Annotated in this window: 121 protein-coding genes, 2 tRNA genes, 1 riboswitch and 1 other annotated feature (1 of these 125 running past the window's edge); of the genes, 25 read left to right on the forward strand and 98 right to left on the reverse strand. The window is 41.0% G+C overall.

Annotation, left to right across the window (positions count from 1 at the left end; translation table 11 throughout):
* Positions 1–83: 83 nt before the first annotated feature.
* From BN1609_RS13910 to BN1609_RS03925, 23 genes are all read right to left on the reverse strand, one after another.
* On the reverse strand, positions 84–230 hold the full coding sequence (locus BN1609_RS13910) for a hypothetical protein (RefSeq protein WP_159457902.1): 147 nt from the start codon (positions 228–230) through the stop codon (positions 84–86).
* Between the two features lie 141 nt (positions 231–371).
* On the reverse strand, positions 372–1646 hold the full coding sequence (aroA, locus tag BN1609_RS03820; protein ID WP_088840528.1) for a 3-phosphoshikimate 1-carboxyvinyltransferase: 1275 nt from the start codon (positions 1644–1646) through the stop codon (positions 372–374).
* Positions 1647–1658: 12 nt separating this feature from the next.
* A complete protein-coding gene (locus BN1609_RS03825; RefSeq protein ID WP_088840529.1) occupies positions 1659–2762 on the reverse strand; it encodes a prephenate dehydrogenase in 1104 nt (367 codons plus the stop codon).
* A gap of 12 nt (positions 2763–2774) precedes the next feature.
* Positions 2775–3860, reverse strand: coding sequence for a histidinol-phosphate transaminase (gene hisC, locus BN1609_RS03830; RefSeq protein WP_088809643.1), 1086 nt, complete (start codon positions 3858–3860; stop codon positions 2775–2777).
* Positions 3860–4234 (reverse strand): chorismate mutase, encoded by a 375-nt coding sequence (gene aroH / locus BN1609_RS03835; RefSeq protein WP_088809652.1) that lies wholly within the window; start codon positions 4232–4234, stop codon positions 3860–3862. Before aroH ends, hisC begins: the two co-directional genes overlap by 1 nt.
* Before the next feature lie 5 nt (positions 4235–4239).
* Positions 4240–5325 carry a 3-dehydroquinate synthase gene (gene aroB, locus BN1609_RS03840; protein ID WP_088809642.1) on the reverse strand — a complete coding sequence of 362 codons (1086 nt, stop codon included), beginning with the start codon at positions 5323–5325 and terminating at the stop codon, positions 4240–4242.
* A 1-nt stretch (position 5326) separates the two neighbouring features.
* Positions 5327–6493: a chorismate synthase gene (aroC, locus tag BN1609_RS03845; RefSeq protein ID WP_088825458.1), complete on the reverse strand. Its 1167-nt coding sequence runs from the start codon at positions 6491–6493 to the stop codon at positions 5327–5329.
* A 130-nt stretch (positions 6494–6623) separates the two neighbouring features.
* A complete protein-coding gene (gene ndk, locus BN1609_RS03850; protein ID WP_088840530.1) occupies positions 6624–7067 on the reverse strand; it encodes a nucleoside-diphosphate kinase in 444 nt (147 codons plus the stop codon).
* A gap of 12 nt (positions 7068–7079) precedes the next feature.
* Positions 7080–8048 carry a heptaprenyl diphosphate synthase component II gene (gene hepT, locus BN1609_RS03855; RefSeq protein ID WP_088809639.1) on the reverse strand — a complete coding sequence of 323 codons (969 nt, stop codon included), beginning with the start codon at positions 8046–8048 and terminating at the stop codon, positions 7080–7082.
* Complete coding sequence (locus BN1609_RS03860) at positions 8038–8760, reverse strand: demethylmenaquinone methyltransferase (RefSeq protein ID WP_088809638.1); 723 nt, start codon at positions 8758–8760, stop codon at positions 8038–8040. The genes hepT and BN1609_RS03860 overlap by 11 nt, the downstream gene beginning before the upstream one ends.
* A 19-nt stretch (positions 8761–8779) precedes the next feature.
* Positions 8780–9547: a heptaprenyl diphosphate synthase component 1 gene (locus BN1609_RS03865; protein ID WP_088809637.1), complete on the reverse strand. Its 768-nt coding sequence runs from the start codon at positions 9545–9547 to the stop codon at positions 8780–8782.
* Positions 9548–9630: 83 nt separating this feature from the next.
* The gene (gene folE / locus BN1609_RS03870) at positions 9631–10200 is read right to left on the reverse strand and encodes a GTP cyclohydrolase I FolE (RefSeq protein ID WP_088809636.1); all 570 of its coding nucleotides are present in this window, start codon (positions 10198–10200) and stop codon (positions 9631–9633) included.
* A 181-nt stretch (positions 10201–10381) separates the two neighbouring features.
* Positions 10382–10454, reverse strand: a tRNA-Asp gene (locus tag BN1609_RS03875).
* Positions 10455–10458: 4 nt separating this feature from the next.
* Positions 10459–10530 (reverse strand) — tRNA-Glu (locus BN1609_RS03880).
* A gap of 160 nt (positions 10531–10690) precedes the next feature.
* Positions 10691–13183, reverse strand: coding sequence for a pectate lyase-like adhesive domain-containing protein (locus tag BN1609_RS03885; RefSeq protein WP_088840531.1), 2493 nt, complete (start codon positions 13181–13183; stop codon positions 10691–10693).
* A gap of 15 nt (positions 13184–13198) precedes the next feature.
* Positions 13199–14218: a DUF916 and DUF3324 domain-containing protein gene (locus BN1609_RS03890; protein WP_088809634.1), complete on the reverse strand. Its 1020-nt coding sequence runs from the start codon at positions 14216–14218 to the stop codon at positions 13199–13201.
* Positions 14219–14280: 62 nt separating this feature from the next.
* Complete coding sequence (locus tag BN1609_RS03895; protein WP_088809633.1) at positions 14281–14979, reverse strand: WxL domain-containing protein; 699 nt, start codon at positions 14977–14979, stop codon at positions 14281–14283.
* A gap of 313 nt (positions 14980–15292) precedes the next feature.
* On the reverse strand, positions 15293–16441 hold the full coding sequence (gene rpsA, locus BN1609_RS03900) for a 30S ribosomal protein S1 (RefSeq protein ID WP_088809632.1): 1149 nt from the start codon (positions 16439–16441) through the stop codon (positions 15293–15295).
* A 287-nt stretch (positions 16442–16728) separates the two neighbouring features.
* Positions 16729–17400 (reverse strand): (d)CMP kinase, encoded by a 672-nt coding sequence (gene cmk / locus BN1609_RS03905; RefSeq protein ID WP_088809631.1) that lies wholly within the window; start codon positions 17398–17400, stop codon positions 16729–16731.
* 1 nt (position 17401) lies between these two features.
* Positions 17402–18379 carry an asparaginase gene (locus BN1609_RS03910; protein ID WP_088809630.1) on the reverse strand — a complete coding sequence of 326 codons (978 nt, stop codon included), beginning with the start codon at positions 18377–18379 and terminating at the stop codon, positions 17402–17404.
* 82 nt (positions 18380–18461) lie between these two features.
* The gene (locus tag BN1609_RS03915; RefSeq protein WP_088809629.1) at positions 18462–19181 is read right to left on the reverse strand and encodes a LysM peptidoglycan-binding domain-containing protein; all 720 of its coding nucleotides are present in this window, start codon (positions 19179–19181) and stop codon (positions 18462–18464) included.
* 111 nt (positions 19182–19292) lie between these two features.
* Positions 19293–20705, reverse strand: coding sequence for an ATP-dependent DNA helicase RecQ (locus BN1609_RS03920; protein ID WP_088809628.1), 1413 nt, complete (start codon positions 20703–20705; stop codon positions 19293–19295).
* On the reverse strand, positions 20702–21697 hold the full coding sequence (locus BN1609_RS03925; RefSeq protein ID WP_088816109.1) for a helix-turn-helix domain-containing protein: 996 nt from the start codon (positions 21695–21697) through the stop codon (positions 20702–20704). The genes BN1609_RS03920 and BN1609_RS03925 overlap by 4 nt, the downstream gene beginning before the upstream one ends.
* Before the next feature lie 70 nt (positions 21698–21767).
* On the opposite strand from BN1609_RS03925, the gene BN1609_RS03930 reads away from it, so the two are divergent.
* Positions 21768–22061, forward strand: coding sequence for a ferredoxin (locus BN1609_RS03930; RefSeq protein ID WP_179946620.1), 294 nt, complete (start codon positions 21768–21770; stop codon positions 22059–22061).
* On the opposite strand, the gene BN1609_RS03935 is transcribed toward BN1609_RS03930, so the two are convergent.
* The 12 genes from BN1609_RS03935 to BN1609_RS03990 form a co-directional block, all read right to left on the reverse strand.
* The gene (locus tag BN1609_RS03935; RefSeq protein ID WP_088825453.1) at positions 22062–22676 is read right to left on the reverse strand and encodes an ECF transporter S component; all 615 of its coding nucleotides are present in this window, start codon (positions 22674–22676) and stop codon (positions 22062–22064) included. It lies immediately after the preceding gene.
* Between the two features lie 174 nt (positions 22677–22850).
* Positions 22851–22971: riboswitch (FMN riboswitch) on the reverse strand.
* A gap of 79 nt (positions 22972–23050) precedes the next feature.
* The gene (locus BN1609_RS03940) at positions 23051–23575 is read right to left on the reverse strand and encodes an acyl-CoA thioesterase (RefSeq protein ID WP_088840532.1); all 525 of its coding nucleotides are present in this window, start codon (positions 23573–23575) and stop codon (positions 23051–23053) included.
* Positions 23576–23580: 5 nt separating this feature from the next.
* On the reverse strand, positions 23581–25374 hold the full coding sequence (locus tag BN1609_RS03945) for an ATP-binding protein (protein ID WP_088809623.1): 1794 nt from the start codon (positions 25372–25374) through the stop codon (positions 23581–23583).
* Positions 25375–25459: 85 nt separating this feature from the next.
* Positions 25460–26176, reverse strand: a complete 717-nt coding sequence (locus BN1609_RS03950; RefSeq protein WP_088809622.1) for a response regulator transcription factor — start codon at positions 26174–26176, stop codon at positions 25460–25462.
* A 206-nt stretch (positions 26177–26382) separates the two neighbouring features.
* Positions 26383–27123, reverse strand: a complete 741-nt coding sequence (locus BN1609_RS03955) for a pseudouridine synthase (protein ID WP_088809621.1) — start codon at positions 27121–27123, stop codon at positions 26383–26385.
* Positions 27123–27710 (reverse strand): SMC-Scp complex subunit ScpB, encoded by a 588-nt coding sequence (gene scpB / locus BN1609_RS03960; protein WP_088809620.1) that lies wholly within the window; start codon positions 27708–27710, stop codon positions 27123–27125. Before scpB ends, BN1609_RS03955 begins: the two co-directional genes overlap by 1 nt.
* Positions 27703–28449 carry a segregation/condensation protein A gene (locus BN1609_RS03965; RefSeq protein ID WP_088809619.1) on the reverse strand — a complete coding sequence of 249 codons (747 nt, stop codon included), beginning with the start codon at positions 28447–28449 and terminating at the stop codon, positions 27703–27705. Before BN1609_RS03965 ends, scpB begins: the two co-directional genes overlap by 8 nt.
* 4 nt (positions 28450–28453) lie before the next feature.
* Positions 28454–29764, reverse strand: coding sequence for a diaminopimelate decarboxylase (lysA, locus tag BN1609_RS03970; protein WP_088840533.1), 1311 nt, complete (start codon positions 29762–29764; stop codon positions 28454–28456).
* A 134-nt stretch (positions 29765–29898) separates the two neighbouring features.
* A complete protein-coding gene (locus BN1609_RS03975) occupies positions 29899–30717 on the reverse strand; it encodes a purine-nucleoside phosphorylase (RefSeq protein WP_088809617.1) in 819 nt (272 codons plus the stop codon).
* Positions 30718–30738: 21 nt separating this feature from the next.
* Complete coding sequence (deoB, locus tag BN1609_RS03980) at positions 30739–31923, reverse strand: phosphopentomutase (protein ID WP_088809616.1); 1185 nt, start codon at positions 31921–31923, stop codon at positions 30739–30741.
* A gap of 22 nt (positions 31924–31945) precedes the next feature.
* Complete coding sequence (gene xerD / locus BN1609_RS03985) at positions 31946–32839, reverse strand: site-specific tyrosine recombinase XerD (protein WP_088816112.1); 894 nt, start codon at positions 32837–32839, stop codon at positions 31946–31948.
* Positions 32840–32969: 130 nt separating this feature from the next.
* The gene (locus BN1609_RS03990; RefSeq protein ID WP_088809614.1) at positions 32970–33419 is read right to left on the reverse strand and encodes a Fur family transcriptional regulator; all 450 of its coding nucleotides are present in this window, start codon (positions 33417–33419) and stop codon (positions 32970–32972) included.
* Positions 33420–33738: 319 nt separating this feature from the next.
* On the opposite strand from BN1609_RS03990, the gene BN1609_RS03995 reads away from it, so the two are divergent.
* The gene (locus tag BN1609_RS03995) at positions 33739–34581 is read left to right on the forward strand and encodes an ABC transporter ATP-binding protein (protein ID WP_088809613.1); all 843 of its coding nucleotides are present in this window, start codon (positions 33739–33741) and stop codon (positions 34579–34581) included.
* Positions 34559–35557, forward strand: a complete 999-nt coding sequence (locus BN1609_RS04000) for an NAD(P)/FAD-dependent oxidoreductase (protein WP_369821516.1) — start codon at positions 34559–34561, stop codon at positions 35555–35557. The genes BN1609_RS03995 and BN1609_RS04000 overlap by 23 nt, the downstream gene beginning before the upstream one ends.
* An 80-nt stretch (positions 35558–35637) precedes the next feature.
* Here the strand turns inward: BN1609_RS04000 and BN1609_RS04005 are convergent, their stop codons facing one another.
* Entirely contained in the window at positions 35638–36222 is a 585-nt protein-coding gene (locus BN1609_RS04005; RefSeq protein WP_088840534.1) for an NUDIX domain-containing protein, read from the reverse strand.
* A gap of 221 nt (positions 36223–36443) precedes the next feature.
* On the opposite strand from BN1609_RS04005, the gene BN1609_RS04010 reads away from it, so the two are divergent.
* Entirely contained in the window at positions 36444–37091 is a 648-nt protein-coding gene (locus BN1609_RS04010; protein WP_088809611.1) for a 5-bromo-4-chloroindolyl phosphate hydrolysis family protein, read from the forward strand.
* Complete coding sequence (locus BN1609_RS04015) at positions 37084–38277, forward strand: toxic anion resistance protein (RefSeq protein WP_088809610.1); 1194 nt, start codon at positions 37084–37086, stop codon at positions 38275–38277. Before BN1609_RS04010 ends, BN1609_RS04015 begins: the two co-directional genes overlap by 8 nt.
* Before the next feature lie 53 nt (positions 38278–38330).
* Here BN1609_RS04015 and BN1609_RS04020 read toward each other — a convergent pair whose 3' ends face one another.
* From BN1609_RS04020 to rnz, 4 genes are all read right to left on the reverse strand, one after another.
* Positions 38331–38837 (reverse strand): GNAT family N-acetyltransferase, encoded by a 507-nt coding sequence (locus tag BN1609_RS04020; protein WP_088809609.1) that lies wholly within the window; start codon positions 38835–38837, stop codon positions 38331–38333.
* A 12-nt stretch (positions 38838–38849) separates the two neighbouring features.
* A complete protein-coding gene (dinB, locus tag BN1609_RS04025; RefSeq protein ID WP_088809608.1) occupies positions 38850–39920 on the reverse strand; it encodes a DNA polymerase IV in 1071 nt (356 codons plus the stop codon).
* Between the two features lie 92 nt (positions 39921–40012).
* Positions 40013–40804, reverse strand: coding sequence for an SDR family oxidoreductase (locus BN1609_RS04030; protein WP_088816114.1), 792 nt, complete (start codon positions 40802–40804; stop codon positions 40013–40015).
* 9 nt (positions 40805–40813) lie between these two features.
* Positions 40814–41728 (reverse strand): ribonuclease Z, encoded by a 915-nt coding sequence (gene rnz / locus BN1609_RS04035; protein ID WP_088816115.1) that lies wholly within the window; start codon positions 41726–41728, stop codon positions 40814–40816.
* 233 nt (positions 41729–41961) lie between these two features.
* Between rnz and zwf the strand changes: the two genes are divergently transcribed.
* A complete protein-coding gene (zwf, locus tag BN1609_RS04040; protein ID WP_088809605.1) occupies positions 41962–43443 on the forward strand; it encodes a glucose-6-phosphate dehydrogenase in 1482 nt (493 codons plus the stop codon).
* A gap of 139 nt (positions 43444–43582) precedes the next feature.
* On the opposite strand, the gene BN1609_RS04045 is transcribed toward zwf, so the two are convergent.
* Positions 43583–44251, reverse strand: a complete 669-nt coding sequence (locus tag BN1609_RS04045; protein ID WP_088840535.1) for a uracil-DNA glycosylase — start codon at positions 44249–44251, stop codon at positions 43583–43585.
* Positions 44252–44489: 238 nt separating this feature from the next.
* On the opposite strand from BN1609_RS04045, the gene BN1609_RS04050 reads away from it, so the two are divergent.
* Positions 44490–44921, forward strand: coding sequence for a YueI family protein (locus BN1609_RS04050; protein WP_088809603.1), 432 nt, complete (start codon positions 44490–44492; stop codon positions 44919–44921).
* A 17-nt stretch (positions 44922–44938) separates the two neighbouring features.
* Complete coding sequence (locus BN1609_RS13965; protein WP_088809602.1) at positions 44939–45076, forward strand: hypothetical protein; 138 nt, start codon at positions 44939–44941, stop codon at positions 45074–45076.
* Here the strand turns inward: BN1609_RS13965 and BN1609_RS04060 are convergent.
* Entirely contained in the window at positions 45053–45520 is a 468-nt protein-coding gene (locus BN1609_RS04060; RefSeq protein WP_088840536.1) for a DUF6884 domain-containing protein, read from the reverse strand. The two genes, BN1609_RS13965 and BN1609_RS04060, sit on opposite strands and share 24 nt — an antisense overlap.
* On the reverse strand, positions 45517–46038 hold the full coding sequence (locus BN1609_RS04065; RefSeq protein ID WP_088838907.1) for a GNAT family N-acetyltransferase: 522 nt from the start codon (positions 46036–46038) through the stop codon (positions 45517–45519). Before BN1609_RS04065 ends, BN1609_RS04060 begins: the two co-directional genes overlap by 4 nt.
* Positions 46039–46671: 633 nt before the next feature.
* Here BN1609_RS04065 and ilvD point away from each other — a divergent pair.
* Genes ilvD through ilvA form a run of 9 tightly spaced genes read left to right on the forward strand, consistent with a single transcriptional unit; the run spans position 46672 to position 57493 of the window.
* On the forward strand, positions 46672–48363 hold the full coding sequence (gene ilvD / locus BN1609_RS04070) for a dihydroxy-acid dehydratase (RefSeq protein ID WP_088809599.1): 1692 nt from the start codon (positions 46672–46674) through the stop codon (positions 48361–48363).
* A gap of 9 nt (positions 48364–48372) precedes the next feature.
* Positions 48373–50085, forward strand: coding sequence for a biosynthetic-type acetolactate synthase large subunit (gene ilvB, locus BN1609_RS04075; protein WP_179946381.1), 1713 nt, complete (start codon positions 48373–48375; stop codon positions 50083–50085).
* 1 nt (position 50086) lies between these two features.
* Positions 50087–50575, forward strand: coding sequence for an acetolactate synthase small subunit (ilvN, locus tag BN1609_RS04080; RefSeq protein ID WP_088809597.1), 489 nt, complete (start codon positions 50087–50089; stop codon positions 50573–50575).
* A gap of 41 nt (positions 50576–50616) precedes the next feature.
* Entirely contained in the window at positions 50617–51627 is a 1011-nt protein-coding gene (gene ilvC, locus BN1609_RS04085) for a ketol-acid reductoisomerase (protein WP_088809596.1), read from the forward strand.
* Positions 51628–51665: 38 nt separating this feature from the next.
* Complete coding sequence (locus BN1609_RS04090) at positions 51666–53198, forward strand: 2-isopropylmalate synthase (protein ID WP_088809595.1); 1533 nt, start codon at positions 51666–51668, stop codon at positions 53196–53198.
* On the forward strand, positions 53199–54260 hold the full coding sequence (gene leuB, locus BN1609_RS04095) for a 3-isopropylmalate dehydrogenase (protein ID WP_088838909.1): 1062 nt from the start codon (positions 53199–53201) through the stop codon (positions 54258–54260).
* Entirely contained in the window at positions 54253–55650 is a 1398-nt protein-coding gene (gene leuC, locus BN1609_RS04100; protein WP_088809593.1) for a 3-isopropylmalate dehydratase large subunit, read from the forward strand. The genes leuB and leuC overlap by 8 nt, the downstream gene beginning before the upstream one ends.
* Positions 55628–56209 (forward strand): 3-isopropylmalate dehydratase small subunit, encoded by a 582-nt coding sequence (gene leuD, locus BN1609_RS04105; RefSeq protein ID WP_088809592.1) that lies wholly within the window; start codon positions 55628–55630, stop codon positions 56207–56209. Before leuC ends, leuD begins: the two co-directional genes overlap by 23 nt.
* Positions 56210–56224: 15 nt before the next feature.
* Entirely contained in the window at positions 56225–57493 is a 1269-nt protein-coding gene (gene ilvA / locus BN1609_RS04110; RefSeq protein WP_088840537.1) for a threonine ammonia-lyase IlvA, read from the forward strand.
* Between the two features lie 36 nt (positions 57494–57529).
* Here the strand turns inward: ilvA and BN1609_RS04115 are convergent, their stop codons facing one another.
* The 25 genes from BN1609_RS04115 to BN1609_RS04240 form a co-directional block, all read right to left on the reverse strand.
* Positions 57530–58831 (reverse strand): pyrimidine-nucleoside phosphorylase, encoded by a 1302-nt coding sequence (locus tag BN1609_RS04115; protein ID WP_088816120.1) that lies wholly within the window; start codon positions 58829–58831, stop codon positions 57530–57532.
* Positions 58832–58935: 104 nt separating this feature from the next.
* On the reverse strand, positions 58936–59937 hold the full coding sequence (locus tag BN1609_RS04120) for a LacI family DNA-binding transcriptional regulator (protein ID WP_088809589.1): 1002 nt from the start codon (positions 59935–59937) through the stop codon (positions 58936–58938).
* A gap of 134 nt (positions 59938–60071) precedes the next feature.
* The gene (gene deoC, locus BN1609_RS04125; RefSeq protein WP_088809588.1) at positions 60072–60734 is read right to left on the reverse strand and encodes a deoxyribose-phosphate aldolase; all 663 of its coding nucleotides are present in this window, start codon (positions 60732–60734) and stop codon (positions 60072–60074) included.
* A 124-nt stretch (positions 60735–60858) separates the two neighbouring features.
* Complete coding sequence (gene cspD, locus BN1609_RS04130) at positions 60859–61059, reverse strand: cold-shock protein CspD (RefSeq protein ID WP_007472424.1); 201 nt, start codon at positions 61057–61059, stop codon at positions 60859–60861.
* Between the two features lie 354 nt (positions 61060–61413).
* Positions 61414–62112: a phosphatase PAP2 family protein gene (locus BN1609_RS04135; protein ID WP_088809587.1), complete on the reverse strand. Its 699-nt coding sequence runs from the start codon at positions 62110–62112 to the stop codon at positions 61414–61416.
* A gap of 11 nt (positions 62113–62123) precedes the next feature.
* A complete protein-coding gene (gene dapF / locus BN1609_RS04140) occupies positions 62124–63092 on the reverse strand; it encodes a diaminopimelate epimerase (protein ID WP_088840538.1) in 969 nt (322 codons plus the stop codon).
* Positions 63093–63162: 70 nt separating this feature from the next.
* Positions 63163–65922, reverse strand: coding sequence for an isoleucine--tRNA ligase (gene ileS / locus BN1609_RS04145; protein ID WP_088816123.1), 2760 nt, complete (start codon positions 65920–65922; stop codon positions 63163–63165).
* A 456-nt stretch (positions 65923–66378) separates the two neighbouring features.
* Positions 66379–66594: a binding site (T-box leader), on the reverse strand.
* The gene (locus BN1609_RS04155; RefSeq protein WP_088809583.1) at positions 66593–67126 is read right to left on the reverse strand and encodes a DivIVA domain-containing protein; all 534 of its coding nucleotides are present in this window, start codon (positions 67124–67126) and stop codon (positions 66593–66595) included. (Overlaps the previous feature by 2 nt.)
* 131 nt (positions 67127–67257) lie before the next feature.
* Entirely contained in the window at positions 67258–67776 is a 519-nt protein-coding gene (locus BN1609_RS04160; RefSeq protein ID WP_088809582.1) for a transcription repressor NadR, read from the reverse strand.
* 19 nt (positions 67777–67795) lie between these two features.
* Positions 67796–68572, reverse strand: a complete 777-nt coding sequence (locus BN1609_RS04165) for an RNA-binding protein (RefSeq protein ID WP_088840540.1) — start codon at positions 68570–68572, stop codon at positions 67796–67798.
* 89 nt (positions 68573–68661) lie between these two features.
* Positions 68662–68952: a YggT family protein gene (locus BN1609_RS04170; protein ID WP_088809580.1), complete on the reverse strand. Its 291-nt coding sequence runs from the start codon at positions 68950–68952 to the stop codon at positions 68662–68664.
* Positions 68953–68975: 23 nt separating this feature from the next.
* The gene (locus BN1609_RS04175; protein WP_088809579.1) at positions 68976–69437 is read right to left on the reverse strand and encodes a cell division protein SepF; all 462 of its coding nucleotides are present in this window, start codon (positions 69435–69437) and stop codon (positions 68976–68978) included.
* 20 nt (positions 69438–69457) lie between these two features.
* Positions 69458–70129, reverse strand: a complete 672-nt coding sequence (locus BN1609_RS04180) for a YggS family pyridoxal phosphate-dependent enzyme (RefSeq protein WP_088809578.1) — start codon at positions 70127–70129, stop codon at positions 69458–69460.
* Between the two features lie 54 nt (positions 70130–70183).
* Positions 70184–71335, reverse strand: coding sequence for a cell division protein FtsZ (gene ftsZ / locus BN1609_RS04185; protein WP_088809577.1), 1152 nt, complete (start codon positions 71333–71335; stop codon positions 70184–70186).
* A 36-nt stretch (positions 71336–71371) separates the two neighbouring features.
* Positions 71372–72649 carry a cell division protein FtsA gene (gene ftsA / locus BN1609_RS04190; RefSeq protein ID WP_088809576.1) on the reverse strand — a complete coding sequence of 426 codons (1278 nt, stop codon included), beginning with the start codon at positions 72647–72649 and terminating at the stop codon, positions 71372–71374.
* Positions 72650–72865: 216 nt separating this feature from the next.
* On the reverse strand, positions 72866–73657 hold the full coding sequence (locus BN1609_RS04195) for a cell division protein FtsQ/DivIB (protein ID WP_088809575.1): 792 nt from the start codon (positions 73655–73657) through the stop codon (positions 72866–72868).
* A 35-nt stretch (positions 73658–73692) separates the two neighbouring features.
* Positions 73693–74784: an undecaprenyldiphospho-muramoylpentapeptide beta-N-acetylglucosaminyltransferase gene (murG, locus tag BN1609_RS04200; RefSeq protein ID WP_088809574.1), complete on the reverse strand. Its 1092-nt coding sequence runs from the start codon at positions 74782–74784 to the stop codon at positions 73693–73695.
* Positions 74781–76148 (reverse strand): UDP-N-acetylmuramoyl-L-alanine--D-glutamate ligase, encoded by a 1368-nt coding sequence (gene murD, locus BN1609_RS04205; RefSeq protein ID WP_088816125.1) that lies wholly within the window; start codon positions 76146–76148, stop codon positions 74781–74783. Before murD ends, murG begins: the two co-directional genes overlap by 4 nt.
* A 102-nt stretch (positions 76149–76250) precedes the next feature.
* Positions 76251–77225, reverse strand: a complete 975-nt coding sequence (gene mraY / locus BN1609_RS04210) for a phospho-N-acetylmuramoyl-pentapeptide-transferase (RefSeq protein WP_088809572.1) — start codon at positions 77223–77225, stop codon at positions 76251–76253.
* Positions 77226–77274: 49 nt separating this feature from the next.
* Complete coding sequence (locus BN1609_RS04215) at positions 77275–78744, reverse strand: UDP-N-acetylmuramoyl-L-alanyl-D-glutamate--2,6-diaminopimelate ligase (RefSeq protein ID WP_240310308.1); 1470 nt, start codon at positions 78742–78744, stop codon at positions 77275–77277.
* Positions 78745–78897: 153 nt separating this feature from the next.
* A complete protein-coding gene (locus tag BN1609_RS04220; protein WP_088840541.1) occupies positions 78898–81159 on the reverse strand; it encodes a penicillin-binding protein in 2262 nt (753 codons plus the stop codon).
* Positions 81156–81518 carry a cell division protein FtsL gene (ftsL, locus tag BN1609_RS04225; RefSeq protein ID WP_088809570.1) on the reverse strand — a complete coding sequence of 121 codons (363 nt, stop codon included), beginning with the start codon at positions 81516–81518 and terminating at the stop codon, positions 81156–81158. The genes BN1609_RS04220 and ftsL overlap by 4 nt, the downstream gene beginning before the upstream one ends.
* Before the next feature lie 16 nt (positions 81519–81534).
* Positions 81535–82467, reverse strand: coding sequence for a 16S rRNA (cytosine(1402)-N(4))-methyltransferase RsmH (rsmH, locus tag BN1609_RS04230; RefSeq protein ID WP_088809569.1), 933 nt, complete (start codon positions 82465–82467; stop codon positions 81535–81537).
* Between the two features lie 12 nt (positions 82468–82479).
* A complete protein-coding gene (gene mraZ / locus BN1609_RS04235) occupies positions 82480–82911 on the reverse strand; it encodes a division/cell wall cluster transcriptional repressor MraZ (protein ID WP_088809568.1) in 432 nt (143 codons plus the stop codon).
* A 178-nt stretch (positions 82912–83089) separates the two neighbouring features.
* Positions 83090–84361, reverse strand: coding sequence for an MFS transporter (locus BN1609_RS04240; RefSeq protein ID WP_088840542.1), 1272 nt, complete (start codon positions 84359–84361; stop codon positions 83090–83092).
* A 126-nt stretch (positions 84362–84487) separates the two neighbouring features.
* On the opposite strand from BN1609_RS04240, the gene BN1609_RS04245 reads away from it, so the two are divergent.
* Entirely contained in the window at positions 84488–86206 is a 1719-nt protein-coding gene (locus BN1609_RS04245; protein WP_088816127.1) for an ABC transporter substrate-binding protein, read from the forward strand.
* Here the strand turns inward: BN1609_RS04245 and BN1609_RS04250 are convergent.
* The 4 genes from BN1609_RS04250 to BN1609_RS04265 all read right to left on the reverse strand — a co-directional run bounded on the left by BN1609_RS04250 (position 86195) and on the right by BN1609_RS04265 (position 88381).
* Positions 86195–86584 carry a DUF3397 domain-containing protein gene (locus BN1609_RS04250; RefSeq protein WP_088840543.1) on the reverse strand — a complete coding sequence of 130 codons (390 nt, stop codon included), beginning with the start codon at positions 86582–86584 and terminating at the stop codon, positions 86195–86197. The two genes, BN1609_RS04245 and BN1609_RS04250, sit on opposite strands and share 12 nt — an antisense overlap.
* Positions 86577–87458: a 2-dehydropantoate 2-reductase gene (locus BN1609_RS04255; protein WP_088840544.1), complete on the reverse strand. Its 882-nt coding sequence runs from the start codon at positions 87456–87458 to the stop codon at positions 86577–86579. The genes BN1609_RS04250 and BN1609_RS04255 overlap by 8 nt, the downstream gene beginning before the upstream one ends.
* A 144-nt stretch (positions 87459–87602) precedes the next feature.
* A complete protein-coding gene (gene rpmF / locus BN1609_RS04260; RefSeq protein ID WP_088809563.1) occupies positions 87603–87776 on the reverse strand; it encodes a 50S ribosomal protein L32 in 174 nt (57 codons plus the stop codon).
* Between the two features lie 71 nt (positions 87777–87847).
* Positions 87848–88381: a DUF177 domain-containing protein gene (locus BN1609_RS04265; RefSeq protein WP_088809562.1), complete on the reverse strand. Its 534-nt coding sequence runs from the start codon at positions 88379–88381 to the stop codon at positions 87848–87850.
* A gap of 137 nt (positions 88382–88518) precedes the next feature.
* On the opposite strand from BN1609_RS04265, the gene BN1609_RS04270 reads away from it, so the two are divergent.
* Positions 88519–89679: a nucleotidyltransferase gene (locus BN1609_RS04270; RefSeq protein WP_088809561.1), complete on the forward strand. Its 1161-nt coding sequence runs from the start codon at positions 88519–88521 to the stop codon at positions 89677–89679.
* On the opposite strand, the gene BN1609_RS04275 is transcribed toward BN1609_RS04270, so the two are convergent.
* Complete coding sequence (locus BN1609_RS04275) at positions 89653–91056, reverse strand: glycosyl hydrolase family 28-related protein (protein WP_088825442.1); 1404 nt, start codon at positions 91054–91056, stop codon at positions 89653–89655. The two genes, BN1609_RS04270 and BN1609_RS04275, sit on opposite strands and share 27 nt — an antisense overlap.
* A gap of 269 nt (positions 91057–91325) precedes the next feature.
* Here BN1609_RS04275 and BN1609_RS04280 point away from each other — a divergent pair, with 269 nt between their 5' ends.
* A complete protein-coding gene (locus BN1609_RS04280; protein WP_088825441.1) occupies positions 91326–92489 on the forward strand; it encodes an immunoglobulin-like domain-containing protein in 1164 nt (387 codons plus the stop codon).
* Between the two features lie 101 nt (positions 92490–92590).
* Here the strand turns inward: BN1609_RS04280 and BN1609_RS04285 are convergent, their stop codons facing one another.
* The 8 genes from BN1609_RS04285 to cyoE form a co-directional block, all read right to left on the reverse strand.
* Positions 92591–93631: a SepM family pheromone-processing serine protease gene (locus tag BN1609_RS04285; RefSeq protein WP_088809558.1), complete on the reverse strand. Its 1041-nt coding sequence runs from the start codon at positions 93629–93631 to the stop codon at positions 92591–92593.
* 15 nt (positions 93632–93646) lie between these two features.
* Entirely contained in the window at positions 93647–94132 is a 486-nt protein-coding gene (coaD, locus tag BN1609_RS04290) for a pantetheine-phosphate adenylyltransferase (protein WP_088825440.1), read from the reverse strand.
* 5 nt (positions 94133–94137) lie between these two features.
* A complete protein-coding gene (gene rsmD, locus BN1609_RS04295; protein ID WP_369821462.1) occupies positions 94138–94758 on the reverse strand; it encodes a 16S rRNA (guanine(966)-N(2))-methyltransferase RsmD in 621 nt (206 codons plus the stop codon).
* A complete protein-coding gene (locus BN1609_RS04300) occupies positions 94759–95040 on the reverse strand; it encodes a YlbG family protein (protein WP_088809555.1) in 282 nt (93 codons plus the stop codon).
* A 28-nt stretch (positions 95041–95068) separates the two neighbouring features.
* Positions 95069–95512 carry a YlbF family regulator gene (locus BN1609_RS04305; protein ID WP_088809554.1) on the reverse strand — a complete coding sequence of 148 codons (444 nt, stop codon included), beginning with the start codon at positions 95510–95512 and terminating at the stop codon, positions 95069–95071.
* 61 nt (positions 95513–95573) lie between these two features.
* Positions 95574–96629 (reverse strand): CAP domain-containing protein, encoded by a 1056-nt coding sequence (locus BN1609_RS04310; RefSeq protein WP_088816131.1) that lies wholly within the window; start codon positions 96627–96629, stop codon positions 95574–95576.
* Positions 96630–96691: 62 nt separating this feature from the next.
* Complete coding sequence (locus BN1609_RS04315) at positions 96692–98134, reverse strand: lipopolysaccharide assembly protein LapB (protein ID WP_088809552.1); 1443 nt, start codon at positions 98132–98134, stop codon at positions 96692–96694.
* Positions 98135–98320: 186 nt separating this feature from the next.
* A complete protein-coding gene (cyoE, locus tag BN1609_RS04320) occupies positions 98321–99235 on the reverse strand; it encodes a heme o synthase (protein ID WP_088809551.1) in 915 nt (304 codons plus the stop codon).
* Positions 99236–99507: 272 nt separating this feature from the next.
* Here cyoE and BN1609_RS04325 point away from each other — a divergent pair, with 272 nt between their 5' ends.
* From BN1609_RS04325 to BN1609_RS04340, 4 genes are all read left to right on the forward strand, one after another.
* Positions 99508–100425, forward strand: coding sequence for a heme A synthase (locus BN1609_RS04325; RefSeq protein WP_088840545.1), 918 nt, complete (start codon positions 99508–99510; stop codon positions 100423–100425).
* A gap of 82 nt (positions 100426–100507) precedes the next feature.
* Positions 100508–101350: a Cof-type HAD-IIB family hydrolase gene (locus BN1609_RS04330; RefSeq protein WP_088840546.1), complete on the forward strand. Its 843-nt coding sequence runs from the start codon at positions 100508–100510 to the stop codon at positions 101348–101350.
* A gap of 17 nt (positions 101351–101367) precedes the next feature.
* The gene (locus BN1609_RS04335; RefSeq protein WP_088809548.1) at positions 101368–102078 is read left to right on the forward strand and encodes a potassium channel family protein; all 711 of its coding nucleotides are present in this window, start codon (positions 101368–101370) and stop codon (positions 102076–102078) included.
* A gap of 63 nt (positions 102079–102141) precedes the next feature.
* Complete coding sequence (locus BN1609_RS04340) at positions 102142–102873, forward strand: glucosamine-6-phosphate deaminase (RefSeq protein WP_088840547.1); 732 nt, start codon at positions 102142–102144, stop codon at positions 102871–102873.
* A 285-nt stretch (positions 102874–103158) separates the two neighbouring features.
* Here BN1609_RS04340 and BN1609_RS04345 read toward each other — a convergent pair whose 3' ends face one another.
* The 5 genes from BN1609_RS04345 to BN1609_RS04360 form a co-directional block, all read right to left on the reverse strand.
* On the reverse strand, positions 103159–103806 hold the full coding sequence (locus tag BN1609_RS04345) for an MOSC domain-containing protein (RefSeq protein WP_088840548.1): 648 nt from the start codon (positions 103804–103806) through the stop codon (positions 103159–103161).
* A gap of 22 nt (positions 103807–103828) precedes the next feature.
* Positions 103829–104428, reverse strand: a complete 600-nt coding sequence (locus tag BN1609_RS13970) for a YcnI family protein (RefSeq protein WP_088824925.1) — start codon at positions 104426–104428, stop codon at positions 103829–103831.
* Between the two features lie 3 nt (positions 104429–104431).
* A complete protein-coding gene (locus BN1609_RS04350; RefSeq protein WP_179946621.1) occupies positions 104432–106033 on the reverse strand; it encodes a copper resistance CopC/CopD family protein in 1602 nt (533 codons plus the stop codon).
* Between the two features lie 121 nt (positions 106034–106154).
* Positions 106155–106985 (reverse strand): YgcG family protein, encoded by an 831-nt coding sequence (locus BN1609_RS04355; RefSeq protein ID WP_088809543.1) that lies wholly within the window; start codon positions 106983–106985, stop codon positions 106155–106157.
* A gap of 27 nt (positions 106986–107012) precedes the next feature.
* On the reverse strand, positions 107013–107579 hold the full coding sequence (locus BN1609_RS04360; protein ID WP_088809542.1) for a LemA family protein: 567 nt from the start codon (positions 107577–107579) through the stop codon (positions 107013–107015).
* Between the two features lie 129 nt (positions 107580–107708).
* On the opposite strand from BN1609_RS04360, the gene BN1609_RS13915 reads away from it, so the two are divergent.
* Positions 107709–107867 (forward strand): hypothetical protein, encoded by a 159-nt coding sequence (locus tag BN1609_RS13915; RefSeq protein ID WP_159457901.1) that lies wholly within the window; start codon positions 107709–107711, stop codon positions 107865–107867.
* A gap of 39 nt (positions 107868–107906) precedes the next feature.
* On the opposite strand, the gene BN1609_RS04365 is transcribed toward BN1609_RS13915, so the two are convergent.
* The 12 genes from BN1609_RS04365 to BN1609_RS04415 all read right to left on the reverse strand — a co-directional run.
* Complete coding sequence (locus BN1609_RS04365; protein ID WP_088809541.1) at positions 107907–108302, reverse strand: hypothetical protein; 396 nt, start codon at positions 108300–108302, stop codon at positions 107907–107909.
* Positions 108303–108412: 110 nt separating this feature from the next.
* Positions 108413–108820, reverse strand: coding sequence for an arsenate reductase ArsC (locus tag BN1609_RS04370; protein ID WP_088809540.1), 408 nt, complete (start codon positions 108818–108820; stop codon positions 108413–108415).
* A 126-nt stretch (positions 108821–108946) separates the two neighbouring features.
* Positions 108947–109525 carry a LysM peptidoglycan-binding domain-containing protein gene (locus tag BN1609_RS04375; protein WP_088809539.1) on the reverse strand — a complete coding sequence of 193 codons (579 nt, stop codon included), beginning with the start codon at positions 109523–109525 and terminating at the stop codon, positions 108947–108949.
* 279 nt (positions 109526–109804) lie between these two features.
* Positions 109805–109930, reverse strand: a complete 126-nt coding sequence (locus tag BN1609_RS14040; protein WP_255377304.1) for a hypothetical protein — start codon at positions 109928–109930, stop codon at positions 109805–109807.
* A gap of 204 nt (positions 109931–110134) precedes the next feature.
* Positions 110135–110479 (reverse strand): 50S ribosomal protein L19, encoded by a 345-nt coding sequence (gene rplS, locus BN1609_RS04380; protein ID WP_088809538.1) that lies wholly within the window; start codon positions 110477–110479, stop codon positions 110135–110137.
* A gap of 142 nt (positions 110480–110621) precedes the next feature.
* Positions 110622–111980 carry an SIR2 family protein gene (locus BN1609_RS04385; RefSeq protein ID WP_088840549.1) on the reverse strand — a complete coding sequence of 453 codons (1359 nt, stop codon included), beginning with the start codon at positions 111978–111980 and terminating at the stop codon, positions 110622–110624.
* A gap of 118 nt (positions 111981–112098) precedes the next feature.
* Complete coding sequence (locus BN1609_RS04390; RefSeq protein ID WP_088840550.1) at positions 112099–112470, reverse strand: hypothetical protein; 372 nt, start codon at positions 112468–112470, stop codon at positions 112099–112101.
* A gap of 1 nt (position 112471) precedes the next feature.
* On the reverse strand, positions 112472–113218 hold the full coding sequence (gene trmD / locus BN1609_RS04395; RefSeq protein WP_088809535.1) for a tRNA (guanosine(37)-N1)-methyltransferase TrmD: 747 nt from the start codon (positions 113216–113218) through the stop codon (positions 112472–112474).
* Entirely contained in the window at positions 113219–113737 is a 519-nt protein-coding gene (rimM, locus tag BN1609_RS04400) for a ribosome maturation factor RimM (protein ID WP_088809534.1), read from the reverse strand.
* Positions 113738–113746: 9 nt separating this feature from the next.
* Positions 113747–114133 carry a YlqD family protein gene (locus BN1609_RS04405; protein WP_088809533.1) on the reverse strand — a complete coding sequence of 129 codons (387 nt, stop codon included), beginning with the start codon at positions 114131–114133 and terminating at the stop codon, positions 113747–113749.
* 78 nt (positions 114134–114211) lie between these two features.
* Entirely contained in the window at positions 114212–114937 is a 726-nt protein-coding gene (locus BN1609_RS04410) for a gamma-glutamyl-gamma-aminobutyrate hydrolase family protein (protein WP_088809532.1), read from the reverse strand.
* Positions 114938–115050: 113 nt separating this feature from the next.
* Positions 115051–115343, reverse strand: partial view of a prolyl oligopeptidase family serine peptidase gene (locus tag BN1609_RS04415; protein ID WP_088840551.1) — the 3' portion only. 943 nt of this gene lie beyond the right edge of the window; 293 of the gene's 1236 nt are visible here — the last part of the coding sequence; its start codon lies beyond the right edge, outside the window; it ends in the stop codon at positions 115051–115053.

The raw sequence follows: 115343 nt of genomic DNA on the forward strand, positions 1-115343 counted from the left end.
CGCTTGAATACGAGCACGCATGGTGGCATTGGCCTTTTGTAAGGCTTCTTGAAAGGCACGTACTTCGGCAATACTAATCCGGCTCATGAGGACAACGCCTTTCGAAGCTCGGCTTGTTGCGCCTCTAGCTCTCGTAAGGTCTGATAAGTTTCCCCGCCGCTTGCCTCCCGTAAGTCGCTGGCATGGGTCCGCAATTCGCTTTCGCTAATTTGAATTTTAATCATGGTCATCACCTCTTGGTTGTTTTATAAATACTTCCTTTAGTATAGCATAAAAAGATATGATGAAAAATTGTACACAGCTAGTTTCATGCTTTTATTTAACCGTTCTAGTATTCAAAAAAAAGAAGCCGTTAAGCCTCTTTTCGTTTATTATTCATCAAACAAACTTCTCACATCGTCGAAAAAACTTGGATAAGATACCGAAACGGCGTCTGCCTTTTCAAGCTCTACTTCTCCGTCTTGTACTAAAAGCGCTGCAATTTGGAGCATCATGCCGATGCGATGGTCGCCGTAACTAGTTACCTTGGCACCACGGAGTTTGGTCTTCCCGCGAATAATAAGGCCGTCTGCTGTAGGCGTAATGTCGGCACCCATTTTCGCAAGTTCAGTTGCTACGGCATCAATTCGGTTTGTTTCTTTGACTTTCAATTCTTCGGCGTCGCGAATGATGGTTTCGCCTTCTGCTTGCGTTGCTAGGAGCGCGATGATGGGGAGCTCGTCGATTAAACGCGGAATTAAATCTCCGGAAATAGTCGTCCCAGTTAGACGTGACGTTTTCACGGTTATGGTGCCAGCTAAATCATCTTCCACAACCGAAATGTCTCCGCCCATCGCTTTCACCACGTCGATTATTCCCGTCCGTGTAGGGTTTAACCCAACATTTTTTAAAACGATTTCGCTATCTTCTGCAATCAACCCCGCTACGATGAAAAAAGCAGCCGAAGAAATATCGCCCGGAACCGTTAGCGATTGTCCTTGAAACGCCTGGTTGCCGGAGACGCGAATAGTCAGACCGTCCACCTCGATGTTCCCGCCAAATTTTTGAATCATTTCTTCCGTATGGTCACGCGTTTTTTCTTTTTCATGGATCATTGTTTCGCCTTCTGCTTGAAGTGCCGCAAAAATGATGGCGCTTTTCACTTGGGCGCTTGCAACTGGCATATGATATGTGATACCGTGAAGTTTTTCAGCGCGATTAATAGCAATTGGGGCAAATTCGCTGCCCTCGTGACCTGTCATGTTGGCACCCATTTCTTTTAGCGGTAACATAACGCGATTCATTGGGCGTTTTGCAATCGAAGAATCGCCAAATAGTGTTGTAGCGAACGGTTGAGCTGCAAGGATGCCCATCATTAGTCGAATCGTTGTACCAGAATTTCCTACGTTAATAGGTGCCTTAGATGGTTTTAGACCGCCAAAGCCTACACCATGAACGATAATTTCATCGGGCGTTTCTTCAATTTGTACACCTAAATCACGAAATGCTTGAATCGTACTTAAACAGTCATCTGCACGTAAAAAATGCCGAATCCGCGTTTCGCCGTTTGCTAGCGCGCCAAACATAATGCTGCGGTGCGAAATGGATTTATCGCCTGGGACTTCGATCGTTCCGTGCAAAAGGCTTTTCCCTGTTTGTAATTTCATCATTACACTCCTTTACTGCTCTAAATAGCACGTATATGCTGCTCTTGATTCAATACTTGCTTTAGCACGCAAGCGGTCAGTTTCATTTTGAAACGTAATTTGTAACACACCGTTTATATCTTCGCGCGTTTCCAAAATTTTCAAGTTCGTTAAACTAATTTTTTCATCCGCTAAAATGGCCGTCACTTCTGAAATGACACCCGGATAATCCGGCACATCGACAAATAAATCGTAGAAAGCTGGAATAGCACCGCGGTGAATCGGCAGCGAATCACGAAACTCTTTCGCACCGTCAAAAAAATCATAAATCGCGGTCTTGTCGGCGGTCTCAATGAGCTGAATAGCCTCATTCATTCGGTCGCGCCAAGAAGTAAGCTGTTCTTTCAAAATTTCACGATTGCTAAGCGAAATGTCCGTCCACATGCGCGGATCACTTGAAGCGACACGTGTAATATCGCGGAAGCCGCCTGCTGCTAAACTAAACGCATCAGGATGACTCGCTGTGAAAGCTTCCGTTTCTTGCACTAAAGCGGCCGCAACAATATGCGGAAGATGGCTCAGCATGCCTGTAATTTGGTCATGTTCTTTTGGCGATAGCGTTAGAAACTTAGCATTTGTCCCAATCAGCCATTCCTTTAATTCTGGCAGACGTTCGCTTGCCGTTTCATTTCCTGGCGTTAATAAATAGTAAGCATTCTCAAAAAGCAGGCGCTTTGCGGCAGTCACACCACTTTTATGTGAGCCTGCCATCGGATGACCCCCAATAAATGTAATCGACTTGTCAGTGAGCTCTAGTGCGGCCTGCATAACGGTTTGCTTCGTACTCCCTGTATCCGTCACGATAACCTGTTCTTTTAAGTTTAATCCCGGTAAATGACGAACGAGTTCTTCGGTTTCTTTCACCGGACAACAAAAAATGAGCAAATCTGCTTTTGGTGCATCGATTAAGACACTTTCGCCGATTTCGTCAATAATCCCGAGCGAAAGTCCTTTTTCAAGCGTGTTTAACGAGACATCGATTCCGATGATGTGCGCCTCTTTATGTTTCGCTTTAATAGAAAGCGCAATCGAACCGCCAATGAGTCCCAGCCCAACAATAACGACTGTTCCCTTCATAAAGATTGCCTCCTATCCCAGAAACTCTTTTAGGAGCGCAATCACTTGCTCGTTTTCCGCCGCTGTCCCAACCGTAATCCGCACCGCATTTGGAAATCCAAGAGCAGCCCCTGATCTTGTAATAAAGCCATTTTTCTCTAGGTAAGAAAAAATATCCGCTGCTTTTCGGCCTAGATCGAGCAGTACAAAATTGCCTTGCGACGGGTACAGTGTGACTTGCGCATATTCTGCGCTAAACGCCTCGTAAGCCGCGATTCCCGCGTGATTTAATGCCCGACATTCCGCAACAAAATCCTGATCAAGCAAAGCCGCTTGCGCAAGCAATTGTCCCGCTGTCGTCGTATTAAACGGCGGTCTGACAACATTTAAATAGTGCACAATTTCTTTGGAACAAATGCCGTAGCCAACTCGCGAACTAGCTAGCCCGTAAATTTTACTAAACGTCCGTGTAATAATCAGATTTGGAAACTCTCGAACCCATTTTTCGTGAGCAGCAGGTTGCGGTTCCACGTATTCAATATACGCCTCATCAAGAACGACTAAGCAATCTGCTGGCACTTTTTGAATAAATGCACGAATAGCATCAAGCGGCAAAAAATTACCCGTCGGATTGTTCGGATTACAAATCCACACGATTGCTGTATTCTCATCAATCGCCGCTAACATTCTTTCAAAATCATGGTGCCCATCAGGTTTTAAAGCAATTTCTCGTACTTCCGCACCTTCAATGAGCGCATTTTGGCGATACTGAACAAAAGTTGGTGTTGCCATGACCGTGTTCGTTGTTTGATCGAGCAATACGCGCGTTAAAAGCTCAATTAATTCATCAACTCCAGCCGTGAAAACAAGTTCGTCTTCTGAAATATCATAAAACTCCGCAACGGTTTTTCGAAGGTCACTCGCATGCCCGTCAGGATAAATTTCCGTTTTAAACGCTAATGAACGCGCAAGTTCTTGTACTTTTTTAGACGCACCAAGCGGGTTTTCATTGGAGGAAAGTTTCGTAATTTTAGTTAACCCTAATTCTTTCATCACCGCATCTTCTCTTTTTCCCGGCTTATACGAATGAAGCCCTTCTAAAGACGTTTTCCATTTCATCAAGAATCCTTCCTTTCCGCGAGGTCTGGGCGCAGGCGCACCGCATCGTTTAAATAAACATGTTCAATTTCCGCAAGTGATTTATCCACACTTGCTTGCACCATCATTCGAATACATTTTAAAGGGGCACCCGGTACCGGGATTTCTTGCATACCCATCACAGGAACAAGCTCAAAACCAGGCGTTACACGTACAGCACGCGCCGGAAAAGCCGCATTAATATCTTCCGTTACCGTTATGATGACCGAAATAAGCGTTTCCGCGTCAACAATTTGATTTTTCTTTAAAATTTCCTGAAAAAGCTCGCTCGTCGCCTCGTAAATTTCATCTGCCGTATTTTCTTTTATAGTCGTTGCACCGCGAATCGCTCTCACACTCATCATTCTCCTTTTTTCATTTGATTAAAAGTTTGTAAAATCAGTGCCCGGTCAGCAGGAACAATTTCCATGTGACCGATTTCGTTCAACAGCACCATTTTAATTTCTTCAAAAGTCGTTTTTTTGTCGTGTAGCATATTTTCAAAAATCGTTTCAAACGGGACGTCATCTGGGAGCTCAGTTTCGTAACCGAGTCCAGTTAGCCAAGCAGTAAATGTCGCCCTATCAAACGTGAGATTTTGGGTTTCTTCGCTCATCAAAAGCGCATAAATCATTCCAAAAATGATGGCCTCGCCGTGAAGGAAACGCGAAAAATTACCGTAGGCCTCAAGAGCATGCCCAAACGTATGACCGAAATTCAAATACGCGCGGACGCCCTGTTCAGTTTCATCTTGCGCCACTATACCCGCTTTAACCAAAATGCCCTTTTGTAAAAACGGGGTTAAATCTTGCGAGTAAAAGTCGTCCGGCGTTTTGAAAGTCACCATCAGTTCATCTAGTAACGCCTGATCGCTAATTAAAGCGTGCTTGATAAGTTCCGCAAAGCCCGAGCGCATTTCGCGTACCGGCAGCGTTCCAAGTAGCGCCGTATCGTAAATAACCGCTTCAGGTTGATAAAAGTTGCCAATCAAATTTTTCCCAAGCGGGTGGTTTATCGCCACTTTGCCACCTACCGCACTGTCATGCGCTAAAACAGTCGTCGGAATTTGGTAAAACGGAATGCCGCGCATATAAGTCGCCGCAACAAAGCCGCCCAAATCACCAATCACACCACCACCGTAAGCAAGAATCACAGACTTGCGGTCAAGCCCCGTTTCAATAATCTTCGTCATCACATCTTCATACACCTGAAACGTTTTCGCAGCCTCACCGTTTGGCGTCACATAATACGTCACGTGTGGCAAACTTTTAAGAACACGGTCAAGCTTCTCTTTATGCAATTCAAAAACGTGTCGATCCGTCAAAACAAAAACCTTTGAAAACCTTTTTAGCTCGGTTAAAAACTCAGCACCATATGAAACTAACATGTCGTTGCCAATACATACAGGATACGTTTTGCTCGCTGTTTGAACAGTAATTTTAGACATTTTAAAAGCCCCTCGTAAGTTCGCGATGTTCTTCCACATGTTTCTTTAAAACGTCAAAACGGTCGCTATCAAATTTATCAAGCACGGCACAGGCCACTTCCCATGCGACTACATTTTCAGCAACTACACTTGCCGCTGGAACCGCCGAACTATCTGAACGCTCAACGCTCGCACTAAACGCCTCTTTTGTATCAATATCCACACTTTGAAGCGGCTTATATAAAGTCGGAATGGGCTTCATGACGCCGCGAACCACAATCGGCATACCGTTTGTCATACCGCCTTCAAAGCCACCCAAGTTGTTGCTTGTTCTCGTATAGCCGTCATTTTCTGACCAAACAATTTCATCCATGAGTTCGCTACCATATTTACGTGCCGCAACAAACCCAACGCCAAATTCAGCACCTTTGAAAGCATTAATACTAACGATTGCACGTGCAATTTTGGCATCTAGCTTTTTATCCCATTGCACATAGCTACCAAGGCCAGCTGGAACACCGCCAACAACGACCTCAACAATGCCACCAATTGTATCCCCTTTTTTCTTCGTATCATCAATCTTATCCATCATCGCCTGCTCAATATCCTTATCGAGTGTTCGAACTGGCGAATTATTCGCGATGTCAGCAATTTCAGCCACCGTGTAATCACGCGTCAAATTCGCCCGCACACCACCAATTTCCAGCACATGCGCGGCAACTGAAATCCCCAGTTCACGCAAAAGTTGTTTAGCTACCGCACCAGCAGCCACTCGTACCGTTGTTTCTCTCGCACTTGAACGCTCCAGCACATTACGCATATCTCGGTGACCGTATTTCATGCCGCCCACCAAATCAGCATGTCCCGGACGAGGTCTAGTAACTTTTCGTGACGCCTCGTGTTTCTCATCAACAGGTTCAATGCTCATCACCGTTTCCCAGTGCTTCCAGTCTTTATTTTCCACAAAAATGGCAACCGGCGCACCAAGCGTTTTCCCGTGCCGAATGCCAGCCGTAATTTGCGCACGATCTTTTTCAATCTTCATGCGTGCCCCCCGACCATGCCCACCTTGCCGTCTTTTTAGTTCCACATTAATATCTTCAGATAAAAGTGGCATCCCCGCAGGTAGCCCCTCAATAATTGTCGTTAAACCCGGTCCATGTGACTCTCCAGCCGTTAAATATCTCATAAGTCCTTCTCCTTTACCACAAATATTTTAGCGCTTTAAAGTGTATGTGTTAAATAATAGCATAACATTCACCAGAAAACAACCAGTTATTTTGAAAAAACTGCCTCTTACCATAAGAGACAGTCACCATTCAAAGCCAAGAATCCGTAGCTTTTTCGTAATCCAAGAGCTCCTCTTGTTTAAAAAAGAGGCCAATTTCCCGTGCGGCAGAAGCCGAACCATCAGAACCATGAATCACGTTTCTATTCGTATGTATCGCAAAATCTGACCGAATTGTTCCCGGCGCCGCATCAAGCGGATTTGTTTTGCCCATCATTTGGCGTGCCGTGGCAATTGCTTCGTCACCCTCTAAAACCATAGCGAAAACAGGACCAGATGTGATGAACCCAATTAAGTCCACGAAAAACGGTTTCCCGTCATGTTCCGCATAATGCGTTTTAGCCAAAGACTCAGAAATCCGCATCAATTTTGCGCCTGCAATCCGCAAACCCTTTTGCTCAAAGCGCGTGACAATTTCCCCGATTAAACCGCGCTGTACGCCGTCCGGCTTTACCATGACAAAAGTTCTCTCCACCCTACATTCCTCCTAATAATCTCGTTTATCAAGCATTTTCACGATTTGTTTCAAAGGTTTAATTTCTTTCGATGCTGGAAAAGTATCTAAAATCGCCATCGCCTTCGTTAAATAAGCCGTCGCCACCTGTTCAGATTGCTCAATCGCACCGCTCGCTTTAATCGCCGCAACTAAGTGCATCATCTCCTCTTTTGACGACTCCTCCGTCACACGACTAATTCGCTTTTTAAGAAGCGGATCTTGCATCGCAAAAAAGACCGGCAACGTCACATTCCCTTGACGTAAATCTTCACCAGCAGGCTTCCCAAGCGTCCGCTCATCCGCCGCAAAATCCAAAATATCATCCGTAATTTGGAACGCCATACCTACATAATAGCCAAATAAATAAAGTTTATCATCAACCTTCTCAGGCAATCCCGAAAGAACCCCGCCGAGCCCCGAACTTGCCGCAATCAAAAGTGCCGTCTTCCGCTTAATACGCCGCAAATAACACCTTACACTTTGATTAAAGTTGAATTTATCCTTAATCTGTTCGATTTCCCCTACCGCAAGCTCAACCGTAACCGCCGACAACATTTGATGCGCCTTGAGGCTGTCAATTTTCGTCATATATTCAAGCGATTTCCCAAAAAGAAAATCTCCCGTATACATCGCAATATGATTGCCCCAAATCGACTTAATCGTCTTTCTACCGCGTCTAAGCCCCGCATCATCAACCACGTCGTCATGAACAATTGAAGCCATATGAATGAGTTCAATCGCAACCGCCGCATCTCGCACATATGTAAAATCAGCAGGCGCACCTAGTCTTGCCGTCAAGCAAACAAACATCGGCCGTATTCTTTTTCCGCCCGCCTCCAACAGATGTAGCGCAGAAGCAGAAGTCGTTTCCGCGTCAGCATTTGAAACCGCACGTTTTAATTCTGCTTCAACCGCTTCAATATCTTTTTGAATCGCCGGATACAAAAAATTAAATTTCATCTACCGTCACCTTTTTATAGCCAAAATGTGTAGCACTCGCCCCGCCACTATGTGAAATATAGCGGACATATTTAAAACCAGCTTCATAAAATAAATCAGAAAGCTCGCCCATTCCCGGGAAAGTTCTAGTTGATTCTTGTAACCAACTATATTCCTCATAACTTTTCGCAAACAATTTACCAAAAAGCGGCATCACATGGCGAAAATATGTATTAAAAAACGGACGCCAAAGTGGCACGTTCGGCTGGCTCGTATCTAAACAAACCGCCTGTCCACCCGGCTTCAAAACGCGATTCATTTCCTTTAAAACTTGTAAATAATCCGGCACATTTCGAAGACCAAAACCAATCGTCACAAAATCAAATTGATTATCCGAAAAAGGCAGCTCCATCGCATTGCCGCGAGTTAAAGTCACATTCTGAAGCCCGCTCTCGAGCACTTTTTCTCTACCAATTTGAAGCATATTCTCACTAAAGTCAAGCCCCACAACAGAGCCCTTTTCCCCAACATGCCGGGCAGAAAGAATGGTCCAATCCGCCGTACCACAACAAACGTCTAAAATTTTTGCCCCTTTCGGAACACGCATAAGTTCCATCGTTTGTTTACGCCAAAACAAATGAAGCTTAAAACTAATCAAGCTGTTCATTCGGTCATAATCCGGAGATATTTTTTCAAAAACTTTATGAACTTTCTCTTCTTTCGTTTCCACCATACAAAAACTCCCCTTTAATTTAGCGCTGTAACATTTCATTTAAACGTGCGTGTAGCGAATCAGATAGCGGTCTAGAAGTCTTAAGCAAATGATGAATTCGCATCTTTACTTCATCCATAAGTTGCTCGAGCCATTCCTCAAAAGTCGCCATCGCCTCTTTCACAAAGAAACCATGGTCATACGCGCGTTTCAATGTTGAAAGCCCGTACTGTTCATAAAAATGTTGTTCCCGCTCCAGGCGTTTTAATAAAATAGCTTGGCAAGCAAGCTTCGTAAAAGCTTCCTCATTCTTAAAATAAGAAGAAAACTCAGCAAAGATAGCTGAAGATGAAGCAAGCAGTTCCTCCATATAATCATCATCTGTTACAACATGTAACTGATAAATATTTGTTTTAGCCGTATTCGTTTTCTGCACACCACGTTGAAGTGCTGCAAGTAATTGTGTCATACCAAGTTCTGCCATCGTCCGGTAATACAGTGCGCTATAATAATCACCGGCAAGCACCGTAAGTTCTCGTCCTTTTCGACTAACCCCTCTACCGTCTTTATCTTCATCAATCATCTCATGCGTATCATGAGCAAGAATCACATAAAGTGTTGCGGTTATAATCCGGTATTTCTCTGTTTCAGCAAGATCAGAGCCATGAATGGATTCATTCAGCCATAGCATTTGGTCCTTATCAGTTTCAGGCCCGTAAAAATTGTCCTTTAAAAACCGATAGGCTGATTTTTCATGAACCAATCTTTCCACTTCTTTCAACTGCGCCAGGCTCCCTTGATAGGTCATTTAAATTTCCCCTTTAACTCATAATAACAAATAATATGAAATATATTATATCACAAATCTATTTTGAAACGTAATTGTTCACTTCATGAATGATTAATTAACGACATCACTTCGCTACGTAATTTATCATCCGTTCGGAAAGCACCGCGAACCGCACTCGTAATCGTTTTCGTTCCCGGTTTATTCACACCGCGAATCGTCATACACATGTGCTCCGCCTCTAAAATGACCATCACACCAAGCGGCTTTAATTTTTCCATCATAATTTCCGCTACCGTCGTCGTAATACGCTCTTGAAGTTGCGGACGTTTACTCACATCATCTACAACGCGAGCAAGTTTACTAAGTCCCGCAACCCGACCATTTTGCGGCAAGTAGGCGACATGAGCCACCCCAAAAAAGGGAACTAAGTGATGCTCACACATCGAAGAAAAACGAATATCTCGAACAAGAACAAGCTCTTCATGCTGCTCTTCAAACACTGTATTAAAATGAACCGAGGGATCTTTCGTAAGCCCCGAAAAAACTTCCTCATACATACGCGCAACACGCATCGGCGTATCAATTAACCCTTCACGATCTGGATTTTCCCCAACCGCTTCCAAAATAACACGAACAGCATCTGCAATCTTTTCTTTATTAATCTCTTCCATGCCCTTACCCCTTTTTGATTTAGTCCCCTTTATCTTAACACATCACACACTTTACGGTAAATGCAAACACTTCTCATGTTTAAAGAATTAAAAAAAATCTTCCTATATATAACGATACGCAAACCTCTACTTCATTCCCGCCAAAAAGAAAAAGCTTGTCAAAAATGACAAACTTCTTAAACGGTCCCGACGGGATTTGAACCCGCGATCTCCTGCGTGACAGGCAGGCATGTTAACCCCTACACCACGGAACCTAAGTGACCCGTACGGGATTCGAACCCGTGTTACCGCCGTGAAAGGGCGGTGTCTTAACCGCTTGACCAACGGGCCATAGTGTATAATTATGCTGTGAAACTAATAACCGCTTCTCATTCAGCTTTTTTATTATATCATATTTACCTTTACTGTCAATCACTTTTTCCAGATAAAATAGAAAAACCGCTCGAACTATTTTTCAAACGGTTTTTCTGTACACGAATTAGCTTAACAATTAAGGTGCATCTTGAAGCGTCCACGAAATTTTGCCTTGGTAGGCATCACCAGCATAAACCGCCGTCGTATCAGCCTCTACAAGCACCCCGCGATTATTTGCCCAGTCCACTTGAACAGGATTTGCATTTGTCGTTTCATATTCAAAAACAGGATAGGGCGAGTCCCCTAAAACAATTTTTTCCCCGTTTGAGCCAACAAAAATAAAAGCATTTTCTAAAACACGATCTGGATTTTTAGTAGAGGTTAACGGCTTCGTAATTGTAGCATTTACAACCCATTTTGAGCCCGAATTCCTCGTATCCACCACACTAATTCCCCATGTCGACTCATCACGTTCAAGAATTTCTCGCTTCCCAGTAATCTGAGCAGGTTTAAAGTCCATTTCTTGACTAACTTCCTCAAACTTCACACTGCGCACAAATACATGAATCGAAACGGTTTTCGTAACGCCACGCAGTTCAAGTGTGGCCGTGTAGTCCCCTGGGACCGCTTGAAGTGTCGAACTTTGAATCGTAATCTCATTCGAAATATTAGCGCCAGAATTCACATCAAAACCGAGCGCATTCGATTTCTCTTTAATCAATTGTCCAAGCTCAGCAGCCGACTTCCCACCAACTTCACTTTGGTCAACACTAAATGAAGTTGCCTTTAAAGCCGTCCCATTTTGAACAACCGTATCAGCATCTTTCACAAAAACCGGTACGTCAATTCGCGTTTGATTTCCCGCACGGTCCGTCAAGGAAACCTCTGCTTTTTTCGAACCAAATGTGCTTGTATCTGGTGTAGCTTCAATGTTCGCCGTCACACCCTGACCACTCGTATTATCTGATTTATCTCGAATGTTTGTCACAAAAGCATTGGCATTTGTAGAAAGCGCCTCACCAATTGAAACAATTTGTGGAACAGCATCGCCCGTTGGCGGCGTCACATCGACGACAGTAATTTTAGTTGTCTTATTAATATAATACTCCGTCGAAGCCGTCACACTTACTTCCGTATACGGTTTTATAAATCCGCCTGGAATCGCCACTTGAAAATTCCCAGCGTTATCTGCGGTTCCAGTCAATGTTTTCGTCGTGCCATTTTCTACATAAGAAATTTCAATAGCCGCATTTGTAACGGTCGCTCCACTTAAAGTAGCCTGACTATCATTTAAGGTATTCACATTTAGCGGCAAATTTCCAATTGAGAGAACTTTCATTTTGGCAACATTAAATTCCGCTGCTGTCACTGGTACATTCGCGCTATTAATTGTTGTCGTAGAACCATTAGTCGTAATGCCCATTTGGACATTTGCTTGATCTTCCCTGCTGTAGGAATAAGTTGGCAAACCAATTGTACTGGCGCTCCCGGATCTATCCCAATAATTTATTAGCCCGCCATTTAAATTCATCTGGCCAGAACCCGAGGCATAGCCAATTGTATTAGAAGTATTACCATTGTATAGAAGGAAATACGCTGGATCATTAACATTTAGACTTCCACCACTATTGAATTTAATTACATTACCGCTTCCTCCCGTTTTATTCAAAACAACAGTTGCGTCTTTATTAACCGTTAAAGCACCTGAAAGCGAGAGCAACTCACTACTAACATCCGATTGATAAATTCGTGCGGTACCTCCTTCGTCTACGAAAAAGTTGCCGCCTACACCACTGCGGTTAAAGGAAGTCGTTGTATTTAAATTAAGCGTTGCATTTTTACCAACACTTATGGAAACTGGGTTTGATGCGCTTCGGTAAAACACGCCATTACCATTAGCAGAAATGTTCACGTTGGCTCCGTCACGAACATTGAAAAAATTGCTCGTCGAAGAATCTTCGCCATACCATACCAAGCTGTCACTGGAACTTGATGGGTGATAAATTTCAATATTCCCACCAAAATTAATGCCACCTACTTCGGCAAATTCCTGGTTCGATGCTGAGCCACTAACAAATTTGCCAATTTCAACATTTGTATTTCCGACAAGTTCTAGCGTCCCAGCGGTATTCCAAATAAGTTGTGGTCCTTTGTACACCACGTTGTCATAAGTTACATTAACACCTTTTGCAGCGTTAGCAACATAAACTGTTCCATAATAATTTTTCCCAAAAATAGTAAGGTCTTGCATTGTAATTTGTTTTGTCGAGGAATTCGAGCTAATGTAAATAGTTCCTGATGTGCTTGTCGAACTCCCTGTTTCTGTTAATGTGTGTATTTCTTCTGTTGTTGGGTCTTTTCCAGAAATCGTGAATGGCGTTCGGCCGACTGGCACTTGAATACCACTTGATAAACTAATATCCGCTCCAAAATAAATTTTTGATATACTGTTATTTTGAACTGCCGCTTTTAACTCTGTATAATTGTTTACAATCGTTTCATCTGCGTTTAAAGTAATCGCCGCAGAAACAGAGTCCCGACTAGAAAATTTCGAGTCTATAACTTTAACGGATTGAAGAGCACCTAAAATGACCAAAGTGAAGAAGAAAATGAACACGCATTTTCTCATAAAGTACTCACTCCTTTAATCCTCATCATCCTTTTTGTTCTTGCGACGCACGATGAACCAGATGATAAGAAGCACGATAGCAATCGCCAATGCTCCGCCAATTATCCACCACCATAAATAATTTTTCTCAACATCGACTGCTTTTTTATTTAAATCTTTTGCATCATTTCCAATTTTAAATTCTTTTGTAAAATTCCACGTTTCGCTTCCATTATCAGCTTTTAATTTTAAAACATAAGTTCCTTCTTCAAGGGGCTGATTTTCCCAATCAATAGCATAGCCAAAATTTGAGTTTGGTGCCATCTTTAAGTCTGTTTTTGCTGTTTCATGAAGAACTTTATTTTCACCTTTTTTATATACTTTTGCATCGACCGATAAATGATCTAAAATGACTGGCTGATCATTTTGTAAAACGGCACTTACAGATGTTCGATAATTATCTAAGCCTGCTTTTACATTTAATAAATTTAAGTTAGGTTCAATTTTCTTTGCAGTTTCAGAAAGTTGAATTCCCACTACGTAAGAATATTCATTTTCAATACTTAATCCTGATTCCTTTTTATCATCCACTTCTTCATTAACTTGTGTAAATTCAACAGCGCCTAAAATGATGCCATCAAAACTTTCTTTCGGCATTTTCACATTAATCCAAACATCTTTAAAGCTATTTGCTGGGATTGTAATGTTATCCTCTATGACTTCTGCGATTTTTGGAAGCGGTACTTTTAAACTTTCATCTGCTTTTTTCAAGCTTTTTTTTGAGTAGTCTATCATACCACTCTTATTTGTTGACGCATAAGTTACGTCTTGTTTAACTTTAATTTCATGATTTGAACTGTTAAATACTTTCACTTGAAGTCTCTGCTCCATAAGTGGTTGCATACGTAAATCAAAGTAACCTTGTTTTTTATCAATTTGATTTTCTGGAATAATAGCTTGAACAGAATAATCAACATCCTCAGCATGTGCGGTTATGTTTGGAGCAAACAAAATCACGGTTAATGTAGTTGCGATTACTAAGAAAAATTTTTTCATTTTCTTCCCCCTACTAAAAAATAAAGACTGCTGCTTTTTAAGCAGCAGCCCGCATAAAAGGTTTATACGCCGGGTGCGTCTGTTAGTTTCCACGTAATTTTTGCTTGATGGCTTCCTACAGTGGCTGAACCACCTGGAACTTCGATGGATACTTTTTCATTTGTATCGCCTGCGGCCATCCATCTGTTAATCCAAGTTCCCATACCTTGATTAGAACTGGCTATCATAACAGAAGCGCTTGTTGTACCATCAGTTGGAAGTTCTACAGATTGTCTGCTTACTGGAGCATTTGAAGTTGAAGAACCTGTTACAGCCTCACCATTTTCAAATTTAATCTTAGCTCCGCGAAGTGACTCGTTTGTGCCATCTGTAAATTTGCTCGCTGTAGCTGAAACAGACCAACCAGCACCTGTTCCACGTCTATCTGAAACTTGAATAAAAGGTTTTTTAGAAATAGCAGAGTAAACTTCGGATGCACTTGAAACTTCGTGCGATCCAAAATGAATAGAAGAAACATAATCAAGCGTCAAAGCACCTGTATCCCCTGTTGGTGAATCTGTCGGATTTTCTGGATCATCTGGATTTAATGGATTAACTGGATTTAGTGGATCTACAGGGGCAACTGGTCCAGTACCCGCAATAAATGTAATGTTCGCATTTGATTCTGCCGTTTTATCAGCTGCAAATGATGTTACAGGCAATAATGATGTTACTAAGACTGTTGTTCCTAAACCTGCTAATAAAGCTGTTGTTTTTTTCATGTGTTAAATCTAACTCCTTTGTAGTTGATAACAACATTATAGGTGATGTCTTTTTTCTTGACAATAGCATTTTTTATCAGATTCAGGTTTTCAAAGCGAAATTTTACATTTTTTCATTTTAGAAACACTCGAAACGCAGTTAAGCCAACCATTCATACAAATGTGAACAAAGTGTGACTTCCCCGGATTTTATTTTTCGTTATTAAATATCAATATATAAGTCTATACCCCAAATTACACATACTGAAAACATTTCGCGCATAAAAAAAAGAAGCCAATTTTGTGTCATTTTGAAAAATTGGCTTCTTTTAAATTATTTATCATCATGATTTTGAATATCTTTTAGTCGGTCCCCAATTAAATCACCCAATTGGAAGCCTGTGCTTTCTTCTGGAAGTTCATAGTCCGCTTCTTCAACTGGCTCTTCTTGAAGCGCCTTAATGCTAAGCGATAAACGTTTCTCACTTTCATTCACATCAAGAACTTTTACTTCCACCTCTTCACCTTCAGATAAAACTTCATTCGGTGTGCCAATATGTTTATGCGCAATTTGCGAAATATGAACTAAGCCTTCTACGCCAGGGAAAAGTTCAACAAACGCACCAAACGATACAAGACGCATGACTTTTCCTTTAAGGACTGAGCCAACAGGTGCTTTCTCATTAATATTATCCCACGGACCTGGTTCTGTTTCTTTAATGGAAAGTGAAATTCGTTCATTCGCCGGATCAATTCCGATTACTTTTACTTGAACAGATTGTCCTTCAGATAAAACTTCTCCTGGAGTTGAAATGTGTTGGTAAGAAATTTGCGAAATATGAACTAGGCCATCCACGCCGCCTAAATCAACAAACGCGCCAAAGCCAGCAAGACGTTCTACTGTACCAGTAAGTACATCGCCTTCCTTAATGTTTGCTAGAATCTCTTTTTTCTTCGCTTCTTTTTCTTCTTCCACAATCGCGCGATGGCTTAAAATAACACGGTTATTTTCCGGTTCAAACTCAACGACTTTAAATGCAATCGTTTTTCCTTTGTAATCAGAGAAATCTTCGACAAAATGGTCTTCCACTAAAGAAGCTGGTACAAATGCGCGCACGCCTAGGTCAACTACTAAACCACCTTTGACAACGTCACTCACAACGGCATCAAATACTTCACCAGATTCAAATTTAGCTTGAATATCATCGACTGCTTTTAAAGCATCTACTTTACGTTTAGATAGGACAAGTACATCTTCCTCTACTTTAGTTACGATTAAATCTAATGTGTCTCCAACTTTAACTACGTCAGAAGCTGATTCCACATGTACATTTGAAAGTTCACTGATTGGAACAACACCATCCAGTTTGCTATCGGGAATACCTACGTAGACTTGTTTTTCTTCTACGCTTGTAACTGTACCGGTGACTTTGTCTCCTTCTTCAAAATTCCTAACTTCCACATTACTCAATTCATCAGACATGTGTAGCCCTCCTCAATTCGTTTGTCGAATTAGGACTTTCTGTAAGTGCAAAAGAAGTGACAAGCTTCAAAAAATTTCCTCATGAAATCACTCAGCAACATTTGTCGCAAATGATACACGTATCCATCGTTGTTAATAACACTTGATTTTTTGCAAGAAAATCCTAAAAGATTTTTAGATTTAAAAAAATCTCTCTTCTAACATCCTATAATTGCCACAATTTGTCAAGTTTTTTTATAATAAAAAAAGGCCATTCCGTTTAGGCCTTTTTTTGGAAAATATACTCTTTAATCCATTGTTTGTTTAGCAAGTGATAAAATTTTTGTTGCGACTTCATCAATCGTCATACTTGTCGTATCAACAACTATTGCATCATCTGCTTTCTTAAGTGGAGAATGGTCGCGCGTATAATCTAAATGGTCGCGCGCTTCAATTTCTTTCTTCAATTGATCCATATCGACGTCAAACCCTTTTGCCTTGTTCTCTTTAAAGCGTCTTTCAGCACGTTCCTGAACACTAGCCAAGAGAAAAATCTTGAGTTCTGCTTGTGGTAGAACAGCCGTCCCAATATCGCGGCCGTCCATTACAATGCCACCCTCTTCAGCAAAAACTTGTTGCCGCTTTTGGAGCTCAATTCGAATAGCGGGGTGAGCCGCGACAATCGAAACATGATTTGTCACTTCATTTGAACGAATGACTTCCGTAACATTTTCATCATTAAGAAACACTTGTTGCACTTCTCCTGGCTCAAAACGAATCATCGTTTTTTGTAGCAAACTAGCCAAAGTTGTTTCATCTGTATAATCAATTTTATTTTCCCATGCGAGGTAGGTAACCGCCCGGTACATCGCCCCTGTATCAATGTAAATAAAACTTAATTTTTTAGCGACGATTTTAGCTACAGTGCTTTTTCCTGCAGCAGCAGGTCCATCAATCGCAATACAAATCTTTTTAGTCATATTAAAACCCTTTCAGTTCACTAAAGTTAGTTTGATTTATTTCTACATTTGCCGCAAGTAAAACCATTAGCCGCATTCGCGCTTTCTTACTATCATAATCGCCACCCAAAAGAACGCCATGATTTAGAAGATCATATGTACTACCTAAATAATCATATGTCGTATAGACATTCCCTTCTTCCGCACTTGTTGTAATCACAACGGGTATTCCATTTTCAATGGCACGTTTTATCGCGGGCATCATTTTGGGGGCTACTTGTCCTCTACCAACACCCTCTAGAACAATTCCAGCTACATTTTTTGCAATGGCAGAATCGATAAAAAATCCATCTGCATCTAAATAGCATTTAATAATCACAACATCAGAGAGCGCTTCTTGTAGTGGATAGCATTCATGCTCAACAGGTTTTTGATAAATAAAAACTTTATCATTGTCAATAATTCCTAAATAGCCAAAACCAAATGAACTAAAACCTTGAATATTAGAAGCATGCACCTTTTTTACATACCGAGCTGCAAAAATTCGTTCATTAAATACAACAACAGTTCCTGCATTTTGAAGGAGTGGTTCACTAGCTGTATAAACCGCATGACGAATATTAATATAAGAATCTGTTCCCATTTCCTCGGGGCCGCGCTGTGAACCCGTTAACACGACTGGGCGTTCGTCCGTTACTGCCAAATCAAGAAAATAAGAAGTTTCTTCGAGCGAATCCGTACCATGTGTTACAACGACTCCATCATAACTTTCATCTTCAAAAATTTTCATTACGAGCTTTGCGAGCTCTGCCAAATTTTCTTTTGTAATATGCATGGATGGCAATTGGAAAGTAGAATAAATATCTACTTCAATTTCACGAGGTAACTCACATAATTCAACAAGTTCCTCACCAGTAAGCTCACCTGAAGCAAGCTTTCCTGATTCTGCTTTCTTACTTGCGATTGTTCCGCCAGTTGTAATCAATGCAATTTTCGCCATACATACACCTCCATTTTTCCCATAAAAAGAACGAGCGCTTTTGGAAAAAACTTTTCCGAGTCATGCTCATTCTTTTTTAATCTTATTGTGGAATTTTAAGTACTGTCCCAATTGGAACATTATTACTTGTTAAGCCGTTCGCTTGTTTGATCTTTTCAACACCGCTTGCAGCACCAGCAGAACCATAAGCATTGACAGCTATTCTGTAGAGTGTTTCGCCACTTTGTACCGTATGTGTACTTTTAGCCGCTTGCTCTTGCTGTTGTTTTGCTTCCTCAGCCGCTTTCGCATCTGCAGCAGCCTTTTCTTCCGCTGCTTTTCGGTCAGCTTCTTCTTGTGCTGCCTGTTGTTGTGCTTCTTCCGCTTTTTTTGCTTCCTCAGCTTGTTTCGCTTCTTCGGCCGCTTTCGCATCCGCTACTTTTTTCGCTTCCGCTTCTTTGGCTGCTTTTTCATCAGCAGCTTTCTTTTCTTCCGCTGCTTTTTCCTTTTCAGCCGCTTCCTCTTTTGCCTTTTTATTGCTATCTACCGTAACATTTTTTTCCTCTTTAACTTCATTATCTGGCGTGCCAGCATTTTGAACAGCTAAAAAAACAATAATAGATACAATCGGAATCAGAAGAAAGAATACAATCAAAACATTTAATAACGGATATTTAAAGAAACCTTTTTTCTGTTTTCTTCTACTATCAGATCTAGATAACATCGGAGGTTCATTATCAAACTCATCCTCTTCATCGTAATAATCGTTATAATAATCGTCGGACTCCGTATAATTACGTTTGCCTCGTTTTCTTCTAGCCATCTACGTTCCTCCTTCGTTCCAAACTAACATGGATATTGAAACATCCCTGAAATAATTATACCTATAAACGTAACATTCAACAACCTTTAGAGCTAATTTCTTTTAAAAAAATCATTCTAAAAACAATTTTCCGAGGATAGCTTCCCAGTCAAACGCTTGTCGCCTAGGTCCCTCTCCCAATTGTTTCATATATGGTTCTAAGTCTAAAACGTCCAAGTCACAACATGTACCAGGTAATTTGACAGGTTGTTCTTTCTCGGAAAAATAGCGCATAATGTATTCCCGGCGACAACTTGACTCTTGCAAGTACCCCATAAATTTCTTTAAGTTTTCCAATTTCCAAGCTTTGCGGTATTCCATTTTTGTCACAATTTCCTGTTCGGAAAGTCCAGAACGGGCAAAGTAGTCTAACAGTCTTTTTTCGGTTTCAGGAAGCGTATCGCGTAGATTTTCTGGAAGCTTCAGCAACGCCACATCAGGCGCATCTTTATCCGCAAGTTGTCTTTGTAAATTTTCATCTCCGTTTGCATACAGCAAAATGGCAAGACTTGGCTCGCCGTCACGCCCAGCCCGGCCAATTTCTTGAACATAAGCTTCTAAATCAGCTGGCATGTGATAATGAATGACGTAGCGAATATCCGGCTTGTCGATGCCCATTCCGAAAGCACTCGTGGCGCAAATGATGTCTAAAACACCCGCGACAAACTGTTGCTGAATAACAATGCGGTCGGAAGCTTCCATATCGCCATGATAATGCGCCGCCGTCAAATGAAACTCATTCCGCAACTGAAAAGCGACTTCTTCTGCCAAACGTTTGCTTGAAAAATATAGAATACCAGGACCAGAAAGTTTACGCACCCACTCTAGAAGTGCTTCCATTTTTTCTTGTCTTCCATTGAATTTTTGAACGGAAAGTGCAATATTCGGACGGTTCACGGAATAAATAAACGACTCGATTTCTTCCATATGTAATTGTTTTAAAATATCCCCTCGAACCATTTCTGTCGCCGTCGCCGTTAAAATCATCGTCGGCGGGTAATTAGACAGCTTACGAAACTCCCCTAAATATAAATAATCCGGCCGAAAATCGTGCCCCCACTGCGAAATACAATGCGCTTCATCGATGACAAACAAGGCTAATTTTTGGTTTAAAATCACGGCCCGAATTTCCTCACTAGCGAGCATTTCAGGCGAAAGAAACAGAAACTTATACGCGTTAAGATTCGCTAAAATCGCTTTTTTCTCCGGAAAAGAAAGAAAACTATTTAATGCCGCGACCCGTTTTTCGCCGCCCGCGCGCATTCGCTCCACCTGATCTTGCATTAAACTTAACAGCGGCGAAACGACAATCACAAGCCCGTCTAGTAAATGCCCCGCTAATTGATAACAGAGCGTCTTCCCTGTTCCAGTCGGCAACATCGCAAATACATCACGCCCAGAAAGCGCTGCCTCAATAATTTCCTTTTGTCCGCTTCGAAACGTATCAAAACCTAAATAATTCTTTAACTCTAGCTCTAAATTCATGATTTCACCTCGGAAACGACAGCAAGTCTAAGCTCAAAATAACTCAAATCTGGCATAAATTCTTTCATTTCCTTTAAAGTTAAAAAGGAGTGTTCAGAAAGCTTCAAAAGCACAGCATCATCTGGCCTAAAAGGGACCGTCAAATGCGGAAAAGTCGCCTGAATTTCCACAAAATGATCTTCAATTGTGCTTTTTTTCAACCTACGCCGCTGCACAATTTGTTCAAACGTTTGCCCGCTTTGGAACAATTCATATGTCGCTAAGCCCGATTTCGTAAGCAACGCCTGATCCGCGCACATGAACTCACTTAAAAGGGGAAAATCTGTTTTTTTAGCGTGTAGCACATGCAAACCGCGTAACCATTCAAAATAGCCATTCCAGAGCGGCACTTCCAAACGTTCACAAATTTGCATCGCTGTTTCGCCGATTCGGTCGCCGCCTGAAAAGCGTCCAACGTATAAATCTTGATATGTAATATCCGGCCTCTCTAACCACATTTTTAATTCTAAAAATAGCTTTTCAGCTAAATCATGTTCATTTTTATGCCGATTTAACCAGCGTTTTATCCAAATTTGTGTTTTTTTGTTGCGCACAATCGGCAAATAATGCCTATTTTGATGATGCTTATTGCTAACAACTTGCACCGCGAGGAGTAAATGCTCAAAAAAATGATGTGGCAAATCTTGCATAAAAAAGCCATTCCATTCATTTTCAATAAAATAAGTTGGTGGATCTAATTCCGTCACGGGAACAACGCCTGATTCGTCTATTCGAATGAATCCCGCTTCTTCTAAACCGTGTAGCCGCAACAAAAACACTTCTTCTTTTAAAAATGGGGCTAGTCCAAAATAATTTTTAGCCCGAAAAAGGTGTGTGTCCGTTACCGCTTGTCCCGTTCGTTTTCCGGTTACGACCGCATATAAAAATGGCTTTTTCCGTGCCCGTCCAAAAGTATGAACCATAAATAGGAGATATTCATCTAGTCTATCCAAATTTCCGCCTCCATTCTCTCGTTATCATAACATAGAAACGTTTGTTCGACATCTGTTTTTTGAAAAAAATATGTTATACTTAATCTATATTTTGGCAGAAAGGGGTAGTCAAGTGGGAAAATACGCCATTGTTGACCAGGACACCTGCATTGCGTGCGGAGCTTGTGCGCTTCATGCGCCGCAAATTTTCGACTATAATACTGATGGGCTCGCGTTTAATTTGCTTGATGACAATTCGGGAACACAGCCGATTTTTGAACGCGACGAGGACCAAGCAGCAGAAGCCGAATTAAACTGCCCATCATTATCCATAAAAATAGCGGACCGCCCGTTTAATGGCAATCCGCATCGATTCGATTCCTAATTAAGCGTTATGAACCTCATGACGCTTTTTTTCATGCTTTTTCCGTTCTTTTGGCGATTGATTTTTAATAATGAAATTCTTCATTGGCGCATAAAGAAGCAAGAAGCCAGCACTCACAATTACACCTTTTAATAAATTAAATGGAATAATCGCTGCTATAATAAGTCCAAAAATATCTGTAGATGCTGGAAGACCGCCAAGCGATATATAAAATGGCAATAATACAAAATAATTGTAAATTGTCGACACTACTGTCAAACATATTGTTCCAACACCTGTTGCGAAAATAAGCCCCTTCGTTCCGCGAAAATGACGGTATAAATAATAAATCGGTAAAGTGAAACAAATACCAGATAAGAAATTGGAAATTTCACCAACAGGCACGCCAACTGGGCTTCCTGAAACGATAAATTCCAAAACATTTTTAATGAGTTCAATTAAAATGATTGCGAGCGGTCCAAACATTAAACCACCAATTAGCGCTGGAATATCACTAAAATCCAGCTTTAGAAATGGTGCACTTGGTAAAATCGGAAATTGCAAAAGCATAATGACAAAGGCCAGCGTACCAAGCACTGCAACACTAACAAAAGTTTTCATCGAGTAATTTCTCATGAGTAACTCTCCTCTTTTGTCCATCCAAAGAAAATACGGTGCCCATTTAACCGTCTAACAAAAAAACCTCTCTAATCTTTAGCATTAGAGAGGTTTGTGAATATCTAAACAAGCTGGGCGTAAAAACGCCAAACTCATGTAAATGTTCATTTGCAGACAAGCCAAAAAGGCTGCCAACATCCTCTCCCATCCAGACTATACTGTCGGTCCTGGAATTGCACCAGAGTCACCTGTTAAAAACAGATCGTGGACTATTACCACCGGTCGGGAATTACACCCTGCCCCGAAGATGAACGATATTTTATTTTCACCAAAAAGATGATGAATCATTTAATATTTTACCATGAAAGTAAAAATTAGCAACCTTTTTTTGTTTAAAATAGCCATAAGACTTCGGTATTTAATGATTCGGCAAGCACTCGGCTTGCTTTTAGACGTTCTTTTCTGGCATTCGCCCGCGCCTCACGCCCCGCATGAATCATTTTTTCTTCAGCACTTTCCGGCACTATTTCCGGCACTTCAACTGTTTTTCCGTCATCATCAATGGCAACAAAAGTCAAAAATGATGTGGCCGCTAAATAGCGATCGCCTGTCTTTAAGTTTTCAGAAATCACCTTAACGAAAATTTCCATTGAAGAACGTCCAACTGCTGCCACATATGATTCAAGACAAACAGAATGATCACTTTTAATGGGACGAAGAAAGTCAACTGAATCGGTTGAAGCCGTAACAATGCCAACACGGCAGTGTCTAGACGCACTAATCGACGCTGTGTCGTCAATATACGTCATCAGTTTTCCCCCAAAAAGGGTGCTATGGTTATTTGTATCTTGTGGAAACACACGGCTTGTTTTAATAACACGGGATTCTTTGCAAAATTTTTGTTCTCGATTGGACAATTTAACTAACTCCTTTTTAGCGGCAGGCTAATAATGAACGATGAGCCTACGCCTACTGTACTTTCTACTGTAATATTACCATTATGTGCCTCCACGATGTTTTTAACAATGGCTAAGCCAATTCCGGTGCCTGCTTTGCTGCGCGTTCTTGCTTTATCTGCTTTATAAAAGCGTTCAAACAAGTACGGGATATCCTCTTCTGGAATTCCGCTACCATTGTCACTGACAATAACTAACAACTGCCCATTTGCATAATCAGCATGCTCACGAACGGTGACAACGCCGTGATAGCCTTCTCGTCCGGTGTGACGAATGGCATTCATGATTAAATTAATAAGCACTTGCTCAAGACGATCGACATCGAAGTAATAGACTAAATCATTATCATCAACCTCCACTTTTAATTCAACAAAATTTTCTTTTGCTAAAACTTCGAAGTTAGATACAACTTTTGAAATAAACGGTGCGATTTTCATTTCTCGCCTATCTAGCTGTGTAAAGCCTGCTTCCATTCGTGCAAGGTCTAGCATATCATTGACTAGACGGCCAATTCGAAGCGACTCCTCATAAATAATTTGTGCAAACTCCCGTACTTCCTCATCTGTTTGAGCAACACCATCAATAATCGCCTCACTATAACCTTGCAACATAGAAATCGGTGTTCTAAGTTCATGCGAGATATTGCTAACAAAATCGCTTTTCATTTTCTCAAGTCGCTTCTCTTCGGTCATATCACGAATAACAGCTACAATACTACGAACATTTTCTCCGTTATAAAGCAACGTTAAAATCGCTACATACGTCTGATCTCCAAACGTAATTTCGCCAACTTGTTCATCTCGACTGCGCAAAATCTCATCAAGCATCTCTTCTAATTTTTTAGGAATTAAAACTTTCTCGTTGTTTTCATTAGAGAAAAACCAGTTATGCAAAAATTCTTCAGCTGGTGGATTACTTAAAATAATCGTTTTATCGATATTAAATTTTATAACCCCATCTGCCATTCCAACTAAAATATTCGATAATTGTTCTTTTTCTTGGCGAAGTGCACTAATATTATATTTCAACTGCTGTGCCATATTATTGAACGCCAGTCCCAAATCACCAATTTCATCATGCGTATAGCTCGGCACACGATTATCAAAATTCCCCCGTGAAACAGCAACTGCTATCTTTTTCATCTCCCGAAGTGGGAACGCCATTCTGGAAGAAAAGACAAACGATAAGAATGACGTAATTAAAATCGCGCCTAGTCCAGCCAATATAAGCGTTCTAGTTGCTTGTTTTGTCACACTTAAAATATCATGGAATGATTTATAAATATAAAGCACACCACTTTCACCGTTATCCAATTGGAATTTTTTCACATAGAGTTGCACCGGATAATTCATATCTTTGTCTTTAAAATCATATTTCATTTCTAAAGGCTCATCTTTTTCAGCCAAGGCTTCATTAATCTTTTTGTTGTGCGTTAATCTTTCTATAGAATTATTAGAAATCTTATCAGTTGACTGCCTTGTATAAACGCTTTCACCATCGCTAGAAATAATAACACCTATCGTATCATCAAGTAGCGTGAGCGATTCGCTACCAATCCCGTTATCAGTAATAAAGGCATCATTTTTATGCATAACACCAATGATTTTAGATGCATCTTGGTCTAGCTCAGCTTTAATCTCATTGAAATTATTTTTTTCATAAATAACCGCAACTAAAAAACCGCAAATGACAAGGACACCAATTAGAAGTAAAATAATTGTGCTCCAAATCTTTCCGACGATGCTATTCCATAACTTCATCCCACTAAGCCTCCCTTTAACCTAAAAATGAACAGGTTTTGAAGGTTGTCCATCACAACCGATTCAACCTGTCCATCTATTTTACTTAATCTTCTGGGACTTCAAATTTATAGCCCAGCCCCCAAACCGTTACAATCATTTTGGCAGCATCTTCAGAAACATCAAGTAATTTTTCTCTTAAACGTTTTACATGTGTATCAATTGTACGCAAATCCCCAAAGAATTCATATCGCCAAACTTCTTTTAAAAGTGATTCGCGATCAAAAACTTTATCTGGTGATTTAGCTAAGTAATATAACAAATCATATTCTTTTGGTGTTAAATTAATTTCAGTCCCATCAACAATAACTCGGTGTGCTTCATTATCGATGCTAAGGTGAGGGAAATTAATCATATCCCCAGGCGTAGCAGAAAACAAATTTTTGTCTTGTTGTTTTGCGCGCCGAAGAACAGCCTTAACGCGTAGTACAACTTCTCTTGGACTGAACGGCTTTACAATATAATCATCTGCCCCCACTTCAAATCCTTGCACGCGATTTGCCTCTTCGCCTTTTGCCGTTAGCATAACGACTGGTGTCGCCTTATACTCACGTAGTTCTCTACAAACTTCGATACCATCTTTTCCTGGCATCATTAAATCAAGCAATATCACTTCGTAATTATTGTTTAAGGCCATATGAAGTGCTTGATCACCATCACTTGCCTCTTCAATACGAAAATTTTCTCTTTCCAAATACATTTTCAAGAGCCGACGAATACGATCTTCATCGTCAACAACAAGCACTTTTACTTGATCACTCATAAGTACTCATCCCCCACATTCTCATTTGCATTTCATCTACTCTGTTAGAGAGAATCATTCTGCACGATTAACTTTATAAGCAGCTAAAATAGTACCCACATACTCTTTTAGTGCCTTTACTACTTTATTAAATAGCTTGTCTATTAAATTATACATGTTTTTTTTAAAACAAGCTATTAGAAACTTTTCTTTGTCGAAAAAAACTATCATTGTCCAGAAGGTTTTTGACCGAATTTGGCAAATGCTTGCAATTGTTTAACTTCATGATGACTAAGCTCTCGCCTTTCTCCAGCGTTCATTCCTCTTAAATCTAAAAAGGCATAACCTTCACGTGAAAGTTTTTGAACTGGATGACCAATTGCTTCAAACATTTTTCTTACTTGGCGATTTCTACCTTCATGAATAGTAATTTCAACAATTGATTTACTTTTTCCTTTATCAAAAGATCGCATTCTCACTTTGGCTGGTGCCGTCTTTCTTCCATCAATGATAACACCGCGTTCTAAATTTCTAAGCGCCATCTTTTCAGGAATTCCTTTTAAGCGAGCAATGTATCTTTTCTCCACTTTAAATTTTGGATGCATTAATAGATTAGCAAATTCTCCGTCATTTGTCATGAGAAGTAACCCCGAAGTTTCATAATCAAGTCTTCCCACTGGATAAAGCCTCTCTTCAATATCCAAAAAATAGTCCGAAACAACTTTTCGCCCTTTATCATCTGTTACAGCAGACACGACACCCCTAGGCTTATAAAATAAAAAATAACGATGAATTTCTTTTGTAATTTCAATACCTTCTACTTCGATACGGTCAGAACCACTGACCTTCACGCCTAATTCCTTTACGACTTTCCCGTTCACTTTTACTTTACCTTCTTGGATAAGCACTTCTGCTTTTCGTCTTGAAGTCACCCCTGCATTTGCAATCGCTTTTTGCAATCTTTCCATTATTCGTCTTCCTCCGTTCGGTTAAATTTATCAAAAAACAGATCCAATTCATCTTGTTCCGGTTCCGCCGAAGGTTCTGCAAGTTTTGGCAGCTCTTCAATACTACTCAAACCAAAGGCATCTAAAAATTCGCTTGTTGTGACGTATAACTTGGCACGGCCAGCTCCGTCTGCTCGACCTCTATCCGTTATGAGTCCTTTAGCGACAAGCGTGCGTATTGGACCATCCGTTTTCACACCACGAACTTCATCAACTTCCATACGTGTAATCGGTTGGTTATACGCAATAATCGCAAGCGTTTCAAGAGAAGCTTGTGAAAGAGAGCCTGAGTGTGGTGCCTCCACCAATTTGCGCAAGTATTCAGCATGCTCTTTTTTCGTAGCAAGCTGAAAAGACCCAGCAAGTTCAAGAAGAATAAGGCCACGAGAATCGTCCTGTTCATAGCGTTCCCCGAGGCTCTCCAGCAAGTTCAATGCTTCAATATAGGTGATTTCCATCGTTTCCGTTAATTGCTTTGTCGAAAGCCCCTCATCACCTGCCGCAAAAAGCAAGCTTTCTAACACGCCAATTTGTTGCTCTTTATTCACTAATTTCCCCTCTACCTTCTACATACAAGTCTTCTAAGCTTCCAGATTGCTCAACCGAAATTAATTTTCGCTTCATCAATTCGAGCAGTGCAAGAAAAGTTACGACAAGCTGGTCTTTCGTTCCTTTTTCGAACAAATCATCGAATTTCATTTTCCCTTTAACTTGATTTAGCTTCTCTAAAACTTCATCCATACGGGCGTCGATAGAAATTTCCTGTGTGGTGATACGCGTATGAAGCGGCTTATTGAGTTTTTGCCGACGCAGTAACTTATTGAAAGCCCCCAGCATATCGTTTAGCGTCACGTCAAGCTCCACCGAAGTTGTGCCATCATCATATTCGCCTAAATCCATCGGCGCTTTACTAAAGTAGAAACTGCGTTCGTTTTCCTTTTCCTTTAAATCTTTCGCCGCTTCTTTATAACGTTTATATTCCATTAAACGTTCAATCAACTCATCACGCGGGTCAAGTTCCGGATCAAACTCGTCAAAATCTTCTTCAAGCTCTTGTTTTGGTAGTAACATCTTACTCTTAATCGCAAGTAGCGTAGCCGCCATAACCAAGTATTCGCTTGCCACATCTAACTCCAAAAATTGCATTGTATGAATGTATTCCATATATTGCTCAGTAATTTCAGCAACTGGAATATCATAAATATCCACTTCCAATTTGCCAATAAGATGTAAAAGTAAGTCAAGTGGCCCTTCAAATGCCTCTACTTTAAAATTCATTTCCATCATGCGTTCACCACGGTAAATCGTTTTGCACTAGATTTTCATACGATTCGCGTCGCACAACAAGTTTTGCGTTACCATTTTCCACAAATACAACTGGCGGACGTGGAATGCGATTATAGTTGCTTGCCATCGCATAACCGTAGGCTCCTGTACAAAATACCGCTAGCACATCACCAGAATTTGATTTTGGAAGCGGCAAATCCCAAATTAACATGTCACCAGACTCACAACATTTCCCAGCAATTGAAACAGTTTCTTCAGTCTCAAGTAGTGGTGCATTCGCAAGCACAGCTTCATAATGTGCCTCGTAAAGCGCAGGACGAATATTATCACTCATGCCACCGTCAACCGCAACATATTCTCTAACACCCGGAACTTCTTTTCTAGAACCAATTTTATAAAGGGTCGTTCCCGCTTCCCCCACTAACGAGCGGCCCGGTTCAATCCAAATTTCAGGAACGCGCAACCCATTTTCATTCGCCATTTTCTTCACTTCTTGGATAATTTCCTTCACATATTCAGAAGGCTCAAGCGGCTTGTCCTCTTCCGTATAACGGACACCAAATCCACCACCTAAGTTTAAAACTTGTGAGTCAAACTGCAATGTGTCATGCCACTCCACCAGTTTTTCCATAATGCGATGAGCAGCCATAATAAACCCTGTTGTTTCAAAAATTTGGGAACCAATGTGGCAATGAAGCCCGATTAAATCAAATTGATTCGGTGCAGCCAAAATGCGTTTAATGGCCTCTTCCGCTTGACCATTTGTTAAACCAAAACCAAATTTTGAATCATCTTGCCCCGTCAATATGTAATCATGCGTGTGCGCTTCAATTCCAGGAGTTACACGAACTAAAACAGACATTTTAGTCGCCCGTTTTTCAAGTATTTCCTTTAACAATTCAATTTCATAATAATTATCGACCACGATACAGCCAATGCCATAGTCAATCGCCATTTCAATTTCTTCCGCCGTTTTATTATTCCCGTGGAAATGAATCCGTTCAGGTGGGAAATTCGCTTTCATCGCCGTATAAAGTTCACCGCCTGATACAACATCAAGCGATAAGCCTTCCTCTGCCATAAGTTCATAAATCGCAATGGAAGAAAATGCTTTACTTGCATAGGCCACCTGCGCACGAACGCCTAACTTTTCAAATGTTTTCTTAAATCCTCTGGCACGCTCACGAATTAGCGCTACATCATAGACGTATAAAGGGGTTCCAAATTCTTCGACTAACTTTAATGTGTCTACCCCTCCGATTTCTAGATGTCCTTCCGTATTCACATTCATAGTCCCAAAACGTTCAAATGTCACGCCTATCCCCCACCTTTACCAAAGAAATTTAATTTAAGTTCTTTACTATAGTAGCATAAAGGGCACTTCGGAAACAATAACAATCTAAATAAAAATACCTTTACTAAAAAAAGTAAAGGTATCGAATACGCCTATTAATTTAATTCGCCAACAATTGCTTTGACGTATGTTAAAAATGTGCTTCTAACTTTGTCAGTTGTTTCGATAACTTCGGCGTGAGATAACGGCTGGTCTAAAATTCCTGCCGCCATATTTGTAATGCAAGAAATCCCTAAAACGCGCATGCCAGCGTGTCTTGCCACAATGACTTCCGAAACCGTCGACATTCCAACGGCGTCAGCGCCCAGTGTGCGCATCATGCGAATTTCGGCTGGCGTTTCATATGTTGGACCGCTGAAGCCTGCATAGACGCCTTCTTGAATGTTAATTTCCAATTTGTTTGCCAGTTTTCTTGCTGTTTCGCGTAACGAAAGTTGATATGCTTCTGACATATCCGGAAAGCGGGGGCCAAAATGGTCTTCATTTTTTCCAATAAGAGGATTGGTTCCCGTAAAATTAATATGGTCGGAAATCAGCATCAAATCGCCCGCTTTGTAAAGCTCGTTCACACCGCCAGCCGCATTTGTCACAATCAAAATTTCGACGCCAAGCTCCTTCATCACGCGAACAGGGAACGTAACGTCTTGCATGGAATAACCTTCATAAAAGTGAAAGCGTCCTTGCATCGCAACAACTCGCTTATTTTGAAGTTCACCGAAAACAAATTGGCCAGCATGCCCTTCTACCGTTGAAACTGGGAAATGTGGCACTTGATCATAAGATAATTGAACAGGATTTACAATTTCATCTGCCAAAACGCCTAACCCGGAACCGAGAATGAGTCCAATTGTTGGACGTTCTTGATAACTTTCTCTAATTTTTGCTACTGCTTCGTTCACTTTTTGAGTGCTCATGTCTTTACTCCTTCTTTTCTATTATTTTAAGTCGTGTAAAAAACTTTTACCATATTCAGGCATTTTAACAGCGAAGTTTTCAGCAACCGTTGCACCTAAGTCTGCAAAAGTTTCGCGAAGTGGTAACGCTTTTCCGCCATCTTTAAAGCGTTTGGAATACACAAGAAGTGGTACATATTCACGCGTATGATCGGTGCCGCGGTAAGTGGGATCATTTCCATGATCCGCTGTAATCATTAATAAATCGTCTTCCGCCATTTTTTCAAATACTTCTGGAAGTCGTGCATCGAATTCTTCAAGTGCACGTCCGTAGCCTTCTGGATCGCGGCGATGACCGAATAACGCGTCAAAATCAACTAAATTGAGAAAACTCATACCTTCAAACGGTTTGTCTAAAACTTGTACAAGTTGGTCCATTCCGTCCATATTAGACTTCGTACGGATGGATTCTGTGACACCTTCCCCGTCAAAAATATCGGAAATCTTGCCAATCGCAATGACATCCTTTCCGCCGTCTTTTAGCGCATTCATAACAGTTGGTTTAAATGGCTTAAGTGCGTAGTCGTGGCGATTCGCCGTCCGTTTAAACGCGCCTGGTTCCCCGACATAAGGTCGTGCAATAATTCGGCCTAGCATGTAAGGGTCGTCAAGCGTAATTTCTCGACAAAACTCACAGATTTCGTAAAGCTCTTCAAGCGGGATAATATCCTCATGCGCCGCAATTTGCAGCACCGAATCAGCAGATGTGTACACAATTAGTGCGCCGGTTTTCATTTGTTCCTCGCCGAGCTCATCTAAAATTTCCGTACCGCTCGCAGGTTTATTGCCAATTACTTTCCGCCCCGTCTTATCTTCAATCTGCTTAATTAGCGCATCCGGAAAGCCGTCAGGAAATACACGGAAAGGCGTATCAATATACAGCCCCATAATTTCCCAGTGCCCGGTCATCGTGTCTTTCCCACGCGACGCTTCTTGCATTTTCGTAAAGTAGGCAAGTGGTTTCTCTTCTTTTTCTATGCCTAAAACGGGTTCAATGTTGGAGAGGCCCAGTTTGCCCATTTCTGGCATGTGTAAGCCTTTCATGTGTTCAGCAATATGACCAAATGTATCGACACCAAAATCGTCAAATTCGGCCGCATCCGGCGCCTCACCAATCCCAACTGAATCCATCACAACAACGTGAATACGTTTAAACTTTTCAACCATTTCCTCATCGCCCTTCTATAATTTATGCGCGCGGATGAAACTCTTTGTAGACATCTTTTAAACGCGCCTTTGTTACATGTGTATAAATTTGTGTCGTCGAAATATCTGAATGACCAAGCAGTTCTTGAACAGAACGCAAATCTGCCCCGTTTTCAAGTAAGTGTGTCGCAAATGAATGCCGTAACGTATGCGGGGTAATCGGTTTTTCAATGCCCGTCTTTTTCGCAAGTTGTTTCAAAATTTTCCAAAACCCTTGCCTTGTAAGCCCGTTTCCGTGATGATTCAAAAAGACAAAATCATTTCGATTAGAAGACTTCCTAAGTTTTGGTCGACCGTTTCGCAAATATTCTTCCAAAACCGTTGTCGCCGTTTTCCCAAGTGGAATGATACGCTCTTTGTTCCCTTTTCCAATCGTTTGAATAAAGCCCATATGTAAGTGAAGGTCATCCATTTTAAGTTGCACCAGCTCAGTAACACGAAGCCCTGTCGCATAAAGCACCTCAAGCATCACTTGGTCGCGCAAGCCAAGCGGCGTATTCGTATTTGGCGCATCTAGCAGCTTCTCAACCTCTGCAAGACTAAGCACTTTAGGTAAACTTTGCGCTTGTTTTGGCGTCTCAATTTGGATCATTGGATCGCCTTTAATTTTACCATCATGAAGTAAAAAATGAAAAAACGAACGAAGTGATGCAATGTAACGTGCCACCGTACGCGGCGACTTCCCGTCATTTCTAGCCACACTAATAAATGCCACAATATCTTCACGCCCAACCTTTTCAAAATCATCATCGTTTGATTTTTCCTTGTAGAAGTTCGCAAAGTAAAGCAAGTCGCGTTTATAGGCAGCAAGCGTATTCATCGATAAACCACGTTCAACAGATAAAAAATGCAAAAAATCCTCAATTAAATCGTTCATTTTCTCGCCTCCTGCCCATTCATTTTAACATGAAACCCTTTTCTGGTGAACTTTTATCTGCTCACTCCGAAATTGTTGTTTTTTTCATATAATTAAAAAAGAACTACTACATTCTTGTAGCAGTCCCAAACTATTTCTTGCTTTTTTTCTTGCAGTCTGAACAAACACCTTGAAACGTTAAACGATGGTCTTTAATAAGAAAATTCCAGCGCTGTTCAATTATTTTCTCGACATCTTCAAGCAAGTCTTCTTGAATCTCTTCCACCGATCCGCATTCTAAGCAAACAAGGTGATGATGGAAATGCTTGGCACCTTCTTTACGCAAATCATAACGCGATACGCCATCACCAAAATTAATTTTATCGACAACACGCAGCTCCGTTAAAAGTTCGAGCGTCCGATAAACCGTTGCAAGGCCCGTATCAGGCGCGATATTCTTCACACGTAAAAAGACTTCTTCTGCACTTAAATGATCTTTTTCATTTTCCAGCAAAACACGAACTGTCGCTTCACGTTGCGGCGTTAATTTATAACTCGCATCATGAAGCTGAGCCTTAATTCGTTTAATGCGACCTTCCATATAGACGCCTCCCTTTAAAAATAAATATTCTCAATCAGAAACCATTATTTAGAATTATTATTATTTAGAAATGAGTATCTTCACATTTCAACACTCTAAAAATATCCGCATTTCCATTCAGATAACTATGTTTATAACGATAACATAATTTACAAAAACTGTCTATAGTGATTATCATTTACAGTAAAAATCAAGATTATTTATAATTATTATTATTTATAATTTTTACTTCCTAAAAGTTTGCCTTGAAAGTTACGCCTAAAACGTCTATACTAAATTCATTGAGAATCATTATCACTAAAATAAATGGAGTGATTTTATGCAAAACTTATATACAGAAAACCTGCAAATTGCTTATGATAAACGAATTATTGTTGACTCATTAAATATATCTATTCCTAAGGGAAAAATTACCGCCCTAGTTGGCGCAAATGGTTCTGGAAAATCTACCATTTTAAAAACAATGTCTCGCCTTATGAAACCAAGTAAAGGACATGTCATTTTAGATGGTAAAAAAATCCATCAAGTCGCGACAAAGCAAATTGCGAAGGAACTTGCCATCTTGCCACAAAATCCGACAGCTCCCGGCGGCTTAACGGTTTATGAACTCATTGCTTATGGCCGCAGTCCTCATCAAACTGGTTTTAAAATCAGCAGTAAAGAGGATCAACATATGATTGAATGGGCGCTTAAAATGACGAATCTTGAAGAGTTTAAAGACCGCCCTATTGAAAACTTATCTGGTGGTCAAAGACAACGCGCTTGGATAGCGATGGCACTTGCACAAGATACATCCATTTTATTTTTAGATGAACCTACTACCTTTTTAGATATGACACACCAATTAGATGTGATGAACATTTTGAAGCAGTTAAATCAAACTGAAAATCGTACCATCGTTATGGTCGTACATGATTTAAACCATGCTTCACGGTACGCTGAACATATGATTGCCATCAAAAACGGGCAAGTTGCCGCAAGCGGAACACCTCAAGAAGTGATGACTTGCGAAATTTTAGAAGATGTTTTTAATATTAAAGCCGATATTTTAATGGACCCTAGAAGCGGCGTACCGCTTTGCCTGCCATATGAAACTTGTAACGGTTGTGAAATTAAAGATGTTGTAAGGGAGCTTGATCATGTTGAAGCCATCTCTATTTGATGTCACCATAATTGGTGGCGGCCCAGTCGGTCTATATGCCGCATTTTATAGCGGTCTTCGTTCTATGAAAACAAAAATTATTGATGCTGAACCAGATGTTGGCGGCAAAATTCGCTACTTCTATCCTGAAAAGCTGATTCATGATATTGGCGGCATCCCTGAAATTCTCGGTGCTGATTTAGTCGCTAATTTTAAGAAACAGGCGGAAACGTTTAATCCGACCTTTGTTTTAAACACCCGCGCAACGTCTGTCGTCAAACAAAATGATGGCACTTTCTATATTAAGACGGACGACGGGACCGTTCATTTAACCAAAACGATTATTATTGCAGTTGGTAGTGGGACTTACAAAATGAATCCGCTCGAAGCTCGTTTTGCGGAAAATTTCCCAGCACAGATTCACTATCATTTGCGCGATTTGGAAAAGCTTAGAGATAAGAAAGTCGTCATTTCAGGAGGTGGCGATGCGGCGCTTGATGCAGCATTGATGCTTCTTCCGATTGCTAAAAGTGTTGAACTTATTTACCGTGGCGATGACTTCAAAGGCTATGAGGAACGCGCGAAAGCCGTTCATTCTTCTGGTATTACGACACATTTGCACCACGAGATTACAAGCTTACATGGTGATGAAAATTTGAAAGAAATTGAATTAACTTGTAAGCATTCTGGGGAAAATAAAAAAGTTATGTGCGATGCGGTTTTTGTCAATCACGGCGTTGAAGTCGATATTGGTACGATGCGTGACTGGGGATTTGCAACTGAAGAATGGGGCATAACAGTCGACAAAGAAATGCAGACGACTGTGCCAGGTATTTATGCTTGCGGCGATGTCGCCTGCTATCCGAGAAAAATTCGAATTATTGCAGCGGGGCTTCACGAAGGTCCAATTGCTGTCAATAGCGCGAAAAAATATTTGGATCCAAATGCGGCGCCAGAAGCAATGGTTAGCACACATCACGAGCATTTTATGCACTAAAAAAGGTTGGGAATTTTGAGCCACCAAAAAAAGTTAGACCTAAAATCTAACTTTTCGGGGCATAACATTTTCCCAACCTTTTACTGTTCTTCTGCTTTTAATTGTTCTAACTCTAAATATTGAATTGCAAACATTGTTTTGGCATCGCAAATTGAAGCTTCTTCAATTAATTGCTTGGCTTCATCTAAAGTGACTTCTAAAACATTGATAAATTCATCATCATCTTGGGCTAAAGGTTTATTTTGTTTATGTAAGCCTCGTGCGACATAAATATGGATAATTTCATCAGCAAAGCCTGGTGCCGTGTAAAAAGAAGTTAATAACTCTAGTCCACTTGCCTTATAGCCTGTTTCTTCTTCTAGTTCACGTTGTGCTGTTTCTTCTTCTAGTTCACGTTGTGCTGTTTCTTCTTTTGGTTCATTTACTTCCATTTTACCTGCTGGAATTTCAACGACTGTTTTCTCTAAAGGTTTACGATATTGCTCGACCATAACAATTTTCCCATCGTGTGTAATCGGAATAATCCCCACTGCTCCCGGATGTTTAATGAGCTCTCTTTTCGCGATTTTACCGTTTGGAAGGCGCACATCTGCTACAGAAAGCTCCACAACACGTCCTTTAAAAATGGTTTCCTCACTAATTGTTTTTTCTTCTAAATCCTTCATTTAGAGCACCTTCTTTCTATTTATATATTTTAACATAAAATTTGGTCCGAGATGAATTTACATCGCACGACTGATAACATCATTTCTTCAATTATGGTATGATGAAGTCAAATCAAACATCCTTTCTAAAAAGAAAAAATCTTGTATAATGAAAGTAAGTAATCCCAAGAGATTACATAAATTTATTTTTTAGAATAGGTATCTGAAGGAGAAGATAAACAATGACTACATTTAAAAAGATTATGGCGTTTACAGGTTCCATTTTTATCGTCATCGTGTTATTCGGTATTCTTTCAGCCATCTTAAAGAGTAGCTGGCTTCTGATTGCTTTAATCACCATTGCTGTAGCTTCTATTCTGTTTTTCTTTTCTGCAAAAGCAGGTGACCAAGCTTTAACCGAAAAGACAGGTTTAACAAAAAAAGAATTCAAATATATTCGCTCAAATTTAGAGGAAGCGCGTCTTAAAATAATGCGCCTTCAAAAAATCATGTCTACAAATAAAGGACTCTATTCTTTTCAAGAACGTAACAAAACACTTCAACTGGCGAAAAGAATCTATGGGATTGTAAAAGATGAACCAAAACGTTTTTACGAAGCGGAAGATTTCTTCTTCTCCCACCTTGATTCACTTGTAGAACTTACTGAGAAATATGCTTTTCTTGAGAGCCAACCTGTTAAAGATAAAAAAATCTATCAAACTTTGTCAGACACTCGCTCACTTTTAAATGATTTGAGCCGTGTGATTGAAAAGGATTTGTTTACACTCCTTAATCAAGATGTTAACAGTCTTGATTTTGAGCTTGAAGTTGCTAAAAACTCAATTTCCAAGCAAAAACAAAAGTTCGAAAGGAGCTCGAAACATGAGTGAGAACAGTGAAAAAAAAGAATTAAATCAAACTGAATTACTTGAGAAAGATATGAATCATACATTAGATGATTTACTTAGCAATCCATTCGGAATGGATGATACAAAAAACACGAGCATTACGAATAGCGAAAATGACGCGGCGCCTCGCCTCGTAGATATGCTTCCCGAAAGCAATAAACGTCAGGCTCTTGAACTGAGCAAACAAATTGATGCGGGAAATCAGGCGGCCATTCTTGGATACGGTGCACCTGCTCAAGCGAAACTTCATGATTTTTCGCACTCAATGCTCGCCCACGTGCAGAAGCAAGATGTTGGTCCGATTGGGGATATCATTAGCGACTTGATGTATCGACTGCAAGAAGCTGATCCAGACGAGCTTGCTGCACGCAATAAAAATATTTTCACAAAAATGTTTCACCGTGTGAAACAATCGATTAATGAAATCACGTCAAAATATCAAAAAATTGGCACCCAAATCGACCGAATTGCTTTAAAACTAGAGCATTCGAAAAAACGCTTGATGGAAGATAACTCCTTCTTAGAGCAACTTTATGATAAAAATAAAGATTATTTTCAAGCTTTGAATATTTATATCGCGGCTGGCGAATTGAAGCTTGAAGAAATCAATGATAAGTTGTTGCCTGAACTTCGCAAAAAAGCTGAAGAAACTGGCGATCAAATGGATTTCCAAGAAGTGAATGATTTGACGCAATTTGCTGACCGTCTTGAAAAACGTGTGCATGACTTAAAACTTAGTCGGCAGATTACGATTCAACAAGCACCGCAAATTCGTTTAATCCAAAATACGAACCAAGCGTTAGCTGAAAAAATTCAATCGTCCATTATGACGGCTATTCCGCTTTGGAAAAACCAAGTGGCGATTGCCTTAACACTTTTAAGACAACAACAAGCAGTTGAAGCACAACGTCAAGTTTCTGAAACGACAAATGAACTTCTGAAACGCAATGCTGACATGCTGAAAACAAACGCGATTGAAACTGCGCGTGAAAACGAAAGAGGTATCGTGGATATCGAAACGCTTAAACATACGCAATCAAGTTTAATTGAAACACTGCAAGAAACACTTAAAATTCAACAAGAAGGCCGTGCTAAACGTGCTGCAGCAGAAAAAGAACTCGTTTCTATGGAACAAGAACTAAAAGATCGTTTAATTGAATTACGTTAAAAATACTATAACTTAAACGTGTCGCGCAAAACTAGGCTTTGGAATCTCAAAGCCTAGTTTTTTAATGTGCGGTACATTAGTGTCACCGCATAGAACTTGTCGTGAACGCGGAAATAATCGGGATACTCCCCCGCCACATTAAATCCGAATTTTTTATATAACAGAAAGGCAGCTCGGTTCTCACTCACAACTTCAAGCGTCAAAATGTGCAGACCGGCTGTTTCGGCCGAATGGACAAGCGCCTCCAGCATTTGCGAGCCGATTCCTTGTCCCCAAAACGCTTTTTTCACAGAAAGTGAAATCTCCCCGCGGTGCGCCATTCGCTCTTTAGGCGGCACAATCACAAGCCCAACGCTAATTAGCTCATCATGTTCATAAGCCACGAGCATACAAGCCTTTTGATGATAAAAATAATCTTCGATGATGGCTTCTTCGTCTGAACGGGAAACTAAAAATTCATTTTTCCCAAAAGTTAAAAATGAAGTTTCTCCCCCAACACCGTTTAAATAACGAATAATATTTTCGGCATCCTTTTTTTCAGCAACGCGAATTGTAACCATATACTCCTCCTTTTATATACCTTCTAGGCGCATATTTTCAAAATGAATGGGTTTTAAGTTTGTGACGGTCAAACCGATTAGACGAATAGCTTCTTTACCATCATAAACATCATTTAGTAGCGCGGCTCCGGCTTCGTATATCATTTGGCGATCATGGATATAATCGGTAAGCGTCATCCGTTTTGTTATCGTCGTGAAATCACTATATCGCAGTTTTAAGACTACCGTTTTTCCGTGCTTTTGGATTTTAAGTAGTCGCGTTTCAATCTTTTCCGCAAACCGCATTAAACTTTTTTCAAGCAGAGCTTCATTTAAAACATTTCGTTCGAAAGTGGTTTCTTTCCCAACTGATTTACGGTCACGATGCGGATTAACAATGTTATTCGAACGACCTCGCACGTGGCGATACAAGTAGTAGCCATGTTTATGGAACTCTCGAATCAAATCCCATTCACTCCATGCTTTTAAGTCTTTACCCGTTTTTATGCCTAAACGATGCATTTTTTCGGAAGTTACTTTTCCTACTCCATAAAATTTGTCAATGGGAATAGTTTCTAAAAATTGTTCAGCTTTTTCTGGCGGGACGACTGTCAGACCGGCTGGCTTTTTATAATCGGATGCTATTTTAGCAATAAATTTATTGTAGGACACTCCAGCAGACGAAGTGAGGCCTAATTCATTGTATATCGCATATTGGATTTCCCTTGCGATAAGTGTTGCGGAAGTCATGTTTTTTTTATTTTCTGTCACATCTAAATACGCCTCGTCCAACGAGAGCGGCTCAATGATGTCCGTATAGCGTCTGAAAATATCGCGAATTTGGCTAGAGATTTCCATATAGTGCTCCATGTTTCCATGAATGAAAATCCCTTCTGGGCATAGCTTAACTGCTTGTTTTGTGGGCATTGCAGAGTGTACACCAAATTTACGCGCTTCATAAGAACAGGTCGAAACAACACCGCGCTTGTTTGGATCGCCGCCGATTATAAGCGGTTTCCCGCGGTACTCAGGATGGTCGCGTTGCTCAACAGAAGCATAAAACGCATCCATATCAATATGAATTATCTTTCTGCTCACATCCATGTTAAGCCACCCCTCTGAAAACGAACGTTTGTTCTATTTCCATTATACCAGAATCTTAATTTTTTTCAAGAAAAAAAACGCCTAATATGGCGTCATTTTTTCATGAAAGCATTTCGCCCAAAAAACTCGACGACACTCGGCATTACTTGATAAATTCTTGTCCCTATGTTCATCAAAAATGGCAAATTCACCTCGCGCCGATTTTTCCCAATGATTCGGATTGTTTTTTCAGCTACTTTTTCGGGTTTTAAAACGAAAAATCCTACGCTTTTTAAATACTCTCCTGATTCATCTGCAAGGTCAAAAAAGTTTGTCGCAATCGGTCCAGGATTCACCGTTGTCACCTTAATGTTGTCCGCCTTTAGTTCCATCCTTAACGCATTTGAATAGCCTAACACCGCAAATTTGGTTGCCGCATACGCACTCGATTTTGGCGTCGCAATTTTGCCGGCTTGAGAAGCAATATTTACAATATGCCCGCTTCGTTTTTCCTTGAAATGCGGAATAAAAAGTTGCGTCAAGCGAATGAGTCCCAAAACATTCGTATCAAACATCGCTTCCACCGTTTCAAACGGAGTGTTTTCTGCCGTTTCAAACAGACCAAAGCCAGCGCAATTGATTAGCACGTCGATATCGTGAGCCTGTAAAATTTCTTTGATTATTTGTTCCATAGCAAGAAAATCTGTCACATCGAGCGGGTAGACGTGTGTACTGACTTGGTAGTCACGTTCAATACGCGCACTAATTTCGGTAAGCTTAGCCGCATTTCGCGCAATCAAAATAACACTCGCTTCTGATTTCGCCGCATAATGGGCTAAATTTTCGCCAAGACCGCTTGAAGCGCCCGTTATTAGAACCGTTTTTCCTTTTAAAAAAGAATTCATTTTTGCCTCCTAAATAGTAAAACTAGCAAAGTCTTCGGCGATATCCGTATTTGGAAACACTTCACGCGCCTCGTCGCAAAGCTGTAAACTGGCTTCCTTGTCGTACCGCGAGCTAATATGCGTCAAAATAAGATGTTTCGCGCCAGCAATTTGGGCAAGCTTGGCCGCATCGGTTGTCGTTGAATGCATGTATTCTTTCGCCATCTCTTCTTTAGACGCTTCAAACGTCGCTTCATGCACAACGATATCTGCATTTTCCGCTAACGCTCGCTCGTTCTCTTGTGGCCTCGTATCACCAAAAATCGCAATAATGCGCCCTTTTTGTTTTGGCCCAATAAACGCCTCACCATCAATCATTCGACCGTCAGGAAGCGCCACTTTTTTTCCTTGCTTTAATTCCTGATAAAGTGGCCCTGCCGGAACCCCTTCCTGCTTAAGTCGTGCGGCATCAAGTGTCCCCGGCTTATCCGCCTCAACCAACCGGTAACCAAAGCTCGAAATGCCGTGATCGAGCTCATCACAAACAACTTGCCACTGATTGTCGCGGAAAATTTCGCCTGGTTCAACTTCTATGACCTGAAGTGGGTAGGTCAAATGAGAACCACTAAGTTCCAAAGAATTTTCGATAAAGGCAGCTATGCCCGTCGGACCATAAACTGTCAATTCTGTTTCTCCGCCTTGAAATGAACGGCTGCTTAAAAGACCGGGCAAACCAAAAATATGGTCGCCGTGTAAATGTGTAATAAAAATTTTTTCAAGTTTGCTTAGCCGAATTGAACTGCGCAAAATTTGATGCTGCGTCCCTTCTCCGCAATCAAACAGCCAAATCGCATTTCGCTCATTTAACATGGAAATGGCAATTGATGTGACGTTGCGATTTTTTGAAGGCACTCCCGCACCTGTCCCAAGAAAAATAAGTTCCATTTTTCTCCCAACTTTCTAAATCAATATGTTCCATTTTATCATACTCCTTCAAAAATGAAATGAATTCTCGAAATAAAACGTTTTCATTTTAAATTCACATTCTTTTTCTAGTTCAAACAGTTGCACAAACATACTTTAATGGATAAAATAGTATGGAGCTATAGAGCTTTTTGTGCTCGAATGGATTTATGTAATCCTTGTTAAAGCAGAAACGAGAAAGAGGGTAAGTGCGTATGACAGATAATTTAGAACAAAAAGCTTTGATTACAATTTTTGGCGGTACGGGAGATTTAGCAAATCGAAAACTTTACCCTTCGCTATATCATTTATTTAGCAAAGGCTATTTAAAGAAAAATTTTGCTGTAATTGGAACTGCGCGCCGGGAATGGAGTAATGATTTCTTTCGAGATAAGGTGAAAGAATCAATTCAAGATATTGCCGCTTCAAGTGCTGAAGCAGATGAATTTGCTAGTCATTTTTACTATCAGTCACATGATGTCACCAATAAAGAGTCCTACGTTTCGCTTAAAACATTGTCAGATGAACTTGATCAAAAATATGATTTAGCTGGCAATCGTATTTTCTACTTAGCTATGGCGCCGAACTTTTTCGGCATTATTGCAAGCCGCATCAAATCTGAAGGCTTTGTTGATACGAAAGGTTTCCATCGTTTAATTATTGAAAAACCGTTTGGGCATGACTTAGAAAGTGCTCATGAATTAAATGATTCCCTTCGTGAAGCTTTTCATGAAGATGAAATCTACCGTATTGACCATTACTTAGGGAAAGAAATGATTCAAAATATTTCCGTTATTCGCTTCGCTAATTCTATTATCGAATCACTTTGGAATAATCGTTATATTGACAATATTCAAGTTACGCTAAGTGAAGTTTTAGGTGTTGAAGACCGCGGGCGTTACTATGATGAAAGTGGTGCACTCCGCGATATGGTGCAAAACCATATTTTGCAAATTGTTTCCTTACTTGCTATGGAACCGCCTATTAAACTTTCCACCAAAGAAATTCGTCATGAAAAAGTACGAGCACTACGTTCTCTTCGCGTTTATGAAGGTGAAGAAGTGTTAGAAAACTTCATTCGTGGGCAATACGGTTCTGGTCACGCATTTGGTAAAGATTTAAAAGGTTACCGCGAAGAAGACAATGTGAATCCAGACTCCAATACCGAAACGTTTGTCGCGGCGAAACTATTAATTGATAATTTCCGCTGGACTGGCGTCCCGTTCTATATCCGAACTGGTAAACGTTTAGCTGCCAAAGCTACACAAATTGCGATTCACTTTAAAAACGTCCCAATGAACCTTTTTGGTAGCGATATGTCACTAGGCGGCAATGTGCTCGTCATTCATATCCAACCTAATGAAGGTATCACTTTACATCTTAATGTTAAAAAGCCTGGTCAAGGTATGGAAACCATGCCGATTAATTTAAACTACGCTCATTCTTCTCCAGACGGAATGAACACACCAGAAGCATACGAAAAACTCATTTTAGACTGCTTACGTGGTGATGCCACTTACTTCTCACATTGGGATGAGGTAAGTCTATCTTGGAATTTCATCGATCACGTGGCAGATGTTTGGAAAAACACGAAGGGACACTTCCCGAATTATAAACCTGGCACGATGGGGCCAGATGAAGCAGATGAACTACTCGCTAAGGATGGCTTTAGCTGGTTTAAAGTTCATGAAGAATAAAAAACAAGCGGCGAGGAATTAAATCCTCGCCGCTTGTTTTTAAACATTGTCCGCACTTTTATGGCTAATCGCAAAAGCTCTGCTTCTGTTTTTGGCTCCATTTGGGAATTTAATGCCTCTAATCTTATCATTACTTCCCTTAGCTGTTTATATTTTGGAGGGCCCAATCAATTTTCCCGCGCCCAGATTTTTCGAGAAAGTCATTTGCTTTTGAAAATGGTTGGCTTCCAAAAAATCCACCATTTGCCGCAAGTGGTGATGGGTGTGTTCCTTTAATTAAATAATGTTTTGGATTCGTCACACCTTCTGCTACCTTTTGAGCGTGGTTGCCCCAAAGAATAAACACAAGTGGTTCGGGGTAATCATTTAGTTCAGCTAACACTCTTTTCGTGAAAGTAGCCCAGCCGTATGATTTATGGCTTCCCGCCGCCCCTTCCTGAACGCTCCAACTTGTGTTCATCATCAAAACACCTTGCTCCGCCCAACCACCTAAATAACCATGATTTGGCGCATCAATATTTAAGTCCGTTTTCAACTCTTTATACATATTTCGCAAGCTAGGCGGAATTTTTTGCCCCGGTTTAACCGAGAAACTAAGTCCATGCGCCTGCCCCGCGCGGTGATACGGATCTTGCCCGATAATGACCACTTTAGTCTTTTCATATGGGCATAATTTAAAACAGGAAAACATATCTTCTTCAGGTGGATAAACATTTCCTAAACGACGTGCCACACCAACTTTTTCCATCAGTTCGACAAAATAAGTTTCATTCGCTTCCTGCTCTAAAAATTCACTCCAGCTTTTCATTAAGCTTACACCTCTTGCTTTCTTTTTTGACTAAAAAGAAAATATACGCCTAGCATACTTTCTAAGCCTCATCTTATGTATTTTTTTAGATTGCCCTAACTTATACTACAAAACGTAGTTATAAAAATTATATCATACCTAGAAGTTAAAAATAAAGTGCAAATTGATTATTCAAGCTTGAATTTAAATGGGCACATGCTAAAATGAAAGAGAATAATCTTAAAGGAGCAGTTGTAAAATGGCTGATAATTTGCAAGACTACATCGACAACGGGTTATATGGTCCGAAAGAATTGAATCCAGCAGAAAAAAAGAAATATTTGGGAACGTACCGAGAACGCGTCATTGTTGCGTTAAATAAAAGTGAAGTTCTTTCTAAAAAAATGTTGCCTGAACTAGAAGAAAAGGTTCTCACGTATGAAGGTTCCAAATTACTTTTAAATGGCGCACTTGGATACGCGCTGCTTCGGCCATATATCCAAATTGCTGAACGAACGAAACACGAGTTTTCAATTGTGTCACGTGAAGAAGAGGATACCGATATTTATCTCGTTTTAGCCGATACAAAAGAAGTGAATATCGAAGACGTCCATTTACATGCGGAGCAAAAGGAACCTGAAAACACAGAGAAACGCTCCCTTTTAGACAAAATCAAAGAAATTTTAAATTAGCATAGGAGGTTTAAAAGATGTTACACATAGTTGTTGTCGCATTATGCGCGCTAATGCTAATTCAATCACTTTACTTTTTCATTCGAAAAAACGTCAATATGGGCGTACTTTTCTTATTAATTACAGCCGCTTTATTCATGCTCACACGCATTTAACGGCTGATTGGACAAAATGGCTTGTTTCAATTTTGCCTGCATCACGCCAATTCCCGAGTAGCCAATGAGTGGCTGCACAAATTGCTGCGTACCACCTGTGATTTGTTCCAGAAGCGGACCATATTTTTTGCCACCAAGTAGAATAATTGATTCTTGATTTTCAAGTTTTAATGCGCGCCACTGCGCTTTTAGTGCGTCTAGTTGAATAGTTTCAGCTGTGACGCCTTTTTGATTGAAACGGACATCATATGTTTTCAAAAGGGTATCATTTGGGTGCAGGAATCCGTATTTTGGGGACAAAATCACGTATTCATCTGCAAATTTTTCTGCGTAAGCCTGACAGAGTTTATGAAACGTTCCAGTGTATGCTTTTCTTGCCTGACAAGAACCATATTTTGGATTTTTATCCCATATCTTAGGTTTCCCAGAAGGAATTATCATCATGTTTGATCCAGCTCCCAAAGTGTAATTTTCCCGCCTAGTTGCATTTCATCGTGACCTTCTCGGTATTTAAAGCCGGTGCCTTGTAAAACATGTATCGAAGCTAAATTATGCTCAAATGACCGCGCAAAAATGCGGGTTATTTTTTTCTGCGCGACAAGCCACAAAACCATTTCAGCTAACGCCTCTTTCATGTATCCATGGCCTTGATAGCTTTCTACAATGCTGTATCCGAGCTCAATTTCTCCTGTTTCGTCGGGATTCCCTTGCCCACCAATTTCACCGATTACAATGCCTTCTTCTTTTAAGACAACAAGTTTTGTCCACTTTGTCATCTCAGGTTTGTTTTTCACATTTTCCAGAACATATGGTAAATAAAAAAAGAAATCGATTCCCGGCCATTCTTCTGAAACATCGTATCCCGTCACTTTTTCGAGCTCTGAAATACCTTTAATTGTGGCCTCAATCATTTCAAATGTATATTCAATTAAAAGCAACCGTCTTGTTTCCAAAGGTTCCATTTTATTCCCTTGCTTTCCTCATCAAATTTACTAATTTAAACTTATCAAAAAAAGCTCCACTTGTATACTTTTGGGTCCATCGTGATAAAAATATAATAATTTTAATCAAAAAGTAAAACTATTCTGTTTTCTTTTTTTATTTTCATCGAGAAAGCGTTTTCTTTTAAGTTATAGGTGGATTGTTATACCTGGTACTAATTTATCATTTTTCTATTCTCAATTATTGAATCGTCTAAACTGACAGAAAATTTTCAAATAACTGTTGACTTCTACGAGCAACACGTTTATATTTAATTATAACATTACATCACTTGCTAGATTTAAAGCTTTGATGTGGTAAATTATGAATGCTATATCCCATTTTGATTAAAAGGAGTTAATGACCATGAAACAAGTATCATTTAATGCCGTCATTACAATTTTATTACTCTAGCAGGACTTTGAATTCGCGATTTCAAGCGGTTTCGAGTCCTGTTTAGAATTACTAAATGGGATTCTTTCAAAGCATCCCATTTTGTTTGGAACAAAATTGGGGTGCTTTTTCTTTTGAAAAGATAGCTAGCATACATTTATTGTTTAGTAAATTCACAAAATTCTGCTTAGAAAATTTATGGTAGGAAAAGGGGTAGAAAAATGCGAAGTGATAAAATCAAAAAAGGTGTTGAACAAGCACCGGCAAGAAGCTTGCTGCATGCAACGGGGCAACTAAAAAGCCCGGGTGACATGAATAAGCCATTCATTGCAATCTGTAATTCATATATTGATATTGTTCCGGGTCACGTACATTTACGTGAACTTGCAGATGTGGCGAAGGAAGCTATTCGCGAAGCTGGCGGTATTCCATTTGAGTTCAATACGATTGGTGTAGATGATGGGATTGCGATGGGACATATTGGTATGCGTTATTCCCTACCGAGTCGCGAAATCATTGCGGATGCGGCAGAAACTGTTATTAATGCGCACTGGTTTGATGGCGTGTTTTATATTCCGAATTGCGATAAAATTACGCCCGGCATGTTGCTCGCATCAGTTCGGACAAACGTCCCCGCTATTTTTTGTTCAGGTGGCCCGATGAAAGCTGGTCTTTCAGCAACCGGAAAAGCGTTAACGCTCTCCTCCGTTTTTGAAGCTGTTGGATCATTTAAAGAAGGCTCGATGTCGAAAGAAGAATTTTTAGATATGGAAAAAAACGCGTGTCCAACTTGCGGTTCATGCGCAGGAATGTTCACTGCCAACTCCATGAATTGTCTGATGGAAATTCTTGGTCTTGCTCTTCCGGGTAACGGGACGACACTCGCAGTTTCAGATGACCGGCGCGAACTGATTCGGAAATCGGCTTTTCATTTGATGGATTTGGTTAAAAAGGACATTCGTCCAAGAGATATTGTTACGAAGGATGCCATTGATGATGCGTTTGCGCTTGATATGGCGATGGGCGGTTCAACCAACACGGTACTGCACACGCTCGCGCTTGCTAATGAAGCAGGCATCGATTATGAGCTTGAGCGAATTAATGATATTGCAGCTCGTGTACCCTACCTTTCAAAAATCGCCCCGTCTTCCGCCTATTCGATGCACGATGTTCATGAGGCTGGTGGCGTTTCTGCCATAGTGAAAGAACTTGTGGAACTTGAAAATGCGATTCACCCTGACCGAATCACGGTAACGGGCAAAACGATTCGCGAAAATGTAGCGGATGCGGCAATCAAAAATGAAAAAGTCATTCATCCGAAAGAAGATCCTTATAGCCCTGTTGGCGGGTTATCCATTCTCTTTGGCAACATTGCACCAAAAGGAGCGGCGATTAAAGTCGGCGGTGTAGATCCGTCCGTTCAAGTGTTTAAAGGCGAAGCGATTTGCTTTAGTTCACACGATGAAGCGGTTGAAGCGATTGATAATCATACCGTAAAAGAAGGTCACGTCGTGGTCATTCGCTATGAAGGACCAAAAGGCGGTCCGGGAATGCCAGAAATGCTCGCACCAACCTCTTCTATCGTTGGTCGCGGACTTGGTAAAGATGTGGCGCTCATCACAGACGGTAGATTTTCCGGAGCAACTCGCGGCATTGCCGTCGGTCATATTTCACCAGAAGCAGCAGCGGGTGGTCCGATTGCACTCGTTCGGGACGGTGACCAAATTATCATCGACTTGCCGAACAGAACGCTAAACGTGGACGTGTCAGATGCCGAACTTGAAGCGCGCAAACAAGAACTACAACCTTTTAAAGCAAAAGTAAAAACGGGTTATTTGGCTCGTTACACAGCGCTCGTCACATCGGCTCATACAGGCGGCGTTATGCAAATTCCAGAAGACTTATTAGATTAAAACGAGGTGATGAAGATGCTAAAAAACGAAGTAAGCGACACGGCAGCAAAAACAGGCGCCGAACTGCTAATTGATGCCTTGAATAAACAAAACGTTGAAATGATTTTTGGCTATCCGGGTGGTGCCGTTCTACCGCTTTACGATGGATTTTATGACTGCAATATTCCGCATATTTTGGCAAGACACGAACAAGGTGCCATTCATGCGGCGGAAGGTTATGCGAAAGTGACGGGCAAACCAGGCGTTGTTGTTGTGACAAGTGGGCCTGGTGCTACGAACGTGCTAACTGGAATTGCTGATGCCATGAGCGATTCAATTCCTTTAGTCGTTTTTACTGGCCAAGTTCATACGCCGGGAATTGGTAAAGACGCCTTCCAAGAGGCTGATATGATTGGGCTAACCATTCCGATTACAAAATACAATTACCAAGTGCGCGATGTGCGTGACTTACCACGAATTGTAAATGAAGCATTTCATATTGCGACAACCGGTCGAAAAGGCCCTGTTGTAATTGATATTCCAAAAGACATTGGAATTGCGCATACGGATGTGGTACATCCCGATACAATTGATTTACCGGGATACCAACCTACTTACTTACCGAATCCATTGCAAGTAGAAAAATTGATGCAGGCGCTTGAAAAAGCGAATAAGCCGCTCATTTTAGCAGGTGCAGGCGTAAATCATTCGCGCGCGACGGCTGAACTTTTAGAATTTGCAGAACGTTATGAAATACCAGTTGTGAATACCTTACTTGGTCTTGGGAGCTTCCCTTCTGATCACGAACTTTTTCTTGGTATGGGCGGTATGCATGGCTCCTATGCTGCCAACATGGCGCTAACAGATTGCGATTTGCTCATCAACTTTGGTTCACGCTTCGATGATCGTTTAGCAAGCGCACCAAAAGAATTTGCCAAACACGCTGTTATTGCTCATGTTGATATTGACCCAGCGGAAATTGGTAAAATTATTCCGACGCAAATTCCTATTGTGGCAGACATTAATGAAACGCTACAGCAAATTTTAAAAATGGATTTAGCGGACAAGGAAGATATTGCCCACTGGCACAAATTAAATATGACGCGAAAAGAACGACATCCTTATTCATATGACCGGAAACAAAATGCTGAGATTAAACCGCAAAAAGTAATTGAACTCGTTGGTGAATTAACAAATGGTGAGGCGCTTGTGGCAACGGACGTTGGGCAGCATCAAATGTGGGTGGCACAATTTTATCCTTTCCAATTTGACCATCAAATTATTACAAGTGGCGGTCTAGGCACGATGGGCTTTGGGATTCCAGCTGGGATTGGCGCAAAGTTAGCTTTTCCAAATAAAACGGTCGTGGCTTTTGTTGGCGATGGTGGCTTTCAAATGACGTCGCAGGAACTGGCGATTTTAAATGATTACGGCATCGCACTTAAGACGATTATTTTAAACAATGGCTCTCTTGGGATGGTCAGACAGTGGCAGGAAAAATTCCACAATGAGCGCTTTTCACATTCCATTTTCCAAAGTCAGCCTGATTTTGTGAAGCTTAGTGAAGCATACGGGGTCAAGAGTGTACGCATCACAGCCCCTGAAACGCTTGAAGCGAAATTACGCGAAGCTTTTTCACACGATGGTCCTGCTGTCATTGATGTTCATATTTCAAAAAATGAGCTCGTGCTGCCGATGGTGCCGAGTGGAAAACCGAATCATCAGATGGAGGGAGTCGAGTGAGATGCGCAGAATTATTACGGCAACGGTGAACAACGCTTCGGGGGTTTTGAACCGGATTACGGGTGTCATTTCGAGGCGACAATATAATATCGATAGTATTTCGGTTGGTTGGACAGAAACCCCGAATGTATCGCGGATTACGATTGTTGTTCATGTGGACTCACTGTATGAAATTGAGCAAGTGACGAAGCAATTAAATAAGCAAATTGATGTGTTAAAGGTTAGTGATATTACAGATGATCCGCATATTGAGCGTGAATTAGCACTTGTGAAAATTAGCGCCCCTGCTTCTGTTCGTGCGGAGCTCACTGCTGTGATTGAACCTTTTCGAGCGACGATTATTGATGTCGGTGCAAAAAGCATTGTCATTCAAGTTGCGGGAACGAGTGAAAAGGTAGACGCCTTTGTCGATGTTGTCAGACCTTATGGAATTAAACAAATGGCAAGAACTGGTGTGACTGGCTTTACACGCAGTCCGAAAAAAAATTAGGTAATGAATTACCCTATAGAAAAAATTTGGAGGTTAGGAAAATGACAAAAGTTTATTATGAAGATGCAGTAAATGGAAATGCTTTAGAAGGAAAAACGGTTGCGGTTATTGGGTATGGTTCGCAAGGTCACGCCCATTCTCAAAATTTACGTGATAATGGAAATAACGTTATTATCGGTATTCGTGAAGGTAAATCAGCGGAAGCGGCAAGAAATGATGGTTTTAAAGTATATTCTGTCAAAGATGCTGCTGAAAAAGCTGATGTGGTCATGATTTTGCTTCCTGATGAAACACAAGGAGAAGCTTATGAAAATGAAATTAAACCCGGCCTAGAAGCTGGCAATGCACTTGTTTTTGCACATGGTTTTAACATTCACTTTGACGTTATCACGCCGCCAAGTGACGTGGATGTATTTTTAGTAGCACCAAAAGGTCCTGGGCATCTTGTTCGTCGCACATTCGTTGAAGGCGGTGCAGTCCCTGCCCTGTTTGCAGTTTACCAAGATGCAACTGGAGGCGCGCGCGATGTTGCTTTATCTTATGCAAAAGGTATCGGAGCAACACGTGCTGGCGTTATTGAAACAACCTTTAAAGAAGAAACGGAAACAGATTTATTCGGTGAACAAGCTGTTCTTTGCGGCGGTGCTACACATTTAATCCAAGCTGGTTTTGAAACGCTTGTGGAAGCGGGTTACCAACCTGAACTTGCTTACTTTGAAGTGCTGCACGAAATGAAATTAATTGTAGATTTAATGTATGAAGGCGGTATGGAAAAAATGCGCCACTCCATTTCAAATACGGCAGAATACGGTGATTACGTATCTGGTCCTCGCGTTGTGACGGCGGATACGAAAAAAGCAATGAAAGAAGTACTTACGGATATTCAAAACGGAAATTTTGCAAAAGCCTTTATTGATGATAATAAAAACGGCTTTAAAGAATTCCACCGTTTGCGTGCTGAACAAAAAGGACATCAAATTGAGGAAGTTGGCGCGAATTTACGTCGTATGATGCCATTTGTAAATCCTAAACAAGTTGAACAAGTCAAATAATTTTGTTCCATCAAATAAATCTAATGAGGTGAAATCGAATGAAAAAAATCCAGTTTTTTGACACTACACTTCGCGACGGCGAACAAACCCCTGGAGTAAATTTTGATGTAAAGGAGAAAGTTAGAATCGCCTTACAACTGGAAAAACTTGGTGTAGATGTCATCGAAGCCGGTTTTCCGATTTCTTCTCTAGGTGATTTTGAATGCGTGAAAGCCATTAGTGAAGCCGTTCAAACATCTAGTGTAACTGGTTTAGCACGTTGCCGGGAACAGGACATTTTACGGGCACATGAAGCGCTAAAACATGCGAAAAGCCCGCAACTGCATATTTTTCTTGCGACAAGCGACGTCCATATGCAGTACAAACTCAAAATGACCAAAGATGAAGTTTTGGCTTCTATCAAACACCACGTTACTTTTGCTAGAAAGCTATTTAACATTGTTCAATTTTCGCCAGAAGATGCGACGCGGACAGATCGGGCGTTTCTAATTGAGGCCGTTCAAACCGCCATTCATGCTGGCGCAAAGGTAATTAATATCCCTGACACGGTCGGCTACACGAATCCTACCGAATTTGGCCAGCTCTTCCGTGACCTAAAAGCGAACATTCCAGAATTTGATGATGTGATTTTTTCCTCGCATTGTCACGATGACCTTGGAATGGCAGTTGCCAATTCGCTGGCGGCAATTGAAAACGGTGCGCTCCGCGTGGAAGGTGCTATTAATGGCATCGGCGAACGTGCGGGCAATACTGCACTTGAGGAAGTCGCTGTGGCGCTCCACATTCGGAAGGATTTCTACCAAGCGGAAACGAATATAACGCTCAATCAAATTAAGGCGACGAGCGATTTGGTAAGCCGGCTTTCAGGCATGCCGGTTCCGCGCAACAAAGCGGTTATTGGTGGCAATGCCTACGCGCATGAATCGGGCATTCACCAAGACGGTGTGCTGAAAAATCCGGATACGTATGAGATTATTACGCCAGCTCTTGTTGGCGTTCAAAAAAATTCGCTACCACTTGGGAAGCTTTCTGGGCGGCACGCGTTCACAGCACGCATGGAGGAACTCGGCTATTCGCTTTCGGAAGCGGAACAAAACGAAGCCTTTAAACAATTTAAAAATCTTGCTGATGTTAAAAAGGAAATCTCCGAGGCAGACTTGCATGCGTTAGTGGCTGGTCAAGCGGCTGAAACAGCGGAAAATGAATCGCTGACTCACCTCCAAGTGCAATTTGTGACAGATGGCGTTCAGGCGGCGGTCGTTAGAACAGAGGGACAAGATGGCGTGCGCGAAGACGCTGCGACTGGAGCTGGAAGCATTGAAGCGATTTACAACACGATTAATCGTCTGCTAAATCAAGACGTTACGCTCGTAAATTATCACATTCAAGCCATTACTCCTGGTCAAGATGCGCAAGCGGAAGTTCATGTGGTTATTAAAAATCAAGCGGGCCATGAAATTCACGGAATTGGCATTGACCATGATGTGCTGACCGCAAGTGCGAAGGCATACTTAAATGCAAGCACGAAAAAAATGCCTGAAACAGAAAAATCATTTGAGGAGGCACGCTAAATGGAGTACACGATTACAGCACTTCCAGGCGACGGGATTGGACCAGAAATTATGGAGGCTGGTCTTTCTGCGCTAAAGGAAATTGAAAAACAATTTGGTCATACGTTTCAAATTAAAACTTGCGCGTTTGGTGGGGCGGCAATTGATTTGACAGGCCAGCCATTTCCAGAAGAAACGCTTCAAGCATGTCTAAGCGCTGACGCCATTTTGCTTGCGGCAATTGGAGGCCCAAAGTGGGATGATGCACCGATTCGGCCGGAACAAGGCTTACTTGCTCTTCGGAAATCACTCGGTTTGTTCGCAAATATTCGTCCTGTACAGGTGTCTAGAAGTATTAGCCATCTCTCCCCTTTAAAACAAGAGATTGTAAATGGCACTGACTTGGTGATTGTGCGGGAGCTGACGGGTGGGCTTTACTTCGGTGAGCCGAAGCGTTTCGACGCAGACAGCGCGGTAGATACGCTCGTTTATTCTGCTGAAGAGATCCGTCGAATTATCGTTCAGGCGTTTGAAATTGCGAAAAACCGCAAGAAAAAAGTGACTTCGGTTGATAAAGCGAATGTACTTGCATCGAGCAAATTGTGGCGCCAAATCGCAAATGATGTGGCGGCGGACTATCCTGACGTTACACTCGAACATCAATATGTGGACGCATGTGCGATGCATTTGATTCAAAATCCGCGGCAATATGATGTGCTCGTTACGGAAAACATGTTTGGTGATATTTTAAGTGACGAAGCTTCTGTTTTGTCTGGCTCACTGGGCATGCTTCCTTCGGCGAGTTTTGCGGAAAATGGACCTTCGCTTTATGAGCCGATTCACGGATCTGCGCCTGATATTGCGGGTCAAAACGTAGCAAACCCAATTTCGATGATTTTATCAGTTGCGATGATGTTAAGGGAATCTTTCCACTTGGAAGCTGAGGCGCACGCACTGGAAACCGCTGTAAATGATACCTTAATAGCCGGGTTTTTCACAAAAGATTTAAAGGGCGAAACGAGTACGACGGCCTTTACGGCAGAAGTTCAAAAACGGATTAAAGGAGGCGTTACACATGGGTAAGACGCTATTTGATAAATTGTGGGACCGTCATGTGATTTACGGGGAAGTTGGTGAACCGCAGTTATTATATGTTGATTTGCATCTCATCCATGAAGTGACTTCTCCGCAGGCGTTTGAAGGGCTTCGCATGGGAAATCGTCCAGTAAGACGGCCAGATAAGACGTTTGCGACGATGGATCACAACGTTCCGACTGAAGATATTTTTAACATTCAAGACTTAGTAGCGAAAAAACAAATTGAAGCTTTGCAAAAAAACTGTCGCGATTTTGGTGTCACACTTGCCGATGTAGGTTCTGACCGACAAGGAATTGTGCACATGGTGGGCCCTGAAACGGGGCTGACACAACCTGGGAAAGTCATTGTATGCGGTGACTCGCATACGGCGACACACGGGGCCTTTGGCGCGATTGGTTTTGGGATTGGTTCAAGTGAAGTGGAACATGTTTTTGCGACGCAAACCATTTGGCAGCAGAAACCGAAGTCGATGGGCATTGAAATTACGGGCGAGCTGCAACCAGGCGTTTATGCGAAGGATATTATTTTGCATTTAATTGCCACTTATGGCGTTGCTTTTGGAACGGGATATGCCATTGAATATTTCGGCGATACGATATCGAAGCTCACGATGGAAGAACGTATGACCATTTGCAATATGGCAATTGAAGGTGGCGCAAAAATGGGCATGATGGCGCCTGATCAAACGACATTTGACTATGTTCGCGGACGTGAATATGCACCGCAAGATATGGAAGCGGCCATTACAGATTGGCAGACGCTGAAAACGGACGACGACGCTACTTATGATTTGCATCTTCAAGTTGACGTTTCCACTCTCGAACCTTACGTCACATGGGGAACGAATCCTGAAATGGGCGTGCCGATTTCCCAGCCGTTCCCAGCGATTCAAAATATTAACGATGAGCGTGCCTACACTTACATGGGACTTACTCCTGGCGCACGCGCCGAAGATATTGAGCTCGGATACGTCTTTATCGGTTCGTGCACGAACGCACGGATTTCTGATCTTGAGGAAGCGGCTAAAATCATTGCGGGGAAAAAAGTTAAACCGGGGATTCGCGCACTCGTCGTCCCGGGTTCGCGCAAAGTCCGTTTTGAAGCAGAAAAGCGTGGTTTAGATGAGGTGTTTAAGGCGGCCGGATTTGAGTGGCGCGAGCCTGGTTGCTCAATGTGTCTTGGGATGAATCCCGACCAAGTGCCAGATGGTGTGCACTGCGCCTCGACGTCCAACCGTAATTTTGAAGGACGACAAGGGAAAGGTGCTAGAACGCATCTCGTCTCCCCTGCTATGGCCGCGGCGGCAGCTATTCACGGCAAATTTATTGATGTTCGAAAGGAGGCTGTTCTTAGTGGAAGCTATTCAAATTCATAAAGGGCAAACGGTGGCGCTCATGAATGATAACATCGACACCGACCAAATCATTCCAAAGACCTTTTTAAAACGAATTGAAAAAACGGGATTTGGTGAATTTCTGTTTGACGAGTGGCGCTATTTGCCAAATCGTAAGCCAAATCCTGAATTCCCGCTTAATGCGGCTGACAGACAAAACGCGACGATTCTAGTAACTGGCGACAATTTTGGTTGCGGCTCGTCGCGCGAACATGCCGCTTGGGCGCTACTTGATTACGGCTTCCGGGTCATCATTGCCGGTGGCTACAGCGACATTTTTTACATGAACTGCACAAAAAACGGAGTCCTCCCCATTGTGTTGCCTGCTCTGGCACGCGAGAAACTGTCCAAAATTTCCTCCGAAGAAGAAATCGTTATCGACTTGCCAAATCAAGAGGTGCGAAGCTCTGTCGGTCAATTTTCATTCACGATTGACCCCACTTGGAAAGAAAAGTTTTTGAACGGACTCGACGATATCGCGATTACGCTCGAACATTTAGATGCCATTTTGGCGTATGAAGAAAAAATCGAAACCAAATAGAAAGGTTGTGAAAAAATGGAACTGGCTGATGTACTCGTATCAAAATCCGATGTTTTAAAAGCATATGAGGTGTTAAAATCCATCGTAAAACGGACTCCGCTCGAACTAGATCCGTATCTCTCGCACAAATACGACTGCCAAGTTTTCCTTAAACGCGAAGATTTGCAATGGGTCCGCTCCTTTAAACTCCGCGGTGCCTACTATGCCATTCACCGCTTAGGCGAAGCCGAACGCGCAAAAGGCGTCACATGCGCAAGCGCTGGCAATCACGCACAAGGCGTTGCTTATACATGTCAAAAATTGGGGGTAAAAGCAGCCATTTTCATGCCCACAACTACGCCAAATCAGAAGGTCTCGCAAGTAAAATTTTTCGGTGGTGAGTTTGTCGACGTCATTTTAACAGGCGACACATTCGACGCATCTGCTGAATCTGCCAAAGCTTATTCAAAGGAGCATGAAACTACTTTCATCGCGCCGTTTGATGATCTTGATATCATTGCAGGCCAAGGCACGCTTGCTGTTGAAGCCTTTTATGACCTCGAAGCGGCTGGGGAAAAAGCCGATTACGTTTTCGCAGCAATTGGCGGTGGCGGCTTAATTAGTGGCATTTCGAGTTTCATGAAAGAAGCTAGCCCACATACGAAAATAATTGGCGTTGAGCCAAGCGGTGCACCTTCGATGGCTGCTGCCCTTGAAGCCGGCAAAACGGTCAATCTCCCCCAAATCGACAAGTTTGTAGACGGGGCGGCTGTGAAGCAAGTCGGTGAACTCACCTTTAAACATGCCGAGAAGTTTATAGATGGTTGCATTTCAGTCCCAGAAGGCGAAGTTTGCCAGATGATTCTTGAGATGTACACAAAGCAAGCGATTGTGGCGGAACCGGCTGGAGCCCTGTCTGTTGCGGCGCTCGAACACTATAAAGAAGAAATTAAAGGGAAAACGGTCGTCTGCGTGGTGAGCGGTGGTAATAATGACATCAATCGCATGCAGGAAATCGAGGAGCGCTCCCTTCTGTTCCAAGGTTTAAAGCATTACTTTATCGTAAATTTCCCGCAACGCCCTGGTGCGCTAAAGGAATTTGTTGGTGAGGTGCTCGGACCGCATGATGACATTACTAAATTTGAATACACGAAAAAAGTCAATCGTGGCAACGGGCCTGTTATCATTGGCGTGCTACTAAGTTATAAAGAAGACTATCCCGCGCTGCTCGAGCGAATGGAAATCTTTGACCCAAGTTTCATTCCGATTAATGATAATCAAACTTTATATACTCTTTTGGTTTAAAAAAAAAGCGTTTGGGGGTGCCCCAAACGCTTTTCATTATTCCGTGATAATTTTATGCACCAGTTTCGGCGCTTCCGCCTGACTAGAAATGCGGATATTCTCATAAATTTTCTCTGTGACACCCGCCACGTCTTCCTTATTGCTGAAAATGGTTACGAGAGAGTCGCCTGCTTGAACGGCATCGCCAACTTTTTTGCGTAACATCAGTCCAACCGCTAGATCAATTTCATCTTCTTTCGTTGCACGCCCGGCACCTAGAATCATTGCGGCCACACCAATTTCGTCTGCTACAATTTCGCTCACAAAACCACTTTTTTTAGCAGGCACTTCAATTTTATATGTAGCTTGTGGCAATTTTTCTGGCGAATCTACAATGCTTGCATCGCCACCTTGGTTTTCTAAAAACTGTTTAAATTTCTGAAGCGCCTGTCCATTTTTCATAACAGCAAGCAATTTTTCGCGCGCCTCTTCTAAACTTTCTGCCTGCTTTGCTAACACTACCATTTGACTGCCTAGCACTAAAACAAGTTCCGTCAAATCAGCTGGACCTTCCCCTTTTAGCGTATCAATCGCTTCCTTCACTTCAAGCGCATTCCCAATTGCGTAGCCTAGCGGTTGCGACATATCAGAAATAACGGCCATCGTATTGCGACCAACACTGTTCCCAATGCGCACCATCGCCCGCGCCAAGTTTTCAGCATCTTCATCGGTTTTCATAAACGCACCCGCGCCAGTTTTCACATCCAAACAAATCGCGTCCGCACCTGCGGCAATTTTTTTACTCATAATTGAACTCGCAATAAGCGGAATGGAATCCACCGTACCCGTTACATCACGAAGAGCGTACAGTTTTTTATCGGCGGGTGTTAAGTTGCCAGACTGTCCAATGACAGCCACCTTATCGCGGTTCACAAGCTCAATGAAGTCATCTTTCGTAATCTCGACATGAAATCCTTCCACCGCTTCTAATTTGTCAATCGTGCCGCCTGTGTGCCCTAAACCTCGCCCAGACATTTTCGCAACCGGAACACCTAAAGCCGCAACAAGCGGAGCTAAAACGAGTGTTGTCGTATCCCCTACGCCACCTGTGGAGTGTTTATCTACTTTTATTCCGTGAATGGCCGACAAATCAATTGTTTCACCTGAATTCACCATCGCCATCGTCATATCCGCGCGCTCGTTATCTGTCATATCTTCAAAATAAATCGCCATGAGTAGTGCACTCACTTGATAATCAGGAATTTTCCCTTTCGTATATCCCTCAATAAAAAAATTAATTTCAGCCGTCGTAAGTTCGTGCCCGTCCCTTTTCTTGGAAATAATATCCACCATTCTCACGCTAACCACTCCTTATTTGGTATCGGTTACATTTTTAGTAAACCGTTTTACTTTTGACTAAAACTATCAGATATTTTCACTATACTTGAGGCTACCAAGTTCTGTCAAATCTTTTTTGTGCTGCCTCGCTCAATCAACTTTAAATCGAGTAAACGATTTTTCATTTTTTCTTCTGGGCAAGCAATTTTTTGCAAGAGAAATTCGGCTGCAATCGCGCCAATTTCATAGATAGGCTGGCGAATGGTTGTAAGTGGCGGCGTCATGAATTCCGAAAGTTCGATATCATCAAAGCCAATGACCGATAAATCCTCTGGAATTTTAATCCCCTTATCAAAAAGAAAGCGATAAAGTCCGACAGCCATTAAATCATTCGTTGCGAACACGCCTGTTACACCGCCTGCAAGCAACTTATCCCCAGCTTTAAATCCGCCGTCCATCGTCTGATCCCCGCTAGCAATCCAGTCTTCTGGTACGGTTATGCCCGCATCTTTCATACACGCCAAATAGCCTTCATAACGCTCAAATACGTTGTAAAATGAGTTGTCCGAAATAATAATCCCGATTTTTTCGTGACCAAGTTCAAGTAAATGTTTGGTCGCCATATAACCGCCCTCATAGTCATCAACAGCAATTCGTCCTTCTTTTTGTTCATTTCGTTGTCGATCGAGTAAAATGTACGGTTTCTTTTTTTCACGCATACGTTCGAATACTTTGGAAGCTAAAATATTTGGGCTGGCAATAATAAGTCCATCTACAGCGCGGTGTAGTAGTTCCTCCACATATCTATCTTCGCGCTCTTTATCATTGGAAGAGTTGCAAAGCATAATCATGTAATCATGTTGATTTAAATAGTCTTCTGCCCCTTTGACCATTTGCGAAAAAAAAGCATCCGTCACTTCTGGTACAACCATGCCAATTGTATTCGTATGATTCGTGACCATATTTTTAGCAAAAAAATTCGGTTTATACGCCATATCTTTTGCTGCTTTTAACACGCGATTTTTAGTTACCTCGCTAAACCTGTCCCCTTTTCCGTTTAAGATTTGCGAAATGGCCGTAATCGAAACACCCGTTTTCTCCGCAATCTCCCGAATCGTTACACTCATGCCGTTCCCCCACTTCCTTCAACGCTCCTCTTCATCATACACTAAAGCGACAATCGTTGCAACGCTAGCAATGTAAACGCATACTATTTTATTTTATAAAAAAGAAGCATGCCCGCATGCTTCCTCAAGTTATCCTAATAATCTGATGTACTCGTGCCGCCAGAAACAATAGCAACTCCCGCACTAGCGCCAATTCGTGTCGCACCTGCTTCAATCATCGCAAGAACATCTTCTTTTGTGCGTATGCCACCAGATGCTTTTACCCCAATATTCGGTCCAACTGTTTTGCGCATTAAAGTAATATCAGCTGCAGTCGCACCGCCTGTTGAAAAGCCTGTTGAAGTTTTTACGAAATCAGCTCCCGCTTTTACAGCTAGCTCACATGCACGCACTTTTTCATCGTCAGTTAATAAACATGTTTCAATAATCACTTTAACGAGTGTCCCATTCGCTGCATCTACAACGGCTTTAATATCAGCAAGAACTGCGTCATCGTTACCGTCTTTTAGTTCGCCAATATTAATAACCATATCTACTTCCGTCGCGCCGTTTTGGATAGCATCTTTCGTTTCAAAAGCTTTTACTTCTGCAGTGTTTGCCCCGAGCGGAAAACCAATAACCGTACAAACATCTACATCCGTTCCTGAAAGTGCTTCGCTTGCTAATTTTACCCATGTTGGATTGACGCAAACAGAAGCAAATTGATACTCTTTCGCTTCACTTGTTAGCTTTAAAATTGCCTCTTTGCTTGTTTCAGGTTTTAAAGCAGTGTGATCAATCATCTTCGCAATGTCCATTATTCAAAACTCCTTCGATACGTGATATCTGTATCTTAACCTAGTTTTCACTGAAATACAACGGAATAAAAAAATCTAGCAAATAAAAATATTTGCTAGATTTTTGGCTTGGTCAAACTGAAAATTATAATTTAGTTACGTTTTCAGCTTGTGGGCCACGTTGGCCTTCAACAACTTCAAATTCAACTTCTTGACCTTCGTCTAAAGTTTTGAATCCGTCGCCTTGGATAGCGCTGAAGTGTACGAATACATCGTCTCCGCCTTCAACTTCGATAAATCCAAAACCTTTTTCACTGTTGAACCATTTTACTTTACCTGTTTGCATATTTCACAAACCTCCAAAAATTTACTAATATGGCCTTTCTCAAAAAAAACAAACTGGTTCGAGCTAAACAACAAACAACCGAGTGCTTTTTTAAAAAAAATTCACATATTATAAAAAGTATTCAAATGACAAGGCGAATACCCTTTATAACATGTGAATAGTTCTCATCATTACTTCATGATCCAACTTGCTTATTTTCTTATCAATATATTTATATTACATCGTTCTACTCTAAAATGCAAGTAAAAAGTAAGGCGTTTACATGATTGAAAATTCCAACCCTTTTATAAAACTTAATAAAAAAAGTGAAGCTTTCAGCATCTTTTCTGAAAAACTTCACTTCAATTTGTTTGCTTATTCTACAACACTTTTATCGTTAAGACGCCATTTTTTTAACATATCATGAAGTGGCTTGCGAACTAAGAAATAAACACCTGTCGAAAGGAAAATCGATGCCATTCCGAATAAGAAACCTCCCAATACGTCTGTCGGGAAATGAACGCCTAAGTAAACACGAGAATACATCACATAGCAAATGATAAATAGTCCTACTACACCTACAACAATTTTCAGCCACATTTGACGCACCGTGAAAATCAAAAATAGTGCTGCTAATCCATAAAACACGCTTGTTGCCGTCGCATGCCCACTTGGGTAACTATAGCCAGTTTCAGAAATCAACCAATTTACTGAATCTGGGCGAGTGCGTTCAACTAAGTTTTTGAACAGTAAATTCAAAACGACTCCGCAAAGTAAAACTGTTCCACCGAACCATAGTCCAACTACAAATTTTCTCAAAATAAATAAGACAATCACGACGATAATCGTCATCACTATGATGTATTCAGCAGAACCAAAATGGGTCAGGAATTCAACCATGTTTGTCGTGCTCGGTTTAATGTTTCCTTCCCTAATGCGTTCAATCCACATTAAATCAAATTTCGCAACCCATCTTTGTTCCGATGCCACACTCATAAGTTCAATCAAAAATAGTAAAAGAGCAAATCCTCCTATGACAAAAAGTGGCAAAGCTTTCTTTCGATTTGTATTCATAAATTCTCTCCTTATTTTGTATCATTTAAAAATTGTTCCACTTCACGAACCATCTTTAGATAATTTTCCTGCTCACCCGTTTCAGAAAAAGCGGTAACTTCAAAACCATTATCACCCAACTCAAAAGTCCCAAAAGCCGTAAATGTCGCATTTCCGATAAGTTGGATGGATTTTTCATCCGCCTTCACACGAACACGTCCACCATCATTATAAACGTCAAGCACCTCATCCAGTTTATCATGGTCGATGAGTTTTTTAATCAGACTAGAGGCCGACATCGCCGTTCCACATGCATTAGTGAAGCCTACTCCTCGCTCATACGTGCGCACAAAAATCTTTTCCGGCGTAAGCTTACGAACAAAACTAACATTGACACCGTCCGGAAAATAGGGATTTTCCCCGTTCAAATAATGCGAGAGCTCCTCCTGCTTACTCGATTCCAAAACGGCCTGACTAGTAAACGTAATCAAGTGCGGATTCGGCACCGCCACCGCAGAAAAAGTCAGTTCGTCATCAAATTCAGGGATTTTTTCATTCAAAAGTTCTTTTTTCTCGTAGTTAAAAGGGAGACTTCCTAAGTCAAACAAAACGGGTGAAATTTCGACTTGATAGGTTGGAATGTCATAGCCGAGCGATTCATTTTTCTGAACCAAAAGATCCGCTTTCATCGTTTCAACTTTCGCCTCGTTTAAGTTTGCCTTCTCAAGCAAATAACGCGCGACCGTCCGAAGACCATTCCCACACATCGAAGCTTCCGAGCCATCCGCGTTAAAAACACGCATTTTCCCAATTGTACCCGCACGCCCAGTACTCACAAATAAAATTCCGTCAGCACCACGTAGTGCATTATCGCGCGCACAAATTAAAAGCGCCAAATTAGTTCGTCTTTCATCAGACCAATTTTCGATGTCATTTAAACGTTCATCGATGATAAAAAAGTCGTTTTGTGAGCCATGAACTTTAATAAACTCTATTTTCATTGCGTCAAAACTCCTCTCACTTTTTTATTAAGGAAAAGGGAGGTCGCTAGTAACGCCCTCCTCTACTCCTTTAATAGTTTTCCGTTACAATTGTCGCACAACGTCCGCAAAGCGTTGGATGAAGCGCATCTACGCCAACATCTTTTTTCACAACGCGGCAACGTTCACATGTTTCGCCTTCTGCTACTGTGATTTCTACGGCAACATGTTCACCTTTTACGGCTTGTTCATTCGCTTTTTCTAAACCAACGACCAGTTCGAAATCCGATACAATAAAGAGCTGCGCAAAGTCACCTTGTAAGGAGTTAAATAGTTGTTCACCTTCTGCATCAACGTAAAGCGTTACTTTCGCTAGCATGGACTTCCCAATTAGTTTCTCATTTCGCGCTTCTTCAAGTGCTTTTTGGACGTCATCACGCACACGGAGGAATGCATCCCATTTTGTTACTAAATCAGCAGTATCTGCGTAATTTTGAACTTCTGGAAGATCTTCTAAGTGAATGCTAGACGATTGTTCCCCGTTTAAATGGTACCACACTTCATCTGATGTATGTGGTAAAATTGGCGCCAGTAGTTTAGCCAGAGAAGAAGCGGCTTCGTAAAAGACTGTTTGCATTGCACGACGATCCGAGCTATTTGCCGCTTCGATGTATACGACATCTTTCGCGAAATCCATGTAGAACTGGCTTAGCATAACCGTACAGAAGTTATTGATTTGATGATAAATCGTCGAGAATTCGAATTTTTCATAGCCATTACGGACATTTTGCGTAAGCTCATTCAGTTTCACAAGCATAAATTGGTCCACTTCACGAAGATCCTGAAAAGCTACTTTATCAGTTTCAGGGTTAAAATCGCTCACGTTTCCAAGTAAGAAACGCATCGTATTACGGATCTTACGATAAACTTCCGACACTTGTTTTAAGATGTCATCACTAATCCGCACATCTGCTTGATAGTCAACGGACGCCACCCAAAGGCGAACAATATCCGCACCAAGCTGATTAATGACTTTACCCGGTAAAATCGTATTTCCAAGCGACTTACTCATTTTCCGACCTTCGCCGTCAAGCGCAAAACCATGGCTAAGTACATTGCGATAAGGCGCAGCACCCGTCATAGCAACCGCCGTAGTTAAGGAAGAGTTAAACCAACCACGATACTGGTCGGAACCTTCCATGTAGAGGTCAGCCGGACGCGAAAGTTCTGGTCGACTCGCTAAAACAGCTTGATGACTTGAACCAGAATCAAACCAAACGTCCATAATATCCGTTTCTTTTGTAAATTCGCCGTTTGGACTTGATGGATGCGTAAAACCTTCAGGCAATAAATCCTTCGCTTCGCGTTCAAACCAAACATTCGAACCATGCTCTCGGAATAAATCGGAGACGTGCTTAATCGTTTCATCCGTGATGATGGGTTCCCCATTTTCACCATAGAAAATTGGAAGCGGAACCCCCCATGCGCGCTGACGCGAAATAACCCAATCGCCGCGGTCACGAACCATATTGTACAGGCGCGTTTCACCCCACGAAGGCGTCCACGTTACATCTTGAACGGCATCTAAAAGTTCACCGCGGAATTTATTAATCGAAGCAAACCATTGCGGAGTTGCTCGGAATATAACCGGCTTTTTCGTACGCCAATCATGCGGATAACTATGCGTAATGAATTCCATTTTAAGAAGCGCGCCCACTTCTTTTAATTTTTCCGTCACCAATTTGTTGGCATCATCATAAAACAGCCCTTCAAATCCGGGTGCCTCATCTGTAAATACCCCGCGCGAATCAAGTGGAGCTAACACCTCAAGCTCATATTTTTGCCCCACAATAAAGTCATCTTCCCCGTGCCCAGGCGCGGTATGAACTGCCCCAGTACCAGCGTCTGCTGTCGCGTGCTCGCCGTTAATAACAAGCGAATCGCGGTCATAGAATGGATGTTTCGCCACAACGCGGTCAAGTTCAACGCCGCGAATTGTTTTTTCAATGGTTACATCCGTCCAATCAAGTTGCTCTTTTAAGGAATCTACAAGTGCTGCTGCAACCACATATTTTTGCCCGCCAGTGTTCACAACCGCGTAGTCTAAATCTGGGTTTACCGTAATCGCCATATTAGCCGGAATCGTCCACGGTGTTGTTGTCCAAATGATAATTTTTGTGTCATTATCTAAGACACCTTTTCCATCTTTAACATCAAAAGCCACATAAATGGAGGCAGATGTTTTATCCTGATATTCGATTTCTGCTTCTGCTAGTGCGGATTCGCTTGAAGGCGACCAGTAGACCGGTTTTTTACCTTTGTAAATATAACCTTTTTTCGCCATATCGCCAAAAACTTTAATTTGCTCTGCTTCATATTCCGGTTTTAGCGTAATGTATGGATTATCAAAATCACCGCTAATCCCAAGGCGTTTAAAGCCTGTGCGCTGAATATCAACTTGCTTATACGCGTACTCTTCACAAAGTTTACGGAACTCTGCAACCGTCATTTCTTTACGTTTAACCCCTTTTTTGGTTAAAGCTTGTTCAATCGGCAAACCATGTGTATCCCAACCAGGTACGTACGGTGAGCGGAATCCGGCCATAGATTTGTATCGCACAATGAAGTCCTTAATCGTTTTATTCATGGCGTGTCCCATGTGAAGTTCCCCGTTCGCATACGGCGGTCCATCATGCAAAATATAAGTCGGACGTCCAGCATTTTTTTCTTGAATTTTATGGTAAAGATTTTCACTCTCCCATTTTGCTTGCCATTCTGGCTCCTTATTTGGTAAATTTCCTCGCATTGGGAAAGCTGTTTTTGGCATTAATAATGTGTCTTTGTATTCCATTTTTATTTGGCTCCTTTAAGATTTGTATATTTTTTGTGAATCAACGCAGGGCTTTGCCCAGCCTTGTATTGGAACTCTAAACGCTGATGCGTTAAGAGTTTTGCGGATCAACGCAGGGCTTCGCCCAGCCTTGTATTGGAACTCTAAACGCTGATGCGTTAAGGTTTTGTGGATCAACGCAGGGCTTCGCCCAGCCTTGTATTGGAACTCTAAACGCTGATGCGTTAAGGTTTTGTGGATCAACGCAGGGCTTCGCCCAGCCTTGTATTGGAACTCTAAACGCTGATGCGTTAAGAGTTTTGCGGATCAACGCAGGGCTTCGCCCAGCCTTGTATTGGAACTCTAAACGCTGAAGCGTTAAGGTTTTGTGGATCAACGCAGGGCTTCGCCCAGCCTTGTATTGGAACTCTAAACGCTGAAGCGTTAAGAGTTCCAACAAAAAATCTCCTCCCTCAAAAAAGGGACGAGATTATCGCGTTACCACCCTTGTTGACAGGAATTTAATTTCTTGCCCACTCGTTCCAATAACGCTTGGCGGCGCTAGTTCTTACTGGATTCGGAACTAGAGATTCCAGAGTGATTTCTATTTTTCGTCCAATTTCAGTCTCACACCGTCACTGAATCGCTTGGATTGGGTTAGAAAAATATACTTGTCTCTTTCAACATCTATTTAGTCAATATTTTCTTCTGAATCGGCATCTTGTACTTCTTTGATGGATTTTAATTCTGTTGCGTCAACATCATATTCCATCATTTGTTGCCAATCGTCACTTTGGATTAAATCCATTTGTGCTTCTACAAGTAGGCGAAGTCTTTCGCGGAAAACTTTGGATTGGCGTTTTAAATCTTCAATTTCAATCGCAATTTTACGTGCTTTTGAAAGAGAGTCAGCTAAAATTCGGTCTGCGTTTTTCTCTGCTTCACGAATGATTAATTTTGCTTCTTTTTCAGCAGATAGTTTCACTTCTTCGGCAGCTGTTTGCGCAACGATAAGTGACTTATTTAAGGTTTCTTCAATGTTTGTAAAATGACCTAAACGCTCTTCGTTGTTGCTAAGCGAATCCTCCATACGTTTCTTTTCTTTAATTACTTGCTCATAATCTTTGATGATTTGATCAAGAAAATCATTGACTTCATCTTCATCGTAACCTCTAAAACCACGGGTAAATTCTTTATTATGTATGTCCAGTGGTGATAATGGCATAGCTAACACCTCCATGCAAATTATAAAAACAGTTTTTAATTTTTTCTTTTAAATAGCTTTTCTGTAAAAATAGCCTAATATAAATTACATTTTACCATAAAGACCTTCGTTTTCATAGTTTTGTGTCAAATTTATTGAACTAGTATGCCTAAACGTCCTAACGCTTCAATAGCTTCATCTAATTGTTCGTCTGTATCTGCTTCAATTGTATGCAAATGAATACCATTAGTTAGCCCTGAAAGCATCATTGCGTTTGTTGCTCCGAGACGCCTAATAAATTTTTCAACATCAAAACGGTTGTTTAAATGTAATGACGCAACGATTTCTCCGTAAATGGGGTGTTCCACAATGACATCAATAATGGATACTCCATAATCAACAAGCGTGTTAAGTTCCTTTTCCGATTCTCGTTTCGTATGTTGACAAGCAATCACTCGCCTTGGCCGACTGCTCTCTGATACGTATAAATAGCCTTGTGGTGTAGAGATAACTGGTGAATTTGTTGCACGAAGAAGAGAAATATCTTGTACAATCACTTGGCGACTGACGTTTGTTCGTTTGGCTAGTTCTGCACCAGAAATTGGCTCGTCTGCTTCCATTAGCCATTTTGAAATCGATTTACGACGTTCCTCACCTAGCATTTTCTTCATTGGCACACCTCTTTAATTTTTATTTCAAAAAACCGATATCCATGCGAATTTTATCTTTTCTTGTTCGTCCATGTATATACAAAAGTTTAATTCGACCGTATCCGCGGACGGATAAGATGTCTGCTTCCTCACAATCAAAATCTGGATTCTCCACAACTTTCCAATTCACTTTAACAAGTCCTGCTTGAATCATTTGTTTGGCTTTTTGCCGTGATAAATGTAGGGCATTAGCTACCACACTATCTAAACGAAGACTTGGAGCTGTAATCATTGTTTCTTCCCAGACTGGTTCAATTTGTAACGCCGCATCAAGCGGTAGCTTTTCAAGCGTAATATTGACTTTCCCGATTTTATCAAGTTGACTTGAAACATAATTTTCCATTTCTGAATCTACAAAAAATTGCCATTCCTCTTCTAAATTGACTATGTCACCAAAAATCTCCCTTTTTATTCCGAGTGACATAAGTGTTCCTAAAATCTTTTGATGCGAAAGCGTCGTGAATTTTACTGGGTAGCGAATATGGAAAAGCGCGATGTTAAAATCATCTATTGTTGGTGTGTAATAATCTGGATAGATGAGTGCTCTTTTCCGTTCTGTAACAGGCGTTCCGCCGAAAAACTTCACTTCAATATTTTCATAACTGCCCACTATCGTTTGTACGATAAAACGTTGTCGTGGATCTAAAAAATCGGTTAGTTTCGGCGTATATTCATCTGTTACTTGCATCGTAATTTCTAATATTTGGTCAATAAAAGCATGTTCTTCCCCGCGAAAATGTTGATAAATCCCTTCCATTCGTACTCTCTCCTCTTTTTTAAACGCATATACATTTCATTATACCATGGATTTATAACGAACAAAAAAAGCCATGCCTAAGCATAGCTTTAAAATAACAATGGTAATACATATTTATAAATTAAATTTGTTAACACCGACATTGCAAATTGGAATGCAATAAAGGCAACAAGTGATGAGATGTCAAAAATACCAATTGGCGGTATAATCCTTCTAAACGGTTCTAAGATTGGTTCAAAGATTTTTCCTAGAAAACGTCCGATTTTAGATTCACGCGCTCCTGGGAACCAGCTCATCAAAAAGTAAACAAACATTAAAGTTGGCAAATAGCGAATGATAAACAAGATTACTTGCACAACTTGATATAAAAACAGTTCCAAAAAGAGTCCACCTCTCTAGTTACTTACATGAAGTCTTGTTCTTCTAACATTTCGGAAATAGATCCATCTACGTCCACATTTTCAGGTGTACATAAGAAAATATTATTTCCAATGCGCTGAATATCTCCGCCAAGAGCATATACAGTCCCACTTAAAAAGTCTACAATCCGAATCGCCTGATCGTGGCTAATTCGTTGTAAGTTTACAACTAGTGTTTTATATTCTTTTAAGTAATCCGAAAGTTCTTGTGCTTCTGCATAAACACGAGGTTCAGCTAACACTACTTGACTAGAAAATTGCGCGCCTTGCATACTTACCACCTTGTTGTTTTCAGATTCTTCCACTGCTCGGAATTTATTCTTAGCTGCTTTTTTTTGTACCATTGGTTCAGGCTCCTGTACTTTTTTTGATGTTGGTTCTTCGTAGTATTCTTCTCCATCTTCATCTAAAAAGAAAAAAGATTTAAATTTGTTTGAAAGTCCCATGATTTTTTGCACCTCCGTAATTAGTCGTTCACCAAAGCTCTACCTACTCGAATATGTGTAGCACCTTCTTCTATCGCAATCATGTAGTCATTCGTCATTCCCATCGATAGTTCCTTACATGGTACACGGTTTAAACCGAGCTTTTGAATGTCTAGTTGCAACTGCTTTAATTCGTGAAATACTTGATGTAACTCACTCACATCTTCCGTAAGTGGTGCCATAGTCATTAAACCAATAATTTCAATATTCTTAAAATCCGTCTCTTTCAAGAAACGAACAGCTGCTTCCCTAGTAAAGCCATGTTTTGCTTCTTCACCAGAAATATTAATTTGCAAGAAGCAAGGTGATGATTTTGTTGTACGTTTTTCAATTTCTTTTGCTAAACTAGGGCGGTCTACAGAATGAATGATGTCCACTTTATCCACTATGTCACGCACTTTTCGCGTTTGCAAGGAACCGATGAAATGCCAGACAATATCGGGCAAATCCTGTAAGGCTTCAAATTTTTCTAAAAAAACGTCCGCCCGGTTTTCACCAAAATTCCGTAAACCTAACTCGTATAGCTCTCGTATTCCAGCCACATCGATTGTTTTCGTGACTGCCACCAGATGGACATCATTAGTACGTCCAACTTTTTGGCAGGCTGCTTCAATATTTGATTCAATGTGACTAAGATTGTCTTTTTTCGTCATGATTACCTACACCTTTTTATGTGGATTCCCACTTTATCCGCGGTTTAAACGAAATTAGCTTCTGCGATTTCGATTGCGAATGAAGGCTGGCACATCAACATCGCCGTTATTCGTTTCCACAGCTTGTTTAGGTTCCGCAACTTGCGGTTCCTCATGCTTCACTTCTTGTGTTTCATTGGCTGCATAGTTTGGACGATTTACTTGAATTTGTTGCCCGGCAGCTGGACGACGGTTTTTCATCTCCGCTTGTTTCGCTTCATCAAACCCTGTCGCAATTACAGTCACAATAAGTTCATCTTTTAATTCATCATTGATGACTGAACCAAAAATCATATTGACTTCTGGATCAGATGCGCTTGATACAATTTCAGCTGCTTCTTGAACTTCATACAAGCTTAAGTTTGAGCCACCTGTGATATTCATTAGCACACCTTTTGCTCCATCAATTGATGTTTCAAGAAGTGGAGATGAAATTGCTTTTTTAGCGGCGTCTGCGGCACGATTTTCACCTGTCGCGATACCAATTCCCATGAGGGCAGATCCGCGGTTTGTCATGATGGTTTTTACGTCAGCGAAGTCTAAATTGATTAGCCCTGGGACAGCAATTAAATCCGAAATACCTTGAACGCCTTGTCGTAAAACATTATCAGCTTCACGGAAAGCTTCAAGCATTGGGGTGTTTTTATCTACAATCTGCAAGAGGCGATCATTTGGGATAACGATAAGTGTGTCTACCGCTTCTTTCATCGCTTCAGTTCCAGCTACAGCTTGCTTCGAACGTTTTGGTCCTTCAAAGCCAAACGGACGAGTCACAACACCGACAGTAAGAGCGCCCATTTCTTTTGCAATTTGTGCAATAACAGGGGCTGCTCCTGTTCCTGTCCCGCCGCCCATTCCAGCAGTGACGAAAACCATATCCGAGCCTTTTAATGCTTCTTCAATCATTTCGCGACTTTCTTCCGCAGCTTTTTTCCCGATGTCAGGAACAGCTCCGGCTCCTAGTCCACGCGTTAGCTTTGTGCCAATTTGTAATTTAATTTCTGATTTTGCTAAGTTAAGCGCTTGAGCGTCAGTATTCACAGCAATAAATTCAACACCTTGAACACCGTGTTCAATCATGCGGTTAACAGCGTTATTTCCGCCACCACCGACACCAATGACTTTAATCGTCGCCAAGCTCTCAGAATTTGTATCAAACTCTAACATATTTTTGCCTCCTAGTTTCACGATTTCCGATATATTTTATTCGAAAAAGGCTCCAAAAAAGTTTTTCATTTTCGTTGTTACCTTTTCATCTTCTGTTTTCTTTCGCTTCGGCTGTTTCGTAGCTCTTGCTTGCGTTTTTTCCTCTACTTGCTCCTCTGTATCGCTGCTTAAATCTCGGCCATCAAACTCAGCTAAGTTATAAGCATACTGGATTAAACCGACCGCTGTCGTATAAGCAGGATCGCGTACACCGATATAATCTGGCATCGCGAGTCTAACGTGCCCACCTAGTGTTTTAGCCGCTAGTTCGAGGGAGCCAGGTATGCCAGAGCCGCCGCCAGTTAAGACAAATCCGCCCGGCAATTGGGTGAAACCAGCTTGTTTTAAGCCGTCTAGTGCGAGTAGGAAAATTTCTTCCATGCGAGCCTCGATGATGTCGGCGATTTCAACTTGCGTGAAATGTTGCTTCTGGTCAGAACCAATCACATCAATCGCAAAAATTTCGTCCGCTGAAGCTTCGTCATAAAAAGCGTAACCGTGCTCTAATTTAACCTTCTCCGCATTTGTCGTAGAAGTATTTAGACCAAGAGAAAGGTCTTTTGTGACATTATCTCCGCCAACTGGAATGACAAACGTATAAACTAATTTGCCATGTTCAAAGACGCTGACAGTCGTTGTGCCGGCACCGACATTAATTAATGTTGTGCCAAACTCCAAATCGTCTTCCGATAATGAAATTGCTGCTTCTGCTAAAGGTTGCAAGACGATTTCTGTAATTTCAAGTCCTGCTCGCTCCACACATCTCAGTGTATTATGTAAAATTGTTTTTGAGCCTGTTACAAGTGTTCCTTCCATTTCAAGTCGAACACCACTCATGCCGCGGGGATCTGTAATGCCATCAAAACCATCTACAACGAATTGTTCTGGAATTAAGCTAATGATTTCTCTTTCAGCAGTAAGCGGTATCACTTGCGCTGCATCCATCACATTCCATACGTCTTCAACAGTAATTTCAGGCTTGTCACTGCTTACAGCAACAATGCCACGCGCTTCTAAAAGCGCTACTTGACTCGCGACAATGCCAACAATGACTTGCGAAATTTCAACGCCAACCATGCGTTCAGCTTGACTAATTGCTTTTTTTATAGATTCAACGGCTTTATCGATATCAATAATAATACCTTTTTTAATTCCCTGTGCAGGAACATCTCCAACACCAATAATGTTAAGACGTTCGTTTGCCATTTCGGCAATAATGACCTTGATTTTGGATGAACCAATGTCAAGGCTCACATAAATTTCACTTTCTCCCATTTATCGGCACCTCCTTTTATTCATTCATATATTTTCCCAAAACGGGGTTGTTTTCTCTATCCTGTTTTCTATTGTTAGCTTCGAGTTCACTTATTTACAGTCTACACTAACAAAACATGTAATTAAAGCACAAAGAACAATTTTTGACTATTTTTTTGAATTTATTTTTTCAAAACTCAAAAAACGCGAACAAACGCTCGTAATCAAGCCTTAATTCTAATCTTTTTTCTGTTCTTCTGACTTTTTCGCTTCATTTTGTTTATAGTAACTTTCAAAATAGGCGCCTACTTCTAAATTAATGACACCTTTTTGTCCTTCTTGAAGCTGGGCTACAATAGACGGATAATAACTCATTTTTTCTGCAAAAGTAGGGATTGTTGCGGAAACTTGATTGCCATCATTCATGTAAAGCACAATATGTTCGGCATCGCTTTTTTTAGGGTCTAAATGGACTTCTGAAATGGCTCGTATGACTTCTTCTGGCAATTGATTCATTTGCTCGACCATGTCTTTTAGTACCGTTCCATTTTTAAAGCCGACATATAAAGCGCGGTTTCCAATTGGAAATTTTTGGGCATTATCATTTAGAATTTTGCCATTTTCTAAAATATCGTAGTACATGCCGTCTTTTTCCATATAGCCTACCGTTTTATATTCGGTAATTTTTAATTTTAAGTTGCGCAGTCCATCTTTTTCAACAACTGCCTTTTTAATGAGTTCTTGCTTCTCAAGTTGCTTTTCCACTTTGCTATTGTTAACAGCAATCACAAAATCGCTTGAGTCAACGCCACTTGCTTGTCTGATTTCATTCTCGGTCAATTGGCGATTTCCTGAAACATAGATTTGATCAACCTTGCTGAAAGGGGATAGAAAATAAAGGGTAATCAGGATTAAAACGGCAAAGAAGCCTACCAATATAGCGAGATGACGAATAAGTTTCTTCTTGCGATAACGTTTTAGTTCAGGAATTTTATTTTCGATTGAGATAATTTTTTTGTTGTCCGTCATATTCGCATCTCCTTTCTATTGTTTTCATCCCTTTTTTATTTAATTAGTTGCACAACCACATCAACAAGACGTTCTGCTGCGTCAGGTACTCCGAGCTCTTTAGCGGCGTAAGCCATTTTGTTTAACTTGGTTTCATCTACCATAATCGCATCGACTTTTTCCATTAAATTAGCTTGGGTTAATTCTTCTTGCGTAATGACGATACTGGCGCCATTTCTTTCTAAAGAACGAGCGTTATTCTCTTGGTGATTCGCCGTCACGTAAGGGCTCGGGATTAGAATACTTGGCAGGCCTAATGCTGTCAGCTCGGCAAGCGTCGTCGCGCCGGCTCTTGAGATGACGAGATTCACAGAGTTTAAAACAGCGGGCATATCATAGATAAAGGGTTGCACGCTAATGGTATTTGGTAAATCCATTGCGGCTAGCTTATCTTTTATTTTTTCGTAGTGCACTTCACCAGTCACATAAAGGAGCTGGTAATCTTTTTCACACCACGCGGGTAAAATTTGCTCGACTGCCTCATTAATTGCTTTCGCTCCCCTACTTCCGCCAAATGCAAGCACAGTTTGTTTGGCAGAATCTAAGCCGTATGCCGAAAGAACAGCGGCATCTTCTGTGCGGATGACTTCTGAGGCGCGCGGATTTCCGGTGAAAACAATTTTTTCAGAAGCAAAAGAATCGCTCACTTCTTCAAAACAGATTGCCACTTTATCCGCATACCGACTTAAAAACTTATTCGTCAGACCCGCGACACTATTTTGCTCATGTATGACAGTTGGAATGCCTAACTTTGCTGCCGCATACACGACAGGTCCGCAAACATAACCACCCGTACCAATTACACAATCTGGTTTAAAATCACGCAAAATTTCCTTTGAGCGCGTAACGCCCTTTAGAAAGCGTGTTATCGTTTTGATATTTTCAAAAGAAAGCGAGCGTTTAAAACCAGTGATTTCAATAGCTTCAAACGGAATGTCTGCATGCTTCACAATATCAGATTCCAGCCCCTTTTCTGTACCAATGTATAGAAATTCGGCGTCTGGATATTCTTTTTTACATTCTCTTAGGAAAGCAAGCGCCGGATAAACATGGCCACCCGTACCGCCTCCGCTTAATACGATTCTCATTGTTCCACCTCATCTGTCAATTCTTGAATAGCATTCATATAGGCGTTGCCACGCACTTCAAACGTGCGGTACTGGTCCCAACTTGCACAGGCTGGCGAAAGCAAAATGACGTCGCCGGGTCTTGAAACCTTGAAGGCAACTGGAACGGCGTCCTCAACATTTTTCACGTAGTGGACATCAATCTCGACTTCTTTTGCAATGCGTGCCATTTTATTTGCTGTTTCGCCAAAGACAACAACGGCTTTAACATTTCTTAAAAATGGTTTTAATTCATCAAATTCATTGCCGCGATCAAGTCCGCCGGCAAGCAATATCACAGGCTGTTTAAACCCTTTAAGCGCGCTTTGAGTTGCAAGAATGTTCGTTGCTTTTGAATCATTATAAAATTTTCTGCCGAGTAGCTCAGTGACAAACTGCGTCCGGTGCTCCACACCTTTAAAGGTTTCAAGCACATGCATGAGGGCTTCATTCTGTACGCCAATCGTCTTCGCTACCGCAATAGAAGCGAGAATATTTTCCAAATTATGTTCGCCCGGAAGTAAAATATCATCGCGTTTCCCAATTTCTTCCTCGCCAAACATCAACATGCCGTTCTGCACATAAGCCCCTTCTGAAAGCCTTTGGGTGGTTGAAAACGGGATGATCTTAGCCGCCGTTTTTTTCGTCAAGTGGATAAGTTCTTCCTGGTCCCAATTGATGACTAAATAATCATCTGCGGTTTGATTTTTTTGGATTTTCCACTTGGCAGCCACATATTCCTCACGCGTATGATGATAATCAAGATGGGCTTCATAAATGTTTGTAATCACTGAAATTTGCGGACGGAATGTATCAATTCCCATCAATTGGAAAGAGGAAAGTTCCATCGTAATGTATTGGTCACTTGTTGCTTTTTCTGCCACTTCTGACGCGGGGAAACCGATATTCCCTGCAAGAAGCGACTTGTTTTTTTCCATTTCATTTAACATGTGATGAATAATGGTCGTTGTCGTTGTTTTACCATTCGTTCCCGTAATGCCAATGATAGGCGCATCTGAAATTTGGTAAGCAAGTTCAACTTCTGTTAAGATAGGCAATTTCAAGCGTTCTGCTTTTGCAATCATCGGGTTATTATATGGAATGCCTGGATTTTTCACAACCAGTTCAAAGCCTTCATCAAGTAATTCTGTTGGGTGGCTGCCGCAAATGACTTTGATTCCTTGTTCAAGTAAACCTTGTGCTTCTGGGTTCTCACTAAAAGGTAGTTTGTCGTTGACTGTTACGAATGCGCCCAATTTATGAAGTAAACTTGCTGCACTAACACCACTTCTGGCTAAACCAAGCACAAGTACTTTTTTGTGATGGTATTGACTAATATTTTTCATAAAAATTTCCCCCGTTTTTTAAATGCTTAGAAACGACCGAAAGCGCCAACTAAAACTGGTTTTTAAAACCGTTTAGAGACGCCTTATGCCGCAAATTGCGGCCTATATAATAACAAGTAGTACGGCTAAAATGCCCGCTACAAGTCCTACTGCCCAAAAAGTTAAAACAACGCGCCATTCGCGCCAGCCAACAAGCTCAAAATGATGATGAATTGGCGTCATTTTAAAAATTCGTTTTCCGCCTGTCGCTTTAAAATAGGCGACTTGTAACATGACAGACGCGGTTTCGATGACGAAGACGACACCGATTAAAAGGAGCAACCATTCGTGTTTTAAGAGAATCGAGACGGCTGCAAGTGCCCCGCCTAGCGCAAGGGAACCTGTATCACCCATAAATATTTTCGCTGGGTTTTTATTAAAAAGAAGAAAACCTAACATGCCGCCAACAACAGCAAAACAGAAAAGCGCTACTTCCATTTGGTTTTCGTAAATCGCGATAATCCCGAACGCGAGAAACGCGATGCTTGAAAGTCCTGAAACGAGCCCGTCTAAACCATCTGTTAAGTTGACCGCGTTTGAAAAGCCCACGAGCCAGAACAAAACAAACAGCAGGAAAAACCAGCCAATATTAATTTCTGTGCTTGTAAAGGGAATCGTTAATGTGTCTGGGTAACCGCTCAAATGGTAAATGATATAAAAGAGCAGCGAGATAGCTACTTGACCAAAAAACTTTTGTTTAGATGTTAAGCCAAGATTACGTTTTTGCACTACTTTAATATAATCATCGAGAAATCCTAGTGCCCCGAACAGTAGCGTCACTATCAAAATCAGCCATGTTGCAGATGTAAAATCTCCACTTATAACAGATAGAAGCACATAGCTAATTACAATAGCCGTTAAAAAGACTATCGCGCCCATCGTTGGAGTCCCGGATTTTTGCGCATGCAGTTTCGGGCCTTCCTCACGAATGCTTTGACCAAATTTTAGCTTCACTAAAAATGGGATAAATATTGGTACGAAGGCTACTGTTATAATAAAAGCAACCGCTAATGCTGTAATTAAAAAGTATAAAGACACAATTTTTTCTCTCCAATCTTTTTTTCCACTCTAAACTGTTACTATTGTATTAAAGTTTTTGTTTTTTTTCAATAGCTTCTCTAGCGACAACGCGGTCATCAAAATCATGTTTTTCTGTACCGATGATTTGATAATCTTCATGCCCTTTTCCCGCAATTAAAATCACATCACCGGGTTCTGCTTCGTTTATAGCATATTCAATGGCTTCTTGGCGATTCACACGCACCTCATAAGACTGGCCTTCCACGCCTTTTAGCATGTCCGAAATAATCGACATTGGCTCTTCCGTACGTGGATTATCTGATGTAAAAACAGGATTGGTTGCATATTCTGCCGCGATTTTCGCCATTTTAGGACGCTTGCCTTTATCGCGATCTCCCCCACAACCGACTACAACAAAAATGCGTTTTTTGGCAAATTCAGAAACGGTTTGTAACACGTTCAAAAGTCCGTCTGGTGTGTGTGCGTAATCAACAATGACTGGGAAATCTTGTCCGGCATGGACTAACTCAAAACGACCGGCAACACCTTTTATCGTACAAATTGTTTTCATAATTTGTTGCAGCGGAATTCCGCTAATATAACAAGTTGCGATGGCCGCTAACACATTATAAATACTAAATTTACCAATCATTTGAATGTGAACCTTTTCGCGTCCTTCTGGAGAAAACAATTCGAAAGTGGAACCTTGACTCGTAATTTCAATATTTTGTGCTTGGAAATCTGCCGTTTTATCAATACCATATGTAATTACATGTGCAGCTGTTGCGGTTTTCATCGTGTCAAAAACCGCATCATCCACATTTAAAACCGCCATTTTCGGATGACTTTTCGAGTAACGATTGCCCAGTTGCGCAAAAAGAAGACTTTTCGCATAGGCATATTCTTCCATTGTTTTGTGATAATCTAAATGGTCTTGCGATAAATTCGTAAAGACCGCAACATCATAATCCGTGCCGTAAACACGTCCTTGCACAAGCGCGTGACTGGATACTTCCATGACCGCAGATGAGACGTCTCTTCTTTTCATCTCGGAAAAAACACGCTGTAAAGTCAGACTATCTGGCGTTGTATTTTTCGTTTCAACTGTTTGATTCGCAATGCGCATGTACATCGTACCAATTAATCCCGTTGTTTCGCCTGAATCGCGCAAAACCTGCTCCACCAAATGACTTACAGTTGTCTTGCCATTTGTGCCAGTGATGCCAATGAGACGCATCTTTTGACTCGGAGAACCATAAAAACAATCCGCAAGAAGCGCCATTCCACGTTTTGTATCCCGAATAAGGACAACCGGAATCGAAACGTCTACTGGCTTTTCAGCAATAATGGCTACCGCCCCGTTTTGTTCCGCAACTTGCGCAAATTGGTGTCCGTCTACAACTTCGCCATCAATACAAATAAAAAGCGTGCCTGCTTCGACTTCGCGACTATCTTGTGCAATTTTGGTGATTTCCATATTTAAATCCGCCTTCGACTCATAAAGCGGCAATATACTGAGCAACTCTTTTAACTTCAAAATGTCCATCTCCTTTAGCGACATTTTCCCGCACTTTGCTAAGAGAAAAAATATCCTTCTCTATCTTAGCAAAAAGCAAGAAGCATTTCCATAGGGTAAAATGAGTACATGTCTCAGACAAAAATGGCTTATTTGTCTAAGACACGTCTTCATTTATCTTGTAAGCAAGTCCCCAACACCCGCATTTTCTTGAATGTTCGTATCCTGCTTCAATTGATCTTGATTCGTCTGATCACGGTTTTGATTAAAGGCATAAATTTCATTTGGTGCTTTCATCGTTAAGGTCACTTTCGAATTTTCATTTAAAATAGAACCTGCTGAAACGCTTTGCTTCGCTACATATCCGCTTCCAGTATAGGTGAACGGGATACCTGTTATTTCGGAAACTTTTTGAGCATCATCGCGCGACCAATTTGTCATGTCTGGCATCGTCATATCGCCATCTGTCATGATGACAATTCTCTCGCCTTCCATCACTTTATTTGCCTGTTGCGGGATTTGTTGAACTACTTTTGAACCATTTCCGACAACAACAGGAACCAATTTGCTTTTCGTAATAGCGGCCTTAGCGTCTTCAACCGATTGTCCAGCATAATTTGGAACTGAAACTTTTTCCATCTTCGCTTCTTTCGCTGGCTTAATGTTCATATATTGCAAACTGTTTTTCATAACCGGATTAAACACTTCTGAAACGGCCTCACCACCAGTTTCGCTGCCCTCCAATTGCGGCTGTTGCATCGTAACATACATCACCAATTCTGGATCGTCTGCTGGTGCCATTCCCATGAAAGAGAAAATATAATTATCGCTTCCCGTCATGTATTTGCCCGTTTTCGGGTCAGCAATTTGAGAGGTTCCCGTTTTACCGGCAACCGAGTAGCCTGGAATCGCATATAATTTACCAGTTCCGTGTTCTCCGCTAACAACTTGCTGCAATTCTTCACGTGTTTTCTTAGCAGTTGCCTCACTAATTGGTGTTCCTGATACTTTCGTTTTCGTTTCGGTTACTTCATTTGTATTTGGATTGGTAATTTTTGAAACAATATAAGGCTGCTTCATTTTCCCATCACTTGCAATTGCTGAAGCTCCTTGAAGCATTTGCATCATGGATACGGTTGTCCCTTGACCGAAAACAGTTGTTACTTTTTCAACTGGATAGTTGTAGAGGATTTTCCCGCTTGCTTCATTTGGGAGCTGGATTCCGGTTTTTTGGCCAAAGCCGAACTTCGTCAAATATTCTTCAAACGTATCCGTCCCCATTTTATTCAAAAGAGTAGCAAACGCCACATTACTAGAGCGTTCAACGCCTTCGCGATATGTGATTGTCCCCCAGCCGGCACCGCCGTTATGGTCATGAATCGGAATATCGCCGACGCGGTAAATACCGGATTTATAGTAGGCATTTGGATTATAAACACCTGTATCAATTGCTGAGGCTAATGAGAAAATTTTCATAACAGAACCTGGCTCATAAGCATATTCGACTGGCAAATCTTGCCACACACCCGCATTTTCTGTACTTAAACCTTCTTTAGTTGACGGATTGAATGATGGGCGTTGACTCATCGCTAAAATTTCACCTGTTTTGGGATTCATGACAACTGCCATCATATTTTTAGGTTTATATTTCGCATTAACTGTTGTCATCGTATCTTCTAAGAATGTTTGAATCTTTTTATCAATAGTCAGCGTAATATCGCTTCCATCTTCTGCTTCTTTTACGTTTTTCTTTGAATTAGGTAAAATGTAACCGAGTTTATCTGTACTATAATTAATTTCGCCATCTTTACCCGTTAATATGGAATTGTAGCTTTTCTCGAGTCCCATTTTTCCAACAAGTGTGGATTCACCTGTTTCGCCTTCGGTTTGTTGCGCAAAGCCCACTAGCTGCGAAGCAAAGGTGCCATTTGGATAAAACCGGGCAGCTTGACGTGTAAATTCAAGTCCTGGTAAATTCTCCGCTTCAATTTTATTTTTCGTTTCGACGGATATATTTTTTCCAGCTTTTCCAAATTCAACTTGGTAAACATCTTCCGTATTTAAACGTTCTAAAATTTCTGCTTTAGACATAGCAATGTATTTCGCAAGTGTTTCCGCTGTTTGCTCTTTATCGACGACATATGTAGGATTTTTTGATGTTTTGGAAAACTTATCCGACACGACAGCCGCAAGCGTATACGTCGATGTATCTTCTGCAATCACTTCGCCTTTTTGGTCTAAGATAGAACCACGTTTCGCTTCTATCTTTTCCGTTTTCAAATGTTGTTTTGCGGCTTCAGCGGCTAATGGTTCGCCGTTTGCCTCACCGGTAATTTGCAAATAAAGAAAACGGCCAGTAAGAATAAGGAAGAGCGTCGCGAAAAAGACAAAAAGTACCAGTGCGCCCCTCCTCATATTTCCTCTGCGCCGTTTCATTTACCGTCCACTACCTTTACATTATCTCCGTTTAAACTTAAGCCTTTTTCTTTCGCCATTTTCAAGATGCGTTCATACCGACCTAAATCGTTTACTTGCACTTTTAAATCATCATTCGTTTTTTGCTGAGTTGCTAATTTTTCTTCGCTTGCTTCAATATCCTTATTAACGGTATAAATAGAAGTTTGAACGCTGATGATAGAAAATGCAAAAATCGCCATAGCCACAATCGCCATGAGTACAATTAGTTTTTCAAAGAGTGTCACTTGTCCACGCTTTAAAATTGCTTTTTTCGGTTGTTCTACTTCCTTATGTATTCGCTTAGGCTCCAGATTGGATTTGTAGGCAAAATTACTCACATTTTTCAACTCCTACTCATTTCTCAATTTTTTCAATAACGCGCAGTTTTGCTGAACGCGCCCGATTATTTGCTTCAACTTCTTCTTCACTAGGTAAAATGGGTTTTCGTGACACAAGCTTAAAGTCAGGCTCAAATTCTTTCGGAATAACAGGAAGTCCTTTCGGTATTTCCGGCCCCTTCGTCACTTCTTGGAAAATGTGCTTCGTGATGCGGTCCTCTAAAGAATGAAACGTAATCACACTAATTCGACCGCCCGGTTTTAAAAGCGTAAGCGCATCGTGTAATGAATCCTCGACAGCACCAAGTTCATCGTTCACCGCAATTCGAATCGCCTGAAAAGTTCGCTTACCAGGGTGTCCCCCTTTGCGTCTTGCCGGCGCTGGAATCGCTTCTTTAATAATATCAACGAGCTCTTGTGTCGTTTCAATCTTCTTCATTTCCCTACGACGCTCAATCTCACGTGCGATTTGTTTTGAAAATTTTTCTTCCCCGTAGCGAAAGAATATTCGCACCAAATCTTCGTACGCCCATTCATTAACAACAATTTGCGCTGTAAGTTCTTGTGATTGATCCATGCGCATATCTAGCGGAGCATCTTGATGATAGCTAAAACCTCGTTCACGAACGTCAAGCTGCGGTGATGAAACACCTAAATCATATAAAATACCGTCCACCTTTGAAATGCCATTTTCTAACAGCGCTTCTTTAATAAAACGAAAATTAGATTTAATAAAGAGCACTCGCTCATCTTGTAATTTCACTTTCGCGTTTTCGATTGCCGTAACATCTTGGTCAAAAGCCACTAAACGCCCTTGCTTTCCCAGTTTGCTTAGCAAGTATGCGGAATGACCTGCACCGCCTAGCGTGCAATCCACATAAATGCCATCTTTTTTTATATTTAACATGTCTACAGTTTCATGTAGTAAGACCGTTTCATGCTTAAACATCGTAGCCCCCCTTTAAATATCGAATCCAATCATATTTTCTGCAATTTCGGAGAAGGATTCTTCTGATTCCTCAAAAACAGCATCCCATTCCGACTTACTCCAAATTTCAATACGATTTGAAACTCCGATAATAACGGTTTCTTTTTCAAGCCCCGCATAACCGACTAGATTTTGCGGAATATTAATTCTTCCTTGTTTATCTAACTCACACTCAGAAGCACCTGAAAAGAAGAAACGCGTAAAAGAACGAGCATCTTTTTTAGTCAGTGGAAGCGTCTGAAGTTTTTCCTCGAGTTTTGACCATTCATTTTGCGGATAGGCAAATAAGCACTTATCTAGCCCGCGCGTAATGACAAAATTGTCCCCGAGTAGTTCACGGAACTTCGCTGGCACGATCAAACGGCCCTTTATATCAATGTTGTGTTGATATTCTCCCATGAACATTAGACTTCCCCCACTTTCTTACGTACAACTTTACCACATCTCCCCACTTTGTACCACCCAAAACCTAAAAAAAGACAAAAAAAATTCATCTCTTCATTTAAAAGAGATGATAAATCATTGTTACAAAGCCATTTCCGCATAAGATTATAAAGTGGTGGGAAAGTGGGGGACAAAACCACTAATCCCCACTTTCAAGAGAAGCTGATTCATTTTCGGCAAGAAGAACTTGTTTTTTTCTGAGTGCAAGACGCCCGAAGATACATGCCAAGGCGCCGCAAACAATGATGAAAACGCCCATTCCATATTTTCCTATTAAAGGAGCGAATAATAAACTGGCGGCGCCAAATAGTTTTCCGACTTGAAAGATAATCCCATTAAAAGCCATATAAGCGCCTCGTTTATTGTCGTTGATAATCGCTGCTAAAATGGTTTGGCGTGTTGGTACATAGAGCAATTCCCCTAAAGAAAGTAAAAGCGTTGCGAAAAATAACAACCACATGTTTGATAAAAAGGCTGAAAAAGAAAAGCCTACTGCGAATAGAAGAAAGCCAACATACATGACCGGTTCATTTTTGCGATGTATTAGCCACTTGGCGACTGGCGCTGTGAACAATACGATGCACAACGTATTTAGCGCCGTGAGCAAGCTTAAAATTCGCACGCCATCAATTGGGATTGCCAAAAGCTGCCCCATTTGCAGCGTAAGGTTTTGAAATTCATCTGCAAGACGTACAGAAATGAAATTGTTACGCTGAAACTCAATTGTCATGATAAAAATCCCAGAAATCGTGAACAAAACAAAGCTTTTATCGCGAACGACGTCGGAATAGGCGTTAAAAACTTCTTTTATGCCAGTCCCTGAACTTTTACTTGAGTCTTGCTCATGCGTTTCTGTAATAAAATGGAACGTTAACCACGTTGTTAGTATCGACATAAGAAAGAGCGCAATTAAAAGTTCGAAAAAATGTGTTGTAAAGAGCCAACCACCTATAATAATTCCAATCATAGAAGACAGATTATTTGCCCAGTAGCTAATGGAATACATAAAACTTCTGGATTCTGGTGTGCTGACATCGATTAGCATTGCATCTGCTGCAGGATTAATGATTCCTTGTGCAATTCCGATGAGCAATAAAAATACAAATGTGAGTAATGGAGAGCTAAATAGTGCGGAATTCACCAAAACTAGCCCCAGATAGCTAATCATTTTTAGCACTTCTCCGGTCACCATTAGTTTTCTGCGCCCCAGTACATCTGCTAAATGGCCACCATAAAGGCCTACTACAAACGGGATCGCAATGTTAAGCATTAATAAAATGCCCGCTACAGAAGGATTAAAATGCGCTGTAAAGTAAATGGCCAAAAAAGGGAAAATCATGGAAGCAATAATTTTACTAAAAAAGTTAATCACAATTCGCATGCGAATATTTGGGTGAAGCGCACGAAACATGAATATCCCCTCCGTCTAAAATTTCTTTTGATACGTTACTTCTGTTATTATAAAGTAGAAATAAATTTATAAAAAGGGACGTTAATTAATTTTTTTGTCCCCTTTTAACAGGTGGAGGTTTTTAATATGGATTTTGACTATTTTAAATTGCGGACTTATTTAGAAAATCATAGCTGTTCTTTCAAACTGGCTGAAATCGCCAATCTTTGGTACTGCTCGCCCAAAAATGCGAAACGAAAAATCCAAGCTTACGCCACTCAAAATCTACTTTATTATTCTCCCGGCCGCGGTCGTGGGCATTTATCTTCCATAACTTTCACACAATCTTTTTTAGAAGATATCACCTCTTTTTTGGGAGGAAAAACAAAAGAAGAACGACTTTCTTGCATTGCAACTTTTCTAGAAAGTGATTTGCCGCCTCATATTCTTTCCTTTATAACAGAAGAGTTTCGCCAATTATTTAATACGCAACTTCACGAGGGGAATACGGACGTTCTCCGAATGATGATGCGACGCAAGATTAGTACATTAGAGCCTAAACGGGTGTCCACTTCCATTGAGTCTTTCCTGCTGAAACATTTAAGCGACACATTGGTCATCTTTAATCGAGAAACACAAAAAATCGAACCGTGGCTTGCGCACCATTTTTCTTCTAACGCGACTAAAACAAGCTGGACTTTTTATTTACGTAAAGGGGTGTCTTTTCATAATGGACGTTATTTAACTAGTGAAGATGTCACCTATTCGCTTTACCGCGCAAAGGAGGCGGATTCTGTAGTGGCACATTTTTTGAAGGATATCCGGCATATTGAGCTTGTTTCTACTTACATTTTGCGGATTCATTTGGTTAAGCCAGATCCTTTCTTTATTCGTTATTTAACGTCTATTAATGTTCCCATTTTGCCTAAAAATACGATTTTTGATGAAATGAAATGGATTTCGACAGGGCCTTTTCGCCTGAGCGAACGTTCTGGGAATAAAATTACGTTGGAAGCGTTTGATGGCTATTTCATGCCGCGGGCTTTGCTAGATAAAATTGAGTTTTGGTATATTGAAGGTGCTGAAAAATTAAATGATGTGCGCTTTTCCTATGGTTTGGAAAAATCGGATGAGCATTACGTTAAAACGGCTAGTCAGTCTTCTGGTGTTTCGGCGGTTTGTTTTAATTTCCAAAAACAAGATTCGCTTATTCAAAATAAAGCGTTTCGCGAAGCGATTTATCATTTGTTTGATGGACAATTAATTGGAGTTTCTAAAGAGCGGCAGGCGGCGAGTTATTTTAAATCGGGAAGGAATCCTGGTATTCGGAAAGACGCAAAACAAATTCCCTCTTTGCTAGAAAAGTCGGGTTATGACGGGCGCATCATTTATTTAGGGATTTTTGACCGCCCCATTATTAAACAAAACGCTGAAATTTTCAGGCAACAGGCTTTGGCGTTTGGCCTTCAAATGGAATGGGTGCCCATCAATTTGGCGACTGATTATTATGACACAAGTTTTCAAAAATTAGATTTTATTTGGCTGGAGGATGAACCAGGCGCTGATATGGAACTTGGCTACATGGAGTTCTTCACTAACCCTCATTTATTCCCAAAAAGGTTTTTAAGTGAAAAAATCTTAGCTACTGTAGCTCCTTTTTTGGAAGATATGAAGTTTGGTGAGACTTTTTTAGAGCGAGAAAAAAGCCGCATGTCGCTTGACACATGGCTTACGGAAAATTTTTTCTTATTTTATGTGGCTTACGGCGATAAAACACATAACATTGACAGCCATATTCGCGGCGTAGAGGACATGATTTATGGTTATTTCAGCCTTTCTAAAGTTTGGGTGCCTTTATCCGAGTAGGTAAACGACGCTCATTACAAGACCCGTAAGGAACAATGCGATATAAAGCAAGCTGAAAACAAAGAAGCAAATGCGCCAATAAATACGAATTGTTCGATAAACATGAATTTCTCCATCACGTTTAGCAAACAGCGCGATGATAACGATCCCAATGATGAATAAGAAAAGGAATATGTATAGTAGGAAAGAATGATTAAATAGCAGTTTCATGAATAAGTGAACAGCAATAATAAGGAAAAGAGTTGTAAAATCGGCTGCGAGTTTTAACTCGCGACGTGGTTGTTTGAGTAAAAAGCGAACTGTCCAAAATACGATTAAAAAAACGATTACGGGTAGCACGATTAAAACAAAAGTCGTGTCGGTTAGCCAATTAAACATATTGTTGCTCCTTTCCTTTTATTAGTTTATATAGGGTGCCTAGACGAGTTGCGGGGTGATTGCCCTCTTCTAACAACCGGATCACGGGAAGTAAAATGCTATCGATTTCTGTGCGGCGATTCAATTTTACGTCGGTTGCCATGGAAGATAGATTTTCTTTTGTCGCGATTAACACCTGCTCCACTTTCTGCATGGCATCATCAATTTGTAGCGCGCGGTTCACTTCTTCGACGATTTCGTGAAGTAACTCGCGCCAGTTTTCGTTTTGGATTAAATCGCCATTTTTGGCTCCTAAAACCGCGGTAAGCGGGTTCACTGCTGCATTAATTAGGAGTTTCTCGTACATCGCTTTTTTGATGTCATTTGAAAATTCGAAGGAAAAATCAGCCAATTGTTGTAAGAAATTCAATTTTTCTGTAGCGACACTCCCTTTTAGTACGCCGAAAATTGTTTTCCCTTTGCCTTTTTGTTCAACAGAAAAGTCATTCAGGCGCTTCGCTCCGTAGGTCGTCGTGGCCGCCCAAATATTTGTCGCCGTGAGGTCTAAAATGAATTTCAAGTGCGCAATGCCATTTTGAATGAACAAAAGCGGAATTTCTGACGGAATTTTATTTAAATCTGTCCAAATATGTTCAAGTTCATAACTTTTCACGGCAATTAAAATAATGCCATGCTGTTTCATTTTTTCAAAAGAAATGCCCTTGGTCGCCTGAACAGGCAGAGTTTCTCCGTTAAAATGCAAACCGTTCTTATTCAAACTTTCCAGCTGTTCCTCGCGCCTTACATAAAGTGTTACGTGCGCATATTTAGCAAGATGAGCAGCATAAAGCAGCCCCATCGCACCTGCTCCAATTATTCCAATACTCGGCTTCATCTTCTCACCTACTTTTTTAATATAGAAAACGCACTATATCTCATATTTTACACTATTTTGTTATTTATGTATGCAAAAAAACGACAAGATCCATGGCATCTTGTCGTTTTTTTAGTGAACAAGTGTACGTCTCACTTGTTAGAATTAGCTATTTACCACGTCTTTACCATCGTAATGACCACATTCAGGGCATACACGGTGAGAAAGTTTCATTTCACCACAGTTTGAACATTCGTTCATACCAGGTACTTGTAATTTGAAATGCGTGCGACGTTTGCGTTTTTTTGTTTTAGAAGTTCTTCTAAAAGGTACTGCCATTTCCATACACCTCCTTAGAGATTAAAACTATTCTTAAGGTTTCCCTTAGATATATTCCAGCTTTACTGAAACTAATCTTCTTTTTCGTTAAAAAAGTCGGCTAGTCCAGCAAGACGAGGATCCACTTTCGGTTCGTTTTTTGCTTTTTCAGAAGCAAATTTTTCTTCTGTTTGAAGCTCCCAGTCACGACCTTTAGGAAGTGCGTCTACATCAGCCGCTTCTTCACTAAAAACTTGCATGGGAATTTCAACTAGCAGAAGTTCGCTCACAACAGGAACTAAATCTACCGTATCTTGTTCCATTACATGCCAAGATTCATCATGAACTTGGTCACGATTTTTAACAAAGGTTTCCACCGCTTTAATTTCATACGGATAAAAAACGTCTGTAAGCGTCCTTGCACACGGCAACGTCCACTCGCCAGCAATTGTCAAATGAGCAATTACTTCGTCGCGCTTCATTTCGAATGTTCCGGTAACGTGAACAGGCGAAGCCTCTCTGACGTCATGATTATTTTCTTTTAAAAACTCGGTTAAGTCGATCGTTTCATTAATTTCAAACTCGCCATCGCGATATTTTTTTAGTTGACTTAAAGACCATTTCATCATTAATCACCTCGGGCGCAACAAAAATCATTATAGCTTTTCTAGGCGGGTTTGTCAATCCTTTTTAGGAAAAGAAACGGCACCACATCACGCAAATTTGTGCTAAAATAAAAAGAAAAAAGGAATAGGTGATTTTCATGCGTGCTACGGGAATTGTGGTTGAATATAATCCATTTCATAACGGACATCTCTATCATGTGAATAAAGCTAGAAAACAAACTAAGGCGGACTGTATTATCGCAGTTATGAGTGGCTCTTTTGTTCAGCGGGGGGAACCTGCTATGCTTGATAAGTGGACTCGAACAAAAATGGCGATTCTTGGCGGGGCTGACCTCGTCTTTGAACTGCCTGTTAGGTTTGTCATGCAGCAAGCTGATATTTTCGCAACTGAAGCCGTGCGAATACTTGCAGATTTAAAGGCTGAAACCATTTTTTTTGGAAGTGAAAATGGGGATAGCGAAGCCTTTGTTGAGGCGGCAAAACTAGCCAATCAAGAATCATTTGATGCGCTTATAAAAGAAAAATTAAGCGATAAGACATTAAGTTACGGTGCGGCACTAACAGAAGCTCTCCATGAACAAATTGGGGACCGACTTGATGTGACACTGCCAAATAATATCCTTGGCTTCCATTATGCGCTAGCCAATGAAAAAATGAATCGCCCGCTAAACATTCAAACTTTAACGCGCACAACAAATTACGCGGAATTAGCGCCCGCAAGACCAGCTGTCACAAGCGCAACTGCTGTTCGCAATATGCTTTTACAAGGACACTTTAACGAGGTAAAAAAATACATTCCTCCGTTTGTTTACTGGGAAATCATTGGGAGTTCAGCAAATTTGATGACATTTGCCGAGCTGTATCCGCTTTTGCGTTACCGTCTTATAACGGACGATCCGGGGACACTTTCGAAAATTAATAGCGTTACAGAAGGCATCGAAAATCGCTTTGTGAAAGCGGCCAGACATGATGAGGCGGAAGCCTTCTTAAATGAAATCGTAACAAAACGCTATAGCCGCGCACGTGTTCAGCGTACGGCCATGCAAATTTTAATGCGCTTTGAAAAACAAGACGAGGTGTCGCCTTACTTGCGCCTCCTAGGCATGAACCAAACTGGGCAGGCCTATTTATCCCAAGTAAAAAAAGACCTTGAACTTCCGCTCGTTACGACGGTTTCAAAGGCAAAAGAAAAACTTATTGCCTACGATGTTCGCGCGACAAAGCTCTACAGTCTGATGGAAGGCAGCCTCGTTGCGCCGGATAATGATTTTTCAAGGCGACCGCTCATCTACTGGTGAAACACGAACTGACTGTGTATCTTGGCTAATTTTAATGCGCGGAGCTACTCCTGAATGCGAGATATGTTGAAGATCCACAGCACGTGCGCGGTACTGCACCGCGATAACGGGCGCTTTGGTTTCGCTTACCGTACAAACATAGTTCAACGCCACTCTTTGATACGCCGAAACAACTAGAGCCCGAGGACGGCTTTCCGCATAAAGCGGCGTCTTGCGTGGCTCTTCTGCTACTAAAAAGGTGGCGCGAATGCCAATTGCCGTCAAACTATTCGCGTCACCTTCTTTGTGGTGCCCAATATGCCTAAAATTGTATGCTCGGTTATCCCCGCGCGAATAATGCCCAATAATTTGCGTGTCATACGCCGCAGAGCTCGTTTCATGCGCCTTAATTTCCACGCCACCAAAACAATTTTCCGTACGATTATTGTGTAACACCACATGCCGCGAACCATCGTCCACTTCAATTCCATTCGAGTTCGAGGCGCCTTTTTTGTGCGCTCTACCGCTCGGATTGTGCAAATAAGAATGCGTAATGTACACATAATCACTATGATGCGTCGTCACACCATCATCACCAAACCCATAAACCTCCACGTCATCAATCCACACGTAGCGACTCCTAAAACGCGAAGTCGTCCCGTCACCCCCATAACTATAATAAGCAGACGTCACATCAATTCCGTGCAGCCCCGGATTTTGCACACAAACATCCCGCACGAGCCCAAACATCACATTGCAAAACGCAATCCCACTCGAACGAATTCCTCGAGCCGCACTTTTTTCTTTTTCAGGAAAACGCTCCGCGCGCCAATCGAGCGTGAAGCCTTCTAGCCGAATGCTCTTGTTCCCTGTGAAGCGATTCCGATTTCGAATCCCCTGACGCGATTTCGCAGCAAAATCATGCATCCGCAAAATTGTTTTCCCCGAGCCCGCCCCGATCAGCTCCGTATGAGAAGGCACCTTAAGGCCAGTTATGATAAACTCCCCTTCTGGAATCCGAACGCTTCGCCCGCCTTGTCCCATCGCGCGTACAAATGCCCCCGTACAATCCGTTTTTCCGTCCGCTACCGCACCAAAATCCAATACCGAAACTTGAACCGCTTCACCTCGAAGCTTGCCTAGTTCAGCAAAAAGAAGCGGCTGCCAGTCCACTTCAAGTAGCGGCCGTTTTTTAATCAGCGCCGGTCGCATAAACGTATTATCAAGCTTTCCCGTCGTATGCCATTTCCACGTACGCACCTTTTCGATTTCCCGTGTAAAAGGCAAAGCTAAAAAAGCCCGTTCCGTCTCCAAAATTCCCGCATCAAGTCCTTCCGCGTCCACGTATGCCGGAAAGAAGTGACCAATTTTATTTTTCGTATCATTCTTAAATTTCATCGTCCCCACCTATTTCTTGTTCTTACCTAGTAATTTCCCGAATTTCAAACAAAAAAACAAGAACTTCGAATATAAGAAAAATGTCACAAAATTTACAAAAAAATTGATAGAAATTTGATTTTAATAGCCTCTGAATTTTTTCCTGAAATGTTACCATGACAATGTATGATTGACAAGGAGGTGGATTTGATTTGGAGAATAAATAAAGATTTTTTTCTGATTTTTCGTTATGTAGTACAGATTATTACTTAAAAAAAGGAGAGTTTAGCATGTACATAAAAAAAGAACAATTAAGAAAATCAGCAGTTAGTATTTTAACAGGAGGACTTATCATTTCAACCATGTTTTCCCCACTGTTAGGTAACGACAAAGTGAGTGCATCTAGTGTTGAAACAAAAAAAAGCAGTCTAAAAAATTCAACCACAAACCAATATATTCTCACGCCAATCAGCATTAATTCTCTGACATCCGAATCTATAACAGTTCAAGGAACAGCTGAACCAAATGCTGTTATTTCAATAAGTTTGAATGGAATAATACTTGCAACCGGGAAAGCAGACTCAAATGGAAGATACAGTTTTTCGATTCCTAGGCAAGCTGCTGGTACGCTTATAGTAGCAACAGCATCTTTAAATGGAAAAACAACAAGTGCCAGTACAGTTGTCGCACAAGGCAATATTGCCCCAACAACTATCAACCCGTTAACTACAGACTCTACGAAAGTTGAAGGAACTGCTGAGCCAAATGCTTCTTTACTAATTAAAACTGGCGCAACAAGAATTGGAGTGGGGCAAGTGAGTTCAAGTGGTCATTATAGTATCACAATCCCTCGATTAGCAGCTGGTACCGTTGTAACAGCAACAGCGACAGCTAGCGGACAAACAACAAGTGCCAGTACAGTTGTGGCACAAGGGGCTTTTATTCAGCATAAGAATGAACTGAATGTCACACCTTATACACTCTCAACTGACTCCTATGTAAGAGGCACTTTTGAGGGAGATGTAAAATATATTTCATTAGTAGTAAATGGAACTGAGTATAGTAGAGTACGCGTTTTAGATGCTTCGAATTGGCAATACTATGCAAAGGGGAAAATTAGCCTTTCAGATACTGTAAGCATAAAAGCTTATAATTCAGCAGGTATAGTTATAAATCAAGAACGTGTAACAGTCAATCAAAGTGCAATTTTGAATCCAGATGAGTTTGTCCTGAACCAGGATAGTTATGTGAAAGGGACTTACACAGGAAACATAAAATATGTAGCGTTAAAAGTGAATGGAACCATTTTAAGTAGAGTAGGTGTCATGAATACAACAGATTTCCGATACTATGCAAAGAGCCGCGTATCGACTGTAACTGATCAAGTGAGTCTTCTAAGCTACAGCCATGAGGGAAATGTTATAGCAGAAACTCCAGTTAAAATAGCAAAATAAATAACAATAAGCGCTAGGAGGTCGAACGTTGACCTTTAGCGCTTATTGTTTCTTAACATATTAGAGCCTGACCAAATTCGAGTGAGGTAAGCTTTTACTCCTTACTTTAAATCCATCAAATAATCCACCGCGTCCTGAAACGTCTTAACAGGCACAATTTTCATATCTGTATCAATGTCTTTCGCCGTTTCAACCGCTTCTGCATAATTGGATTTTAGCGAGGCATCCTTTTTCTTCATTTCAGCCGTAATCTCATCATTTGGAGCAAAGAAAATTTCTGCACCGCTTTTATCTGCCGCCACAACTTTTTGATTAATGCCACCAATACGCCCGACATTGCCAGCTGGATCGATTGTTCCAGTCCCAGCAATTTGATAGCCTTTTGTTAAATCAGCCTCTTGAAAACGACTGTAAATTTCTAAACTAAACATTAATCCCGCAGACGGACCACCAATTTGTTCCGAATTAATTTTCACCGCTGGATCCGTCGTCACTTTTTCATCATCAACAAGCGTAATCCCGATGCCAACTGTGCCCTTATCATCAATCGTTGTCAGCTCAATTTCCGCCGACTCCGCTTTTTTCTTATGCACATAATCAATTTTCACAACGTCCCCAGCTTTTTTGCTCTTCACATATTTAATAAACTCCGCGCTAGAATCAAAAGCATGGCCATCAATTTTTGTGATTAAATCACCTGCGTGTAGATACTTTGCGGCCGGTACATTTTCCAGTACGCTCAAAACATAAATCCCGTCGTATTCCACTGTCACCTTTTGATGCGCCGCTTTATAGGCTACTTGAATCGCGTTGTTTTTCGATTCATTCATCATGTACATTTGACGGACGTTATATTCTTCATCCGTTTCGTTTTCATAACGAACATCGCTTTCCTTTTCGATTTCCTGATAAGGCAAAAGTTTAGCCAATCCGTATGTATAAATGTTCGCATTGGCCATCGCAATGGTCACAAGACTTAACGAACCTTTCAATTCACTTTCATGCCCTGCAATTTCAACAAGCGGCTCAAGTTTTTCCGTCGAACCGGGTTTTGTAATGTAATAGGGCATTGGAATGAAAAAGCCCGCAATTACAACCACTAAAATGACAATAGCAACTATTTTTTTCCATTGCGTTCGCATCTGATTACTACACCTCTATTTTTTATATTTAGCAAGTAGCGCCTCGTTCACATTAGGCGGCACTAAATTTCCAACATCACCATTATAACTCGCCACTTCGCGAATCATGCTAGAACTCAAGAACGAATATTTTGGATTGGTCATCACAAAAAGAGTTTCCAATTCCGCATCAAGCGTTCGGTTCATTGCCGCAATTTGCAGCTCGTATTCAAAATCCGTCACAGCTCGCAAACCGCGAATCACGACTGTTGCCCGTTTTTTGCGCGCATAATCAACAAGGAGGCCTTCTGAACTTTCCACGCGGACGTTAGGCAAATGGTTTGTTGCGTCCTCGATTAGCTGAATTCGTTCCTCCAAACTAAATAGCGGTTTTTTATTCGCATTTTTTAAAACCGAAATAAAAATCACATCAAAAGTTTTCGCCGCGCGTTCAATAATATCTAAATGACCATTCGTAATCGGATCAAACGTTCCCGGACAAACTGCAATTTTTTCTTTCAATGCGCTCACTCCTCAAATTTAAAAATGGATAGCACCGTAATGCCATAATTCACCTCGCGTGTCTTCGTAAAACGACCAATCGCATCCGGCAAAGCATCATCTTTCTCATACTCACAAACAACAAGCGCGCCATCAGACACTAAATTTGCTTCGTCCAAAAAGGTCAAAATTTTCGCAAGCTGCTGCTTTTTATAGGGGGGATCTAAAAACACCAAATCAAACACTTCTTCATTTTTTTGGAAAATTTTAAGTGCGCGCATCGCATCGTTCCGATAAACGACCGCCTGATTTTCCAAACGGCACGCCGTCAAATTTTCCTTCACCGTCTTAACCGCGAGAGACGCCTGATCAATAAAGACGGCTTCGCCTGCGCCACGGCTTAGCGCCTCAATGCCAAGACCGCCACTTCCCGCGAATAAATCCAATACTTTTTCCCCATCAAAAAAAGGACCGATAATCGAAAAAAGTGACTCTTTAATTTTATCTGTCGTCGGGCGCGTCGTTTTCCCTGGAACGGCTTTTAGCGCGTGCCCTTTCTTACTTCCCGCAATAACTCTCATGTTAAACATCCTTTTCGCTTCGATTTGACACTTGAGGCAGTGCCCGTTTTGAGCACTGCCTCGCATTTAAATACTGATTTGAACATCTTCATTTTTGCGTTCATACATCATTTCTTTCTTCGATTCATATTCCGTTTTCAAAAACGGCCGAAAAGAAGGCTCGACACGCTTCACATAATTAAAACGCGCTATTTTCGTGGAAATTTCTTCTAGTTCGTTCATGTTGCAATATAATACCGCATATTTAAGTTTTCGTGAAACATAATGAACATTTCCAAAACGTTTGAGCGAACGCACTTGCTTCAAATGATTCATCCAAACAATAATCGCTTGTCTATCATTTTCCATCTCTATTGCCCCTTTAGCACGCAAAGTCCTAGGCTGAACAACTACAACTCCCGCCGCTACCACAACCTGAACTGCATGCAGATTTTTGTTCAAAAAACGGATTCCCAGTTGGAACCTTTATATGACTGGATACGGCATTTGCTAGCATCAGACTGATTTCATCGAGCAGTGACTGAAAATCCATCTCCGCTTGCCGAAAAGCCGCAATATGCGCATCCATGTCTAATTCACGTTTTAAAGCACGCGTTTTCCGTGTCACTTCTTTATAATCAGGATGATACCGACCAAAGCGTTCCACTTCTTCAAACTGCGTTTTAATTTTCGTAAAAGCTTTAATTTTATTTTGCGTTTCCGCATTTTCTAGCGCACTCTTTTTCTCAACATACGCTTGTCTTTCTTCTGACTCTAAAATCATGGCAGATAGTTCATCCGACAAGTCAAGAAGCGCTAAACTTTCCATTGTTGCAAACAAACTTATTCCCCCTTAGTTTCATCGATATTTCATTATAACACGTAGAGCTAAAATTCGTCTTTTATTTTGTAATGAAATTTTGCGTATAATATTTTTGGAAAGTACCCTCTCCCATATACGTAAAACTTTTATCGAGCAGATTTTTGCGATGCCCTGGCGAATTTAACCAGCCTTCAACCGTTGCGCCCGCATCTAAATAGTTATATGCAATGTTTTCGCCCGCCTTCGTGTACTTCACCATGCCCTTTTCTAAGCGGTCAGAAAGTGTTCCGACAGTTGGTGAGTCGTGGTCAAAATAATTATTGTTCGCCATATCCACACTATGACCGTAAGCTACGCGCGCAACATCTGGATCGAGCGCCACAGGTTCCGCCCCGTAACGTTCACGAAGCACATTTGTAATTTCGAGCACTTGCATATCGCTTGCTTTATCAATTTCGCTCCATAAAGCCGCCGAAACATCTTCCTCGTAAATATCACCTTGATAGTTAAGCTCGTAAGGATGCATTTTTATGAAGGAAAGTTTGTTCAAATAGCGCACGCTCACGAGCTTCCCGTCTACCTTGTCGAAATTTAGTTGGGCATAAACACCACTGCCTAAATTAGCAACTGGGCGCATGTTTAAATCGTTCTCGGATAGCTCAAAACGATAAAAATTATTTTCATAATTAAACGCGATTTCAGATTGCAATTTCGCATTTGTAAATACTTTTTCAACAGACATACCAATTTTATATGGGGTTAAATTTAAGTCTTGACCTAGCGCGTAAATAGTCTGCACTTTATTATTTAAAACGCCAACCAACATGTAGCTTGTATTCGGTTGGTTGTAGACATAATATTCAAAGCCATATGGCGTCTTATCAATTCGAATGGGATCGCCAAATTTTTCTTTTAATTGACTGACGTCTTGATTGACAAAACTTGCCATACTGTCCGTATTCGCTATGTCCTCAGTCGATTCATTCGTTTTTTTATCTTCAGGAAGGATTGTTCCTTGCTTCACTTTTTCAGAAGCCTCATTTTTTTCCGTCGGTGCTTGAAAAAATAAATCTGTGTTATAGAAAATAAAGAGGCTGATAACAAGAAGCACAATCACTCTTAAAATAAATTTCACACTTTAGCCTCCCGAATAACCTTTTCTCTATTGTAGCCGTTTTTCGAGTTAAATACTAGCCTTCACTCATAAATTTCCGTATATTTACCGTCCGCCACGATATGCGGCATCATACCTTCCATTGCAAGCTTTTCTTTTTTATCGGTCGTCCAAGAATCACCATAGACATGGCTAATTTTTCCGTCTTCCATAAGCACAATGACATCAAATTGATTATTTTCCTGCGTCAAATAGGCTTTTTCCGCTCCGTCCAGTGCAAACATTTGGTAAAACTTAAAATTCATAAACGCATGATAATTTTTAGCATCTGCTATTTTCTGTTTAAATGTTGGTAAATACGAACGTGCGACATATTCCAGAAGCTCAACATCATTTTGTTTTCCGTTTTCAAGCAATTTCCGAAGAGCTAACACACGGTCATAATCCGCGCTAAAAGTGGCATTTTCAGACGTATTCGCAACGCGCATCTTTTTTTCCGCATGCGACTGCACCATCATTTGCCTTTTTGGCACAGCCACTTCCTGTTTCACCGCATCAAGCGCCAAATGTACAACTTGAATCCCCGCCGGAATAAACAGGATTATCAGTGCGATAATCGCAATTGGTAAGCGCACATACCGGTTTTGCTTCGCTTGCATCGTTTCCTTTTGCCGGGTGCCAGTTTGCACTAAAATCGCGACAATTAAAATCCCTAGCGGAATAATCCACATGACAACCGCAAGATAGCCTACTGAATTTAATGCCCACATGAAAAGAAGCACATAGGCTAACACGATGAGTATAGTAACACTAATTGGCACACGATGCGTATATAGACGTACTTTTTCATACGTGCCAAAAAACGGATTTTGCGCAAGCTCCACTTCCTCATAAAGCTCACGCGAATCTTCTCTGTCTGGCGCAAGACACAAAGCACGCTCCGAGTATTGAAGCGCCTTTTTAAAATCACCGCGCGCATAATTCATTTTAGCAAAGCGATTTAAATTGTCTATGTCATCTGGTTTTGTCGCAAAAGCTAAGTTTTCCAGCTCAAGCGCACGCAGATTTCGTGGATTTTGGTTGAAAATAGCCTCGCTTAAAATGCCCATATAGCTCGTATTGTTGGGCGCATAAAATAGGGCTTTCTCGTACAAGGCGATTTTTTCTACCAATCCTCCACTCCCATTTTCTGCCAAAGCTTCGTAAAATTTCGCTTGCGAGTGATCAAGCGTTAGACCGAAGCGAGCGAGCTCTGTGACGCGTTTTGGTTTATGTAACTGTTCGTAGATGGCAATGCCGACGACGTAATTTTCAACAATATTTTGGTTATATGATAAAGCTTGTTCAATGTAATTTGTTGCTAAATCGAGATTTTGATTCGTTTCTGCATAAACATAAGCAAGGCAAAGGTAACCCGCGTAATGCGAAGGATTCTCGGTAATCATATTTTGGCTTTCTTTTTCAGCCTCTTGTTCTTTTCCACTGATAAGCAGTTGTGTCATTCGCTCAAAACTTGCTATTTTCATAACAATCAACTCCGATTTCTTCGTTCTCCCCTTGACTATATCACCTGAAATGGAAAAAACGATGAGGAAAATTCAAAGATTTTTTAAAGAAAAAAAGCCCGATTAAAATCGGACTTCAGCTTGTAGAAAACCTCTAAACTTAAGCCAAACAAAACGTACCACGCACAATCAGACTGATGACATCCCCTATAAGAAAATTGAAATTACAATCATGGAGACAAATAGAATGGTCATGTAGTTTAGTGAGTAGACGAACATTAGGCGGGACCATTTTAGGCTGTCTTTCATTTTGAAGCCGTAAAAGCTTAAAACGAGCCAGCCAATATTAAGTGCGGTTGCTAAAATAACATATACGATGCCGAGTTCGGTCATAAAAAATGGTAAGACACTTAAAAGTAGCACCCAAAAGACCATGCTTTTTCTCGTCCGCTCGATGCCTTTTACAACAGGCAACATAGGGATCCCAGCAGCGCGGTATTCTTCTTTTCGCTTAATCGCAATCGCATAAAAATGCGGTGGTTGCCAGCAAAACATCACAAGAAACAACATCACTGGGATTAAACTAAACGTCGGGTCAACTGCAAACCACCCAATTAGTGGCGGGACAGCGCCTGAAAAGCTACCGATAACCGTGTTGCTAACTAAATTTCGTTTTGCGTACATGGAATACACCACAACGTATAAAAACACGCCTAGTATGCCAAGCACACCAGCCTGCCAAGTTGTCATAAAGAGCATCGCTACACCAATGATTAGCAGCACAGAAGCTAAAACGAGTGCTTTTTTCCCCGAAATTTTCCCTGTCATCGTTGGTCGGCTTTTCGTTCGCTCCATTTTACCATCGATATCACGGTCAATAACGTTATTAAAAGCACCCGATGCGGCGACGATGAGCGCAGAACCAATAATCGTAAAGAACATCACATCAAGATTTTGCATAAATGAAATACCATTTAACTGGAATGCTAACCACATTCCTGTAAATGCTGTAATTGTATTGGAATTAACGATTCCTATTTTAACCAGTTCCGTGAAATCCCGAACCGTAAATTTACTGGCAACTCCTGTTTTTAACTCGCCAGTATTCTCTATTCTGTTCAAAATCTCTCCCCCTTAAACGCGTAAATCACTCTACGTCTATTATGTGAAATTAGGACATGCTTTGTCAATCAATCGGCTTCACAAAACTCGGCTGGATAAAACTAATTCCAAGCAAGCATTATGTGAATTTGTTAGCAAAGATTTCGTTTTAGTTTGTGAAACAGCGCCAAATAACGAATTCTTTACTTCTGTTTTAAAATTCGCTACAATAAAATTAATGTGTAAAAGCACGTTTGATGACAGATTCATCTAAAAGGAGAGAATAAGAAATCATGAATAAGTTTCTTAAAATTTGGTCCGTCTTGACGATTATTTTCATGACATTTGTTGTTTTTGGTGGGGCTTTGGTGACCAAAACGGGTTCAGCAGATGGTTGTGGAAACACTTGGCCACTTTGCAACGGACAACTCGTTCGCCTGACAGACGTTACAACGGAAAAACTAATTGAAGTCGCGCACCGAATGACAACGGGACTCGCTTCCATTTTTGTTATTGTGTTGGCCATACTCGCTTGGCGAACAATTAAAGATCGCCGCGAAACAAAACCACTCGCTATTATCGCTGTTTTATTTTTAATTTTACAAGCTTTCATGGGTGCTGCCGCCGTCATGTGGGGCCAAAATCCATACATCATGGCGTTACATTTTGGCATTTCCATTATCTGTTATGCGGCAATCATTTTACTGGCGCTACTTATATTTGAGTTTGACCGCAAATTTGATGCCAGAAATTTAGTGATGGGCACGAAACTACGATTTAATCTTTACTTTTTAACCATCTATACATACTTAGCTGTCTATACCGGCGCACTGGTTCGACATGAGCGCGCAAGTCTCGCCGTTCCAGTTTGGCCATTCCAAGACGGGACATTCATTTGGCCAGATTCCATTCAAGATTATGTGCAATATGGGCACCGCATTGCCGCTTTCATTTTAGTCGTTTGGATTTTCTATATGACATGGCTTGTTTTCCGTGATTACAGACATTACCGCGTGCTCACCTATGGCATGGTCCTCGCTGTTATTCTCGTAGCACTTCAGGCGCTCACAGGTATCCTGTCTGTTTACACCGAGGTTAATCTTTATGTGGCACTATTCCACAGTTTAATCATTACCATTTTATTCGCGCTCTTCTGCTACTTATGTATGCTCGGTGCGCGGAGCAAAAAAAATCGTTTACGTATTCGTTAAAACGAGCCCTTTCAGGCTCGTTTTTTTTGTTCAACATATGCTATGATAGCTAAGTGAGAATAGAACATTGAAGGAGTTTGACATGAACCAACAAATTATTTTCATTGATGTTGATGGTACACTTTGTAACGATTATGGCCGCGTTCCCGAGTCCGCTGGGGTGGCCATTCATAAAGCACGACAAAACGGGCATAAAGTTTATTTATGCACTGGCAGATCCAAAGCGGAAATCACGGACGAAATTAAAAATATTGAATTTGATGGCTTTATCGGCGCAGGCGGCGGCTACATTGAAGAGCAAGGCAAGCTCCTTCTGCATAAAAAATTCGATTTAGCAGATCTTTCAAGCATCGTTCGCTTTTTCAAAAAAGAAGGTATCGGCTACTATTTGGAATCAAACGACGGCCTTTTTGCAAGTGACACATGCATTCCAGAAATTCGCAAACAAATTTTTAAAGGGCTAAACAAAACGGACGCCGAATACCAAAAACGCGCCAGCGAATTGAGTTTCTTTTTTGACTTACTTTTACCTGAAAAGCCCGTTTCTGAACTGACTACGGTAAACAAAATTTCATTTATGAGCGAACACGTGCCTTTTGAAAAAGTTAAAAATACATATCAAGATAAATTTACAATTTTACATACTACTGTTCCACTTTTTGGAGAAAATAGCGGCGAAATTGTTTTACGTGGTATTAATAAAGAAGTCGCAATTCGCTACTTACTGACACACCTCAATACGAGCCCTGCACAGACAATTGCAATTGGGGACGGTATGAATGATTTTGAGATGCTCCAATTTGTAAATTACGGTGTTGCAATGGGAAATGCAAAACAAGAATTAAAAAATATTGCCGATTTTGTCACAGGTACGCCAGATGAAGATGGCATTGCAAATTTCTTTAAGCAACACGGTCTCACTTGAATGAAAGGATGATGATTATGAAAATCTCAAAAAGGACACTTATATACGAATTATTCATGCTTTTACTTGTTATATTATCCCTCGCGTTACTTCCCTATCATAATTTTTGGACAATCCTTTTAAATTGGGTGATTTGGGGAATCTTCACATTAGACTATTTTTCCCGCCTCGTTCGGGCAGAGGACAAAAAACGCTACATTAAAACACACCCGTTCCAACTAATTGCCATTATCCCATTATACGGCGGTTTTCGGGCAGCGCGAATCGTGAGCCTATTCCATATTTTACGCCTTACTGCAATGGGAAATCGCTATTTAACACCTCTTTTTAATTTTTTAAAAACAAACGGTCTGAATCGCTTCATTTTAATTTTCTTACTACTTGTTATTTTCATTCCACTTCCAATGGTACTGATTGAGCCAGATATCCACGACTACCCTGATGCAATCTGGTGGGCAATTGTGACCGCTACAACTGTTGGTTACGGCGACATCATTCCCATTACACCAATTGGGCGCATTTTAGCCAGTATTATGATGCTTGTCGGTATCGGTTTTATCGGTATGATTACTAGTACGATTATGAGCTACGCGAGTAAGCAACGAAAAATTTCCACCAGTTCTGAAAAAATCTCGCATATTACGAAAGCAATCGACCAAGTGGAAGAGCTTGATGAAAAGGAAATTGCTGTTTTGGAAAGTTATCTTGATATGAAAAAGAAAAAATAGCTTGCTCTGAAATGCATTACAGAATGTATACTTCTTGTAGAACAAAAAAGGAGGAGCTATTTAATGAAACTAATTGTAGAAAAAGATTATGCGTCGATGAGCAGAGTTGCAGCGAATATTTTACTTGGAAAAATGTATCAAGTAAATCGGGTGAATTTAGCCATTACGGCCGGAAACACGCCAGTCAAAATGTATGAGTATTTAGTAGCAGAGGTAAAAGAGCGTCCTTATTTGGAAAATGTTCATTTTTATAACTTTGACGAAATTCCTTATGCTGGCGAAAGCGGTTTTGGTGTGACGATGACAAATTTAAATCGCCTTTTCTTTCATCCGGCAAAGATTTCGGAACGAAACATTCACGTTTTAGATACTGAAAACTATCAAAATCAAGATGCTCGTATTCAAGCAGACGGCGGCTTAGATTTAATTTTGCTCGGTATTGGTGAAGATGGGCACTTTTGTGGCAACCTTCCGGGAACAACAACCTTCGCAGATGAAACAACACTCGTGCGAACAGACTCTATTCCTGAAATGCGCGACATCTTAATTGCAGAAGTTGGCGGCGACGAATCCAAATGTCCTGACGTTTACGTAACGATGGGGCCAAAAAGCGTAATGGCAGCCAAATCAATTGTTTTGTTTGCAAATGGACGAAAAAAAGCAAGCATCATCAAAAAAGCCTTTTTTGGCCCGGTCGACAGCGCTGTCCCTGCTTCCATTCTTCAGATGCATCCGAATTTAACCGTAATTTTAGATGCGGAAGCGGCTATGGAGTTAGATGTGGAGGAACAATAAATTCTTGATGAATCTAAAACAGGAGAGAAAATCAAAAAAGATTTTCTCTCCTGTTTTATTATTGAAAAATCAACCTTTACATTATCTAAAAATGATGTGGTCTACTCACTACAGCTTCCAATTAAAGTATCTTTTAAGTTCAGTTACTTTATTCAAGAATATAATCAATTATTGCCTTCGTATTAACACTCACATATTCATCTACATCTAGTTGAAGAGCATCAACTAGATCATTATAAGTCGGTAGATTTAAATCCCCTCTATGTTCGACCAAGTTTGGCGATGTCACCTATTTGAGTTTTGCAACTTTTTCTGCAAGGACTCATAGTAGCGTTCGGACAAAGCTTTGACGGCGGCAATCCTTTCGAAATCAGCTTTTGCTCCTTTTTTATGTAAAACCATCTCGTGACAATAAGCAACCGTAACTTGGTGCGCGTCCGCTTCGAGCAAAATCACTTCGTCCAATTGCTGAATCTTCCCTTCCTTAATCGTGCGGCACAAGTAGCCTGTAAAGCCGGTTTGCTGCACTTCTTTATAGAGTTCAGGCATATGATTATATTTTCCAATGGTGGAACACGGGTTACGCGCCTCTGTCACCTGAATGACCGCTTCACCAATTTGGAAAATATCGCCAATCGCAACATCTTTTTCAAGCATGCCAGAAACCATTAAATTTTCGCCAAATGCACTTTTTGGTAACTTCTTTTGAAATTTCTCCTCAAAATACGCATAATGTTCCACTGGAAACACACATACCGTACGGTCAGGGCCGCCGTGATGCTTCATGTTAAACGGTCCATCGCCAACAAATCCTTGAAATGTGAGCTGGGCTTCTAACACACCTGTTTTTTCAATTCCTGTCAACATTTTCGACTTGCTCGAAAACGCCAGTTCCTTAGGCTTCCCAATCGCGACATGATGTACTTTTCTCATTTCTAGCACACTCCATTTTGTATTATTTTTTCTTCCGAAGTAAAGCAAACAAACTAACAATAATGGCTAAAAGGCTAATTCCAAGTGTCGTGTAAATGAGCCAAGCAGAGAATTCATTTTTTTCGTCCTGCTCTTTGCTCGTGGTATTTCCGTGCGCGTCCGTCTGCGGAACACTCGATTCATTCACCGTCGTAACCGCATGCGGCGTATCCGAATTCGCATCCCCCGTCCATTCCACTATCGACCCGTCCGCATAGTATTGAAAAGCATCCCAATTAAGTTGAGCGGCTTTTTCCGGGTTGCTCGCGATGAAACTAAAACGCATAAACTGACCTGGCAAAATGCCCGCGCCTGTTGCCTCCCATGTTATCACATTTTTCGATTTATCAAAAGTCGTTTTAAATCCAGCCACTGGCTCATAAGAAACATACGTAGCTCCGGCAGGCATTTTAAGTACAATTTTCGTCGTGTTACTCTCTTTTTCAACAGGCACCTTCATCGTATACGTCTCGTACGCTCCCGTTTGCGATTCACTAGGCGAAACACTGACATGGGCGCTCACAAGAGCAGGAAATCCCCAAACTAACATCGCTACACTACACATTACAATCCATTTTTTCATCGCTTACTCCTTTATTTGCACAGTAAATGTTTGTTCTATCGTCTCAAAATTTTCCGTTAAACCGCGCACCGTAATTTCCCATTTTCCAATTTGATTTAAGTATAAACCGCTTGCGACATAATCGCCGCTTTCCGCGAGCTCGCCCTGAAACTCATGCGCACGGCCGCCCGCATGCTTAGCGCTAAATGTTACTTGTTGAAACGCTTCAAGCACAGCCCCTTCTTTGGTTAAAAAACGAGCTATAAATGTGTTATCTCCGACTTTGGCCGGCGTAATTTGCAGCCGAATTTTTGCTCGATCATTTTTGTCCGCCATCACCTCACTGAAAGGTTTGCTTGGCGCAGGGGGCGGTGTTTTCGTGTCAGATAAAATACTCGCGGCGCTTAAAATAAGCAAGCCCAGTAGCATTTCAATGAGAATCGTTTTAACCGGAATTTGTTTTTGCGTATTCTTCAAATAGAAGTAGTGGCCTAAACCGATTAGCGCCATTAAAATGACGAGGCCGATTTTGATGAGTAGCGTGATGCCATACGCGGTTTGGACAAGGTTTTTCATTTGCCCGATATTCATGACGGACATGAGAATGCCCGATAAAATGAGCAGACCAAACGCAGCCATCGCGTAAATCGCAAATCGGTTCCACATTGCTTTGGCTTCTTGTTTTGGGACAACGAAAAGCAAGGTAATAATGCCGCCTACCCAAAGGCTCGCCGAAATGAGATGCAAGAAGTCAGCGGTTGTCGCAACAATTCGGTCCGCCTGCGCCTGGCTGTGCCCACTAAGTGCTTTGGTCATAAAGATGGCAAGCAAAGTTAGGGCAGCAAGAAGCGGCATTAAAATCCGGCTTTTTCCTTTAAACAAAAAGAAAAACAAACTAGCGAGTATGAGCCACAAAATGAATTGCGTAAGCCAAAGTTTCCCAGTGCTCGTGCCGAAAAATGTGCGCATGAGTTCGGGCGTCAGGGCGGCGCCAAATGTCATGGTTTTGACTTGAACCGGTAGGAAAAGCGCCACCACGCTGCCCATCATCCCCATTCCAATAGCTGTCAGGATTTTTGCTCGTTTCAGCATTTGCCGCGGAAATGCTTCTTTCTGCGGGAAAAGAACGAATAAAACGAACAACACACCGAAAACAATACTAAAGCTTATATAAAGAAAGTCTTTTAAAATGGTGTTCGTTATTTCTAAGTTTGGCGTTTCAGCAATCGTTTTCGGGAGTTCTTTGTCCGTCTTACCGACTTTAAAAGAAATAACACCTGAAATCGGATGACCATCCGCCGAAACGACACGCCATTCTGCCGCGTACACGTCTGGTTTTGCTTCTCCGTCCACATGCACCGAAACAACATGATCATTCTCTGCAGACACAAGCGTTTTTCCTGTCGAAATTCGCTCCCCTTTCGAGTTGGTCACTGTAATTAGCGGAAAATCAGATTTGATCGTTTCATTATATGTAAGAACAATTTCTGCCGGCATTTTAGCTACACTGCTACCATCTGCCGGTGTTGAATTTTGTAAATAGGCATGGGCATCTGCGTGAGTTGCCGGAAAAAGAATAAGTAAGAAAAAAATCAGGAACCCTTGCCAAAATCGATTAACAGCCATTTCTTCCTCCCTTTTCATAATCACTTTCCATTTTACGATACCTGAATTCTTTTTCTATTTAAAGCAATATGCATTCAAAAAAGCCACAGTATATAATACCGTGACTTTCATAAATAACCGTTTAGAAGCCTCTCCCAGCTCCGCCACCGCCAGAACTTCCGCCGCCACCAAAGCCGCCAAAACCTCCACCAGAGCCGCCTGAGCGTCCGCCTCCAAAACCGCCGCCGATAAATGGACCGCCACCACGCCCCCGTCCGCTATCAAACGGACCTCGTGAACCGCCGCGCGGGCCTCTGCCATTTATCATCGAAATAATAATAAATGTAACAACTACAAGAATAATGATGCCAATAACGCCCGGACTAAGCTTACCTGAAGCGCCTTTCTCTCCATTCGTTTTTGCCAGTTGCATCTCGTTAGTGTAGTTCTTAAAAATCGTTTCGTCTTTATAGTTATATTCTTGATTTACTTTTAAAGCCACTTCCGAAAAAATATTGCGCAACCCCGTGTTATAATCATCCGCCTTTAAGTAAGTCAGGTTATTGTCTAAAATTTCACCCGCCGTACCGTCCGTAATTGCGCCCTCAAGCCCGTAGCCGACTTCAATTTTAATTTCCCGCTCACCAGTTGAGAGCAAAATCAAAACGCCATTGTCGAGAGAATCACTACCAATTTTCCACTTATTAAAAAGTTGATGCGCGTATTCTTCTTTGGTTAAACCATCAAATGAATCCACCGTTGCCACCACAATTTGTGGCTTTTCCATCTGATTTTGATACGCATAGTTCACCGACATTATCATATTTTTCGTCGTTTCATCTAAAATATTCGCGCTATCCGTAACATAAAATTGCTCGGTTGGTTCAGGAAGTTTGACTGCTTGTGCATGATTGGGCAGAAATACAACAGCCAGAAATAAAATAAAAAATGTAAAAAAGGTTAGCCGTTTCAAAACGCGTCATCTCCCTTTCCTCTATAGTTAGTCGAAATTCACTTCCGGCGCTTTATCCGCCCCTTCTACAGCTTTAAAATACGGTTTCGTTTCAAAGCCTAGCATGCCAGAAACAAAGCTTGTTGGCGCGCTTGTCACTTTCGTATTGTAGGAACGGACGACATCATTATATTTATCTCGTTCAACTGAAATTCGATTTTCCGTTCCAGCTAACTCGTCCATTAAACGCGTCACATTCTCGCTTGATTTTAGTTCTGGGTAGTTTTCTACGGTTGCAATTAGGCGTGTGACAGCTTGGTCCATTTGGTTAGCCGCATTCATTTCTTCACTTTGCGTACTAGCTTTAGACACAGCGGTTCTTGCTTCGGCAATTTGACCGAAAACTTCTTTTTCCTGCTTCATGCTGCCTTGCACTGAATTTACTAAGTTGGGAATTAAATCATAGCGGCGTTGCAACTTACTTTCTACGTTTGCCCACTGCGCAGAAACTTCATTTTCTTTTTTATTTAAAGAATTATATGTAGCAATAAAGGGCACGCCTAAAACAATCAAAGCAATCGCTATCCCAATAATTACTTTCCAAGTATTTTTCATTCGTTTTCTCCTTTTAAATAAGATATTTTCATTATATCAATAACGCTGTATTTTTTCATACTTCCCTCGCATGATTTTTTGTAAAACACATTTATTCTGTGCTACACTAAGGTGAAGCGAGGTGATTAGATGCAGGAAGCACTCATTTTAACGAGTATTATCGTCCTCGGACTCATTGCACTTGTATTTGAATATCATTACACAGTGAAACGAGCCATTCGTTATATGAAAAAAAATAATCTTACCAAACAAGCGATTAAGGATAAAATAGAAATTTATGAGGATTGAAAACCCGTGCTGACACGCAGCACGGGCTCTTTTCATAATTTAAAATGAATCAAATTGATTTTTCTCACTAGAAAGTTTTGCTAGCGACATAATTCCTGAAATAAGGAATAAAACGCCCGTTACAAAACCATAACTAAAGAAACTGATTCCGCCAATCACAATTAAAACGATTGACCAGCCTTTTACACTAACACCATTTTTCAATTTAAAGGCAGCGATAAAACCAAACACGCAAGCTGCAATAGCAAGCAAGAGGCTAAGTGCAATAAATCCAATACCAAATGACATATCAATAAAATCATCACGTGTCACTACTGGATCAACCGATGCTGCAAATAGCATTATAATGCTAAACCCTCCCATAATAAAGACGCCTAGAGCTGCTAAACTGGCACCAATAATACTCATGATAAATTCTGCTTTTCTATTAATCATAATTGCCCTACTTTCTGTTTATTCTAAAGTACATTATACCTGAAAATAAAACATAATTAAATAGCGGATTACAATAAAAGAAGAACAGGCCTAGGTGAGCCTGCTATTTTTTATTTATCAAACTCTCCACCAAGTATTCTTGTTCGTAATTCTGAAACTTTCTTTTGTATCAAGTCCCTTGTTTCTCTAAACTTATCAATTGAGCTTCCACTTGGATCAACTAAGCCCCAATCTTCCTGATAACGGCTCGGCAAATTAGGGCAAGAAACGCCACACCCCATTGTAATCACTATATCTATTTCGCCAGGAATATCCGCCAATAATTTAGGATATTGCTCGGCTATATCTACTCCTGCTTCCCCCATAACCTCGACTGCTAACGGTTTTACTTCTGGATAGTTCTCCGTTCCTGCTGAATATATCTCTGCTATATCATTTAATAATACTTTCCCCCAGCCTTCAGCCATCTGAGAGCGACATGAATTATGAATACAAATAAAGGCAATTTTCCGCATAATAATCCTCCAAACATTTCTCCGTGTTTATTGTATAGTATTAAAGCAAAAAAAGATAGAGGCAACAGAGTGCCTCTATCTTTCATACTAGCCAAACATAGTCATTCAAAGATTATAAAATCCTTCGTTTTAATACCAACCAGTTTGCAAGTGGTGTGCTTTCGCATTACTCCAAGAACCATAGCGGCTCTTCACATAGTTTTCAGCTACACGTTCTTGATTGGCAGCAGAATAGTCACCATTTAAGTACGAGTTCGTTAATTGGTAACGACCAATATATTTACCTGTTGCACTTACTGCACCGTAGTTACCACCAGATTCTTTTTGTGCAATCCATTCTTTCGCTTGTTGCTCTGTGGAACTTCCAGTTGATGCGCTCGCGCTTTGACGAGGTTGCGTTTGTTTTTGCGCTGGTTGTTGTTGTGTCGGTTGCTTGCTTTGTGCAGCTGGTGCAGGTGCAGCAGTAGCTACGCCATTTCCACCTTCTCCAACTTCAAGCGCTTGACCTATATAAATAAGATTAATATTCGAAATGTTGTTATCCTTGGCAATTTGATCGACAGTCGTATTGTTATTCTTGGCGATTTCGGATAGAGTGTCTCCCTTTGCTACATTGATTTGTTTAGCGTCTACGAATTGACCTCCAGCGATAATTACTGCTCCAATCACAAAAGATGATACGGCAATTCCTAATGCATTTTTTTTCATTCCTTAAAAACAACTCCTTAATTTTTCTACGGGATTCATCATAACATAGCAACATTTCAAAACAACTACTGTTCCATTTCATTTTGTTTCAAAACAAAGTCATAGGCACCAAACGTCAATAGGAAAATTTTACCAATTAAAATCTAACTTCCTGCTATACAGCCCTTCTTCTAAGTTTGAATTTTCAGACGTTTAGTGACATATCCCTTCATTAAAATTTATTTTTTTACTGAATTTATTAGTGAAATTGCTTGATTTCATTAAAAAACACGGCTAAACTTATTCATTTTCTCCCTGTATCGACAACCCTATATCCAAAATTTGTTCTATTTCTTCTATAATAAGAAGTCCACCTTTTTTGATAACTTCATCATTTAAAACAACAATTGGTAAATTTTCAGCCATGAATAAAGGCTCCTCACGAAAAAAGTTCCACCTTTTCTCCTTTTAACTTAAAATAAATGTTTTGAAATTCTTCACACACACCAAACTTTGGAATATTTCTAGTTCCATATCGTAATTTTCCTTATTACTTCCACAAAAATATTCTAGTTTTATCATTTCTATCCAATAAAAAAAGCACCCTTTTGAAAGGGTGCTTCCTTTAAATTAACGAATTTCTTTAATACGAGCCGCTTTACCGCGTAAGTTACGCAAGTAGTAAAGTTTCGCACGACGAACTTTACCGCGACGAATAACTTCTAGCTTAGCGATACGAGGTGTATGTACTGGATACGTACGTTCAACACCAACGCCATAAGAAATTTTACGAACTGTGAAAGTTTCGCTAATACCAAAACCACGGCGTTTAATTACAACACCCTCGAAAAGTTGGATACGTTCGCGCGTACCTTCGACAACTTTTGCGTGAACACGTACAGTGTCACCAGGACGGAAATCCGGGTTGTCAGTTTTTAGCTGTTCTTTCGTAATTTCTTCGATAAGTTTATTCATCTTATTCTCTCCTTCATACAAATATTCATACGTATTAAGAACGAAGCGGAATATTGTTATCAAATCTGGAATAGCCCAGATACTTAATTAGATTAACACAAACTTCTTTGACTGTAAAGTTTTTTTCTTGATAGTTTATCTTTTAATAGACGCCCATCTCTTCTGTAAGCTTTCTATTCAGAAAGAGAAGTCTATATTTATTAGCATAACTTATAAGTTGAACTTTTGTGTCCTTGGGAATGCTATCTTTTCTTGTAAACCATGTTTTTGTAGCATCATACGCTGTCCCTTTCACCTTATCCTCAGCATAATCCCCTACGTACGGTAAAACACGATTAAGCCCCTCAGCCAATATTTGAAAAAGTCTGGGTGGCATTTTATGATAGTCATAATGAATCAAGATATCCAATAAAATATTGATATATTCATCATAATTGGAAAATGCATTTCGTTTTCTAGCTTTCTCCCATAACTCATTAATGCAAACTAATAGAAATTCGATATACGATGAAATCATATGATACTCAAATTGAGGAAGCATTTCTAAGAGCTGTAGTCTAAAATCTTGATTAGTAATAAATTCTTGAATTTCCTCATCTTCTTTATTATTCAAATTTTCTACAACAGCTTGTAGCTCTTCTAATTTATGAAGATACAAACCTTGAGATTTTTGTATATAGTCCGCTAATTCTTGTAGAAACTCTTCTATATTCGAAATTTCAATAATTAAATTTCCCATCTCATCTCTATATGGCAGCTCTTTTGGATTTTCTGACCAAAGAGCTTGAATAATTTCATAGGGATATTCATTTCCTCTTGTGTATAAATTCTTCGACCAATCTACTGCAGACAATACATTTACATCCCCAAGCCCATATCCAAGAACTAATGTTGTAGATTCTCGTATTGTCATTGCTAATTTTGATTGTCTATATTCAGTTGGTCTAAAAAGTGGGACATAATCTTCCTGAACAATGATAATCGATTCCGGATCATTCCGCACGCCATGTAAATGATAAATAGGAATAATACCTTTAGGAGCTGAAAGATAATCAAGTGGACCTAAGCTCTTACTTTTTCCCGTTAGAATTGTTTCTAGAACTAAATCATAGTTTGTCGTTACAATCCAAGAAGGCTTAATTTCATCAAATAATTTTTTTAAAAGTTCAATCTTATCTTCTTTTGGGAGCCAATTGGCCAGCAAGCAAATTTCTTCTTTAAAAGTATTTTTTGCCTCAGCGTAATCATCATAACTTTTCCTATCCGCCAATTGTTTGCACAATAATGTCGCAAGTTCTGGCATGGAAAGACCAATTAAATTTTCTCCCTCAGGCATATGCAATTCGAGTACTATACTTGCTTCTTTAATTAAATCATACCATCCCAGTGCTTCGTCAGCCATTGCTTTCGAAAATCCAGCACCTATAAACAAACCCAAGTTCCCATAACTATGTGCATTAAATAGTTTCTCAAAAACTTCTTCCCTTTTTATACTGCTCATCCCGTCTCCCCCATCTATGTATGCGTTTTCTTTCAGTTTAATGCTAAAACGTATAGATTTCAAATTATATACATTTATATACGTAAAAAAATCACTAGGCAATGCTAGTGATTTTCTTTTAAAATCTCGTAATCTTAATATTCACAGCTGTACCGTATGCGAGTTGATAGACGCGGTCGCCGACAAATTGTTCCGTGAAGTTACAGTAGATTATCCCGTTTCCCCCGACGTCAAGCGCTTTTTGTTGGAGCTCTTTAAGTAAGTTTTCAAAGCCGACTGTTTCTAAAATCGCTTCGTCGTCTGACTTCAATTTTTGGCGCACACTTTTTGCGAAAACGACCGTTAGAACATCGTGATTGACATTAATGCCACCCGTTGACACTTGCACATTCTCCCAAGTTTCGCCAATTCGTTTCTGGTCATTTTGCTCAGATACATATTCTTCCCGATTTTTATCCCGAACAGCTTGGTCTTTCCCAAAAAAAGTCATATTAACGCTTCCTTTCATCACATTCTTCTTCTATTTCATGTAGCCATTCTTGCTCTTTTTTGGATAAATTGTATGTTTCAAGTAAGTCCTTGCGGCGTAAAAACGTTCTCCGAAGCGACTCTTTGTTTCGCCATTCCTCAATTTTCGCGTGGTTCCCACTTAAAAGAACATCTGGAACCTGCATGCCACGAAAGTCAGCGGGACGCGTATAGTGCGGATGTTCAAGCAAACCGCTTGAAAATGAATCGTGCACCGCAGAATCGGCATTGCCTAGAGCGCCTGGAAGCAGCCGAACAATGCTGTCCGTCATCGCCATTGCCCCGATTTCGCCGCCTGTCAAAATGTAGTCGCCAATTGAAACTTCGTCGGTTACAAGATGCTCGCGAATGCGTTCGTCGTAGCCCTCGTAGTGCCCACAAATAAAAATGAGTTGTTCTTCTTCTGCAAATTCTTCCGCCATTTTTTGATTAAACGGCTTACCAGCTGGATCCATCAAAATGATGCGCGGCTTTTTATGTTCGAGTTGTACATGTGACACGGCATCGAAAATGGGTTGCGCCTTGAGCAACATACCTGCGCCGCCGCCATATGGATAGTCGTCCACCACCTGATGCTTTCCTTCGGCGTATTGTCTAAAGTCTGTCACCGCAATGTCCACGATGCCTTTTTGAATCGCTTTGTTCATAATGGATTCAGATAGCATGCCGCTGAACATTTCCGGGAAGATGGATAAAATATCAATTTTCATTTAATCTAGCAACCCTTCAAGTGGCTCGATAACAATTTCCTTGCTCCCGATATCGATTTTTTTTACAACGTCAGCAATATACGGAATAAGCATTTCTTTTCCGCGCTCTGGTTTCACAACCCAAACATCATTCGCGCCTGGCGTCAAAATCTCAGTAATTTCGCCGAGCAAAAGGCCGTCTGAGGTGCGCACATGACAACCAATAATTTCATGAAAATAATACGCGTTTTCCTCTAATTCACCTAGCGCTTCTTCTGGCACTTTTAAAATGCCTTCCTTCATTTTTTCTACTTGATTAATCCCAGTGTAGCCTTCAAACGTTAGCAAGTCGAAATTTTTATGCACGCGGTGTGAGCGTACCGTAAGTTCAATTGGCGTATTTTCATTTTTTAAATACAAAAAAAGTTTATTGCCTGTGCGGTAGCGTTCGCTTGCGAAATCAGTTCTTGAAATGACGCGCACTTCGCCCATTAGTCCGTGTGTATTCACGATTTTTCCTACATTAAACATCTTTCCCATAAGTCACCTCTAGCGTATTTCTGTAATTACTCCGTCCGTTACAACAATCGTTTTACTAAGTGTGGCATCGCTCCACTCATCGCCAACTTGAACATCTACAATCGTTTCAAGCTCGCGTTCGCGAATTTCACTCCCAAGCGGTAGCGTTTCAAGTTGTTCCATTTGAAATTCCACCAACTTGATTTTCTCTTGGCGCAAGTTTAATTCATGTTCAAAATATTCATTAACACGCTCTGGCTGGTAACGGTTTTTATGTTCCACTTTTTTTTGTTCAAATAAAAGCTGTTCACTTTCTGTTTCTAAAAGGCGTTTTTGCTCTTTATAATACGTTAAAAGTTCAAGTTTGCTTTGTTCCGTCAAAACTTGCATAATGACTACTTTTTGAATGAGTTTCACTTTGCACCTCCAGACGCGTTACTACTATTTTTATTTTATCAGTTTGCCGCACACTTTCCAAAGGTTTTCTAAAAAAGCTTAGTTTTTCTTACTTGCTTTTACAAAAAGGGCGAATAAATCTTCGCTCTCTCTGTCCATTTGGAACATGAGTTCAGGGTGCCACTGGACGCCGATGAAAAAGCTTTCTAGTTCGTTTCCTTCCACAGCTTCAATCATACCGTCTTGTGTACGCGCTGTGACATGTAGACGACTAGCTACTTTTTTAACATACTGGTGGTGCAAGCTATTCACACGCTTTCTAGTGCCATGAACTGTTGCTAGTAAACTTCCTGGATCTATATCAATTAAATGGGAGCCGAGTTGTTCATCTACTTGCTGTAAGTGTTGCAAAAGCGAACCTTCTACGTACTTCCCGTCTTGATAAAGCGAACCGCCAAGCGCCACATTGACTACTTGCATACCACGGCATACTGCAAGAATTGGCGTTTTAGCTGCGAATGCTTGTTTCGTAAGTTCAATTTCAAATGCATCGCGAATGGGTGCATAATCGGCAATTTCAGGAAGCGGTTCTTCTCCGTAATAAAACGGCGTAATGTCTTGTCCTCCCGTCATTAATAAGCCATCTACTAACCCAATCATTTGCTTGGCGCTATCTGGGTCATCAATCGGGATAACAATTGGTAATCCCCCTACTTTATGAATCGCATCAACATAGCGTTGTTGCGTATATGTGACACGATGCCCGTAAAATTTATCAATACCTTTTGCGAGCCTATTTCCTGTAATCCCAATAATTGGTTTCATTTTCTCTACCTCCTGACCTCAATTTATTTTACCCCATTCAGAAGGATTTTACTCTGTTTTTGCAAAAAAGAAAAACTCGCCTGGATTTCTAGCGCCAGACGAGTCTACTTCGATTATTTTACATTTGACACAAGCCAAGTTAAAGCTTGTGAATCATTATACGCTTTTTCCCATGAGGCGTGTGGATTTGGTGCCACTAAACCAGACGGGTACTCTGTCATTTGAACTTTCTTACCTCCTGCATCTTGAATCGCTTTGACCGCTTGAAGCGAGCCTTGAACACTGTTGACAGGATCATCTTCTGCTTGGAATGTCCAAATCGGAATATCTTTAATTTTCGCAGCATCCGCTTTATCTGGCGCTAAATACCGTGCGGAACCAACTTGAATGAATTCCGAACCTTCAT

It is taken from the genome of Listeria sp. ILCC797, from assembly GCF_900186185.1.
Classification (GTDB): domain Bacteria; phylum Bacillota; class Bacilli; order Lactobacillales; family Listeriaceae; genus Listeria; species Listeria goaensis.

Coding starts and splice junctions, on each gene's coding strand:
- BN1609_RS13910 (WP_159457902.1), bottom strand. CDS start 230: ATGACCATGATTAAAATTCAAATTAGCGAAAGCGAATTGCGGACCCAT.
- aroA (WP_088840528.1), bottom strand. CDS start 1,646: ATGAAATTACAAACAGGGAAAAGCCTTTTGCACGGAACGATCGAAGTC.
- BN1609_RS03825 (WP_088840529.1), bottom strand. CDS start 2,762: ATGAAGGGAACAGTCGTTATTGTTGGGCTGGGACTCATTGGCGGTTCG.
- hisC (WP_088809643.1), bottom strand. CDS start 3,860: ATGAAATGGAAAACGTCTTTAGAAGGGCTTCATTCGTATAAGCCGGGA.
- aroB (WP_088809642.1), bottom strand. CDS start 5,325: ATGTCTAAAATTACTGTTCAAACAGCGAGCAAAACGTATCCTGTATGT.
- aroC (WP_088825458.1), bottom strand. CDS start 6,493: ATGAGATATTTAACGGCTGGAGAGTCACATGGACCGGGTTTAACGACA.
- hepT (WP_088809639.1), bottom strand. CDS start 8,048: ATGAAATTTAATTTTTTGTATCCGGCGATTCAAAAAGATATTGAAGCG.
- BN1609_RS03860 (WP_088809638.1), bottom strand. CDS start 8,760: ATGGTGGAAACGAAAGAAGAGAAAGTTCATAAAGTTTTTGAAAAAATA.
- BN1609_RS03865 (WP_088809637.1), bottom strand. CDS start 9,547: ATGACCTATCAAGGGAGCCTGGCGCAGTTGAAAGAAGTGGAAAGATTG.
- folE (WP_088809636.1), bottom strand. CDS start 10,200: ATGGAAGAGATTAATAAAGAAAAGATTGCAGATGCTGTTCGTGTTATT.
- BN1609_RS03885 (WP_088840531.1), bottom strand. CDS start 13,183: ATGAGAAAATGCGTGTTCATTTTCTTCTTCACTTTGGTCATTTTAGGT.
- BN1609_RS03890 (WP_088809634.1), bottom strand. CDS start 14,218: ATGAAAAAATTTTTCTTAGTAATCGCAACTACATTAACCGTGATTTTG.
- BN1609_RS03895 (WP_088809633.1), bottom strand. CDS start 14,979: ATGAAAAAAACAACAGCTTTATTAGCAGGTTTAGGAACAACAGTCTTA.
- rpsA (WP_088809632.1), bottom strand. CDS start 16,441: ATGTCTGATGAATTGAGTAATGTGGAAGTTAGGAATTTTGAAGAAGGA.
- cmk (WP_088809631.1), bottom strand. CDS start 17,400: ATGACTAAAAAGATTTGTATTGCGATTGATGGACCTGCTGCTGCAGGA.
- BN1609_RS03910 (WP_088809630.1), bottom strand. CDS start 18,379: ATGGCGAAAATTGCATTGATTACAACTGGCGGAACAATCGCAAGTAAG.
- BN1609_RS03915 (WP_088809629.1), bottom strand. CDS start 19,181: ATGGCTAGAAGAAAACGAGGCAAACGTAATTATACGGAGTCCGACGAT.
- BN1609_RS03920 (WP_088809628.1), bottom strand. CDS start 20,705: ATGAATTTAGAGCTAGAGTTAAAGAATTATTTAGGTTTTGATACGTTT.
- BN1609_RS03930 (WP_179946620.1), top strand. CDS start 21,768: ATGTTATACTTAATCTATATTTTGGCAGAAAGGGGTAGTCAAGTGGGA.
- BN1609_RS03935 (WP_088825453.1), bottom strand. CDS start 22,676: ATGAGAAATTACTCGATGAAAACTTTTGTTAGTGTTGCAGTGCTTGGT.
- BN1609_RS03945 (WP_088809623.1), bottom strand. CDS start 25,374: ATGAAGTTATGGAATAGCATCGTCGGAAAGATTTGGAGCACAATTATT.
- BN1609_RS03950 (WP_088809622.1), bottom strand. CDS start 26,176: ATGAGTGATCAAGTAAAAGTGCTTGTTGTTGACGATGAAGATCGTATT.
- BN1609_RS03955 (WP_088809621.1), bottom strand. CDS start 27,123: ATGGAAAGATTGCAAAAAGCGATTGCAAATGCAGGGGTGACTTCAAGA.
- BN1609_RS03965 (WP_088809619.1), bottom strand. CDS start 28,449: ATGATGGAAATGAATTTTAAAGTAGAGGCATTTGAAGGGCCACTTGAC.
- BN1609_RS03975 (WP_088809617.1), bottom strand. CDS start 30,717: ATGAGCACTCAAAAAGTGAACGAAGCAGTAGCAAAAATTAGAGAAAGT.
- deoB (WP_088809616.1), bottom strand. CDS start 31,923: ATGGTTGAAAAGTTTAAACGTATTCACGTTGTTGTGATGGATTCAGTT.
- xerD (WP_088816112.1), bottom strand. CDS start 32,839: ATGAACGATTTAATTGAGGATTTTTTGCATTTTTTATCTGTTGAACGT.
- BN1609_RS03990 (WP_088809614.1), bottom strand. CDS start 33,419: ATGGAAGGTCGCATTAAACGAATTAAGGCTCAGCTTCATGATGCGAGT.
- BN1609_RS03995 (WP_088809613.1), top strand. CDS start 33,739: ATGCAAAACTTATATACAGAAAACCTGCAAATTGCTTATGATAAACGA.
- BN1609_RS04000 (WP_369821516.1), top strand. CDS start 34,559: ATGTTGAAGCCATCTCTATTTGATGTCACCATAATTGGTGGCGGCCCA.
- BN1609_RS04005 (WP_088840534.1), bottom strand. CDS start 36,222: ATGAAGGATTTAGAAGAAAAAACAATTAGTGAGGAAACCATTTTTAAA.
- BN1609_RS04010 (WP_088809611.1), top strand. CDS start 36,444: ATGACTACATTTAAAAAGATTATGGCGTTTACAGGTTCCATTTTTATC.
- BN1609_RS04015 (WP_088809610.1), top strand. CDS start 37,084: ATGAGTGAGAACAGTGAAAAAAAAGAATTAAATCAAACTGAATTACTT.
- BN1609_RS04020 (WP_088809609.1), bottom strand. CDS start 38,837: ATGGTTACAATTCGCGTTGCTGAAAAAAAGGATGCCGAAAATATTATT.
- dinB (WP_088809608.1), bottom strand. CDS start 39,920: ATGGATGTGAGCAGAAAGATAATTCATATTGATATGGATGCGTTTTAT.
- BN1609_RS04030 (WP_088816114.1), bottom strand. CDS start 40,804: ATGAATTCTTTTTTAAAAGGAAAAACGGTTCTAATAACGGGCGCTTCA.
- rnz (WP_088816115.1), bottom strand. CDS start 41,728: ATGGAACTTATTTTTCTTGGGACAGGTGCGGGAGTGCCTTCAAAAAAT.
- zwf (WP_088809605.1), top strand. CDS start 41,962: ATGACAGATAATTTAGAACAAAAAGCTTTGATTACAATTTTTGGCGGT.
- BN1609_RS04045 (WP_088840535.1), bottom strand. CDS start 44,251: ATGAAAAGCTGGAGTGAATTTTTAGAGCAGGAAGCGAATGAAACTTAT.
- BN1609_RS04050 (WP_088809603.1), top strand. CDS start 44,490: ATGGCTGATAATTTGCAAGACTACATCGACAACGGGTTATATGGTCCG.
- BN1609_RS13965 (WP_088809602.1), top strand. CDS start 44,939: ATGTTACACATAGTTGTTGTCGCATTATGCGCGCTAATGCTAATTCAA.
- BN1609_RS04060 (WP_088840536.1), bottom strand. CDS start 45,520: ATGATGATAATTCCTTCTGGGAAACCTAAGATATGGGATAAAAATCCA.
- BN1609_RS04065 (WP_088838907.1), bottom strand. CDS start 46,038: ATGGAACCTTTGGAAACAAGACGGTTGCTTTTAATTGAATATACATTT.
- ilvD (WP_088809599.1), top strand. CDS start 46,672: ATGCGAAGTGATAAAATCAAAAAAGGTGTTGAACAAGCACCGGCAAGA.
- ilvB (WP_179946381.1), top strand. CDS start 48,373: ATGAAGATGCTAAAAAACGAAGTAAGCGACACGGCAGCAAAAACAGGC.
- ilvN (WP_088809597.1), top strand. CDS start 50,087: ATGCGCAGAATTATTACGGCAACGGTGAACAACGCTTCGGGGGTTTTG.
- ilvC (WP_088809596.1), top strand. CDS start 50,617: ATGACAAAAGTTTATTATGAAGATGCAGTAAATGGAAATGCTTTAGAA.
- BN1609_RS04090 (WP_088809595.1), top strand. CDS start 51,666: ATGAAAAAAATCCAGTTTTTTGACACTACACTTCGCGACGGCGAACAA.
- leuB (WP_088838909.1), top strand. CDS start 53,199: ATGGAGTACACGATTACAGCACTTCCAGGCGACGGGATTGGACCAGAA.
- leuC (WP_088809593.1), top strand. CDS start 54,253: ATGGGTAAGACGCTATTTGATAAATTGTGGGACCGTCATGTGATTTAC.
- ilvA (WP_088840537.1), top strand. CDS start 56,225: ATGGAACTGGCTGATGTACTCGTATCAAAATCCGATGTTTTAAAAGCA.
- BN1609_RS04120 (WP_088809589.1), bottom strand. CDS start 59,937: ATGAGTGTAACGATTCGGGAGATTGCGGAGAAAACGGGTGTTTCGATT.
- deoC (WP_088809588.1), bottom strand. CDS start 60,734: ATGGACATTGCGAAGATGATTGATCACACTGCTTTAAAACCTGAAACA.
- cspD (WP_007472424.1), bottom strand. CDS start 61,059: ATGCAAACAGGTAAAGTAAAATGGTTCAACAGTGAAAAAGGTTTTGGA.
- BN1609_RS04135 (WP_088809587.1), bottom strand. CDS start 62,112: ATGAATACAAATCGAAAGAAAGCTTTGCCACTTTTTGTCATAGGAGGA.
- dapF (WP_088840538.1), bottom strand. CDS start 63,092: ATGAAAATAGAGTTTATTAAAGTTCATGGCTCACAAAACGACTTTTTT.
- ileS (WP_088816123.1), bottom strand. CDS start 65,922: ATGGAATACAAAGACACATTATTAATGCCAAAAACAGCTTTCCCAATG.
- BN1609_RS04155 (WP_088809583.1), bottom strand. CDS start 67,126: ATGCCATTATCACCACTGGACATACATAATAAAGAATTTACCCGTGGT.
- BN1609_RS04160 (WP_088809582.1), bottom strand. CDS start 67,776: ATGAAGAAAATGCTAGGTGAGGAACGTCGTAAATCGATTTCAAAATGG.
- BN1609_RS04165 (WP_088840540.1), bottom strand. CDS start 68,572: ATGGAAGGGATTTATCAACATTTTCGCGGGGAAGAACATGCTTTTATT.
- BN1609_RS04175 (WP_088809579.1), bottom strand. CDS start 69,437: ATGGGACTTTCAAACAAATTTAAATCTTTTTTCTTTTTAGATGAAGAT.
- BN1609_RS04180 (WP_088809578.1), bottom strand. CDS start 70,129: ATGACGAAAAAAGACAATCTTAGTCACATTGAATCAAATATTGAAGCA.
- ftsZ (WP_088809577.1), bottom strand. CDS start 71,335: ATGTTAGAGTTTGATACAAATTCTGAGAGCTTGGCGACGATTAAAGTC.
- ftsA (WP_088809576.1), bottom strand. CDS start 72,649: ATGGGAGAAAGTGAAATTTATGTGAGCCTTGACATTGGTTCATCCAAA.
- BN1609_RS04195 (WP_088809575.1), bottom strand. CDS start 73,657: ATGACGGACAACAAAAAAATTATCTCAATCGAAAATAAAATTCCTGAA.
- murG (WP_088809574.1), bottom strand. CDS start 74,784: ATGAGAATCGTATTAAGCGGAGGCGGTACGGGTGGCCATGTTTATCCG.
- murD (WP_088816125.1), bottom strand. CDS start 76,148: ATGAAAAATATTAGTCAATACCATCACAAAAAAGTACTTGTGCTTGGT.
- BN1609_RS04220 (WP_088840541.1), bottom strand. CDS start 81,159: ATGAAACGGCGCAGAGGAAATATGAGGAGGGGCGCACTGGTACTTTTT.
- rsmH (WP_088809569.1), bottom strand. CDS start 82,467: ATGTTTAAGCATGAAACGGTCTTACTACATGAAACTGTAGACATGTTA.
- mraZ (WP_088809568.1), bottom strand. CDS start 82,911: ATGTTCATGGGAGAATATCAACACAACATTGATATAAAGGGCCGTTTG.
- BN1609_RS04240 (WP_088840542.1), bottom strand. CDS start 84,361: ATGTTTCGTGCGCTTCACCCAAATATTCGCATGCGAATTGTGATTAAC.
- BN1609_RS04245 (WP_088816127.1), top strand. CDS start 84,488: ATGGATTTTGACTATTTTAAATTGCGGACTTATTTAGAAAATCATAGC.
- BN1609_RS04250 (WP_088840543.1), bottom strand. CDS start 86,584: ATGTTTAATTGGCTAACCGACACGACTTTTGTTTTAATCGTGCTACCC.
- BN1609_RS04255 (WP_088840544.1), bottom strand. CDS start 87,458: ATGAAGCCGAGTATTGGAATAATTGGAGCAGGTGCGATGGGGCTGCTT.
- rpmF (WP_088809563.1), bottom strand. CDS start 87,776: ATGGCAGTACCTTTTAGAAGAACTTCTAAAACAAAAAAACGCAAACGT.
- BN1609_RS04265 (WP_088809562.1), bottom strand. CDS start 88,381: ATGAAATGGTCTTTAAGTCAACTAAAAAAATATCGCGATGGCGAGTTT.
- BN1609_RS04270 (WP_088809561.1), top strand. CDS start 88,519: ATGCGTGCTACGGGAATTGTGGTTGAATATAATCCATTTCATAACGGA.
- BN1609_RS04275 (WP_088825442.1), bottom strand. CDS start 91,056: ATGAAATTTAAGAATGATACGAAAAATAAAATTGGTCACTTCTTTCCG.
- BN1609_RS04280 (WP_088825441.1), top strand. CDS start 91,326: ATGTACATAAAAAAAGAACAATTAAGAAAATCAGCAGTTAGTATTTTA.
- BN1609_RS04285 (WP_088809558.1), bottom strand. CDS start 93,631: ATGCGAACGCAATGGAAAAAAATAGTTGCTATTGTCATTTTAGTGGTT.
- rsmD (WP_369821462.1), bottom strand. CDS start 94,758: ATGCGAGGCAGTGCTCAAAACGGGCACTGCCTCAAGTGTCAAATCGAA.
- BN1609_RS04300 (WP_088809555.1), bottom strand. CDS start 95,040: ATGGAAAATGATAGACAAGCGATTATTGTTTGGATGAATCATTTGAAG.
- BN1609_RS04315 (WP_088809552.1), bottom strand. CDS start 98,134: ATGAAAATAGCAAGTTTTGAGCGAATGACACAACTGCTTATCAGTGGA.
- BN1609_RS04325 (WP_088840545.1), top strand. CDS start 99,508: ATGAATAAGTTTCTTAAAATTTGGTCCGTCTTGACGATTATTTTCATG.
- BN1609_RS04330 (WP_088840546.1), top strand. CDS start 100,508: ATGAACCAACAAATTATTTTCATTGATGTTGATGGTACACTTTGTAAC.
- BN1609_RS04335 (WP_088809548.1), top strand. CDS start 101,368: ATGAAAATCTCAAAAAGGACACTTATATACGAATTATTCATGCTTTTA.
- BN1609_RS04340 (WP_088840547.1), top strand. CDS start 102,142: ATGAAACTAATTGTAGAAAAAGATTATGCGTCGATGAGCAGAGTTGCA.
- BN1609_RS04345 (WP_088840548.1), bottom strand. CDS start 103,806: ATGAGAAAAGTACATCATGTCGCGATTGGGAAGCCTAAGGAACTGGCG.
- BN1609_RS13970 (WP_088824925.1), bottom strand. CDS start 104,428: ATGAAAAAATGGATTGTAATGTGTAGTGTAGCGATGTTAGTTTGGGGA.
- BN1609_RS04350 (WP_179946621.1), bottom strand. CDS start 106,033: ATGGCTGTTAATCGATTTTGGCAAGGGTTCCTGATTTTTTTCTTACTT.
- BN1609_RS04360 (WP_088809542.1), bottom strand. CDS start 107,579: ATGAAAAATACTTGGAAAGTAATTATTGGGATAGCGATTGCTTTGATT.
- BN1609_RS13915 (WP_159457901.1), top strand. CDS start 107,709: ATGCAGGAAGCACTCATTTTAACGAGTATTATCGTCCTCGGACTCATT.
- BN1609_RS04365 (WP_088809541.1), bottom strand. CDS start 108,302: ATGATTAATAGAAAAGCAGAATTTATCATGAGTATTATTGGTGCCAGT.
- BN1609_RS04375 (WP_088809539.1), bottom strand. CDS start 109,525: ATGAAAAAAAATGCATTAGGAATTGCCGTATCATCTTTTGTGATTGGA.
- BN1609_RS14040 (WP_255377304.1), bottom strand. CDS start 109,930: ATGGCTGAAAATTTACCAATTGTTGTTTTAAATGATGAAGTTATCAAA.
- rplS (WP_088809538.1), bottom strand. CDS start 110,479: ATGAATAAACTTATCGAAGAAATTACGAAAGAACAGCTAAAAACTGAC.
- BN1609_RS04385 (WP_088840549.1), bottom strand. CDS start 111,980: ATGAGCAGTATAAAAAGGGAAGAAGTTTTTGAGAAACTATTTAATGCA.
- BN1609_RS04390 (WP_088840550.1), bottom strand. CDS start 112,470: ATGACTTTTTTTGGGAAAGACCAAGCTGTTCGGGATAAAAATCGGGAA.
- trmD (WP_088809535.1), bottom strand. CDS start 113,218: ATGAAAATTGATATTTTATCCATCTTCCCGGAAATGTTCAGCGGCATG.
- rimM (WP_088809534.1), bottom strand. CDS start 113,737: ATGGGAAAGATGTTTAATGTAGGAAAAATCGTGAATACACACGGACTA.
- BN1609_RS04410 (WP_088809532.1), bottom strand. CDS start 114,937: ATGAAACCAATTATTGGGATTACAGGAAATAGGCTCGCAAAAGGTATT.